The sequence below is a fragment of the Pseudomonas sp. PDNC002 genome (genome assembly GCF_016919445.1).
In the GTDB taxonomy this organism is placed as follows: domain Bacteria; phylum Pseudomonadota; class Gammaproteobacteria; order Pseudomonadales; family Pseudomonadaceae; genus Pseudomonas.
The window spans coordinates 1,830,001-1,941,359 of sequence record NZ_CP070356.1 but is presented as its reverse complement, the minus strand read 5'-3'; the positions used below and the strand labels follow the sequence as shown (position 1 = coordinate 1,941,359).

The 111,359-nt window shown below is 63.8% G+C and carries 117 protein-coding genes, 4 tRNA genes, 2 rRNA genes and 4 riboswitches (2 of these 127 only partly in view); of the genes, 29 read left to right on the top strand and 94 right to left on the bottom strand.

Annotation, left to right across the window (positions count from 1 at the left end):
- The 9 genes from JVX91_RS09060 to JVX91_RS09020 form a co-directional block, all read right to left on the bottom strand.
- Positions 1-1,079 carry the 5' portion of a D-alanyl-D-alanine carboxypeptidase family protein gene (locus JVX91_RS09060; RefSeq protein ID WP_205338926.1) on the bottom strand. It extends 79 nt beyond the left edge of the window, so the window shows 1,079 of its 1,158 coding nt (coding positions 1-1,079); the start codon lies at positions 1,077-1,079; its stop codon lies beyond the left edge, outside the window.
- 99 nt (positions 1,080-1,178) lie between these two features.
- Entirely contained in the window at positions 1,179-2,204 is a 1,026-nt protein-coding gene (locus JVX91_RS09055; RefSeq protein ID WP_205338925.1) for a septal ring lytic transglycosylase RlpA family protein, read from the bottom strand.
- Positions 2,201-3,223, bottom strand: a complete 1,023-nt coding sequence (gene mltB, locus JVX91_RS09050; RefSeq protein WP_205338924.1) for a lytic murein transglycosylase B — start codon at positions 3,221-3,223, stop codon at positions 2,201-2,203. The genes JVX91_RS09055 and mltB overlap by 4 nt, the downstream gene beginning before the upstream one ends.
- Before the next feature lie 8 nt (positions 3,224-3,231).
- Positions 3,232-4,335 carry a rod shape-determining protein RodA gene (rodA, locus tag JVX91_RS09045; RefSeq protein ID WP_205339965.1) on the bottom strand — a complete coding sequence of 368 codons (1,104 nt, stop codon included), beginning with the start codon at positions 4,333-4,335 and terminating at the stop codon, positions 3,232-3,234.
- A 44-nt stretch (positions 4,336-4,379) separates the two neighbouring features.
- Positions 4,380-6,269: a penicillin-binding protein 2 gene (mrdA, locus tag JVX91_RS09040; RefSeq protein ID WP_205338923.1), complete on the bottom strand. Its 1,890-nt coding sequence runs from the start codon at positions 6,267-6,269 to the stop codon at positions 4,380-4,382.
- A 15-nt stretch (positions 6,270-6,284) separates the two neighbouring features.
- Positions 6,285-6,752 carry a 23S rRNA (pseudouridine(1915)-N(3))-methyltransferase RlmH gene (gene rlmH / locus JVX91_RS09035; RefSeq protein ID WP_205338922.1) on the bottom strand — a complete coding sequence of 156 codons (468 nt, stop codon included), beginning with the start codon at positions 6,750-6,752 and terminating at the stop codon, positions 6,285-6,287.
- Positions 6,753-6,759: 7 nt separating this feature from the next.
- Positions 6,760-7,113 carry a ribosome silencing factor gene (gene rsfS / locus JVX91_RS09030; protein ID WP_024763994.1) on the bottom strand — a complete coding sequence of 118 codons (354 nt, stop codon included), beginning with the start codon at positions 7,111-7,113 and terminating at the stop codon, positions 6,760-6,762.
- Between the two features lie 20 nt (positions 7,114-7,133).
- Complete coding sequence (gene nadD / locus JVX91_RS09025) at positions 7,134-7,790, bottom strand: nicotinate-nucleotide adenylyltransferase (protein WP_205338921.1); 657 nt, start codon at positions 7,788-7,790, stop codon at positions 7,134-7,136.
- Positions 7,790-9,055, bottom strand: coding sequence for a glutamate-5-semialdehyde dehydrogenase (locus JVX91_RS09020; protein WP_169888479.1), 1,266 nt, complete (start codon positions 9,053-9,055; stop codon positions 7,790-7,792). The genes nadD and JVX91_RS09020 overlap by 1 nt, the downstream gene beginning before the upstream one ends.
- Before the next feature lie 308 nt (positions 9,056-9,363).
- Here JVX91_RS09020 and JVX91_RS09015 point away from each other — a divergent pair, with 308 nt between their 5' ends.
- Positions 9,364-10,590, top strand: a complete 1,227-nt coding sequence (locus JVX91_RS09015) for an alpha/beta hydrolase (protein ID WP_205338920.1) — start codon at positions 9,364-9,366, stop codon at positions 10,588-10,590.
- Positions 10,591-10,879: 289 nt separating this feature from the next.
- Here the strand turns inward: JVX91_RS09015 and JVX91_RS09010 are convergent, their stop codons facing one another.
- Entirely contained in the window at positions 10,880-11,734 is an 855-nt protein-coding gene (locus tag JVX91_RS09010) for a class I SAM-dependent methyltransferase (RefSeq protein WP_205338919.1), read from the bottom strand.
- A gap of 63 nt (positions 11,735-11,797) precedes the next feature.
- Between JVX91_RS09010 and JVX91_RS09005 the strand changes: the two genes are divergently transcribed.
- Entirely contained in the window at positions 11,798-12,517 is a 720-nt protein-coding gene (locus tag JVX91_RS09005; protein ID WP_205338918.1) for a DNA-3-methyladenine glycosylase, read from the top strand.
- Positions 12,514-13,830 (top strand): bifunctional DedA family/phosphatase PAP2 family protein, encoded by a 1,317-nt coding sequence (locus JVX91_RS09000; RefSeq protein ID WP_205338917.1) that lies wholly within the window; start codon positions 12,514-12,516, stop codon positions 13,828-13,830. Before JVX91_RS09005 ends, JVX91_RS09000 begins: the two co-directional genes overlap by 4 nt.
- 7 nt (positions 13,831-13,837) lie before the next feature.
- On the opposite strand, the gene JVX91_RS08995 is transcribed toward JVX91_RS09000, so the two are convergent.
- Entirely contained in the window at positions 13,838-14,752 is a 915-nt protein-coding gene (locus JVX91_RS08995; protein ID WP_205338916.1) for a LysR family transcriptional regulator, read from the bottom strand.
- A 102-nt stretch (positions 14,753-14,854) separates the two neighbouring features.
- Here JVX91_RS08995 and JVX91_RS08990 point away from each other — a divergent pair, with 102 nt between their 5' ends.
- A complete protein-coding gene (locus JVX91_RS08990) occupies positions 14,855-15,142 on the top strand; it encodes a putative quinol monooxygenase (protein ID WP_205338915.1) in 288 nt (95 codons plus the stop codon).
- A gap of 25 nt (positions 15,143-15,167) precedes the next feature.
- Complete coding sequence (locus JVX91_RS08985) at positions 15,168-16,181, top strand: zinc-binding alcohol dehydrogenase family protein (protein ID WP_205338914.1); 1,014 nt, start codon at positions 15,168-15,170, stop codon at positions 16,179-16,181.
- A 185-nt stretch (positions 16,182-16,366) separates the two neighbouring features.
- Here the strand turns inward: JVX91_RS08985 and JVX91_RS08980 are convergent, their stop codons facing one another.
- The 13 genes from JVX91_RS08980 to nrdR form a co-directional block, all read right to left on the bottom strand.
- Positions 16,367-17,170 (bottom strand): cobalamin-binding protein, encoded by an 804-nt coding sequence (locus JVX91_RS08980; RefSeq protein ID WP_205338913.1) that lies wholly within the window; start codon positions 17,168-17,170, stop codon positions 16,367-16,369.
- Positions 17,170-17,586 (bottom strand): MFS transporter, encoded by a 417-nt coding sequence (locus JVX91_RS08975; RefSeq protein WP_205338912.1) that lies wholly within the window; start codon positions 17,584-17,586, stop codon positions 17,170-17,172. The genes JVX91_RS08980 and JVX91_RS08975 overlap by 1 nt, the downstream gene beginning before the upstream one ends.
- The gene (ribA, locus tag JVX91_RS08970; protein ID WP_205338911.1) at positions 17,583-18,212 is read right to left on the bottom strand and encodes a GTP cyclohydrolase II; all 630 of its coding nucleotides are present in this window, start codon (positions 18,210-18,212) and stop codon (positions 17,583-17,585) included. Before ribA ends, JVX91_RS08975 begins: the two co-directional genes overlap by 4 nt.
- Positions 18,213-18,333: 121 nt before the next feature.
- The gene (locus JVX91_RS08965; RefSeq protein WP_205338910.1) at positions 18,334-18,981 is read right to left on the bottom strand and encodes a TIGR02281 family clan AA aspartic protease; all 648 of its coding nucleotides are present in this window, start codon (positions 18,979-18,981) and stop codon (positions 18,334-18,336) included.
- A 5-nt stretch (positions 18,982-18,986) separates the two neighbouring features.
- Positions 18,987-19,742: a transporter substrate-binding domain-containing protein gene (locus JVX91_RS08960; protein WP_205338909.1), complete on the bottom strand. Its 756-nt coding sequence runs from the start codon at positions 19,740-19,742 to the stop codon at positions 18,987-18,989.
- Between the two features lie 9 nt (positions 19,743-19,751).
- Positions 19,752-20,267 (bottom strand): phosphatidylglycerophosphatase A, encoded by a 516-nt coding sequence (locus tag JVX91_RS08955; RefSeq protein WP_045215177.1) that lies wholly within the window; start codon positions 20,265-20,267, stop codon positions 19,752-19,754.
- A 2-nt stretch (positions 20,268-20,269) separates the two neighbouring features.
- Positions 20,270-21,229 (bottom strand): thiamine-phosphate kinase, encoded by a 960-nt coding sequence (gene thiL / locus JVX91_RS08950; RefSeq protein WP_205338908.1) that lies wholly within the window; start codon positions 21,227-21,229, stop codon positions 20,270-20,272.
- A gap of 147 nt (positions 21,230-21,376) precedes the next feature.
- Positions 21,377-21,799 carry a transcription antitermination factor NusB gene (nusB, locus tag JVX91_RS08945; RefSeq protein WP_240201762.1) on the bottom strand — a complete coding sequence of 141 codons (423 nt, stop codon included), beginning with the start codon at positions 21,797-21,799 and terminating at the stop codon, positions 21,377-21,379.
- Positions 21,800-21,864: 65 nt separating this feature from the next.
- Positions 21,865-22,341, bottom strand: coding sequence for a 6,7-dimethyl-8-ribityllumazine synthase (gene ribE / locus JVX91_RS08940; protein WP_015475395.1), 477 nt, complete (start codon positions 22,339-22,341; stop codon positions 21,865-21,867).
- A gap of 230 nt (positions 22,342-22,571) precedes the next feature.
- The gene (gene ribBA / locus JVX91_RS08935) at positions 22,572-23,678 is read right to left on the bottom strand and encodes a bifunctional 3,4-dihydroxy-2-butanone-4-phosphate synthase/GTP cyclohydrolase II (protein ID WP_205338906.1); all 1,107 of its coding nucleotides are present in this window, start codon (positions 23,676-23,678) and stop codon (positions 22,572-22,574) included.
- Between the two features lie 16 nt (positions 23,679-23,694).
- Entirely contained in the window at positions 23,695-24,363 is a 669-nt protein-coding gene (locus JVX91_RS08930; protein ID WP_205338905.1) for a riboflavin synthase, read from the bottom strand.
- A gap of 155 nt (positions 24,364-24,518) precedes the next feature.
- Positions 24,519-24,681: riboswitch (FMN riboswitch) on the bottom strand.
- 122 nt (positions 24,682-24,803) lie between these two features.
- Entirely contained in the window at positions 24,804-25,922 is a 1,119-nt protein-coding gene (gene ribD, locus JVX91_RS08925) for a bifunctional diaminohydroxyphosphoribosylaminopyrimidine deaminase/5-amino-6-(5-phosphoribosylamino)uracil reductase RibD (protein WP_205338904.1), read from the bottom strand.
- Entirely contained in the window at positions 25,919-26,383 is a 465-nt protein-coding gene (gene nrdR / locus JVX91_RS08920) for a transcriptional regulator NrdR (protein ID WP_205338903.1), read from the bottom strand. The genes ribD and nrdR overlap by 4 nt, the downstream gene beginning before the upstream one ends.
- Before the next feature lie 137 nt (positions 26,384-26,520).
- Between nrdR and JVX91_RS08915 the strand changes: the two genes are divergently transcribed.
- From JVX91_RS08915 to trxA, 3 genes are all read left to right on the top strand, one after another.
- Complete coding sequence (locus JVX91_RS08915; RefSeq protein ID WP_205338902.1) at positions 26,521-26,988, top strand: YbaY family lipoprotein; 468 nt, start codon at positions 26,521-26,523, stop codon at positions 26,986-26,988.
- On the top strand, positions 26,985-27,641 hold the full coding sequence (locus JVX91_RS08910; RefSeq protein WP_205338901.1) for a 50S ribosomal protein L11 methyltransferase: 657 nt from the start codon (positions 26,985-26,987) through the stop codon (positions 27,639-27,641). Before JVX91_RS08915 ends, JVX91_RS08910 begins: the two co-directional genes overlap by 4 nt.
- A 208-nt stretch (positions 27,642-27,849) precedes the next feature.
- Complete coding sequence (gene trxA / locus JVX91_RS08905) at positions 27,850-28,719, top strand: thioredoxin (protein ID WP_205338900.1); 870 nt, start codon at positions 27,850-27,852, stop codon at positions 28,717-28,719.
- A 271-nt stretch (positions 28,720-28,990) separates the two neighbouring features.
- On the opposite strand, the gene JVX91_RS08900 is transcribed toward trxA, so the two are convergent.
- The gene (locus JVX91_RS08900; RefSeq protein ID WP_205338899.1) at positions 28,991-29,344 is read right to left on the bottom strand and encodes a hypothetical protein; all 354 of its coding nucleotides are present in this window, start codon (positions 29,342-29,344) and stop codon (positions 28,991-28,993) included.
- Positions 29,345-29,473: 129 nt separating this feature from the next.
- Between JVX91_RS08900 and JVX91_RS08895 the strand changes: the two genes are divergently transcribed.
- The 6 genes from JVX91_RS08895 to JVX91_RS08870 all read left to right on the top strand — a co-directional run bounded on the left by JVX91_RS08895 (position 29,474) and on the right by JVX91_RS08870 (position 33,833).
- Positions 29,474-30,043: a DUF2796 domain-containing protein gene (locus tag JVX91_RS08895; RefSeq protein WP_205338898.1), complete on the top strand. Its 570-nt coding sequence runs from the start codon at positions 29,474-29,476 to the stop codon at positions 30,041-30,043.
- Between the two features lie 15 nt (positions 30,044-30,058).
- Positions 30,059-30,766, top strand: coding sequence for an ABC transporter ATP-binding protein (locus JVX91_RS08890; protein WP_205338897.1), 708 nt, complete (start codon positions 30,059-30,061; stop codon positions 30,764-30,766).
- Positions 30,767-30,768: 2 nt separating this feature from the next.
- Entirely contained in the window at positions 30,769-32,034 is a 1,266-nt protein-coding gene (locus JVX91_RS08885; protein ID WP_205338896.1) for an ABC transporter permease, read from the top strand.
- 9 nt (positions 32,035-32,043) lie between these two features.
- Positions 32,044-32,562, top strand: coding sequence for a DUF3299 domain-containing protein (locus JVX91_RS08880; RefSeq protein ID WP_205338895.1), 519 nt, complete (start codon positions 32,044-32,046; stop codon positions 32,560-32,562).
- Positions 32,563-32,699: 137 nt separating this feature from the next.
- On the top strand, positions 32,700-33,419 hold the full coding sequence (locus JVX91_RS08875) for an OmpW family outer membrane protein (protein ID WP_205338894.1): 720 nt from the start codon (positions 32,700-32,702) through the stop codon (positions 33,417-33,419).
- A gap of 57 nt (positions 33,420-33,476) precedes the next feature.
- Entirely contained in the window at positions 33,477-33,833 is a 357-nt protein-coding gene (locus JVX91_RS08870) for a SirB2 family protein (protein ID WP_205338893.1), read from the top strand.
- Here JVX91_RS08870 and JVX91_RS08865 read toward each other — a convergent pair.
- From JVX91_RS08865 to JVX91_RS08850, 4 genes are all read right to left on the bottom strand, one after another.
- Positions 33,814-34,761, bottom strand: a complete 948-nt coding sequence (locus tag JVX91_RS08865; protein ID WP_205338892.1) for an NAD-dependent epimerase/dehydratase family protein — start codon at positions 34,759-34,761, stop codon at positions 33,814-33,816. The two genes, JVX91_RS08870 and JVX91_RS08865, sit on opposite strands and share 20 nt — an antisense overlap.
- Positions 34,754-35,638 (bottom strand): sugar nucleotide-binding protein, encoded by an 885-nt coding sequence (locus JVX91_RS08860; RefSeq protein ID WP_205338891.1) that lies wholly within the window; start codon positions 35,636-35,638, stop codon positions 34,754-34,756. Before JVX91_RS08860 ends, JVX91_RS08865 begins: the two co-directional genes overlap by 8 nt.
- A gap of 140 nt (positions 35,639-35,778) precedes the next feature.
- On the bottom strand, positions 35,779-36,342 hold the full coding sequence (locus JVX91_RS08855; protein WP_205338890.1) for a DUF934 domain-containing protein: 564 nt from the start codon (positions 36,340-36,342) through the stop codon (positions 35,779-35,781).
- A complete protein-coding gene (locus tag JVX91_RS08850; RefSeq protein WP_205338889.1) occupies positions 36,339-38,003 on the bottom strand; it encodes a nitrite/sulfite reductase in 1,665 nt (554 codons plus the stop codon). Before JVX91_RS08850 ends, JVX91_RS08855 begins: the two co-directional genes overlap by 4 nt.
- Before the next feature lie 345 nt (positions 38,004-38,348).
- Between JVX91_RS08850 and ccoG the strand changes: the two genes are divergently transcribed.
- From ccoG to JVX91_RS29105, 3 genes are all read left to right on the top strand, one after another.
- Positions 38,349-39,758 (top strand): cytochrome c oxidase accessory protein CcoG, encoded by a 1,410-nt coding sequence (gene ccoG, locus JVX91_RS08845; RefSeq protein ID WP_205338888.1) that lies wholly within the window; start codon positions 38,349-38,351, stop codon positions 39,756-39,758.
- Positions 39,759-39,844: 86 nt separating this feature from the next.
- Entirely contained in the window at positions 39,845-41,260 is a 1,416-nt protein-coding gene (mapR, locus tag JVX91_RS08840; RefSeq protein ID WP_054906761.1) for a GntR family transcriptional regulator MpaR, read from the top strand.
- 95 nt (positions 41,261-41,355) lie between these two features.
- Entirely contained in the window at positions 41,356-41,490 is a 135-nt protein-coding gene (locus tag JVX91_RS29105; RefSeq protein WP_275892382.1) for a hypothetical protein, read from the top strand.
- A 159-nt stretch (positions 41,491-41,649) separates the two neighbouring features.
- On the opposite strand, the gene cobM is transcribed toward JVX91_RS29105, so the two are convergent.
- The 4 genes from cobM to JVX91_RS08820 form a co-directional block, all read right to left on the bottom strand.
- Complete coding sequence (gene cobM / locus JVX91_RS08835; RefSeq protein ID WP_205338887.1) at positions 41,650-42,396, bottom strand: precorrin-4 C(11)-methyltransferase; 747 nt, start codon at positions 42,394-42,396, stop codon at positions 41,650-41,652.
- Positions 42,393-42,809 carry a cobalamin biosynthesis protein gene (locus JVX91_RS08830; RefSeq protein ID WP_205338886.1) on the bottom strand — a complete coding sequence of 139 codons (417 nt, stop codon included), beginning with the start codon at positions 42,807-42,809 and terminating at the stop codon, positions 42,393-42,395. Before JVX91_RS08830 ends, cobM begins: the two co-directional genes overlap by 4 nt.
- A gap of 83 nt (positions 42,810-42,892) precedes the next feature.
- Positions 42,893-43,612: a CbtA family protein gene (locus JVX91_RS08825; RefSeq protein WP_205338885.1), complete on the bottom strand. Its 720-nt coding sequence runs from the start codon at positions 43,610-43,612 to the stop codon at positions 42,893-42,895.
- 110 nt (positions 43,613-43,722) lie between these two features.
- Entirely contained in the window at positions 43,723-43,908 is a 186-nt protein-coding gene (locus tag JVX91_RS08820; protein WP_024764032.1) for a CbtB-domain containing protein, read from the bottom strand.
- A gap of 104 nt (positions 43,909-44,012) precedes the next feature.
- Positions 44,013-44,225, bottom strand: a riboswitch (cobalamin riboswitch).
- A gap of 60 nt (positions 44,226-44,285) precedes the next feature.
- Positions 44,286-44,481, top strand: a riboswitch (cobalamin riboswitch).
- A gap of 100 nt (positions 44,482-44,581) precedes the next feature.
- On the opposite strand from JVX91_RS08820, the gene cobW reads away from it, so the two are divergent.
- Positions 44,582-45,634, top strand: coding sequence for a cobalamin biosynthesis protein CobW (gene cobW, locus JVX91_RS08815; RefSeq protein WP_205338884.1), 1,053 nt, complete (start codon positions 44,582-44,584; stop codon positions 45,632-45,634).
- A 215-nt stretch (positions 45,635-45,849) separates the two neighbouring features.
- Entirely contained in the window at positions 45,850-49,581 is a 3,732-nt protein-coding gene (cobN, locus tag JVX91_RS08810) for a cobaltochelatase subunit CobN (RefSeq protein WP_205338883.1), read from the top strand.
- A gap of 317 nt (positions 49,582-49,898) precedes the next feature.
- Here cobN and JVX91_RS08805 read toward each other — a convergent pair whose 3' ends face one another.
- The gene (locus JVX91_RS08805) at positions 49,899-50,996 is read right to left on the bottom strand and encodes a 3-deoxy-7-phosphoheptulonate synthase (RefSeq protein ID WP_205338882.1); all 1,098 of its coding nucleotides are present in this window, start codon (positions 50,994-50,996) and stop codon (positions 49,899-49,901) included.
- A gap of 295 nt (positions 50,997-51,291) precedes the next feature.
- Entirely contained in the window at positions 51,292-51,426 is a 135-nt protein-coding gene (locus JVX91_RS29100; protein ID WP_275892381.1) for a hypothetical protein, read from the bottom strand.
- Positions 51,427-51,569: 143 nt separating this feature from the next.
- Here JVX91_RS29100 and JVX91_RS08800 point away from each other — a divergent pair, with 143 nt between their 5' ends.
- Both JVX91_RS08800 and JVX91_RS08795 read left to right on the top strand, forming a co-directional pair.
- Positions 51,570-52,577, top strand: a complete 1,008-nt coding sequence (locus tag JVX91_RS08800) for an ATP-binding protein (protein WP_205338881.1) — start codon at positions 51,570-51,572, stop codon at positions 52,575-52,577.
- 2 nt (positions 52,578-52,579) lie between these two features.
- Positions 52,580-53,248, top strand: a complete 669-nt coding sequence (locus tag JVX91_RS08795) for a VWA domain-containing protein (protein ID WP_240201761.1) — start codon at positions 52,580-52,582, stop codon at positions 53,246-53,248.
- Between the two features lie 172 nt (positions 53,249-53,420).
- Here the strand turns inward: JVX91_RS08795 and JVX91_RS08790 are convergent, their stop codons facing one another.
- The 4 genes from JVX91_RS08790 to cbiE form a co-directional block, all read right to left on the bottom strand.
- Positions 53,421-54,044, bottom strand: a complete 624-nt coding sequence (locus JVX91_RS08790; RefSeq protein ID WP_205338880.1) for a glutathione S-transferase — start codon at positions 54,042-54,044, stop codon at positions 53,421-53,423.
- 138 nt (positions 54,045-54,182) lie between these two features.
- Complete coding sequence (locus JVX91_RS08785) at positions 54,183-54,911, bottom strand: cobalt-precorrin-6A reductase (RefSeq protein WP_205338879.1); 729 nt, start codon at positions 54,909-54,911, stop codon at positions 54,183-54,185.
- Positions 54,908-56,005, bottom strand: coding sequence for a cobalt-precorrin-5B (C(1))-methyltransferase (locus JVX91_RS08780; protein ID WP_205338878.1), 1,098 nt, complete (start codon positions 56,003-56,005; stop codon positions 54,908-54,910). The genes JVX91_RS08785 and JVX91_RS08780 overlap by 4 nt, the downstream gene beginning before the upstream one ends.
- Before the next feature lie 2 nt (positions 56,006-56,007).
- Complete coding sequence (gene cbiE, locus JVX91_RS08775; RefSeq protein WP_205338877.1) at positions 56,008-57,219, bottom strand: precorrin-6y C5,15-methyltransferase (decarboxylating) subunit CbiE; 1,212 nt, start codon at positions 57,217-57,219, stop codon at positions 56,008-56,010.
- Between the two features lie 58 nt (positions 57,220-57,277).
- A riboswitch (cobalamin riboswitch) is annotated at positions 57,278-57,518 on the top strand.
- Positions 57,519-57,603: 85 nt separating this feature from the next.
- Between cbiE and cobG the strand changes: the two genes are divergently transcribed.
- From cobG to JVX91_RS08740, 7 genes are all read left to right on the top strand, one after another.
- Entirely contained in the window at positions 57,604-58,950 is a 1,347-nt protein-coding gene (cobG, locus tag JVX91_RS08770) for a precorrin-3B synthase (protein ID WP_205338876.1), read from the top strand.
- The gene (locus JVX91_RS08765; RefSeq protein WP_205338875.1) at positions 58,943-59,569 is read left to right on the top strand and encodes a precorrin-8X methylmutase; all 627 of its coding nucleotides are present in this window, start codon (positions 58,943-58,945) and stop codon (positions 59,567-59,569) included. Before cobG ends, JVX91_RS08765 begins: the two co-directional genes overlap by 8 nt.
- Entirely contained in the window at positions 59,569-60,309 is a 741-nt protein-coding gene (locus JVX91_RS08760) for a precorrin-2 C(20)-methyltransferase (RefSeq protein ID WP_205338874.1), read from the top strand. Before JVX91_RS08765 ends, JVX91_RS08760 begins: the two co-directional genes overlap by 1 nt.
- Positions 60,309-61,958, top strand: coding sequence for a precorrin-3B C(17)-methyltransferase (cobJ, locus tag JVX91_RS08755; protein WP_205338873.1), 1,650 nt, complete (start codon positions 60,309-60,311; stop codon positions 61,956-61,958). The genes JVX91_RS08760 and cobJ overlap by 1 nt, the downstream gene beginning before the upstream one ends.
- A gap of 187 nt (positions 61,959-62,145) precedes the next feature.
- Positions 62,146-62,643, top strand: a complete 498-nt coding sequence (locus JVX91_RS08750; protein WP_205338872.1) for a sigma-70 family RNA polymerase sigma factor — start codon at positions 62,146-62,148, stop codon at positions 62,641-62,643.
- A complete protein-coding gene (locus tag JVX91_RS08745; protein WP_205338871.1) occupies positions 62,640-63,614 on the top strand; it encodes a FecR family protein in 975 nt (324 codons plus the stop codon). The genes JVX91_RS08750 and JVX91_RS08745 overlap by 4 nt, the downstream gene beginning before the upstream one ends.
- Positions 63,615-63,979: 365 nt before the next feature.
- A complete protein-coding gene (locus JVX91_RS08740; protein ID WP_205338870.1) occupies positions 63,980-66,424 on the top strand; it encodes a TonB-dependent siderophore receptor in 2,445 nt (814 codons plus the stop codon).
- Positions 66,425-66,621: 197 nt separating this feature from the next.
- Here JVX91_RS08740 and JVX91_RS08735 read toward each other — a convergent pair whose 3' ends face one another.
- The 3 genes from JVX91_RS08735 to JVX91_RS08725 form a co-directional block, all read right to left on the bottom strand.
- Positions 66,622-66,810 (bottom strand): hypothetical protein, encoded by a 189-nt coding sequence (locus tag JVX91_RS08735; protein WP_205338869.1) that lies wholly within the window; start codon positions 66,808-66,810, stop codon positions 66,622-66,624.
- 176 nt (positions 66,811-66,986) lie between these two features.
- Entirely contained in the window at positions 66,987-67,487 is a 501-nt protein-coding gene (gene ssb, locus JVX91_RS08730) for a single-stranded DNA-binding protein (protein WP_081517086.1), read from the bottom strand.
- A gap of 18 nt (positions 67,488-67,505) precedes the next feature.
- Positions 67,506-68,894, bottom strand: coding sequence for an MFS transporter (locus JVX91_RS08725; RefSeq protein WP_169942317.1), 1,389 nt, complete (start codon positions 68,892-68,894; stop codon positions 67,506-67,508).
- Positions 68,895-69,108: 214 nt separating this feature from the next.
- On the opposite strand from JVX91_RS08725, the gene uvrA reads away from it, so the two are divergent.
- Complete coding sequence (gene uvrA, locus JVX91_RS08720; RefSeq protein WP_205338868.1) at positions 69,109-71,943, top strand: excinuclease ABC subunit UvrA; 2,835 nt, start codon at positions 69,109-69,111, stop codon at positions 71,941-71,943.
- 67 nt (positions 71,944-72,010) lie between these two features.
- Here uvrA and bfr read toward each other — a convergent pair whose 3' ends face one another.
- The 52 genes from bfr to JVX91_RS08460 all read right to left on the bottom strand — a co-directional run.
- Positions 72,011-72,475, bottom strand: coding sequence for a bacterioferritin (gene bfr / locus JVX91_RS08715; protein ID WP_138520039.1), 465 nt, complete (start codon positions 72,473-72,475; stop codon positions 72,011-72,013).
- A 134-nt stretch (positions 72,476-72,609) separates the two neighbouring features.
- Entirely contained in the window at positions 72,610-74,058 is a 1,449-nt protein-coding gene (gene katA, locus JVX91_RS08710) for a catalase KatA (RefSeq protein WP_205338867.1), read from the bottom strand.
- 272 nt (positions 74,059-74,330) lie between these two features.
- The gene (gene rplQ / locus JVX91_RS08705; protein ID WP_169942325.1) at positions 74,331-74,720 is read right to left on the bottom strand and encodes a 50S ribosomal protein L17; all 390 of its coding nucleotides are present in this window, start codon (positions 74,718-74,720) and stop codon (positions 74,331-74,333) included.
- 43 nt (positions 74,721-74,763) lie between these two features.
- The gene (gene rpoA, locus JVX91_RS08700; protein WP_009617182.1) at positions 74,764-75,765 is read right to left on the bottom strand and encodes a DNA-directed RNA polymerase subunit alpha; all 1,002 of its coding nucleotides are present in this window, start codon (positions 75,763-75,765) and stop codon (positions 74,764-74,766) included.
- Positions 75,766-75,787: 22 nt separating this feature from the next.
- Positions 75,788-76,408, bottom strand: coding sequence for a 30S ribosomal protein S4 (rpsD, locus tag JVX91_RS08695; RefSeq protein ID WP_205338866.1), 621 nt, complete (start codon positions 76,406-76,408; stop codon positions 75,788-75,790).
- A 16-nt stretch (positions 76,409-76,424) separates the two neighbouring features.
- Positions 76,425-76,814: a 30S ribosomal protein S11 gene (gene rpsK, locus JVX91_RS08690; protein WP_003093689.1), complete on the bottom strand. Its 390-nt coding sequence runs from the start codon at positions 76,812-76,814 to the stop codon at positions 76,425-76,427.
- An 18-nt stretch (positions 76,815-76,832) separates the two neighbouring features.
- On the bottom strand, positions 76,833-77,189 hold the full coding sequence (rpsM, locus tag JVX91_RS08685) for a 30S ribosomal protein S13 (RefSeq protein WP_024767079.1): 357 nt from the start codon (positions 77,187-77,189) through the stop codon (positions 76,833-76,835).
- Positions 77,190-77,319: 130 nt separating this feature from the next.
- Positions 77,320-77,436 (bottom strand): 50S ribosomal protein L36, encoded by a 117-nt coding sequence (gene rpmJ / locus JVX91_RS08680; RefSeq protein WP_045215308.1) that lies wholly within the window; start codon positions 77,434-77,436, stop codon positions 77,320-77,322.
- A gap of 24 nt (positions 77,437-77,460) precedes the next feature.
- The gene (secY, locus tag JVX91_RS08675) at positions 77,461-78,792 is read right to left on the bottom strand and encodes a preprotein translocase subunit SecY (protein WP_024767080.1); all 1,332 of its coding nucleotides are present in this window, start codon (positions 78,790-78,792) and stop codon (positions 77,461-77,463) included.
- Positions 78,793-79,227 carry a 50S ribosomal protein L15 gene (gene rplO, locus JVX91_RS08670; protein WP_152219918.1) on the bottom strand — a complete coding sequence of 145 codons (435 nt, stop codon included), beginning with the start codon at positions 79,225-79,227 and terminating at the stop codon, positions 78,793-78,795.
- A gap of 3 nt (positions 79,228-79,230) precedes the next feature.
- The gene (rpmD, locus tag JVX91_RS08665) at positions 79,231-79,407 is read right to left on the bottom strand and encodes a 50S ribosomal protein L30 (RefSeq protein ID WP_016490545.1); all 177 of its coding nucleotides are present in this window, start codon (positions 79,405-79,407) and stop codon (positions 79,231-79,233) included.
- Between the two features lie 2 nt (positions 79,408-79,409).
- Positions 79,410-79,910 carry a 30S ribosomal protein S5 gene (gene rpsE, locus JVX91_RS08660; RefSeq protein WP_009617173.1) on the bottom strand — a complete coding sequence of 167 codons (501 nt, stop codon included), beginning with the start codon at positions 79,908-79,910 and terminating at the stop codon, positions 79,410-79,412.
- Positions 79,911-79,913: 3 nt separating this feature from the next.
- Positions 79,914-80,264, bottom strand: a complete 351-nt coding sequence (gene rplR / locus JVX91_RS08655) for a 50S ribosomal protein L18 (RefSeq protein ID WP_017521897.1) — start codon at positions 80,262-80,264, stop codon at positions 79,914-79,916.
- A 10-nt stretch (positions 80,265-80,274) separates the two neighbouring features.
- Complete coding sequence (gene rplF / locus JVX91_RS08650) at positions 80,275-80,808, bottom strand: 50S ribosomal protein L6 (RefSeq protein WP_015475332.1); 534 nt, start codon at positions 80,806-80,808, stop codon at positions 80,275-80,277.
- An 11-nt stretch (positions 80,809-80,819) separates the two neighbouring features.
- The gene (rpsH, locus tag JVX91_RS08645; RefSeq protein WP_015475331.1) at positions 80,820-81,212 is read right to left on the bottom strand and encodes a 30S ribosomal protein S8; all 393 of its coding nucleotides are present in this window, start codon (positions 81,210-81,212) and stop codon (positions 80,820-80,822) included.
- A 188-nt stretch (positions 81,213-81,400) separates the two neighbouring features.
- Positions 81,401-81,706, bottom strand: coding sequence for a 30S ribosomal protein S14 (rpsN, locus tag JVX91_RS08640; protein WP_024767384.1), 306 nt, complete (start codon positions 81,704-81,706; stop codon positions 81,401-81,403).
- Between the two features lie 13 nt (positions 81,707-81,719).
- A complete protein-coding gene (gene rplE / locus JVX91_RS08635; protein ID WP_205338865.1) occupies positions 81,720-82,259 on the bottom strand; it encodes a 50S ribosomal protein L5 in 540 nt (179 codons plus the stop codon).
- A 19-nt stretch (positions 82,260-82,278) separates the two neighbouring features.
- Positions 82,279-82,593: a 50S ribosomal protein L24 gene (gene rplX / locus JVX91_RS08630; RefSeq protein WP_184593967.1), complete on the bottom strand. Its 315-nt coding sequence runs from the start codon at positions 82,591-82,593 to the stop codon at positions 82,279-82,281.
- 12 nt (positions 82,594-82,605) lie between these two features.
- The gene (gene rplN / locus JVX91_RS08625; protein WP_017521901.1) at positions 82,606-82,974 is read right to left on the bottom strand and encodes a 50S ribosomal protein L14; all 369 of its coding nucleotides are present in this window, start codon (positions 82,972-82,974) and stop codon (positions 82,606-82,608) included.
- A 16-nt stretch (positions 82,975-82,990) separates the two neighbouring features.
- Positions 82,991-83,257, bottom strand: a complete 267-nt coding sequence (gene rpsQ, locus JVX91_RS08620) for a 30S ribosomal protein S17 (RefSeq protein WP_009617165.1) — start codon at positions 83,255-83,257, stop codon at positions 82,991-82,993.
- Between the two features lie 2 nt (positions 83,258-83,259).
- Positions 83,260-83,451, bottom strand: a complete 192-nt coding sequence (gene rpmC / locus JVX91_RS08615) for a 50S ribosomal protein L29 (protein WP_003093720.1) — start codon at positions 83,449-83,451, stop codon at positions 83,260-83,262.
- Complete coding sequence (rplP, locus tag JVX91_RS08610; protein ID WP_009617163.1) at positions 83,451-83,864, bottom strand: 50S ribosomal protein L16; 414 nt, start codon at positions 83,862-83,864, stop codon at positions 83,451-83,453. The genes rpmC and rplP overlap by 1 nt, the downstream gene beginning before the upstream one ends.
- 11 nt (positions 83,865-83,875) lie before the next feature.
- On the bottom strand, positions 83,876-84,562 hold the full coding sequence (gene rpsC, locus JVX91_RS08605) for a 30S ribosomal protein S3 (protein WP_024767387.1): 687 nt from the start codon (positions 84,560-84,562) through the stop codon (positions 83,876-83,878).
- 13 nt (positions 84,563-84,575) lie between these two features.
- Complete coding sequence (rplV, locus tag JVX91_RS08600; RefSeq protein ID WP_015475325.1) at positions 84,576-84,908, bottom strand: 50S ribosomal protein L22; 333 nt, start codon at positions 84,906-84,908, stop codon at positions 84,576-84,578.
- 12 nt (positions 84,909-84,920) lie between these two features.
- Positions 84,921-85,196 (bottom strand): 30S ribosomal protein S19, encoded by a 276-nt coding sequence (gene rpsS / locus JVX91_RS08595; protein ID WP_017521902.1) that lies wholly within the window; start codon positions 85,194-85,196, stop codon positions 84,921-84,923.
- 16 nt (positions 85,197-85,212) lie between these two features.
- Entirely contained in the window at positions 85,213-86,034 is an 822-nt protein-coding gene (gene rplB / locus JVX91_RS08590) for a 50S ribosomal protein L2 (RefSeq protein ID WP_024767388.1), read from the bottom strand.
- Between the two features lie 11 nt (positions 86,035-86,045).
- Positions 86,046-86,345, bottom strand: a complete 300-nt coding sequence (gene rplW, locus JVX91_RS08585) for a 50S ribosomal protein L23 (RefSeq protein ID WP_015475322.1) — start codon at positions 86,343-86,345, stop codon at positions 86,046-86,048.
- Positions 86,342-86,944 (bottom strand): 50S ribosomal protein L4, encoded by a 603-nt coding sequence (rplD, locus tag JVX91_RS08580; protein ID WP_017521904.1) that lies wholly within the window; start codon positions 86,942-86,944, stop codon positions 86,342-86,344. The genes rplW and rplD overlap by 4 nt, the downstream gene beginning before the upstream one ends.
- A 14-nt stretch (positions 86,945-86,958) precedes the next feature.
- Complete coding sequence (gene rplC, locus JVX91_RS08575; RefSeq protein ID WP_024767389.1) at positions 86,959-87,594, bottom strand: 50S ribosomal protein L3; 636 nt, start codon at positions 87,592-87,594, stop codon at positions 86,959-86,961.
- 82 nt (positions 87,595-87,676) lie between these two features.
- Positions 87,677-87,988, bottom strand: coding sequence for a 30S ribosomal protein S10 (gene rpsJ / locus JVX91_RS08570; RefSeq protein ID WP_003243886.1), 312 nt, complete (start codon positions 87,986-87,988; stop codon positions 87,677-87,679).
- A gap of 155 nt (positions 87,989-88,143) precedes the next feature.
- Positions 88,144-89,337, bottom strand: coding sequence for an elongation factor Tu (gene tuf / locus JVX91_RS08565; RefSeq protein WP_054910987.1), 1,194 nt, complete (start codon positions 89,335-89,337; stop codon positions 88,144-88,146).
- A gap of 28 nt (positions 89,338-89,365) precedes the next feature.
- Positions 89,366-91,501 carry an elongation factor G gene (fusA, locus tag JVX91_RS08560; RefSeq protein WP_192435059.1) on the bottom strand — a complete coding sequence of 712 codons (2,136 nt, stop codon included), beginning with the start codon at positions 91,499-91,501 and terminating at the stop codon, positions 89,366-89,368.
- Positions 91,502-91,531: 30 nt separating this feature from the next.
- Positions 91,532-92,002 (bottom strand): 30S ribosomal protein S7, encoded by a 471-nt coding sequence (rpsG, locus tag JVX91_RS08555; protein ID WP_024767125.1) that lies wholly within the window; start codon positions 92,000-92,002, stop codon positions 91,532-91,534.
- Positions 92,003-92,087: 85 nt separating this feature from the next.
- Positions 92,088-92,459 (bottom strand): 30S ribosomal protein S12, encoded by a 372-nt coding sequence (gene rpsL, locus JVX91_RS08550; RefSeq protein WP_015475317.1) that lies wholly within the window; start codon positions 92,457-92,459, stop codon positions 92,088-92,090.
- Between the two features lie 154 nt (positions 92,460-92,613).
- Positions 92,614-96,813 carry a DNA-directed RNA polymerase subunit beta' gene (gene rpoC, locus JVX91_RS08545; protein ID WP_205338864.1) on the bottom strand — a complete coding sequence of 1,400 codons (4,200 nt, stop codon included), beginning with the start codon at positions 96,811-96,813 and terminating at the stop codon, positions 92,614-92,616.
- 65 nt (positions 96,814-96,878) lie between these two features.
- The gene (gene rpoB, locus JVX91_RS08540) at positions 96,879-100,952 is read right to left on the bottom strand and encodes a DNA-directed RNA polymerase subunit beta (protein ID WP_205338863.1); all 4,074 of its coding nucleotides are present in this window, start codon (positions 100,950-100,952) and stop codon (positions 96,879-96,881) included.
- Positions 100,953-101,174: 222 nt separating this feature from the next.
- Positions 101,175-101,543: a 50S ribosomal protein L7/L12 gene (gene rplL, locus JVX91_RS08535; RefSeq protein WP_017516430.1), complete on the bottom strand. Its 369-nt coding sequence runs from the start codon at positions 101,541-101,543 to the stop codon at positions 101,175-101,177.
- A 76-nt stretch (positions 101,544-101,619) separates the two neighbouring features.
- On the bottom strand, positions 101,620-102,120 hold the full coding sequence (rplJ, locus tag JVX91_RS08530; protein WP_205338862.1) for a 50S ribosomal protein L10: 501 nt from the start codon (positions 102,118-102,120) through the stop codon (positions 101,620-101,622).
- A gap of 202 nt (positions 102,121-102,322) precedes the next feature.
- Positions 102,323-103,018: a 50S ribosomal protein L1 gene (rplA, locus tag JVX91_RS08525; protein WP_015475312.1), complete on the bottom strand. Its 696-nt coding sequence runs from the start codon at positions 103,016-103,018 to the stop codon at positions 102,323-102,325.
- Positions 103,018-103,449, bottom strand: coding sequence for a 50S ribosomal protein L11 (gene rplK / locus JVX91_RS08520; protein ID WP_024767122.1), 432 nt, complete (start codon positions 103,447-103,449; stop codon positions 103,018-103,020). Before rplK ends, rplA begins: the two co-directional genes overlap by 1 nt.
- Positions 103,450-103,568: 119 nt before the next feature.
- Entirely contained in the window at positions 103,569-104,102 is a 534-nt protein-coding gene (gene nusG, locus JVX91_RS08515) for a transcription termination/antitermination protein NusG (RefSeq protein ID WP_015475310.1), read from the bottom strand.
- 9 nt (positions 104,103-104,111) lie between these two features.
- Positions 104,112-104,480, bottom strand: coding sequence for a preprotein translocase subunit SecE (gene secE, locus JVX91_RS08510; protein ID WP_088421640.1), 369 nt, complete (start codon positions 104,478-104,480; stop codon positions 104,112-104,114).
- Positions 104,481-104,523: 43 nt separating this feature from the next.
- Positions 104,524-104,599: transfer RNA gene (locus JVX91_RS08505), tRNA-Trp, on the bottom strand.
- 53 nt (positions 104,600-104,652) lie between these two features.
- Positions 104,653-105,846 carry an elongation factor Tu gene (tuf, locus tag JVX91_RS08500; RefSeq protein ID WP_054910987.1) on the bottom strand — a complete coding sequence of 398 codons (1,194 nt, stop codon included), beginning with the start codon at positions 105,844-105,846 and terminating at the stop codon, positions 104,653-104,655.
- Between the two features lie 83 nt (positions 105,847-105,929).
- A tRNA-Thr gene (locus tag JVX91_RS08495) sits at positions 105,930-106,005 on the bottom strand.
- A gap of 19 nt (positions 106,006-106,024) precedes the next feature.
- A tRNA-Gly gene (locus tag JVX91_RS08490) sits at positions 106,025-106,098 on the bottom strand.
- 25 nt (positions 106,099-106,123) lie between these two features.
- Positions 106,124-106,208, bottom strand: a tRNA-Tyr gene (locus JVX91_RS08485).
- Positions 106,209-106,348: 140 nt separating this feature from the next.
- Positions 106,349-107,026 carry an SPOR domain-containing protein gene (locus tag JVX91_RS08480; protein ID WP_205338861.1) on the bottom strand — a complete coding sequence of 226 codons (678 nt, stop codon included), beginning with the start codon at positions 107,024-107,026 and terminating at the stop codon, positions 106,349-106,351.
- A 9-nt stretch (positions 107,027-107,035) separates the two neighbouring features.
- Complete coding sequence (locus JVX91_RS08475) at positions 107,036-107,785, bottom strand: pantothenate kinase (RefSeq protein WP_205338860.1); 750 nt, start codon at positions 107,783-107,785, stop codon at positions 107,036-107,038.
- A complete protein-coding gene (gene birA / locus JVX91_RS08470) occupies positions 107,775-108,719 on the bottom strand; it encodes a bifunctional biotin--[acetyl-CoA-carboxylase] ligase/biotin operon repressor BirA (protein WP_205338859.1) in 945 nt (314 codons plus the stop codon). Before birA ends, JVX91_RS08475 begins: the two co-directional genes overlap by 11 nt.
- A 136-nt stretch (positions 108,720-108,855) precedes the next feature.
- Positions 108,856-108,971 (bottom strand): 5S ribosomal RNA (rrf, locus tag JVX91_RS08465).
- Between the two features lie 133 nt (positions 108,972-109,104).
- Positions 109,105-111,359, bottom strand: a 23S ribosomal RNA gene (locus tag JVX91_RS08460); it runs 637 nt beyond the window's last position.

The following is a 111,359-nucleotide window of genomic DNA, read 5'->3' as shown; positions in this document are numbered from 1 at the left end:
AGGGCGACCAGGTCGGAGGTGCGGACGACTTTGTCACCCAGCTTGACTTCGACTTTGCCGATAACCTGGCCCTGCTGGATCGGGGCGATCAGATTGGGCTCGACGACCATGTTGGCCTGCAGCTGCTTGAGCTGGCCGCGCGGCACGGTCATGGTCAGGTCTTCGGACAGGCCGGCTTTGACTTCGTGGTCGGAGCCTTTCCAGACCATGGCCTTGGTCAGCTCGGCGCCCTTCTTGTAGAAGGTCTGCGATTCGAAGAAGCGGAAGCCGTAGGTCAGCAGTTTCTGGGTCTCGGCGGCGCGGGCCTGTTCGCTGTTGGTGCCGAACACCACGGCGATCATGCGCTGGCCGTCGCGCACGGCGGAGGCCACCAGGCAGTAGCCGGCTTCGTCGGTGTGGCCGGTCTTCAGGCCGTCGACGGTCTTGTCGCGCCACAGCAGCAGGTTGCGGTTGGGCTGCTTGATGTTGTTCCAGAAGAACTCTTTCTGCGCGTAGATCGCGTAGTGGGTCGGCTCGCCGTAGATGATGGCGCGAGCCAGGACGGCCATGTCCTTGGCGGACGAGTAGTGGTCCGGGTTGGGCAGGCCGGTGGCGTCCATGAAGTGGGAGTTGGTCATGCCCAGCTTCTGCGCGGTGGTGTTCATCATGTCGGCGAAGGCGTCTTCGCTGCCGGCGATGTGCTCGGCCAGGGCGACGGAGGCGTCGTTGCCGGACTGGATGATGATGCCGTGCAGCAGGTCGCTGACCGATACCTGGGAACCGACCTTGATGAACATGCGCGAACCACCGGTGCGCCAGGCGTGCTCGCTGACGGTGACCTGGTCGGTCTCGGCGATGCGGCCGCCTTCGATTTCCTTGGTGGCGATGTAGGCAGTCATCAGTTTGGTCAGGCTGGCAGGCGGCAGGCGCTCGTCACCGGCGTTCTCGACCAGGATGTTGCCGCTGGCGCCGTCCATCAGCACCCAGGCCTTGGCCGCCAGTTGCGGCGCGGCGGGAACGACTTCAGCCGCCCAGCTGGCCCCGGGGGCGCTGAGCAGCACGAGCAATGACAGGCGTTTGGCGAAGTTGAAGATGTTCATCCGTCTCTCTGGGGTTTACTAATGGTCAAACAATCATCCCCCCGCGGGGGAATTCGTGAGGCGGCCTCTGCGTGCCGCTGCGGCGCGTGCGGTGGAATCTCAGTCCAGGCGCACGAGCTTGGGTTGGCCAAGATTGGCCACGCGGATGCTGTCCTGCATCCGGCTTGCTTCATCCTGCGTGTTGATCGGCCCCAGGCGTACCCGGTACAGGGTCTGCTGGTTGACGACGACCGAGCTGATAAAGGATTTCGCCCCCGTCAGGCCGCCAACCTTCTCCTTGAGCAGCTCCGCAGCGTCCGGGTTGGCGAAGGCACCCACCTGGAGATACAGGCCATCGGCTGGTAATGAAGCGTTTTTTTTTGAGTCGATCATGACTGGCGCGACAGGCGCAGCATGTTGTGCCGGCGGCGGCGTGTAGGTCTCGATGGGCTGGGCCATCGCCACCGCCTGCGGTTGCGCGGCGGCCGGCTGCGAGGCCATCTTCGGCAACGCCATGATCATCGGCGGTTGCTTGCCCTGGGCGGCCCACCAGCGATCAGGGTCGATACCCTCGACCTTGACGTGTGCGGTGCCGGTTTCGGCGTAGCCCAGCTTCTTGGCGGCGGCGAAGGACAGGTCGATCACCCGGTCTGAGTAGAACGGGCCGCGGTCGTTGACGCGGACGATGACGCTCTTGCCGTTATCCAGGTTGGTGACGCGCACATAGCTGGGCAGCGGCAGGGTCTTGTGCGCGGCGGTCATGCCGTACAGGTCGTACTGCTCGCCGTTGGCGGTGGCCTGGCCGTGGAACTTGGTGCCGTACCAGGAGGCGGTGCCGACCACGTTGTAGGCGCGCGCATCGTTGAGCGGGTAGTAGGTCTTGCCCAGCACGGTATAGGGGTTGTTCTTGAACGGCCCGTTATGCGGCATCGGCACCGCGTCCGGGATGCGCGAGACGTCCACGTCCCACCAGGGCGCGCCGTCGCGGTGCGGGCGGCTGTAGTCGTAGGGGCCGGAAATGCCGTTGTTCACCTGCGGCTGCGGTTGCGGCGCGCGGTTGCCGGTACAACTGGCGAGGAACACAGTGCTCAGGCCAACGCAGGCGGCCAGCGACCAGAGGCCGGGACTTGCGATTCGCTTGTTCAATGGACACCTCGTGCCTTGGCGATCTCGCCGGCCAGCTGATGGACCGCCATGGCATACATGGCGCTGCGGTTGTAACGGGTGATCACGTAGAAGTTCGGCAGGCCGACCCAGTATTCGGCGCCCTGCTCGCCCTCCAGGCGCATGGCGGAGACCATCAGGTCGTCGCGCAGCACGTCATGGGTGCGCCAGCCCTGAGAGCGTAGCTGGCCCAGGTTCATTTGCGGGTCCAGGCCCTGGGTGAGCGCGTCCTCGGCGGTCGAGGTGCCGATCTCGGCCTGCGACACCACCGGCTCGCCGGTGTGCCAGCCGTGCTGCTTGAAGTAGTTGGCGACGCTGCCGATGGCATCGGTGGGGTCGCTCCAGATATTGATGTGGCCGTCGCCGTCGAAATCCACGGCGTAGGCGCGGAAGCTGCTCGGCATGAACTGCGGCAGGCCCATGGCGCCGGCGTAGGAGCCGGTCAGGCTGAGCGGGTCGACCTGCTGTTCGCGGGCCAGCAGCAGGAACTGCTTGAGTTCCTTGCGGAAGAAGTCGGCGCGCGGCGGGTAGTCGAAGCCCAGGGTGGACAGTGCGTCCATCACCTTGAAGTTGCCGGTGTTGCGACCGAAGAAGGTTTCGACGCCAATGATCGAGACGATGTACTGAGCCGGCACGCCGTACTCCTTCTCGGCGCGGGCCAGTGCCTCGGCGTTCTGGTTCCAGAAGTCCACGCCGCGGTTGATACGCGCGTCGGTGACGAAGATCGGGCGGTATTCCTTCCAGGTCTTCACCCGCTCGGCGGGGCGGGAGATGGCATCGAGGATGGACTGCTTGCGCTCCACGTCGTGGAAGACGCCCATGAGCTGTTCGCCGGCGAAGCCGTAGTCACGGGTCATCTCGCTGACGAACTCGGCGACCTGGGGCGAACCATCGTAGTCGCCCGCGTGGGTTGCGCCGGACATGCCGATCGCCCCCGCGATTCCGACCCAATGCACCCCCCTGGCAGCCCAGGCGCGCAGTACTTGCATTCCTTTCTTCACTCTTGTCATCAAACCTGGGCGATCCACTTCCGGTGGGTGTGGATCGACATCAAAACGCCGAAACCTGACATCAGGGTCACCAGCGAAGTTCCGCCATAACTAATGAAGGGCAGCGGTACCCCCACCACTGGCAACAATCCGCTGACCATACCAATGTTGACGAACACATACACGAAGAAGGTCATGGTGATACTGCCGGCGAGCAACTTGCCGAACAGCGTCTGCGCCTGCGTCGTGATCACCAGCCCCCGGTAGATCACCAACAGGTACAGCACCAGCAGGAGGCACACCCCGACCAGGCCGAACTCTTCGCCGAGCACGGCAATGATAAAGTCCGTATGGCTTTCGGGCAAAAAATCCAGATGGGACTGCGTGCCGAGCAGCCAACCCTTGCCGAAGACGCCACCCGAGCCGATGGCCGCTTTCGACTGGATGATGTTCCAGCCGGTGCCGAGCGGATCGCTCTCCGGATCGAGGAAGGTCAGCACGCGCTGCTTCTGGTAGTCGTGCATCACGAAGTACCACATGCCCACCGCTACCGGCACCGCCGCCGACACGGCCATGACGATCCAGCGCCAACGCAGGCCGCCGACGAACAGCACGAAGGCACCGGAGGCCAGCACCAGCATGGCGGTACCCAGGTCCGGCTGCTTGAGGATCAGCACGAAGGGCACGACGATCAGCGCCAGGCCCACCAGGCTGTGCTTGAACCCGGGCGGCAGGGCGCGCTTGGAGAGGTACCAGGCGATGGTCATGGGCATCAGCAGCTTCATGAATTCCGCCGGCTGGAAGCGGATCACCCCGGGGATGTTGATCCAGCGGGTCGCACCCATGGCGTTGTGACCCATCACGTCCACCACCACCAGCAGCGCCACGCCGATCAGGTAGCCCAACGGCACCCAGCGGGCCAGGAAACGCGGCTCGATCTGCGCCAGCACGAACATCGCCCCCAGGCCCAGGCCGAAGGACGACGCCTGCTTGATCAGCAGGTCCCAGCTCTTGCCGCTGGCGGAGTACAGGACGAACAGGCCGACGGAGACCAGGGTCACCAGCAACAGAAGCAGCAGACCGTCGATATGCAGGCGCTGCAGCAGGCTGGAGCGCCGCTTCATCACGTCTTCGTTGGACAGTGTGCGGTCGAAATTACTGTTCATGGTCATGGTTTGGGCGCCTCCGCCGTGGCCTGCGGTGCGTATTCGGGCTTCAGCTTGCCGTTCTCGTCGAGCAGCCAGGCGTCGGTGACGGCCTTGAGCACGGGCGCGGCGACGCCGGAGCCGGACTCGCCGTTCTCCACCATCACCGCCACGGCGATCTGCGGGTTGTCAGCCGGGGCGAAGCCAACGAACAGGGCGTGGTCGCGATGGCGCTCGAGCAGCTTGGATCGGTTGTACTTCTCGCCCTGCTTGATCGCCACCACCTGCGCGGTACCGGACTTGCCGGCAAGGCGATAAACCGCGGTGGCACCGACCTTGTGCGCGGTGCCGCGGGCGCCGTGGACCACCTGCTGCATGCCGTAGTCCACCAGGTTCCAGTTGTTCGGGTCCTTGAGCACGATGTCCGGCATCGGGTCCTCGTCCACCGGCGGCTTGCCATCGATGGTCTTGGCCAGGTGCGGGCGAATCCACTTGCCCTTGTTGGCGAGCAGCGCGGTCATCTGCGCCAGTTGCAGCGGCGTGGCCTGCATGTAGCCCTGGCCGATACCCAGGATCAGGGTTTCCCCCGGGAACCAGGCCTGCCGGCGCAAAGCGCGCTTCCACTGGCGGGACGGCATCAGGCCGTCGGCTTCGCCGAACATGTCCAGGGCGACGCGCTGGCCGAAGCCGAACTTGCTCATGTAGTCGTGCAGGCGGTCGATGCCCAGCTTGTGGGCAAGGTCGTAGAAGTAGGTGTCGTTGGACCGCATGATCGCGGTTTCCAGATTCACCCAGCCGTCACCGGTGCGGTTCCAGTTGCGGTATTTGTGGTCGTAGTTCGGCAACTGGTAGAAGCCCGGGTCGAACACCCGGCTGGCGGGCGTCACCACGCCGGCGTCGAGACCGGCAATGGCCACCGCCGGCTTGACCGTCGAACCGGGCGGATAGAGGCCGCGCAGCACGCGGTTGTACAGCGGGCGGTCCTCGGAATCGCGCAGGGTCGCGTAGTCCTTGAAGCTGATGCCGGTGACGAACAGGTTGGGGTCGTAGGCGGGCTGGCTGACCATCGCCAGCACTTCGCCGGTGGACGGCTGGATCGCCACGATGGCGCCGCGTCGGCCGGCCAGGGCCGTTTCCGCGGCGGCTTGCAGCTTGCTGTCGATGCTCAGCACGATGTCGCGGCCGGATATCGGCTCGGTGCGCTTGAGCACGCGCAGTACGCGGCCACGGGCGTTGGTCTCGACTTCCTCGTAACCCACCGTGCCGTGCAGCTGGTCTTCGTAGAACTTCTCCACGCCGGTCTTGCCGATGTGGTGGGTGCCGGAATAGGCCACCGGGTCGAGTCGTTTCAGTTCCGGTTCGTTGATCCGCCCGACATAGCCGACCGAATGGGCGAAGTGCTCGCCCAGCGGATAATGCCGGACGAACTGCGCGGCGACGTCCACGCCGGGCAGGCGGTACTGGTTCACCGCGATGCGGGCGATCTGCTCCTCGGACAGCTCGAACATGATCGGTACCGGCTCGAACGGCCGGCGACCCTGCTTCATGCGCTTCTCGAAGATGGCCTTGTCTTCCTCGGTCAGCCCGAGGATGTCCACCAGGTTCTTCAGCGTTTCCTGCAGGTTCTCAGTGCGCTCGCGGGTGATGGTCAGGCTGAAGCTGGGGCGGTTGTCGGCGATGATCACGCCATTGCGGTCGAAGATCAGCCCGCGGTTGGGCGGAATCGGCTGCACATGGACGCGGTTGTTCTCCGACAGCGTCGAGTGGTAGTCGTACTGCGTCACCTGCAGGTGATACATGCGCGCCACCAGCACCAGCGCGAGCAGGAAGATCGCCACCCCGCCGACAATGACGCGGGCGCGGACCAGGCGGGCGTCCTTCTCGTGGTCCTTGAGCTGTATCGGCTGCGGCATCGAAAACGGCTACGACTACTTGTGGTAAGGGTGCCCGGACAGAACCGTCCAGGCGCGGTAGATCTGTTCGCCAACCAGGATACGCACCAGCGGGTGCGGCAGGGTCAGCGGCGACAGTGACCAGCGCTGCTCGCTGCGCGCGCAGACCTCCGGCGCCAGGCCTTCCGGCCCGCCGACCATGAGGTTGACGGTGCGCGCGTCCAGGCGCCAGCGGTCGAGCTCCTGCGCCAGCTGGGGGGTGCTCCAGGGCTTGCCTTCGACTTCGAGGGTGACGATGCGTTCCCCGGGCTGGACCTTGCTCAGCATGGCCTCGCCTTCCTGGCGGATCAGCCGCGCCACGTCGGCATTCTTGCCGCGCGTGTTCAACGGAATTTCCACCAGTTCCAGGGACAGCTCCGAGGGCAGGCGCTTGACGTACTCCTGCCAGCCCTCTTCCACCCAGCGCGGCATGCGCGAGCCGACCGCGATCAGACGCAGACGCACGACAGGCTTACTCGGCGCTGTGGGACGCGCGGCTCTGCTCGGCGCCCTGCCACAGGCGCTCCAGGTCGTAGAACTGGCGGGTAGCCGGCTGCATGACGTGGACCACGACGTTGGCGAGGTCGATCAGGACCCACTCGCCGCCTTCCTGGCCTTCGCTGCCGATCGGGCGCACGCCCTGTTCCTTGACCTTCTCCAGTACGTTGTCGGCCAGCGACTTGACCTGACGGCTGGAGGCGCCGGTGGCGATGACCATGACGTCGGTGATGCTGGTCTTCTCGCGCACGTCGATGACGGTGATGTCCTGCGCCTTGAGATCTTCCAGGGCGGCGATGGTCAGTTCGACCAGTTGTTCGGTTTGCATTGAATGACTCTCTGACTTGTTCAGTGGGGCGCCTGGTACAGGCCGTGCGCCTCGATATAGTTCAATACCGCATCCGGCACCAGGTAGCGCACCGAGCGCCCCTGCGACAGGAGTTGGCGGATCTGCGTGGCGGAAACTGCAAGCGGCGTCTGCCAGACGAAGGTGATCTGCCCGGCGGGGCCGGTCATCGCCTTCGGGTCGGCAACACTGCGCGCCGCCAGCAGGTCGCGCAGGTCTTGCGGCGGCTCGCTGTCGGCATCCGGGCGCTGCAGCACGACGATATGACTGTGCTCCAGCAACTCTTCCCAGCGATGCCAGGTCGGCAGGCCGCAGAAAGCGTCCCAGCCGACCAGCAGGAACAACTGGTCCTGCTCATCCAGTTCCCCACGCAGCGACTCCAGGGTGTCGATGGTGTAGGAGGGTTTGTCACGTTTCAGCTCGCGGTCGTCGACCACCAGCGGGGCCACACCGGCCACCGCCAGTTCGACCATTGCCAGCCGCTGCGCGGGCAGCACCTGGGGGGTGTCGCGATGAGGCGGGCGGAAGTTGGGCATCACGCGCAACTCGTCGAACTCGAACTGCTCGGCCATCTCCAGCGCGCTGCGCAGGTGGCCAATGTGCACCGGATCGAAGGTGCCGCCGAACAGACCGATCCGCCGGGGACGCGCTTTCTTCATCAGGTGCGCACGTGTCCGTCGCCGAAGACCACGTATTTCTCGCTGGTCAGGCCTTCCAGGCCGACCGGACCGCGGGCGTGCAGCTTGTCGGTGGAAATGCCGATCTCCGCGCCCAGGCCGTACTCGAAGCCATCGGCGAAGCGGGTGGAGGCGTTGACCATGACCGAGGCCGAGTCCACTTCGGTGAGGAAGCGGCGGGCATCGGTGAAGTTCTCGGTGATGATCGCGTCGGTGTGTTGCGAGCCGTAGGTGTTGATGTGCTCGATGGCCTGGTCCAGGCCGTCGACGATACGGATCGACAGGATCGGCGCATTGTATTCGGTGCGCCAGTCTTCCTCGGTGGCTTCCAGCACATCGGCGCCCAGCAGTGCGCGGGTGGCGGCGTCGCCGCGCAGCTCCACGCCCTTGTCGCGGTAGATGGCGGCCAGCGGCGGCAGCACGCGGTCGGCGATGCCGGCGTGCACCAGCAGCGTTTCCATGGTGTTGCACGGCGCGTAGCGCTGGGTCTTGGCGTTATCGGCGACGCGGATCGCCTTGTCGAGGTCGGCGGCGACGTCGATGTAGACGTGGCAGATGCCGTCCAGGTGCTTGATCACCGGGACCTTGGCGTCACGGCTGATGCGCTCGATCAGGCCCTTGCCACCGCGCGGAACGATGACGTCCACGTACTCGGGCATGGTGATCAGCGCGCCGACGGCGGCGCGGTCAGTGGTTTCCACCACCTGCACGACGCTGGCCGGCAGGCCGGCCTTGGCCAGGCCGGTCTGGATGCAGGCAGCAATGGCCTGGTTGGAATGGATCGCCTCGGAGCCGCCGCGCAGGATGGTGGCGTTGCCCGACTTCAGGCACAGGCTGGCGGCGTCGATGGTCACGTTCGGACGGGATTCGTAGATGATCCCCACCACGCCCAGCGGCACGCGCATCTTGCCCAGCTGGATACCGGACGGCACGTAGCGCATGTCGCGGATCTCGCCGATCGGGTCCGGCAGCGTGGCGACCTGGCGCAGGCCCTCGATCATGTCATCGATGCGCGCCGGAGTCAGGGCCAGGCGGTCCAGCATGGCTGGCTCCAGACCATTGGCACGGCCATTGGCCAGATCCTGCTCGTTGGCTTCGGTCAGCTGGGCGCGGGCGGCGTCCAGGGCATCGGCTGCGGCCAGCAGGGCTTGGTTCTTCTGCGCGGTCGTGGCGCGCGCGACAACGCGCGACGCTTCACGGGCGGCGCGGCCCAGGCGGCTCATATAGTCGAGAACGGACTCGGTCATGATCAAACGCGTCTGCGTGAGGGAAATGCGCAAGTATAGCGGGAGCGCCCCCTCAGCGGCCAGCCACAGCAGCCCGCCGGTCAGCGGCGCGCTTCGCGTAACGCCAATCCCCTTGCATGCCCCGCCGCATCGGCCAAACGGTTACACCTGCCGGTCCGTCGCCCGCTCCGCCGCCCGAAGGTTGGGTAACCAAATTCGTATCCGCTGTTTACCTTGCAAGCATGGCTAATTGCCCCCGCAGTGCTCGCATGCCAGGGACTCACGCCAGGGAAGAACAACAAGAGGCGACCCACCGCCGGAGAACTGCCATGCGCTATCGCACCGATTACAGCGCCCAGGCCCTGACCGCCGCCCCGGCGGTGCTCGACCTGGACGGTTGGCAACTGCATTACCAGGCGTTTTCCTCCCGGGAGGACGACCCGCGACCGCCGGTCTTGCTGCTGGGAGGCGCGTTCCAGAGCTTCCGCTCCTTCGCCAGCGAGGTTTCCGAGCTGCTTGCCGGGCACCCGGTGATCCTCCTCGACCTGCCCAGCCAGGGCGGCAACCTGCAACTCGCGCCACAGCTGAGCCTGGAAGATCTCGCCGACCTGATTGCCGCCTTCGCCGAACACCTGCAATTGCCGCCGCTGATGCCCATCGGGCTGTCCTACGGCTCGGCCCTCGCCGCGCTGTTCGCAGCGCGCCACCCGGCGCGCTGCGGCCGTCTGCTGCTGGCCGGCATCACCGCCTTCGGCCGCCCCGGCGCACGCGCCCTGCTGGTCGAAGCCCTGGCGCGCCTGGAGCTGGGCGAGCAGGAACCCTTCGCCCACGGCGTGCTGACTGGCCTGATCAACCCGTTGCGGCTTGGCGATACCGGCGTCTCTCCAGTGTTCCGCAAGGCCCTTCTGCGCCAGTTGCAGCGCCTGACACCCGGCGAGATCGAGCGCTACCGGCAGAACAGCCAGCGCCTGCTGGCCTTTGGCGGCTTCGACCGCCACCCGCAGTGCCCAACCCTGGTGCTGGCCGGCGAGTACGACCATTTCACCCAGCCGTGGGAACACGCCGAGTTCGCCCACGCCTGCACCGATGCGGAGTTCGCCCTGATCCACAACGCCGACCATCTCGCCCAGTTCGAACGCCGTGACGCCTGTGCGCGGCTTTACGGCCCCTTCCTGCGGGGCGAGCCACTACCGCGCAACGCTGCGGGTAGCACGCGTTTCCAACGCCAGCAGTTGCTGCACCTGGAACGCCGCTTCGAGCCGCGCCTGGCGCCGGCCGACACGCGCGCGGTGCTAAGGAACGGCGAGGGCGGCGAATGGCGCTGCGAGCTGGCGGAGCTGGGCTATTTCGGTGGACTGATTCGCGTCGAGCTGCCAATTGATCGCCCTTCGCGCGGCTGGAAGCTCGCCGCTGCCGGGTTGCCCGAACTGGATATCCTGCCACTGCGCTACACGGCGGACGGGCTGGCGTTCATCTTCGCCCACGGTAACCCGCAGGCCAGCGCAGCGCTGGCTGCGATGGTGGTGCCGATGCAGCAGGGGGCGTGTGCGGCTTGACTCTTTCGTGCTCGGGCCTCCCTCACCCCTGCCCTCTCCCTGAGGGAGAGGGGGCAGTTCGGAGCTGACCTGAAACGCCAATGCTCCGCTGGATGCCATGTCAGTCCCCTCTCCCCCAGGGAGAGGGTTAGGGTGAGGGGAAAGCTGCGGCACCGAATTGATGGACTGCGCGAAGATCGCTTGTTCGCGAGCATGCTCGCCCCTACCGGCTCCCGGATAAGTGGCAGCGGCGCTTTTGTAGGATCGCGGGGGACGCCTGGCCCTTGCTCGCGAACCGACACCTCGGAAACTACACCCGCGCCTCGATCACCCGCACCAGACTCGGCATCCGCCCCTTCGGCAACCCCAGCCCCATCCCATCCACCTGCGGATCAAGCACGCCCACCCGGCCAAACCCGAAACCAACGAACGCCTGCTCGATTTCCGCGGCGCTGCGGTAATGCAGCGGGTAGCCGCCCCGCGTCAGCTTGCCGATCAACCCGACGCCCCAGCGGATCTGCCGGTAGCGCGGGTGTTCGCGCAGGTCGGGATAGAGTTCGGTCAAGTAGGTCGCTTCCGGGAACACCCGCAGCGCTGCGGCCAGCCGGCGCCAGAAGCCCTCGATCACCGGACGCTGGAAGTAATTCACCAGTCCTTCGGTGATCACCACCACCGGCCGATCCGGATCGAGGCCAGAGAGCAGCGCGGCAAGGCTCTGCTCGCCGTCTTCGGCAAGGATATCCACAGGCCGCACGCGGTGCTTGCCGTCGAGCCAGCCCTGCTCCTGCAGCAGCGCGGACTTGCGCGCGGCCATGGGCGGCAGATCGGCCTCCAGGTAAGTCAACTGGGGATAGCGCTGACGGAAACGCCGGCCTCGGGGCGACAAGCCACAGGCGATCTCGACTACCTGGGTCACCCCGCGCAGCTCGATGGCCTGGGTCAGCCGGGCATCGATCAGCAGGTGACGTTGTAACAGGAAGTCTTCGATATTCAGCCCGAAGCCGACCCGCGCGCCCCAGTTGATCGGCGCCACGCAGCCGTGCACCCAGCGGCCGAACGCCGTGGCGAAGGCCGGATCGGCCAACTGGTGGCGATACCAGACGTAACCGGTGTAGTGCGCGCTGGGGGTAATGTGGGCGCTGTCGGCCCGGATCCGTTCAGCCATGCTTAAGAATCTTGTTGTTATGATTCCCCAGCCTAAGACCGGCCCGAGAACCGCGACAATCCGATGCCCGCCGAACCCAACCTAAGTTTGCCCTGGCCCGATGCGAACCCGCTGCCGGACGCCTTCTTCAACCGCGACGCCCTGACCGTCGCCCGCGAACTGCTGGGCAAGGTGATCCGCCACCGGGTCGGCGACCTGTGGCTCTCCGCGCGGATCATCGAAACCGAAGCCTATTACCTGGCCGAGAAAGGCAGCCACGCATCGCTCGGTTACACCGAGAAGCGCAAGGCGCTGTTCCTCGATGGCGGGCACATCTACATGTATTACGCGCGCGGCGGCGACTCGCTGAACTTCAGCGCCGGCGGCGCGGGCAATGCCGTACTGATCAAGTCCGGGCACCCCTGGATGGACCGCATCTCCAGTGACGAATCACTGGCCGCCATGCGCCGGCTCAACCCCGCCGCCGATGGCAGCGAGCGCCCGCTGGGCAAGCTGTGCAATGGCCAGACCCTGCTCTGCCGCGCGATGGGCCTGAAAGTGCCGGAGTGGGACGCCCAGCGCTTCGACCCGCAGCGCCTGTTCGTCGACGATATCGGCGAGACACCCTCGCAAGTTATCCAGGCCGCGCGCCTGGGCATTCCTCACGGCCGCGACGAGCACCTGCAATACCGCTTCGTCGATGCCACCTTCGCGCCCTTCTGCACGCGCAACCCACTGCGCCGTGGACAGGTCGAAGGCCATGACTACCACCTGCTCGGAACCCAGGACGCCACCTTCCGATGATCGATCTCGCCGCCTTCAACACCTGGATGGCCACCCATCCGCAATGGCTCGCCCTGGTCCTGTTCCTGGTCGCCTTCCTCGAGTGCGCCGCCATCATCGGCATCATCCTGCCCGGCGTGGTGATGCTCTTCGCCATCGCCGTGCTGGCCGGCAGCGGCGCCCTGGGGCTGGGGGAAACCCTGGCATTGGCGTTCTTCGGCGGCCTGCTGGGCGACCTGTCGTCCTACTGGATCGGTCGCCACTTCCACCAGGACATCCGCCGCTTGCCGGTGCTGCGCCACCATCCGGAATGGATGGCCAGCGCGGAAGGGTTCTTCCACCGCTATGGCGTGGCAAGCTTGCTGGTCGGCCGTTTCATCGGGGCGCTGCGGCCCTTCCTGCCGATGATTGCCGGCATGCTCGACATGCCCTTCGGGCGCTTCCTGGCAGTCTCGATCGTGGCTGCCGCCGGCTGGTCCATTGCCTACCTGGTGCCCGGCTGGGCCACCGGCGCGGCCATGCGCCTGCCGCTGCCGGAAGGCTTCTGGCCGGAGGCCGGCGTGGTCGCGGCGTGCCTGGCAGCCGTGCTCGCGCTGGTGATCCACGCTGAGTTGCGCAAGGAGCGCAATGCCCCGCTGATCGGCGCCATCGGCTGCTTCGCCCTGCTGCTGGGGATGCTGATCGGCTGGCCCTATCTGGATGCCCTGGACAAGGGCCTGATGGCGCTGGTGCAGGAACACCGCCACGCCTGGCTGGACCATGTGATGGTGGCGGTCACCCGCGTCGGCGACTTCCGCACCCAGTTCATCGCCGGCGCGCTGCTGGCAGTGCTGCTGGCCGCGCTGCGGCTGTGGCGCCACGCCTTCTTCGCCGCCGGCACCATGGTCGGCACGGCGCTGCTCAATACCACGCTCAAGCACTTCTTCGGTCGCGCCCGGCCGGAAGTGATCGCCGATCCGCTGTCCGCCTTCAGCATGCCCAGCGGGCACAGCTCGGCATCCTTCGCGTTCTTCCTGGTGCTCGGGGTGCTGGCCAGCCGGGAGAAGTCCCCGCGCGTACGCCTGACCTGGATGCTGCTGGCGGTGATTCCGGCGGCCAGCATCGCGATGTCCCGCGTCTACCTCGGCGCGCACTGGCCCAGCGACATCATCGCCGGCGCCCTGCTCGGCGCCTCGGTCTGCGCCGCCAGCCTGTGGATAAGCCAACGCCGCATCGAGTTGCCGGCCCTGGCGCCGCGCATCTGGTGGAGCCTGCTGCCGACCGCCTTGGTGCTGCTGGCGGTGGCCAGCGCCTGGGGCCTGTCGTCGGCCATCCACCGCTACACGCCGCTCTGACCCGACGTCAGACCCAGGGGCGCTCGCGCATCAGTTCGGCGCAGCGCAACTGGACGAACTCGCGCAGCTGGGTCACCGCCCGGCTCAGCTGTGCGCGGTGGGTGCAGAATAGGTTCATCGGGGTGGCTTCGCCCAGATAGTCTGCCAACGCCACTTCAAGCCGCCCGGCACGCACGTCCGCCGCCACGTCCAGCCAGGACTTGTACACCAGCCCCTGCCCCGCCACGGCCCAGCGCCGCACCACGTCGGCGTCGTCACAGAGGCGGTCGCCGCGCACGGTCACTTCGTGCTGCTTGCGGCTGTCGCTGAAGCGCCAGCGCTCGTGGGCGCGCCCGCCGAGCATGTACAGCAGGCAGTTGTGCTTTTGCAGCTCGTCCGGGTGTGTCGGCTTGCCGTGGCGGGCGAAGTACTCGGGCGCGGCGCAGAGCACGCGGCGGTTGTCCGGGGCCAGCGGCAGCGCCACCAGGTTCGAATCTCCCGGCAAACCGAGTCGGAACGCCACGTCCACCGGTTGCCGATAGAGATCGGCCTGGCGGTCGCTGATCAGTAGGCGCAGGTTCATCCGCGGATGCTGCGCCTGGAATTCGTCGAGCCAGGGCAACAGCACGTTGCGGCCAAAATCCGACGGCGCCGAGACCTGGAAATTGCCGGCAATCTCGCTCTTGCCGCCGGCCAGCAGCTGGCGCCCATCGTCCAGGCTCTGTATCGCGGCGCGGGCGTGGGCCAGGTACAGCTCGCCCTCGGCGGTCAGGCGCAGGCTGCGGGTGGAGCGGGCGAACAGGCGCACGTCCAGCTCGTTTTCCAGGCGTTTGAGCGCGGCGCTGGCCACGGCCGGTGACAGCTCCAGCTCACGGGCGGCGGCGGAGAGGCTGCCGCGCTCGGCGGTGCGGACGAAGATCTGCAGGTCGTCGAAACGCAGCATTTTCAAAAATCCTTTGAAAGAGACTCTCTACTTACGCGGTTTTTCTCGCTGACGAAAGAGAGCAGCATGCCTTCACCTTCAACGCACCTGGAGAGACTCCGGATGAGCCTGACCCTGATCGCCATCATTCGCGCCAAGCCCGGCCGCGCCGACAGCCTGCAGGATCGCCTGCACGGCATGCTCGCGCCGTCCCGCGCCGAGGCCGGCTGCCTGCAGTACGACCTGCACCGTGACATCAAGGACGCCGAGCTGATCTACATGATCGAGCAGTGGCGCGACGAGGAGGCCCTGGCCGAGCACGAGGCCAGCCCGCACTTCCAGGCCTTCGTGAAGGCCGCCGAACCTGACCTGGCGGAACTCGATATCCGCCTGATGAACCGCATCGACTGATCGTCCAAAGCGAATAGGAATCCCCATGAAAGCCATCGGCTACACCCAGAGCCTGCCCAGCAGCGACGCCAACTCCCTGCTCGACATCCAGTTGCCCGAGCCCACGCCCGGCCCCCGCGACCTGCTGGTGGAAGTGCGCGCCATCTCCGTCAACCCGGTGGACACCAAGGTGCGCCAGCGCGCCCAGCCCGCCGAAGGCCAGTACAAGGTGCTCGGCTGGGACGCCGCCGGCGTGGTCCGTGCGGTGGGCAGCGAAGTCAGCCTGTTCAAGCCGGGCGACAAGGTCTGGTACGCCGGCGACCTGACCCGCCCCGGCAGCAATGCCGAGCTGCAACTGGTGGACGAGCGCATCGTCGGCGCCATGCCCAAGAGCCTGGACTTTGCCCACGCCGCCGCCCTGCCGCTGACCACCATCACCGCCTGGGAACTGCTGTTCGACCGCCTGCAGGTGGCCGAGGGCAGCGCCAGCAAGGGCCAGAGCCTGCTGATCGTCGGCGCCGCTGGCGGTGTCGGCTCGATCCTCACCCAGCTGGCACGCCAACTCACCGGCCTGACCGTGATCGGCACCGCCTCGCGCCCGGAAACCCAGGAATGGGTCCGCAATCTCGGCGCGCATCATGTGATCGATCACCGCAAGCCGCTGAGCGAAGAACTCAAGCGCATCGGCATCGGCGAAGTCACCCACGTGGCCAGCCTGAACCAGACCGAGCAGCATCTGGCCGAAATCGTCGCCAGCCTGCGCCCGCAGGGCCGCCTCGCGCTGATCGACGACCCGGAGAACCTCGACGTGCGCCTGCTCAAGCAGAAGAGCCTGTCGCTGCACTGGGAGTTCATGTACACCCGCTCGATGTTCCAGACCGACGACATGATCGAGCAGCACAAGCTGCTGCAACGGGTGGCCGGGCTGATCGACAGTGGCGTGCTGAAGACCACGCTGGGCGAGCACTTCGGCAAGATCGACGCCGCCAACCTGCGCCGCGCCCACGCGCTGCTGGAGAGCAACACGGCCAAGGGCAAGATTGTGCTGGAGGGGTTCTGATCTCCTTGTTCCCGGCGAGGCTACGACGCTCGGGGTTGCCCTCACCCTAACCCTCTCCCAGAGGGAGAGGGGACCGTTCGGTACAGGGGGATATCACGGTGTCAGCCGGCACGAGCAGCTCCCTCTCCCCCTGGGAGAGGGTTGGGGTGAGGGGAAGCGCTGGCACGCGGTCCCAGAAAAACCCTCTACTGAGCTTTAGCTTCGGCCAGCAACCGGCAGAGCTTCTCGGTGGCATCGACCATCGCAAAGCTCGGCTTCTCCAGGTTGCGATCCGGCACCACCCAGAGCTGCTTGAGCCGCGTAGCGCTGAGTTGCTCCATGCCGCGCCAAGTGCGCAACTGCTCTTCACTGGCCGCCAGGATCACTTGCGGATCACGCGCCAGCACGGCCTCCTGCCCCACTTGAGGCGCCGGCAGATCGAGATCAGCGAACAGGTTGCGACCACCACAGACCTCCAGCGCCTCGCTGATGATCTGCCGACCACCCACGGTGTAGAGCGGGCGATCCCACACCTGGTAGAACACCTTGAGCGGCTGATCACGCCGGTACTGCGCACGTAGTTGCGCCATGCGCGTATCGAAGGCTTGCGCCAACTCACGGCCCTTCTCCGCCCGCCCGAGGCGCTCGCCCAGTTCGCGGAACTGCCGGGAGATATCCTCCAGACGGTGCGGGTCGGCCACGTAGACCGGAATACCCACGGACTTCAGGCGCTGCAACTGGGCGTCGGGCACGGCGCCGGGCCAGACCAACAGGAGGTCGGGGCGCAGGGCGAGAATCTGTTCGAGATTGACCTGGCCATAGCGGCCGACGGACGGCAGGCCTTTCAGAGACTCCGGACGCGGCCCGCCATCGAGCAGGCCGGCCAGCCGGTCGGCGGCGCCCAGTTCGAGGACCATGTCGGTAAGCGAGGGCGCCAGGCTGACCACCCGCTCCGCCGCCGCAACGGGGAAACCGGCGATCAGCAGGAGCAGGCAGAGGAAGCGACGCATCAGGACAGTTGGCGCGGCAGGCGGTACAGCCAGAGGATGACCAGGCTGGCGAAGCCCAGCAGCAGGACCGGCACGCCATGCAGGTCGACCAGCACCGCCAGGGCGCCGATCCAGGCCGGAATGCTGCCGACCAGCGAGCCGCGGCGCTGCGCGGCGCCCAGCGCCTGCCAGGCGGCGGGCTCCTCCGCGCTATCGCGGGCCTTGCCGGTGGCAATCAGCGCGTGCTTGTAGCGGCGGAACAAAGGCAGGGTGAGGAACATCGACAGCAGGCCGACGACGAAGACCGGTGTTGCCAGCGACTCAGGCCAGGGCGCATCGCCCACCAGCGCCAGCATCAGGTGCTGCGGTGCCAGCGCGAGCGCCAACAGCAGCCACCAGATCAGATTCAGCCGGCGCCGGGCAGCGGCGCGGTTCACGAAGCGGAAGCCTCGGCCTCGGCTTCACCCTGATGCATGTTGCCCAGCATGTGACCCAGCTTGCCTGCCTTGGTCTGCAGGTAACGCTTGTTATGCGGGTTCAGGCCCTTCTGCAACGGCACGCGCTCGGCGACGGTCAGGCCGTAGCCTTCCAGCGCCTTCACCTTACGCGGGTTGTTGGTCATCAGCTTCAGCGAGCAGACGCCCAGGTGCTTGAGCATCGGCTGGCACATGGCGTAATCACGCTGGTCGGCGCCGAAGCCCAGGGCCAGGTTGGCCTCCACGGTATCCGCACCTTCGTCCTGCAGGGCATAGGCACGGATCTTGTTGATCAGACCGATACCACGGCCTTCCTGGCGCAGGTACAGCAGAACGCCGCGGCCTTCCTTGGCGATGGCCGACAGCGCGCCCTCGAGCTGGAAACCGCAGTCGCAGCGCAGGCTGAACAGCGCATCGCCGGTGAGGCATTCGGAATGCAGACGCCCCAGCACCGGCTGGCCGTCGTCGAGCTTGCCCATGGTCAGGGCGACATGTTCCTTGCCGGTCTCCTCGTCGAGGAAGCCATGCATGGTGAATTCGCCGAAGGGGGTGGGCAGCTTGGAGGCGGCGACGAAAACGACAGACACCGGAAACTCCTGAAAGATTTATCTAAGGAAGGAGGACCGGCATTGTAGCAGCAGCGCCGGCCGCACCGTCATTGCGAATTCTGCAAGATAAGCATCGACGCTATCGATGGAAGGCCGGCGATCAGTGCTTGGACTGGATGTACATGATGCCCTGCTCCTCGCGCCAGCCGACACGGTTGAGGTAGCTCATGCCCAGCAGGATCTCGGTGGGGAAGTCGCCTTCGAGCACCGCCGCCTCCACGCCCAGCACCTCCACGCCCCCCAGCTTCACGCTGTTGAGCACGACTCGCCAACCCTTGGCGGTGCCGCTGGCGGTGGACGCCATCATCGGCGTACCGATGGCGCGGAAGTCGATGCCGAGGCGACGCGCCTCGCCTTCGTTCATCGCGATCGAGGTGGCGCCGGTGTCCACGAGGAACTGCGCATTCTGGTTGTTGATGGTTCCGGCAACCCAGTAATGCCCGCCCGTGCCGCGGGCGATGCTCATCTCGGTGCGAGCCGACGGTGCCGCGTAGCCGCCGCTGTTGTATTCGCGCGCCAGCTCGTAGGTCTGTTCCACGCCGTCGACACGCAGCACCGCCTTGTGGCTGTCGGCGCTGAGCAGTTGCACGCCTCCCGGGCCGGTCTGGCCGATCTTCAGCAGCTTGCGCTGGCCGTCGATGTTGAGTACCGCGGCACCGGGGAACAGCCCCACCACCCGCACCTGTGGGGCCGCCGTGGCGGCGAGGGCGCAGAGAGACAGGCAGAGCAGGGCGAACAGGCGCGGCATGACGATCACTCCTTGGGCGGCAGCAGCGGTTTCAATGGGGCGTAGGGCCAGTGCCAGCGGGCGAAGATACGCTCCAGCTCGCCACTGCGGTAGAGCGCCTGCATGCGCTGGTCGTACAGCTTCGCCAGCGCCTGGCCGCGGTCATTGTTGGCGAAGCCAAGATACAGGGGAATCGTGCCGACATCGGTGATGTGGTAGACGCTGGCATCGACGCCGTTGCCTTCGAGCATTTCCTCCAGCTCCGGGCGCGCGTCGATGAAGTAGTCGATGCGGTGGCTGTCGAGCATCGGCAGCGCCGAGCTGCGGCGCTGCAGCTCGTTGCGCTGGTGGAGATGGTCGAGGTAGCGATCGAAGGCATAGCCGCGCATCCAGGCCAGACGGTACTTGTCGAGCGCGGGCAGGGTCGGCGATGGCGAGGTCTTCAGGCCCAGCGCACCGATCGTATCGACGTCGTAAGGCCAGCGCGGGTAGATGATGTCCTCGATCTCATTACGGTACGCCCCGACCCAGGCGTCGGCCTCGCCGCGCTGCACCAGGCCGACCGAGCGCACGTAGGGTTCGCTGCGCGGAGTGACGCGAACGCCCTCGGGATCATAGAGGGCGCGCAGGATGTCCCACGCCAGACCACGGCCATCGGCCTGGGTGTAGTTGACCCAGACCTCGCTGGCGACGCGGATCTCCCTGGGCGTGCCGGCGGGTGGTTCAACGGCCTCGGCCGGCAGCCAGCACAGGCAAAGGAGCAGGCACAGCAGTCGGCGCATCGATCTTCCTCAGATCAGCCAGTGGGCCCAACCCCATGTCAGGCCTTGCATCACCAGCCAGGCGAAGACCCCGGCCAGCACGTCGTCCAGCATGATGCCAACGCCACCGTGGACGTTGCGGTCGATCCAGCTGATCGGCCAGGGCTTGGAAATATCGACAATGCGGAACACCACGAAACCGACCAGCAACCACCACCAACCTTCCGGCACCAGCCAGAGGGTGATCCACATGCCGACCATCTCGTCCCAGACGATGCCCTCGTGATCGTGCACACGCAGATCGTCGGCGACCTTGCCGCACAGCCAGAAGCCGAACAGCATGGTGACGCCCAGCATCAGCCAGTAACCCCAGTCCGGCAGCATCTGCCAGAGTGGTATGAAGGGTAGCGCAACCAGCGAACCCCAGGTGCCGGGCGCCTTGGGCAGCGTGCCGGAGCCGAAGCCGAAGGCCAGGAAATGCCACGGATTGCGCCATACCGAATGGGGTACGGGCTGGGCGGGGGCCTGATTGGGGTGTTCTGTCACGGTCACTCCATGAAATGCAGGTAGCCGCCCTGACGCGGCGTGATATCGGTGCCGTTGCCGTCGAGCACGCGGACGCCGGAACCGGCCTCCACCCTACCGACCACGCACAGCTGCGGCCAGTTCGCGGAAAGAGACGGCAGGTGCTGCGGCGGCAGTGTGAACGCCAGGACATAGTCGTCGCCGGCGCCCAGTTTCAGCTGGAGCGCGCGCTCGGCGCCCAGCAGGGCTTCCAGCGCCGGACTCGGCGGCAGCTTTTCAGACTCGACGACGAGCGCAACGGCGGAAGCGCGAGCGATGTGCCCGCAATCGGCCAGGAGTCCATCGGAGATATCCAGCGCAGCCGATGCCTTGCCGCGCAACGCCTGGCCGAACGCCAGTTGCGGTTGCGGCGACCAGTAGCGCGCCAGCAGCGGCTCGGCGATTGACGGCTCGGCGCTCAGCTCACCCAGTACCAGCGGCAACGCCCCGCCCGCCTCACCCAGCGGGCCGCCGACACAGAGCAGGTCGCCCGGCCGCGCACCAGCGCGGGTCAGCGCCTTCCCGGCGGGCACACCGCCGAACACGGTGACGGTCATTGCCAGCGGGCCGCGGGTGGTGTCGCCGCCAATCAACGCCAGGCCACATTCCTGCGCCTTCTGGTTCAACCCACGGGCGAAGCCTTCCAGCCAGGCCGGGTCGGCCTCGGGCAGGGTCAGGGCAAGGGTGAAGCCGATGGGCGAGGCGCCCATGGCCGCCAGGTCGCTGGCAGAAACCGCCAGGGCGCGCTGGCCGAGCAGGAAGGGATCGCAGACGGTGGGAAAATGCACACCGACGACGAGCGTGTCGGTGGAAATCGCCAGCTGTTCGCCGGCGCGGGGCGCGAGGAGCGCGCAGTCGTCGCCGATTCCCAGGGCCACTGCCTCGCCGCCGGCCGCACAGGCGGCCGAGGCGAAGTAGCGACGGATCAGCTCGAACTCACCCATGCTCAGAACCTGTTCAGGATCTGTAGCGAGAGGCCGTCAGCGGAGCGAAGAGCAGCACAGGAACCGGAGTTTATGAGCCATAAATGAGGCTTCCGAGCAGCGCATGAGCTCCGATCACGGTCTCGCAGTAGGATCATGGGCAGGTTCTCAGCGCTTGGCGCCCCGAAGTTCGGCGGCGCGCAGGCGCGGAGCGAGCTTGTCCAGCACACCGTTGACGAATTTGTGTCCGTCAGTGGCGCCGAAGGTCTTGGCCAGCTCGATGCCTTCGTTGATGACGACCTTGTACGGCACGTCCAGGCGATTGCGCAGCTCGTAGGTGGCCAGGCGCAGGATGGCCAGTTCCACCGGGTCGATCTCATCCAGGGCGCGGTCCAGGCAAGGCGTGAATTCCTTGTCCAGATCGGTCTTCAGGCGCGGTACGCCGTGCAGGATCTCGTGGAAGTAGGCACCGTCGACATCGCTGAAATCGTTGTCGGTACGGAAGGTCGCCTCGATCTCGTTGAGCGGCTGGCCAGCCATCTGCCAGGAATACAGGGCCTGCACCGCGAGGCTACGGGCCTTGCGACGCATGGCGATCTTGTTCGGCTTGGCGGGTTTCGCGGGCTTGTTGTCCGGAGTGTTGCCGTCCTGGGTGCTCACTTGGCCTCCAGCTGCGACAGCAGGCTCACCATTTCCAGGGCGGACAGGGCAGCCTCGGCGCCTTTGTTGCCGGCCTTGGTGCCGGAGCGCTCGATGGCTTGTTCGATGGAGTCGACGGTCAGCACGCCGAAGGCGACCGGCACGCCGAACTGCAGGGAAACCTGCGCCAGGCCCTTGGTGCACTCGCCAGCTACGTATTCGAAGTGCGGGGTGCCGCCGCGGATCACCGCGCCGAGGGCGATGATGGCGTCGAACTCACCACGCTGGGCGACTTTCTGCGCGACCAGCGGGATTTCGAAGGCGCCCGGAGCACGGATCACGGTGATGTCGCTCTGGGCGACGCCGTGGCGTACCAGCGCGTCGATGGCGCCTTCCACCAGGCTTTCCACCACGAAGCTGTTGAAGCGGCCAACCACCAGGGCGAAGCGGCCTTTGGGGGCGATGAAGGTACCTTCGATGGTCTTCAGGGTCATGGGCAAGTCTCACTGTTAAAGAGCCGGAGCGTCAGCGTGACGCTCCGCAAATAGGGTAGAAGAACGGCACCGCCGTGCCAGGGCACGGCGGCGAGGTTCATTCGGGTAGTCCTGAGCGCGTCGCGAGCGCAGGTCGGGCAAGGCGGAAGTCGCCGAAAAAGCGCAGTTTACTGAAGTAAATGAGCATTTTGAGGCGGCTTCCAACGCGGCCTGACCAAGCGCAGCAGCGATCAGGGCTGCCCGCCAGCGGGCAGATATTCTACTACTTCCAGGTCGAAACCGGATATCGCGTTGAAGCGCATCGGTGCCGACATCAGGCGCATCTTGCGCACGCCCAGGTCGCGCAGGATCTGCGAACCGGCACCCACGGTGCTGTAGGTGGTGGTCGGTTTCTGCGCCGGCGCCGGGGTGTTGGTGATCTCACGGACGTGCGCCAGCAGGTCGTCGCCGCCGACCTGGTGGCCCAGCAACAGGACCACGCCGGCACCAGCCTCGGCCACCTTGGCCATGGCTGCGCGCAGGCTCCAGCGGCCCGCCTGGTTGACCATCAGCAGGTCGCGCAGCGGGTCGGGGTTGTGCACGCGCACCAGGGTCGGCTCTTCCGGGCAGATCTTGCCCAGGGTCAGCGCCAGGTGCACGTCGCCTTCCACGGAGTCGCGGTAGGTGATCAGGTTGAACTGGCCCAGTTCGGTGTCCAGCGGCTGCTCGGCAAGACGCTCGACGGTGCGCTCGTGGATCAGGCGGTAGTGGATCAGGTCGGCGATGGTGCCGATCTTGATGTTGTGCTGCTGGGCGAACTCTTCCAGCTCTGGGCGACGGGCCATGGTGCCGTCGTCGTTCATGATCTCGCAGATCACCCCGGAAGGCTCGAAGCCGGCCATGCGCGCCAGGTCGCAGGCGGCTTCGGTGTGGCCGGCGCGGGCCAGCACGCCACCAGGCTGGGACATCAGCGGGAAGATGTGGCCGGGGCTGACGATGTCGGCAGCGACGGCATTCTTCGCGGCAGCAGCCTGCACGGTGCGGGCGCGGTCAGCGGCGGAGATGCCGGTGGTGACGCCTTCGGCGGCCTCGATGGAGACGGTGAACTTGGTGCCGAAGCCGGAACCGTTGCGCTGCACCATCAGCGGGAGCCCTAAGCGCTCGCAGCGCTCGCGGGTCATCGGCATGCAGATCAGGCCACGGGCGAAACGGGCCATGAAGTTGATGTCTTCGGTGCGGACACACTCCGAGGCGATGATCAGGTCGCCTTCGTTCTCGCGGTCCTCGTCATCCATGAGGATGACCATCTTGCCCTGACGCATGTCGTCGAGCAGTTCTTCAATGCTGTTGAGTGCCATACGGGGACGAGCCTTTTCAGTGTTTCAGGAAGCCGTTGTCGGCCAGGAATGCTTCGGTAATGCCGCCGGCGCCGGCGCTGGGTTCAGCCGCCTTGTCGCCGAGCAGCAGACGCTCCAGGTAGCGCGCCAGCAGGTCCACTTCGAGGTTGACCAGGCGACCACCGCGGTAGTCGGCCATGATCGTCTCCTGCACGGTGTGCGGGACGATGGTCAGCTCGAACTCGGCGCCGTTGACCGCGTTCACCGTCAGGCTGGTGCCGTCGACGGTGATCGAGCCCTTGAGCGCGATGTACTTGGCCAGCTCGCGCGGCGCGCGCACGGTGAACTGGATGGCGCGGGCGTTTTCCTCGCGCTTGACGATCTCGCCGACGCCGTCGACGTGGCCGCTGACCAGGTGGCCGCCCAGGCGGGTGGTCGGGGTCAGGGCTTTTTCCAGGTTCACCCGGCTGCCGATCTTGAGCTGCGCAAAGGCGGTGCGCGCCAGGGTCTCGCGGCTGACGTCGGCCCAGAAGCCGTCGCCGGGCAGCTCGACCGCGGTCAGGCAGATGCCGTTGACCGCGATGCTGTCGCCCAGCTTGACGTCGGCGAGGTCGAGCTTGCCGGTCTTCACGTACAGGCGCACGTCACCGCCTTTCGGGGTGATGGCAGCGATGGTGCCGATGGATTCGATTATGCCGGTGAACATGTTGCCTCCCACACGGCAAAGGCCGCTGGCCGGAAGGCCCGCGAAACCAACAGGGAAAGGTATTGCATGAGGCGAACTCCTGTTTTTCGTTAAAAAACAGGGCGTATCGGATCGAAGGGACTTCTCGGACGCGCACAGGCACGCCCCGATGGCTATCCCGTTCTCTCTTCATCCGGACTATGACCGTCGGCCCCGGAATCACACCGGGTCTGCTGACCTTGTCCGTCCGGCGAACCGGTCTGGACAAGCGCTCGCGGGCTAGACGCATTGCGCGCCATTACCGCCGGTGGGGACTTGCACCCCGCCCTGAGAACGTCAATCGCGGTCGTTACAGCGTCGACCGCGTGTGGCGTTTTACCACAGGTGAGCCAGAGTCGGAAGTTTCCGCTTGCCGCCGTCCCGTCCTCGCGGGCACAGCGGCAGGCCGGTGAAGGGCGGAATCAGACGGGTCTGGCAGTGACCAGCCAGTCGTCCCCCACCGCGCGGATATCGACGATCTTCAGTTCGCGCGACTCGCTCATGCGCTCCAGCGGCAGCTCCAGCAGCGGCCGCGCGGAGGAGCCGAGCAGCTTGGGCGCCATGAAGATGCTGTATTCGTCCACCAACCCGAGGCGAGCGAAGGCGCCGGCCAAGCGCGGGCCGGCCTCCACCAGCACCTCGTTGACGCCACGGCGGCCAAGCTCGGCGAGCAACGCCATCAGGTCGACCTGGCCGTCGAGGCCGGCGAGGTTCAGCAGTTCGTGGCCGACCACGCCGTAGTTCGGGTCGTCCAGGGTACTGACCACCAGGGCCGGTCCGGCCTGGAAGAAGGTGGCGGTCAGGGGCACGCGCAGGCGCCCGTCGATCAGCACGCGCAGCGGCTGGCGCTGCGAGGCCAGCTCGGTCTGCTCAGCGTCCAGGCCCAACTCGTCCGGTCGCACGGTCAGGCGCGCGTCGTCGGTCAGCACGGTATCGGCGCCGGAGAGCACCACGCTGGACTGCGCCCTGAGACGTTGCACAGCACGACGCGCGGCCGGGCCGGTGATCCACTGGCTCTCGCCGCTGGCCATGGCGGTGCGGCCGTCCAGGCTCATCGCCAGCTTCACGCGGACGAACGGCAAGCCGGTTTCCATGCGTTTGAGGAAGCCCTGGTTCAGCGCACGGGCTTCGTTCTCCAGCACGCCGGAGCGCACCTCGATGCCCGCCTCGGCGATGCGCTTCATGCCGCTGCCGGCGACCTGGGGGTTGGGGTCCTGCATGGCCGCCACCACACGGGCGAGGCCGGCGCCGATCAAGGCGTCGGCGCAAGGCGGCGTGCGGCCGAAATGGCTGCAGGGTTCCAGGGTGACGTAGGCGGTGGCGCCACGGGCCTTGTCACCGGCCTGGCGCAGGGCGTGGACCTCGGCGTGAGGCTCGCCGGCGCGCACGTGCCAGCCTTCGCCGACCACTTCGCCGTCGCGAACGATGACGCAGCCGACGCGGGGATTGGGATGAGTCGAGTACCAGCCCTTGCGCGCCAGCTCGATAGCGCGGGCCATCCAGGCCTCATCCAGGGTGCTCACGGAATCGGCGCCGCTCATTCTTTCGATGGCTCGCGGGCCAGGCGCTCGATTTCCTCGCGGAATTCGTTGAGGTCCTGGAAGCGGCGGTAGACGGAGGCGAAGCGGATGTAGGCAACTTCATCGAGCTTCTGCAGCTCGGCCATCACCAGCTCGCCCAGTACCCGCGACTTCACCTCGCGCTCGCCAGTGGCGCGCAGCTTGTGCTTGATGTGGGCCATCGCCTCTTCCAGCCGCTCGATGCTCACCGGGCGCTTCTCCAGCGCGCGCTGCATGCCGGCGCGCAGCTTGTCCTCGTCGAAGGGCTGACGGCTGCCGTCCTGCTTGATCAGGCGCGGCATGACCAGCTCGGCGGTCTCGAAGGTGGTGAAGCGTTCGCCGCAGGCCAGGCACTCGCGGCGCCGGCGGACCTGGTCGCCCTCGGCGACCAGGCGCGAATCGATGACTTTGGTGTCGTGGGCGCCGCAGAAAGGACAGTGCATGGCGAGTCTTGGGCAGTCTTGTCGGAGGAAGAGGTAAGAGGCTCATGGTAGCGCATCGACTGGCCGAATAAACCCCGCTCCCCGGAGACAAGCGGCAGGCATTAGGCTATATAGGCGCCCGCCTGGAATCTGCCGCGATGGAGCCCGCCATGTACACCCGCCTGCTCTGCTTGTCCCTCACCGTTCTGCTGGCCGCCTGCGCCAGCGAGAAGCCCGCGCCCGCTGCCCTGCCGGCGTCCACACCGACGAAATCGGCGACTGCCGCACTCGAACCGGTGCCGGCGCACATGCGTGCCCTGTCCGGCCAACTGAGCAGTTCGCAAGGCTACCTGCCGGCGGGCAGCGAAGTGGAAGTGGCGCTGCTGGTGATCGACGAGCGTGACCGCCCGCAGCAATTGCTCTCCAGCGAAAAGCTGGTTGCCACCGGTCAGGCCCTGCCCTTCCGGCTGATCTTCAATCCGGAGTCCTTCCCCGCGAATGCACGCGTGGAACTGCACGGCCGCGTCTCCCAGTCAGGCCAACTGGCCTGGCGCCTGCCGCCGGTCCGCATCACCCAGCCGGAAACCCGCGTCCTGGGCGAGCTGCGCCTGGAGCGCGCGCCGTGACGCCACCGACTTCCCTGCAACAAGCCCTGGGCGAACTGCTGGGTGACGCACGCCTCTCCGCCGAGCGCCTGCCCGGTACCGACATCGACCTGTGGCTGATCGATGCGAACAACATGGACCGCGAGTTCAGCCCCGACGAGACCCGGCGCATCCTCGAAGACCCGCCCTACTGGTGCTTCTGCTGGGCGAGCGGCCTGGTGCTGGCGCACTGGCTGGCGGAAAAGCCCGAATGGGTGCGCGGCAAGCGCGTGCTGGACTTCGGCGCAGGCTCGGGGATCGCCGCCATTGCGGCGGCCAAGGCCGGCGCCGCCGAAGTGGTGGCCTGCGACCTCGATCCACTGGCACTGGACGCCTGCCGTGCCAACGCCGAGCTGAACGGCGTGGCGCTGAGCTACTCGGCGGACTTCTTCCAGGAAGAGGACCGCTACGACCTGATCATCGTCGCCGACGTGCTCTACGACCGCGCCAACCTGCCGCTGCTGGACGCCTTTCTCAGCCGTGGCCGCGAGGCCCTGGTGGCCGATTCGCGGGTGCGCGACTTCAGCCATCCGCTGTACCAGCGCCTGGGGGTTCTCGACGGCTGCACCTGGCCGGACCTGGCCGAGCCGGCCGAATTCCGCCACGTCAGCCTGTATCACGCGCGACGCAGCTGATGTCGGCGCATTGGGTGGGGCGATCGCGGACGGAGTCCGCTCCTACGCTCGATTCGTAATCCGTGCGCCTTTGCAGGAGCGGAGCTTCTCCGCGACAGGCGGGCAAAGCCCGTCCATGCAACCACCAACCCTGTGCTTGTTTCCGTTAGCAGGCGCCCCCACTTATAGTGGCAACCACCTTCATCGCCCCACTCGCCCGAGATTTCCCATGAGCGATACGCCCTACATCTTCGACGCCAGCATCGCCAACTTCGATCAGGTCGTCATCGAGAACTCCTTCCACAAGCCGGTGCTGGTCGACTTCTGGGCCGACTGGTGCGCCCCGTGCAAGGCTCTGATGCCGTTGCTCGCGCAGATCACCGAGTCCTACCAGGGCGAGCTGCTGCTGGCCAAGGTCAACTGCGACATCGAGCAGGACATCGTGATGCGCTTCGGCATCCGCAGCCTGCCCACCGTGGTGCTGTTCAAGGACGGCCAGCCGGTGGACGGTTTCGCCGGTGCGCAGCCGGAATCGGCGATCCGCCAGATGCTCGAACAGCACGTCCAGCCGCCCGCCCCGGCCGCCGGCAACCCGCTGGAGCTGGCGCAGGCCGCCTTCAACGAAGGCCGTTTCGCCGAGGCCGAAGCGCAACTGAAAGTCCTGCTGAGCGAAGACAACACCAACGCCGCCGCGCTGATCCTCTACGCCCGCTGCCTCGCCGAGCGCGGCGAGCTGGGTGAGGCCGAGACCGTGCTCGACGCGGTGAAGAGCGACGAGCACAAGCAGGCGCTGGCCGCCGCCAAGGCCCAGCTGACCTTCCTGCGCCAGGCTGCCGATCTCCCCGACGCCGCCGCGCTGAAGACCCGCCTGGCCGCCGACGCCAACGACGACGAAGCCACCTACCAGTTGGCCATCCAGCAACTGGCCCGCCAGCAGTACGAGGCGGCGCTGGACGCGCTGCTCAAGCTGTTCGTGCGCAACCGCAGCTACGGTGAGGACCTGCCGCGCCAGACGCTGGTCCAGGTATTCGACCTGCTGGGCAACGATCACCCGCTGGTCATCACCTACCGCCGCAAGCTGGCGAACCTGCTGTATTGATGACAAGGGCGCCGCGAGGCGCCCTTTTTCATAGCGGCACGGGTTAAATCCGTGCCGGCGCCTTCCCCTCTCCCAAGGGGAGAGGGAGCGGATTGTTCCGGCTGACGCCACGGCATCACCCTGTGCCGAACAGTCCCCTCTCCCCCTGGGAGAGGGCTAGGGTGAGGGCCAATCCCAGCGCAGAAACCTCCCGAGCCGTAGGGCGACCAAGCCTTTGCGGCAGATAACGCCGGCGCGCTATTCGCCCTGCCAAATCGAGCCGCGAAGGCTTCTACTCCTCAACCCAGTTGAACACCTGCACGCCATCGCGCACCTCGATCTTCACCTTCGGGCTGTGCCGCAGGCGCACCAGCAATCCCTTCGCCGCTCCCGTGCTGCCCGCCAGCGCTTCCAGCTCATCCATCAGTTCCGGCCCTTCCACGCTGCCGCTGCGGCGCAGCAAGTCCTGCGCGGCCAGCCACAGCTTGTCCGCCGGACCGGCAGCCGCTGGCTGAGCGGCAACCTGCGCGGACGGCGCCACGGCAACCGTCGGCAGATTCTGCGCCAGGCGCGCCCAGTCGGCGTCATCCATCTCCACGCTCAGGTCCACCGGCCAGTCGCCGATGGTGCCCTTGATTCTCAGCATCGCCCTTCTCCTCGCGGCCTTTCGCGCATGCTCCCACGGCGCGGCCGTCACGCCAAACGAACGCTAAGCTAGCCTTAATTTTTCATCTGTTATAACGTAACAAAATCATTCATCAGACCGGAGTCCACCATGCGCCCCCTGCTCCTCGCTGTCGCCCTGCTGCCTCTCGCCGCCCAAGCCCACGACGAACATGAACACGGCAGCCTCGGCAAGCACGAGCATGGCGTCGCCCAGCTCAACGTCGCCCTCGATGGCAAGACCCTGGAACTGGAGATGGACAGCCCGGCGATGAACTTCGTCGGCTTCGAACATGCCGCCACCAGCGCCGCCGACAAGGCCACGGTCGCCACCGTGCAGGCCCAGCTCAAACAGCCACTGCAACTGCTCAGCCTGCCCGCGTCGGCCCAGTGCAGCGTGCAGTCGGTGGAGCTCTCCAGCCCGCTGTTCGGCGACGCGCCCAAGGCAGAAGAGCACGACCATGACGACGGCGACCATGACGAACACGAAGGCCACCACCACGCCGACATCGACGCCCACTACCAGCTGACCTGCGCACAACCGCAGGATCTGGCCACCCTCGATTTCGCGCCGCTGTTCAAGCGCTTCCCGGCGACCCAGAAGATTCAGGTACAACTGATCGGCCCGAGCGGCCAGCAAGGTGCAGAATTGACCGCCGCCAACCCGACCCTGAACTTCTGATCACGACGCGCTGAAATGACCGCATTGCTCGAACTCGACAACCTCGGCTTCGCCTGGCCCGGCCAGGCGGAGCTGCTGGACATCCCTGCCTTCACCCTGGCCCGTGGCGAAACCCTGTCCCTCAAGGGGCCGTCCGGCAGCGGCAAGACCACCCTGCTCGGCCTGCTTGGCGGCGTACAGCGCCCGCAACGTGGCAGCGTAAAGCTGCTGGGCGAGGACATTGCGCAGATGAAGTCAGCGCGCCGCGATCATTTCCGCGTCGACCACACCGGCTACATCTTCCAGCAGTTCAACCTGCTGCCGTTCCTCTCGGTGCGGGAGAACGTCGAGCTGCCCTGCCACTTCTCCCACAGCCGCGCCGAGCGTGCCACGCTTCGTCATGGCAGCGTGGCCAAGGCTGCCGAAGCGCTGCTGGGGCACCTGGGGCTGGGCGACACAGCGCTGATCGAACGCCGCGCCGACAGCCTGTCCATCGGCCAGCAGCAACGCGTTGCCGCCGCTCGCGCACTGATCGGCCAGCCGGAGCTGGTGATCGCCGACGAGCCGACCTCGGCGCTGGATGCCGACGCCCGCGAGGCCTTCCTCCAGCTGCTGTTCGCCGAATGCCGCGAGGCCGGCGCCAGCCTGCTGTTCGTCAGCCACGACCAGAGCCTGGCGCCGCTGTTCGACCGCAGCCTGTCCCTCGCCGACCTCAACCGCGCCGCCCGCGCCCCGGGAATCTGAGCATGTACCTGTTGCGCCTGGCGCTCGCCAGCCTCTCCAACCGCCGCTTCACCGCCCTGCTGACCATCTTCGCCATCGCCCTCTCCGCCTGCCTGCTGCTGGCCGTCGAACGTGTGCGTACTGAGGCCAAGGCCAGCTTCGCCAGCACCATCTCCGGCACCGACCTGATCGTCGGCGCTCGCTCGGGCTCGGTGAACCTGCTGCTCTACTCGGTGTTCCGCATCGGCAACGCCACCAACAACATCCGCTGGGAAAGCTACGAGACCGTCACCCACAGCCCGCTGGTGAAATGGGCGATCCCGATTTCCCTGGGCGACTCGCACCGCGGCTACCGCGTCATGGGTACCGACACCGGCTATTTCGAGTACTACCGCTTCGGCCGCGGGCAGACGCTGGAACTGGCCGAGGGCCGGCCGTTCGGCCAGGACCTGTTCGACGTGGTGCTGGGCGCAGAAGTGGCCCAAGCGCTGCACTACAAGCTGGGCGACAAGATCGTCCTGGCCCACGGCGTCAGCACCATCAGCCTGGTGCAGCACGACGACAAGCCCTTCACCGTGGTCGGCATCCTCAAGCGTACCGGCACGCCGGTGGACCGCACCCTGCACATCTCGCTGCAGGGCATGGAGGCGCTGCACGTCGACTGGAAGAACGGCGTGCCGGCCCGTGGCGCCGGGCGCATCAGCGAGGATCAAGCGCGGACGATGGACCTGCAGCCCAAGGCCATCACCGCCTTCCTGCTGGGCCTCAAGAGCAAGGTAGCGACCTTCACCCTGCAGCGGCAGATCAACGAATACGACGGCGAGCCGCTGATGGCGATCCTCCCGGGCGTTGCATTGCAGGAACTCTGGGGTCTGATGGGCACGGCGGAGAAGGCACTGTTCGTGGTCTCGCTGTTCGTCGTGCTGACGGGCCTGATCGGCATGCTCACGGCCATCCTCACCAGCCTCAACGAACGCCGTCGCGAAATGGCCATCCTGCGCTCGGTAGGCGCGCGGCCCTGGCACATCTTCAGCCTGCTGGTGGCCGAGGCCTTCGCCCTGGCGTTGGCAGGTGTGGCGCTGGGCGTCGGGCTGCTCTATGCGGGCATCGCCGGCAGCCAGGGGTATGTACAGGCGAACTACGGCATCTTCCTGCCGTTGGCGCTGCCCAGCGCCTATGAATGGTCACTGCTGGGCGGCATACTCCTGGCCGCGCTGCTGATCGGCTGTGTGCCGGCGTGGCGTGCCTATCGGCAATCGCTGGCCGATGGCCTGTCGATCCGCCTCTGAGGAAGCCCAATGCGCCGCCTGTTGTTCTTGCTGCTGATGCTGACCAGCGCCGCCGTCTGGGCGGCGCCGCGCGAGCTGACCTGGCCCGAGCTGATCCCCGAGGGCGCGCCGCCGCCCCCGCCGCCGGTGCCGCTGCACGATATGTCCAAGCTCTCCGATGTACTCAATTCGGAGAGCGGCCCGGCCGTGAAGCAGCAGACGCCCAACGCCCCGGTGGTGCAGACGCTGGACGGTCAGGAAGTAAAAATGCCGGGCTATATCGTGCCGCTGGAAGTCGAGGAAGACGGCCAGACCGTCCGCGATTTCCTCCTCGTGCCTTACTACGGCGCGTGCATCCACGTGCCGCCACCGCCGTCCAACCAAATCGTCTATGTTCGAGGCGGCAAGGGCGTAAAGGTCGATGAGCTGTACCAGCCGTTCTGGATCATCGGCAAGCTCAGCGTCAAGGCGGTGGAAAGCGACCTCGCCGAGGCTGGCTACCAGATGCAGGCCAGCAGCATCGAACCCTACGAATACACCGGCCAGTAACTGGGCGCGGCACTTTGCCGCACCCCTGATTCCTACACAGCTTGTGGGCTTTATTGAGCCAAGTCAAAAGTGCGCTTTTAGCGCTGTCTACTATTCTGGGCACCAACACTTATACCAAAGAGATATTGGAGCTCATCATGCGTAAGTCCTGGCTCACCACCTCGCTTCTCTCACTTGCCGTCGCAGCGCCGATCGCAGCCCAGGCCGCCGACATTCGCGGCCACCAGGCTGGCGACTTCCTCGTCCGTGGCGGTATCGCCACCGTGGCGCCGGATGACAGCAGCTCCGACATCAAGCTCGACGGCGCCAAAGTCAGCGGCACCAAGGCCACTGTAAACAGCGACACCCAGCTGGGCCTGACCTTCGCCTACCTGCTCACCGACAAGATCGGTATCGAGCTGGTCGCCGCCACTCCGTTCAAGCACCAGGTCGACGTCAAGGGCCTGAACAAGGCCACCGGCCTCAGCGGCCTGGACGGCAAGCTGGCCGATATCAAACAACTGCCGCCGACCGTGCTGCTGCAGTACTACCCCATGGGTGGCACCAGCTCCGCCTTCCAGCCTTACGGCGGCCTGGGCGTCAACTACACCACCTTCTTCGACGAAGACCTCACCAGCTCCCGCAAGGACCAGGGCTTCAGCAACCTGAAGCTGCAGGACTCCTGGGGCCTGGCCGCCGAACTGGGCATGGACTACATGCTCAACGAGCACGCCTTCGTCAACGCCGCGGTCTGGTACATGGACATCGACACCAAGGCCAGCGTCGACGGTCCGTCTGCCCTCGGCGTGAAGAAAACCAAGGTCAATGTCGACGTCGACCCGTGGGTTTACATGGTTGGTTTCGGCTACCGTTTCTAACGGAGCAAACATGAAAAAGGCGCCCAAGGGCGCCTTTTTCACTTTCAGGGAACCGGTATGTACCTCGAACTCAAAGCACTGCACGTCAGCCTGGCGATCATCAGCACCGCGCTCTTCCTGCTGCGACTGGGCCTGAGCTGGTGGGGCAGGCGCCCCTCGGGCTGGCAGCGCGGCCTTCCGCATCTGATCGACACGCTGCTGCTGCTCAGTGCCCTGGGCCTGGTGCACCTGGCGATGCCCTGGCCGCTGCCGGTGTGGCTGCAAGCCAAGATCGGCCTGCTGGTGCTCTATATCGTGCTGGCGGCGTTCGCCCTGCGTGCCGTATCGACGCCACGCAAGGCTGTGCTCAGTGTACTCGCGCTGTCTTCGCTGGCCGGCATCTTCCTGCTGGCGATCAACAAACCCTGGTGGTGATCAGCTGGGCCAGGCCTTCGGCCAGCGGCGTCGGCTCTTCCAGGCGATAGCGTGACAGCAGGCGGCGGTTGTCGGCGCGGGAGTGGCGGATATCGCCGTGGCGCGCCGGCTGGTAGGTGATGTCCGGCAGACCACCGGTGAGCTTGCCGATCTCGGCCAGCAACTGGTTGAGGCTGGTGGACTGGTCCAGGCCGACGTTGATCGCCGACTCGGCCACTTCATCCGCCAGCAAGGCCGTCACCAGCAGCTTCACCAGGTCACCGACGTAGATGAAATCGCGGGTCTGCTCGCCGTCGCCGAACACGGTGATCGGCAGGCCTTCCTCGGCGCGGCGGGCGAAAATGCTGATCACCCCGGAATACGGCGAGGACGGGTCCTGGCGCGGACCGTAGACGTTGAAGAAGCGAAATATCGCCGGCTCCAGCGCGTGCTCGCGGCGATAGAAGTCCAGGTAGTACTCGCTGGCCAGCTTGTCCGAGGCGTAGGGCGTCAACGGCGCCTTGACCACGTCTTCGTCGATCGCGGTGCCTTCGCCGTTCTGCCCGTAGACCGCTGCGCTGGAGGCGAACAGTACCCGGTGGATGCCCTCCTGGCGCATGGCCTCGCAGAGGTTCAGGGTGCCGATGAAATTGGCGCGATGGGTACCCACCGGGTCTTCCACCGAGGCCTGCACCGAGGCGATCGCCGCCAGGTGCACGACGCCCTGGCAACCGCTCACCGCCCCCCGCAGCGCCGCTTCATCGGCGACATCGCCGACGATCAGCTCGACGCGCGGATCGAGGTTCTCGCGCTTGCCGGTGGACAGATCGTCCAGCACGCGCACGGCAAAGCCCTGTGCCAGCAGCGCATCCGCCAGATGGGAACCGATGAACCCCGCTCCGCCGGTGATGAGGATGGGCTGCGCGGAAGGAATAAGACGATCAGACATGGCGGTAGTAACGGTCCAGCAGGGCGGGCAGGCCGGCGCGCCAGGCGCGCGGCTTGATACCGAAGGTATGGAGGATCTTCTTGCAGGCAAGCACCGCGTGCTGCGGTTCGTCGCCGGCATCGGGGCGCGCGGCGTGGGCCTGCGGGCTCGGCTCCTGAACGGCCAGGGCGCGGAAGGCGCGGGCCTCGCCGAGCACCACCTGGCCCAGGGACAGGGTGGTGGTCGCTTCCAGGCCGCCATAGTGGTAGGTGCCCCACAGCGGTGACTGGCAATCGAGTTGCTTGAGGACCGAGAGGATTACCCGCGCGGCGTCATCCACCGGAGTCGGGTTGCCACGGCGGTCGTCGGCGAGGAACAGCACCTGTTCCTTCTCGGCCCGCGCGAGGAAGCGGCCAAGCACGCCGTCGGCGCTATCGTCGAGCAGCCAGCCGAAGCGCAGCAGGACATGACGCGGGCACGTCGCGCGGACCCACTGTTCCATGCGCCACAGCGCCTGGCCACGCGGGCCCAGCGGCAGCGGCTCGTCTTTCTCGCTGTAGGCAGTGGCGCGGGCGCCGTCGAATACGCGGTAGCTGGACGGCTGGATCAGCAGGATCTCGTGGTGCTGGCAGAGTTCGGCCAGCCGCTCCACGGCGCGCTCCTGGCTGGCCAGGCGGGCGTCGTCGATGGCCTCGGCCTGGAACCAGTCGAAGTAGTAGGCGAGGTTGATCACCGCGTCGGGACGGGTCTCGTCCAGCAGGACGGTGAGACTGGCGGCGTCCCAGCCCTGGTCGGGTGGTCGGGGGGCGAGGAAGCCGATGTCCTCCTCGGCGCCCAGGCGGATCAGCGCCTGTCCAAGGGCATTACCGCCACCCAACAGCATCAGGCGCATGCGCATATTATGGGGGTCACTCGAATACGTGGGTTACCAGCGGCGCGCGGGACGCCGTGGATGATGCCCGCATTTTTCCTGCCCCCCGGCACAGCGTCAAGCTTGGCCGACCCGCTGCAGCCTTGGCCGTGCGCGATTGTCGCGCCTCAGGAGCGCCGCCGGAACAGCGGGCGCGGCTCGATGACCGAGCGCCCATAGAGCACGCTGAGCCCCGCCAGCCCCTTCAGCGCGTCTTCCACGGACTTGTCCTCGCGCACGGCGAAGGCGTCAAAACCGCACTGGCGCAGGTGCGCCAGCTGGTCGCGCAGCACGTCGCCCACCGCGCGCAACTCGCCGCGCCAGCCCAGGCGGCTGCGCAGCAGGTAGGCCAGGCTATAGCCGCGGCCGTCGCGGAAGCTGGGGAAATCGATGGCGATCAGCGGGATCTCGTCCAGCCATTGGCCAAGCCGTTGCGGATCGTCGTCCGGCCCGAGCAGCACGCCATGGCCTTGTAGGTGCGAGCTTGCTCGCGAACCGCTCAACGCTGTTGCGTCCTGGGATATCTGTTCGCGAGCAAGCTCGCTCCTACAGGGAGTGATGCTCAGCCACGTCTCGAGCGGCAGGATCAGGTTGCCCTCGGGCAACTCCTCCGGCACTTCGCGCAGCAAGGTCCAGGGATCATCCGGCGCCAGCTCGGCCACACCATCCCGCAAACGGATCAGATTCTTCATGCCGGCACCTCCGCCTGGCGGTATACCCGCGCCTTGAACGGCTCCAGGCCGATGCGCTCGACCGTTTCGACGAAGCGCTCACCGACACCGCGCTGCTCCACATAGGTCTGCACCAGCGCCTCGATCACGTCCGGCACTTCAGCCGCACTGAACGATGGGCCGATCACCTTGCCCAGCGCACTCTTCACGCCCTGCGCGCCACCCAGGGTGATCTGGTACCACTCGCTGCCGTTCTTATCGACGCCGAGGATGCCGATGTTGCCGATATGGTGGTGGCCGCAGGCGTTCATGCAGCCGGAGATATTCAGGCTCAGGTCGCCCAGGTCGTGTAGGTAGTCGAGGTCCTCGAAGCGCTGCTGGATGCCCTGGGCGATGGGAATCGACTTGGCGTTGGCCAGCGCGCAGAAGTCACCGCCGGGGCAGGCGATGATGTCGGTCAGCAGGCCCTGGTTGGGCGTGCCCAGGCCCGTGGCGCAGGCTTCCAGCCAGAGCGCGTGGAGATCGGCCTTGCGTACGTCCGGCAGCACCAGGTTCTGTTCGTGGGCGACGCGGATCTCGCCGAAGCCGAAGCGCTCGGCCCAGTCGCCCACCCGCTCCATCTGTTCCGCAGTGGCATCGCCCGGCGGCGCCTCGGCGCCCGGCTTGGTGGAGAGCACCACGCTGGCATAGCCAGGCACGCGGTGCGGGCGCACATTGCGCGAAACCCAGCGGGCAAACGCAGCGTCAGCAGCCAGCGCCGTGCCGTAGGCAAGTTCGTCTGCGGGGGCGTAGACCGGCGGCTCGAAGGCGGCTGCCACGCGCTGGTATTCATCGAGGGTCAGTTGCGCCTCGCCATCGCGCAGGTGCTGCCACTCTTCTTCCACTTCGCGGGAGAAGGCCTCGATGCCCAACGCCTTCACCAGGATCTTGATCCGCGCCTTGTACTTGTTGTCGCGCCGGCCATGGCGGTTATACACGCGCAGGATGGCCTCGACGTAGGACAGCAAATGCTGCCAGGGCAGGTCGTCGCGGATCACCTGGCCGAGCATCGGCGTGCGCCCCAGCCCGCCGCCCACCAGCACCTTCAGGCGCAGCTCGCCGTCCTCGGCGCGGCGCAGGTAGAGGCCGATGTCGTGCATCATCACCGCCGCGCGGTCTTCCTCGGCGGCGCAGAGGGCGATCTTGAACTTGCGCGGCAGGAACAGGAACTCGGGGTTCACCGTGGACCACTGGCGAAGGATTTCCGCCAGCGGGCGCGGGTCGAGGAACTCGTCGGCGGCAACCCCGGCGAAGGCTTCGGTGGTGATATTGCGCACGCAGTTGCCGGATGTCTGGATGGCGTGCATCTCGACGTCGGCGAGGCGTTCGAGGATGTCCGGCACGCGCTCCAGCTCCACCCAGTTGAACTGGATGTTCTGCCGCGTGGTGAAGTGGCCGTAGCCGCGATCGTGCTCGCGGGCGATCCACGCCAGGGTGCGCATCTGCTCGCTGGACAGGGTGCCGTAGGGAATCGCCACGCGCAGCATGTAGGCATGCTTCTGCAGGTACAGGCCGTTCTGCAGGCGCAGCGGCAGGAATTCCTCTTCGCTCAGTTCATCGCTCAGGCGCCGTTGCACCTGGTCGCGGAACTGCGCCACCCGTTCGCGCACCAGGGCGCGGTCGTAATCATCGTATCGGTACATCGCCAGGCCACCTTCGGATCGTTGCGTGGCGTCCTGCTTCTGTCGTCGGGCTCGCCACGTTGCGGTTGACCGAACTATGGCCGGCGGCTGTTGTGCAAAACAGCGGCAGATCACGCGGGAAAAACCGGATCAGATCCGCTTCACCCCTGCCCCGGTGGGCCTGCGACCGGTTGCCGCAACGGGCCCGATCAGCCGCTTCATCGCGCATGGCACCAGCCCTGTAGCAACGCGGCGCGGAGCGATTTTCGCCATCTGATATGGTTTTTTCCGGCGGACCTGAATCTGTTTCGGGTGCAGACCGATTCGTACAGTCGCGGCGCCTCTTCTGCCTGATGGGCCACGATAATGAGCGAAAGAATCCCCGCGAAGGTCATCGAGATCGACGCACCGCAACGTTTCACCCCGCCGCCGAAACCGCTGTCCGCAGTCACCCCGACGGTCTACACCAAGCGCTTCGCCGGACGTTTCCGCGACCTGCGGCGCCTGGGCGGCGGCCTGTTGTTCCTGCTGTTCTTCGGCACCCTGTGGCTGCAGTGGAACGGCCGCCAGGCGGTGCTCTGGGACCTGCCCGAGCGCAAGTTCTACATCTTCGGCGCGACCTTCTGGCCGCAGGATTTCATCCTGCTCTCGGCGATCCTGATCATTGCCGCCTTCGGCCTGTTCTTCATCACGGTGTTCGCCGGCCGCGTGTGGTGCGGCTACACCTGCCCGCAGAGCGTCTGGACGTGGATCTTCATGTGGGCCGAGCAGGTCACCGAGGGCGATCGCAACCAGCGTATGAAGATGGACAAGGGCCCGGCCAGTGCCGAGAAAGTCCTGCGCAAAAGTGCCAAGCACGGCCTGTGGTTGCTGATCAGCCTGGTCACGGCGATCACCTTCATCGGCTACTTCACGCCGGTGCGCCCGCTGGTGATGGACCTGCTCACCTTCAAACTCGACCTGGAAAGCACCTTCTGGGTCGCCTTCTTCGCCGCAGCCACCTACGCCAACGCCGGCTGGCTGCGCGAGCAGGTGTGCATCCACATGTGCCCGTACTCGCGCTTCCAGAGCGTGATGTTCGACAAGGACACCCTGATCATTTCCTACGACGCGGCGCGCGGCGAGTCCCGTGGCGCGCGCAAGAAGGACGCCGATCCCAAGGCCCTCGGCCTGGGTGACTGCATCGACTGCCACCAGTGCGTGCAGGTCTGCCCCACCGGCATCGACATCCGCGACGGCCTGCAGATCGCCTGCATCGGCTGCGCGGCCTGCATCGACGCCTGCGACTCGGTGATGGACAAGATGGGCTACGACCGTGGCCTGGTGCGCTACACCTCCGAAAGCGCGCTGGAAGGCGGCAAGACCCACCTGCTGCGCCCGCGCCTGATCGGCTATGCGGCCGTGCTGCTGGTGATGATCGGCGCCTTCGTCTGGGCGCTGGAAGCGCGCCCGCTGATCAACCTCGATGTGGCCCGCGACCGTGGCCTGTTCCGCGAGAACGCCGCTGGCGAAATCGAGAACATCTACAACCTCAAGCTGATCAACAAGACCCAGCAACCGCAGCACTATCAGCTGAGCCTCGCCGATGGCGCCGGTTACCGCCTGCAGGGCGTGCCGGAGCTGATGCTGCAACCGGGCGAGATCCGCGACTTCGCCGTCTCGGTCGCCAGCGAAGCGCAGAGCAGTGCCGGTGGTTCGCTGCCGCTGCACTTCCGGGTCAGCGACGGCAACGAGTCCATCGACGCCGCCAGCACCTTCGTCTCGCCGAGGCGTTGAGCATGGCACGGGAGCTTGGCGTGACCTCGGCGCAGCGCCTAGAGTGGGCGGATTCCACCACCGCCCAGGGCGCCCCGCAGGACAAGATGAAGCGCTACGAGAAATTCGCCGACGAGATCGCCGGCCTGATCCGCAGCGGCGTACTCGCCCCAGGCCAGAAAGTCCCCTCGGTGCGGCACGCCAGCCGCACCTATGGGGTCAGTGCTTCGACAGTCTTCCAGGCTTATTACCTGCTGGAAGACCGCGGCCTGATCGTCGCCCGCGCGCGCTCGGGCTACTTCGTCCGCGAGCACGTGCAGCGCGCGCTGGCCGAGCCGGAAATCGCCCGTCACGATGCGCAGACCACCGAGGTGGACGTCAGCGAACTGGTGTTCTCGGTGCTCAGTTCCATCAAGGACCCGGACACCGTGCCCTTCGGTTCTGCCTTCCCGGCGCCGGAGCTCTTCCCCCTGCCGCGCCTGGCGCGCTCCATGGCCCACGCCGTGCGTGACATGGACCCGCGCTCGGTGGTCGCCGACCTCGCGCCCGGCAGCCACGCGCTGCGCCGGCAGATCGCCCTGCGCTACATGGTCGGCGGCATGCCGTTGCCGGTGGAGGAGCTGGTGGTCACCAACGGCGCGCTGGAAGCGCTGAACCTGTGCCTGCAAGTCGTCACCCAGCCGGGCGATCTGGTCGCCATCGAAGCCCCGGCGTTCTACGCCAGCCTGCAGGTGCTGGAACGGCTGAAACTGAAGGCGGTGGAAATCCCCGTGCACCCGCGCGAAGGGATCGACCTCGACGTACTTGCCGACAGCCTGGCGCGCCTGCCGATCAAAGCCTGCTGGTTCATGAGCAACTTCCAGAACCCGCTGGGCGCCAGCATGAGCGAGGAGAAGAAGCGCGCCCTCGCCGCCCTGCTGACCCAGCACCAGGTGCCGCTGATCGAGGACGACGTCTACGCCGAGCTGTACTTCGCCGCCCAGGCGCCCAAGCCGGTAAAGGCCTTCGACACCGAGGGCTTGTTCATGCATTGCAGCTCCTTCTCCAAGAGCCTGGCGCCGGGTTACCGGGTCGGTTGGGTGGCGGGCGGGCGCTACGCCGAGCAGATCGAGCGGCTCAAGCTGATGACCAGCCTGTCAGCCTCCGTGCCGGCCCAGGCGGCCATCGCCGACTACCTGCAACACGGCGGCTACGACCGCCATCTGCGCAAGCTCCGCCACGCGCTGGAAAGCCAGCAGCACGCGATGCTCGCCGCCGTGGCCCGGCACTTCCCTGCCGCCACCCGCGTCACCCGCCCCAGCGGCGGCTACTTCCTGTGGCTGGAACTGCCCGAGCAGATCGACGCGCTCAAGCTATTCCAGCTCGCCCACGCCCAGGGCATCAGCCTCGCACCCGGACCGATCTTCTCGGCGACGCGGCGCTTCGGCCACTGCCTGCGCCTGAACTACGGTCATCCGTGGACGGCTACCAGCGAACAGGCGATGGAAACCCTCGGCCGGATCATTCATTCGCTGCAGGGCTGAAGGCTTCTGCCCTCAGACTGATCCGTACATTCCGAAACGATCTGTATCTGTGCGGCGCTTTGTCGCAGGCCTACCCTGTCAGGCAGGAAACCCGGATGAGGGGTACTGCCATGGACACGGAAAACCTGACGATCTTGCTGACGGTATGCGCCGCACTCGGCGTGCACCTGTGGGTGCGCTGGTACCTGCGGCGCGGGATGGTGCCGCGCGGTGAAACTTGGCTGGCCTGAGCCAGGAGCCTGGGCCTCCGTGTAGGAGCGGACCCTGTCCGCGATGGGTTGGCCCGACTCCCCGGTTCGCCGGAGCGGCGTTGAGTTGATCGCGGACAGAGTCCGCTCCCACGAAAGGGCTCGCCTCGCAGTAGCCTCAGGAAACGCCCAAGCCACCCATCACGGCCGATACAGGTGCGCATGTTCCGCGCTGTACAGCGACGAGTCGGCGAAGCCTTCCGCCCCCAGCACCTTGCCCACCAGGATCAGCGCCGTGCGCTTGAAGCCCTTGGCCTCCGCCTTGGGCAGAATGTCGCCAAGGGTGCCGGTGACCTGGTCCTGATCCGGCCAGCTCGCCCGGTGGAGAACGGCGATAGGGCAATCCGCGCCGTAGTGCGGCAGCAGTTCGGCGACGATGTTCGCCAGTTGGCCGACGCCCAGATGGATCGCCAGGGTCGCGCGGTGCTGCGCCAGCTCAGCGAGGGATTCGCCTTCAGGCATGCGCGTCTTGCTTGCGTAACGGGTGAGGATCAGCGTCTGCGAGATGTCCGGCAAGGTCAGCTCGCAGCCGAGAATCGCCGCGCAGGCGGACGTGGCCGTGACGCCGGGAACGATCTCGTAGGGAATACCCAGCTCACGCAGGTGGCGAATCTGCTCGCCGATGGCGCCGTACAGCGAGGGGTCGCCGGAGTGCACGCGGGCAACGTCCTTGCCTTCGCCGTGGGCCTGCGCCAGCAGTGCAACGATCTCGTCCAGGTTCAGCTCGGCGGTGTTCACCACCCGCTCGGCGCTATGACCCTCCAGCACCGCCGGCGGTACCAGCGAACCGGCATAGAGGATCACCGGGCAAGAACGGATCAGCCGCTGGCCCTTGACCGTGATGAGTTCGGGATCGCCGGGGCCGGCGCCAATGAAGTAGACCGTCATGGCTGCTCCTGTTCGGATTCGACGGGGATGAAGGCCAGCGCGCAGGTAGCCTGGTCGCTGCGGCGCTTGCCGACCAGCAGGCGGGCGGGTTCGCCGCCCTGGGCTTCGGCCTGCAGCAATGCCGCCGCCTCGGCCACGCTGGCGCTTCCGGTGGCTGCACGCACGGACTCGGAAGGGGCGCTCAGACGCTTATCGCAGGCCGCCAATTGCTGCGGCGTAAACAGCGCCAGCGGCAGATCGAGGGCGGCGGCCAGCCCGTTCAGCCCCTCTTCGTCGACTTTCAGCGTGGCGCTGGCCAGCGCGGTGAGGTTCGACTCGTCCAGCCCCGCTTCGGCCAGCGTGGCCCGCAGCAGTATGCGTAGCTCATCGAGCGTGCAGCCTCGGCGGCAACCGAGACCGGCAACCAGCGTCATGTCCGCCTCCTGCCATTGACTCATGAAAATAAAAACCCCGCAGGCGGACCGAGCCGACTGCGGGGTTGAGCATAACGCCGTGATCAGGCCGTCGGTGCGAACCGGCGGAACAGCCACGCGGCAACAAGGCCCAGGGCCGCCCAGAACACCGCGTTGGTGATCAGCGAGGCGACGATGAACTCGTGGGCGACGCTTTCCGGCGCGAGGCTGGAATGCACTTCCGGCTGCGGCGCGCCGATCACATGCGGCACCACCAGCAGGGCGATACCGATGCCACGTAGCGCCCAGTTGCGGCCGAACACCAGCAGCGCGAGCCCGCCGGCGGTGGCGGCAGCGGTGCCGATCCACCAGGTCTGGCGCAGGGTCAGGTCGGCGGCGGCGGTGCCGGGCACCTCTGGCGGCAGACCGAGGGACGGCGCCAGGGTGAACACGGCGAAACCGGCCAGGCCCCAGAGCAGGCCTTCGGAGGTCTTACCCGGCTCGCGCAGGGTGAACAGGCCAGCCAGCATCAGGGCGAAGCCCACCGCGACCACCAGGTTGCCGCCGGTGGTGGAGAGGATGCGCTGCCAGCCGTCTTCCGGCTCCCAGGCTTCCGCGTCGTGCTCATGGGCGGCCACTGCGCCAGCGGCGTGGTCATGGGCGTGCTCGTGGTTTTCTTCGACCAGCGCGGCGGCCGGCTCGGCTTTCTCGTAGGTTTCCGCCTTGAGGATCAGCGGGGACACCCACAGCAGCTGGACAACAGTCAGCACCAGCGCCGCGATCAGACCGGCGAAACCGGCGGTCTGGGCGATACGTTTGATCATTTTTCCTTTCCTTTCCTTTCCGAACTCTCGAATCGAGCGAGCTGGAGCCAGGCACGGCGATACGCCAACGCAGCCTGGCCGACGCGCAGCCGATTGGGCTCAGAACAGCATCAGTGGCAGGGAAAACCGGCGCTATGGCGGGTATCGTGGGCGGCGTTGTGCACCGCATCGATGTGCGAGAAGCCGGCGAAATACACCAGCAACGCACCGAGCAGGCTGGCGCCAACGGCCAGGCTGATGCGTTTGGAAAGGGGGATGGAAGTGCTCGACGCGTGCGTCAGGGTGCTGCTGGACATGGACGTTCCCTCTGAAAATCAAAGTAGAGAACGCAGAGGTTGAACGCATTCGAACGCGCCGGAACGGCCGCGCCACGGCCTGCGCCCGCCCACCGCGGGTTTGCCAAAAACGAAGAATTCCAGGCCGGTCTCCGGGCTTGCGATGTCGGCCAGTGGCCAAGCGGGTCAACCTTCCCATGCCGGAGCACAGTGGCTACTGATGACCCTACGATCGCTTACCGTTGCGGGGGCAGCGCCGGACTGGTCCTTGCGGACGCACCGGCTTCCCGTTTCACCTCGCGCGCGTGGCGCGAGACACCTGAAACCGCGCTAGCTGACCACGAAGGCCTGCAAGCGTCAACCGATCCCCGGCGATTGACCGCCCCGCCGTCGCTGCGTAGCCTTCCTCCCTTCGAGGTTCTCCGGCGCTGGCCGGAGCTAAGAGGGAACGTGGAAATCTTCGGATGCGCCACGGCTGCCCCCGCAACTGTGAACAGCCTGTTCTTTCACGAGCCACTGCCGGCCACGGCGGGAAGGCGAGAGAACTCAAGAGGGCTGTGAGCCAGGAGACCTGCCTCGACCAGCATCACGACAACCGGGCGGGGTGATCCGGTGGCGACCTTCGTTGCGCGGCGAACCCGCGCGCGCGCCCTTCATCCGCCCTCTCGCACCGCATCCTGCTCACGAGGCGCGCATGAAGACCCTGGCCAAACTCCCCGTCACCATCGTCACCGGCTTCCTTGGCGCCGGGAAGACCACCCTGCTCCGCCACATGCTCGACAATGCCGAAGGCCGCCGCATCGCGGTGATCGTCAACGAGTTCGGCGAGCTGGGCATCGACGGTGAAATCCTCAAGCAGTGCTCCATCGGTTGCAGCGAAGAAGAAGCGGTCGGCCGCGTCTTCGAACTGGCCAACGGCTGCCTGTGCTGCACCGTGCAGGAAGAATTCTTCCCGGTGATGCGCGAGCTGGTGGCACGCCGTGGCGACCTCGACCAGATCCTCATCGAGACCTCCGGCCTGGCCCTGCCCAAGCCGCTGGTGCAGGCCTTCCAGTGGCCGGAAATCCGCAACGCCTGCACGGTGGATGCGGTGATCACCGTGGTCGACAGCCCGGCCGTGGCCGCCGGCACCTTCGCCGCCCATCCCGAACAGGTGGACGAGCAGCGCAAGCAGGACCCGAACCTGGACCACGAATCGCCGCTGCACGAACTCTTCGAAGACCAGCTCGCCAGCGCCGACCTGGTTGTGCTGAACAAGGCCGACCTGCTCGACGCCGATGCGCTCGCCCGTGTGCGCGCCGAAGTCGCCGAGGAACTGCCGCCCGCGGTGAAGATCGTCGAAGCCAACTCCGGCCAACTGCCGCTCTCGGTATTGTTGGGCCTGAACGCCGAGGCCGAGCTGCACATCGACAGCCGCCCCACCCATCACGACCACGAAGGCCATGAAGATCACGACCATGACGAGTTCGACTCCTTCCACCTCGACCTGCCGGAAGTGGAAGAACGCGCCCTGCTCGACGCGCTGAACGCGCTGGTCGAGCGCCACGCCGTGCTGCGCATCAAGGGCTTCGTCGCCATCCCCGGCAAGCCCATGCGCCTGCTGGTGCAGGGCGTCGGCAAGCGCTTCGACAAGCACTTCGACCGCGCCTGGCGCAGCGATGAATCCCGTAGCACCCGCCTGGTGGTGATCGGCCAGGAACTGGACCAGGCCGCCATCGCCAACGAGCTGCGAACTGCCCTGGCGTGAAGCCGACCGCCCTCTCCCCCAGCCCCTCTCCCGCAAGCGGGAGAGGGGAGCCACATCGGCGCTTCGCCGGTAGAACGGCGTATGGGCAGACGCCATGCCCGCCTGTGAGCACAAATTTCACGCGCACGCCGAACCGGCTCCCTCTCCCTTCGGAGCGGGGCGCGCAGCCAGGGCTTGGAAGAGAGCCCTCCTGACCGAGCGAAAGAGGCTCCCCCATGCACCTGCTGCGCACCCAACCCGGCGGCTTCGTCCCCGACGACGGCATCGCCGACCTGGCCCAGACGCCTGCCGACCTGGTGATCCTCTGCAGCGGCGACTCGCACCTGGCGCTGCTCGCCGAGGCCGCCCGCGAGCTGCCGGAGGACTACCCGAGCCTGCGTCTGGCCAACCCCATGCAGCTGCAGAACCACGCCTCGGTGGACCTCTACGTCGACGAGGTGCTGCAACACGCAAAAGTCATCCTGATCTCCGTGCACGGCGGCGTCGGCTATTGGCGCTACGGCATGGAGCAACTGGCGGCGCTGGCCGAGCGTGGCATCACGCTGATCGCCGTACCCGGCGACGACAAGCCCGACCCCGAACTGACCGCGCTGTGCAGCGTGCCCGCGCAGGACGCCGAACGCCTCTGGCAGTACCTGCGCCAGGGCGGCATGGACAACGCCCGGCAGTTCTTCGCCTGCCTCGCCACGCGCCATCTGCAACGCGACTACCCGTGGAGCGAGCCGCAGACGCTGCCGCGCGTCGCGCTGTATCACCCGCAGACCGGCAGCTGCGACCTCGCCCGCTGGCAGACCGACTGGCACCCCGAGTGCCCGGTGGCCGCCTTGCTGTTCTATCGCACGCACCTGCAGGCGGCGAACACCGGCTTCATCGACACCTTCTGCGAGCGCCTCCAGGCCCAGGGCATCAACCCGCTGCCCATTGCCGTGGCCAGCCTCAAGGAAGCCGCTTGCCTGGAGACGGTGGAAAACCTGCTCGATAGCGCCGACGCCGAGCTGATCATCAACACCACCGGCTTCGCCCAGTCGAACCCGGAAGCGCCGCAGGACCGGCCGTTCCGCCGCGACGTGCCGGTGCTGCAAGCCATCTGCTCGCTGGACAACCACGACCTCTGGCGCGCCAACCCGCAGGGCCTCGGCCCGCGCGACCTGGCTATGCACATCGCGCTGCCGGAGCTGGATGGTCGCCTCATCACCCGGCCGATCAGCTTCAAGGGCCTGGCCTGGCGCAGCGAGCGCAGCCAGAGCGACGTGGTCTGCTACCTGCCGCACCGGCCGGGCATGGACTTCGTCGCCGAACTGGCGCGGCGCTGGATGCTGCTGGCGCGCAAGGCCAACGCCGACAAGCGCGTGGCGCTGATCCTGGCGAACTACCCGACCCGTGACGGGCGCATCGGCAATGGCGTGGGCCTCGACACGCCGGCCGCCGCGCTGAATATTCTCCGGGCGCTGGAGGCCCAGGGCTATCCCGTCGCCGGCCTGCCCGAGTCCGGCACCGCGCTGATCCACAGCCTGCTCGGCGGCGTCAGCAACGATCTCGACAGCCTCGACCTGCGGCCCTGCGCGCAGAGCCTGGCGCTGGACGATTACCTCGCCTGCTTCGCCCGCCTGCCCGAGGCCAACCAGCAAGCCGTGCGCGAACGCTGGGGCGAGCCGCAGCAGGACCCGATGTTCCGCAGCGGCCGGATGATGGTCGCCGGCCTGCGCTTCGGCCTCGGCTTCGTCGGCATCCAGCCGGCGCGCGGCTACCAGCTGGACGCCGCGGCGATCTACCACGATCCGTCGCTGGTGCCGCCCCACGGCTACCTTGCTTTCTACTTCTGGCTGCGCGAGGTGTTCGGCGCCGACGCTCTGGTCCATGTCGGCAAGCACGGCAATCTGGAATGGCTGCCAGGCAAGGGCGTCGGGCTCTCGGAAGAATGCTGGCCGGACGCGATCCTCGGCCCGCTGCCGAACCTCTACCCGTTCATCGTCAACGACCCCGGCGAAGGTGCCCAGGCCAAGCGCCGCGCCCAGGCGGTGATCATCGACCACCTGATGCCGCCGCTGACCCGCGCGGAAAACTACGGCCCACTGCGCGACCTCGAACGCCTGGCCGACGAGTACTACGACGCCTCCCTGCTCGACCCGCGCCGCGCCACTGAACTGCGCGGCGACATCCTCACGCTGGTGCGCGACACCTCGCTGGACCGCGAACTGGGCTTGCAGTTGAGCGACGACCCGGAAAGCTGGTTGCCGCAGCTGGACGCCTACCTCTGCGACCTCAAGGAATCACAGATTCGCGATGGCCTGCATGTGTTCGGCGAATCACCGGTGGGCGAACTGCGCCGTGACACGCTGCTGTCGCTGGTGCGCATTCCACGCGGCGACGGACGCGGCGGCAACGCCAGTCTGCTGCGGGCGCTGAGCGAGGACTTGAAGCTCGGCAGCGACCCGCTGGACGAAGCCTTCGCCGAGCCATGGCAAGGCCCGCGCCCCGATGCACTGCTGGTCATGAGCGACGAACCCTGGCGCAGCAACGGCGACACCCGCGAGCGCCTGGAGCTGTTCGCCCTGCGCCTGATCGAAGGCTCGGCCAGCGCTCCCGGAGACGCCAGCGCAGCGGTCCTCGCACAACTGCACCAACAGATCGCGCCAACCCTCGACGCCTGCGGCGCCAGCGAGATCGGCCACCTGCTCGCCGGTCTCGCCGGCCGCTTCGTCCCGCCCGGCCCCAGCGGCGCGCCCAGTCGCGGGCGGGTCGATGTGCTGCCTACCGGGCGCAACTTCTTCACCGTGGACGTGCGCAACCTGCCCACGCCCACCGCCTTCCGTCTTGGCTTCCAGTCCGCCAGCCGCCTGCTCGAACGCCATCTTCAGGACCATGGCGACCACCTGCGCCAGCTCGGTCTGTCGGTGTGGGGCACGGCAACCATGCGCACCGGCGGCGACGATATCGCCCAGGCGCTCGCGCTACTCGGCGTGCGCCCGGTGTGGCAGGCCGGCAGCCAGCGCGTGGAGGATTTCGAGATCCTGCCGATCAGCCTGCTCGACCGCCCACGGGTGGACGTGACGCTGCGGGTGTCCGGCTTCTTCCGCGATGCCTTCGCCAACCTGATCCGCCTGTTCGATGCCGCCGTGCAGGCGGTCGCCGCGCTGGACGAGCCGGACGATCTGAACCCGCTGGCCGCCCGTGTGCGTGCCGATCAGGCACGCCTGCTGAGCGAGGGTCTGGAAAGCGACGAGGCCCGCCGCCAGGCCGGCTGGCGCATCTTCGGTGCGCAACCGGGCGCGTACGGTGCCGGTGTGCAGGGCGTGATCGAGTCGCGCCAGTGGGACAGCCGCGCCGACCTCGCCGAGGCCTACCTGAACTGGGGCGGCTACGCCTACGGCGCCGGCGACGATGGCACCCCGGCGCGCGAGCGCTTCGCCCAGCGCCTGTCCGGCCTGCAGGCGGTGCTGCACAACCAGGACAACCGCGAGCACGACATCCTCGATTCCAACGACTACTACCAGTTCCAGGGCGGCATGCTCGCCGCCGCCGAGGTCATCCAGGGGCAACCGCTTTCCAGCTACCACGGCGATCACAGCCAGCCGGACAACCCGCGCATCCGTACCCTCAAGGAAGAACTCGGCCGCGTGGTGCGCTCCCGCGCGGTGAACCCGAAGTGGATCGCCGGCATGAAGCGCCACGGCTACAAAGGCGCCTTCGAACTGGCCGCGACGGTGGACTACCTGTTCGCCTTCGACGCCACCAGTGAACTGGTCGACGACCACCAGTACCGCCTGCTGGCGGACGCCTACCTGCTGGACGACGACACCCGCGAGTTCATCCGCCAACACAACCCCGAAGCCCTGCGCGACATCGCCGAGCGCCTGGTGGAAGCACAGCGGCGCGGGTTGTGGGAGGAGCCGGGGGAATACCGGGAGACGCTGGAGAATCTGTTGGTGGATAGCGAAGAGCGGTGAGGTATGTCGAGGCTTCTTTGTACCGCGGAATCTCGCGCCATTGCATTCCCTCACCCCAGCCCTCTCCCGGAGGGAGAGGGAGCAGATCGTGCGGGCTGACGCCATAGTTTCATCCTGCACCAATCAGTCCCCTCTCCCTCCGGGAGAGGGTTAGGGTGAGGGGGCTTTTGATTTTGTAGGACCGAGGGGGACACCTAGTCCTTGCTCGCGAACCCACCTCCGCTGCGAGGCCATGTTCGCGAGCACACTCACTCCTACGAAAAGCCTTCGAGCGTAGGGCGTACAACCGTTCGCGGTTGTACGCCGCCCCAACGAAATCAGCCGCGGCGCAAGCGCTCGGCCGCATTCAGCAACAACGCCTCGGTACCACTCCAGCCCAAGCAACCATCGGTAATCGAGACACCGTAACGCAGCTCGCCGGACAGCGACTGGCAGCCGTCGAACAGGTGACTCTCCAGCATCACACCGCGCAGCGAGCCGTCGCCGGCCAGGCGCTGGTCGAGCACGCTGTCCAACACCGCCGGCTGGCGCAGCGGGTCCTTGCCGCTGTTGGCGTGGCTGCAATCCACCATGATGCTCGGATCGAGGCCAAGCTTCTCCAGGCCCTGGCGAATCTGCTGCACGCTGGCCGCGTCGAAGTTCGGACCGGCGTGGCCGCCGCGCAGGACCAGATGGGTATCCGGGTTGCCCTGAGTCTGCACCAGCGAAGGCCGGCCCTGCGCGTCGATGCCGAAGTGCTGGTGTGGGTGCGCGGCCGAGCGCATGGCATCGGTGGCGATGCCGATGCTGCCGTCGGTGCCGTTCTTGAAGCCCACCGGCAGATCGAGGCCGCTGACCATCTCGCGATGCACCTGCGATTCGCTGGTGCGCGCACCAATGGCGGCCCAGCCGAGCAGGTCGTCGAAGTAGCCGGCCACCAGCGGTTGCAGCAGTTCGGTGGCGATTGGCAGGCCGCGCTCGAGCATGCCCAGCATCAGCCGGCGCGACAGTTCCAGACCGCCGGCCATGTCGCCGCTGCCGTCCAACTGCGGGTCGTAGACCAGGCCTTTCCAGCCGATGGTGGTGCGCGGTTTCTCGACGTAGGCGCGCATGACCAGCAACAACTGGTCGCTCACCTGCGGGGCGAGTTCGGCGAGGCGGTCGGCGTATTCGAGGGCGGAGACAGGGTCGTGCAGCGAGCAGGGGCCGATCACTACCAGCAGGCGCGGATCGCGGCCATCGAGTACGGCGCGGATCGCGTCGCGGCCTTCGCGCACGCGGTGGGCCATGGCGGCGGACAGCGGCAGGCGCTGGCGTAGTTCGGCGGGGCTCGGCAGCGGTTGTTCGCGGCGGCGAGCGGAGGGCAGCGGCAGGTCGAGGACTTCGGCGGTGGCTGCGTGTGCTTGGCGGATCAAGGTGGAGGTGGAAGCGTTCATCTGACTGGCATCCTTGGCCGGCGCGGTGGTCGTTCCGCGCTCGGCGCTCTATCTAAGTGTTCGTGGCAAGGCTCGTTGGGGGGCACGCAGCGCGCTGCTAAATCGCCAGTCGGAGTTGCGGTAATAGCGGTAGTTGGTGGTGTTCATGTGTCGATCCTCTGTCTGAGCGTTTTCGCTCGTTTCAATGCGTTGGGCCTTGTGGGCCGGAAAAACAAAAACCCCGGTCGGGTTGCCGACCGGGGTTTTGGAAAACTGTCTGGTTGGCGACCCTGCTTGCTAGGGCGCCTGTGGGGTATCAGGCGCGCCTTTGGCTAAACCAATACCCATAGAAGAAATAACCGGCAGCAGCGGCCAGGACCTGCGCGCGAACGACCACGGAGCCAATGGCACCGAGGCGGGCGAGGGACTGGATGGACAGGCTGGACGGCATGATGTTCTCCGTGGAAGTAGGGCCAAGTTACTGCATCGCGGCGTGCCGATCAATGACTTGGCTCTATCGTTCTGATGGACATTGGTCGCACCTCCTGCGCCCGGTTCGCTACCATGCACGGACGAAATCCGCAGGAATCCTCCATGAGCGCCCTTCCCCACTTCCCCCTGGCCGCCGTCGTCGGCGCCGATGAGCTGAAGCTGGCCCTGTGCCTGGCGGCCATCGATCCAGCCATCGGTGGCGTGCTGATCGAAGGGCCGCGCGGGATGGCCAAGTCCACCCTGGCGCGCGGCGTCGCCGACCTGCTCGACGGCGGGCGCTTCGTCACCCTGCCGCTGGGCGCCAGCGAGGAACGTATCGTCGGCACCCTCGACCTTGACGCCGCACTAGGGGAAGGTCGCGCGCAGTTCTCCCCCGGCGTGCTGGCCCACGCCCACGGTGGTGTGCTCTATGTGGATGAAGTGAACCTGCTGCCCGACCACCTCGTCGACCTGCTGCTCGACGTGGCCGCCAGCGGCGTCAACCTGATCGAGCGCGACGGCCTGTCCCACAGCCATCCGGCGCGCTTCGTGCTGATCGGCACCATGAACCCGGAAGAAGGCGAACTGCGCCCGCAACTGCTGGACCGCTTCGGCCTCAAGGTGCAACTGCAAGGCACCCCGGCGCCGAGCGAGCGCGCCGAAATCGTTCGCCGCCGGCTGGCCTTCGATGCCGATCCGCAGGCCTTCCTCATTCAGTGGCAAGGCGCACAGCAAGCGCTGCAACAGCGCTGTGTCGATGCCCGGCAAGGCCTTGCCGCGATTGCGCTGGATGATGCTGCGTTGAACGAGATCGCCGAGCGCTGCCACGCCGCTGGCGTCGATGGCCTGCGCGCCGACCTGGTCTGGTTGCGCGCGGCCCGCGCCCACGCCGCCTGGCGCGGCGCCAACGCCATCGAGGCGCAGGACATCGAGGCGGTGGAGCACTTCGCGCTCGCCCACCGCCGTCGTCACGCACCACCGCAATCGATGACGCCTCCGCAGTCTTCTTCCAGCCAATCCCAGGCAGCCTCCAACGCCTCCAACGGCGAAGGCCAATGGGGTGAACTGCCCGCGCAGAGCGTCGCCATGGGCGAACGCCGACAGTTGACGGGCTGGCCAAAAAAGCCCTGAGCATCCGCCCGCGCCCGGCCCCAGGCGCGGATGCCAACTCTCGACCCGGCCAGCTCGCCGGCGGCCGCCACGGCGCCCGCCAACAGGGTACGCACGGCCGCATCGACTGGCCCGAGACCCTGCGCAATGGCCGCCCCCAACGCCGCGCCGACCTGGTGCTGCGCGCCCGCAGCCACAAGCCCGCCGAACTCTGGCTGGTGATCGTCGACGCCTCGGCCAGCACCCGCCGCCATGGCGCGCTCGCCCAGGCCAAGGGGCTGCTCGCCGACACTTTCGAACAGGCTTACCGGCAACGCGCGCGCCTCGCTGTACTGCATGCCACTGGTGCGCAGCCGCGCTGGTTGTGGCAAGGCCAGAAGGCATCGAATCAGTTGCAGGAGTGGCTGGAACAACTCGGCGCCGGCGGCGGTACCCCGCTGATCGAGGCGCTTGAGCAAGCCCGCGCATGGCTGGACAAGCGCCAGCGACAGAAGCCTGCGGAACATCAGCGACTGCTGGTGCTCACCGATGGCCGCCTGCGCGACTGGCCGGCGTTGCAGCCGATGGGCTGCCCGACTGTGCTGGTGGATATCGAGGGTGGGGCCGTGCGGCTTGGCCGCGCACAAAAACTGGCAGACGAGCTGGGGGCGGAGTATCGGCGGATCGCTGAAATTTCGGGCTCCTATCGCTAAGAGCCCCTCACCCTAGCCCTCTCCCAGAGGGAGAGGGAACAGTCCTGCGCGCTCTGTTCGACCAACATTCGCCGGCTGACACAGATACATTGCCCCACTCCGAACGGCCCCCTCTCCCCTTGGGAGAGGGCTGGGGTGAGGGTCGTCTCCTGGCGCCGAATTTCCGCCCCTCTCAAGGCTCCCCATTGCGCCCATGCAACAGGAACCCCGGCCGCTCGCTCAGCCGTTCGTAGTAGGCCGCCACAGCCGGCAACTCCGGGCGCTGCATGGGCGTCAGGTACCAGCGGTTCACCGACAGGCGAAGGACGACGTCGGCAAGGCTGAAGCAGGCGCCGGTGACGAAGGCACCGGTGCGTTCCAGCTGCCGGTCCAGCAGGGACATGCAATGGTTCCACTGCGCCTCGCTCAGGGCGATGGCGGATTCGTCGGTATGGCTGGGGCTGTTGCGCACGCGGGCCATGAACACATAGCGCCAGGCATTGTTCAGTTCGGTGGCCTGCCAACCCATCCATTGCTCCACCAGCGCGCGCTCGCGGGGCGAGTCGGGCAGCAGTTCATCGAGCGGATACTGGCTGGCGAGATAGCTGCAGATGGCGTTGGACTCCCAGAGCACGAAGTCGCCGTCGACAAGCACCGGCACCATGGCATTGGGATTGAGTGCGATGAACTCCGCCGAAGCCGTGGAGCGAAAGCCCGAGCCCCAGTCCTCCCGTTCGTACGGCAGGTTCAGTTCGGCGCAGGTCCAGAGCACCTTGCGCACGTTGATCGATGAAGCGCGGCCGAGGATTCGCAGCATGGTGTCACTCCCTGTGAAAGCCGGGGCCCAGCATAGAGGCGCGCCGGCCACCGGAGAAGCTTCATGACGGTTCTGCAGGAGCGAGCCTGCTCGCGAACCATTACGACGCTGTGAACGCTCCTCGAGCGATGCGTTCCCTCATTCCGCCAGCAGGCGTTCCAGAGCCGCCCACAGCGACTCAACGCCGTCGAACTCCCGCTCCACGAGCGGCAACGCCGGCCGCGCCAGGATCAGCACCGGCACGCCACGCTCGCGGGCGACCTGCAGCTTCGGCTCGGTGGCCTGGCTGCCGCTGTTCTTGCTGATCAGCACGTCGGTACCCAACCGCGCGAACAGCTCGCGCTCCCCCTCCAGGGTGAACGGTCCACGCGCGCCGAGCACTTCAGCGCGCTCGTTGCCGGGCAGGCTTTGCAGGCAACGAACGGTCCAGTGCTGGTGCGCGGGAATCTCGCCCAGGTGCTCCAGCGGCTCACGCCCCAGGGTGAACAGCGGACGGCGAAAATCCTTCAGTGCCCTGATCAACCCAGGCCAATCGGCGACCTCGCGCCAATCATCGCCAGCACCCGCCTGCCAGCCGGGCCGCCGCAGCGCCCAGCACGGCACACCGGCCAGCTCCGCAGCATGGGCGGCGTTGGCGCTGATCTGCGCAGCATAGGGATGAGTCGCATCGAGCAGGAGGTCGAAGCCCTGTTCGCGGATGAATCCGGCCAGGCCTTCGGCGCCACCGTAACCACCCACGCGCACTTCGCAGGCTAAGTCGTCCGGCACCTTGCCGAGGCCGGCAAGACTGTAGAGATGCTGCGGTCCCAGCCTTCGCGCGATAGCCAGCGCCTCACCGATTCCGCCCAGCAGCAGGACCCGTTTCATCTCACCTCCAGCGCCTCGCCCACCAGGTTGCCCTGGCGGTCGATGGCGAAGACTTCCAGCGTTACTTCAAGGGGCACGATACGCCGGGCGAAGGCCAGCGCGCGGGCGCACACCGCATCGCCCAGTGCGATGCCCTCCGCGCGGCACAGCGCCAGCGCCTGCTGGCTGGTGTTGGCCTCGCACATGCGCTGCTGCAGGTCTGCCGAGGCGCCAATGTTCGCAGCCCACTCCGCCAGCTGTGGCAGATCGATGCTGGAGTGGCGGCTGTGCAGGTCCATGTGCCCCGCAGCGAGCTTGCTGATCTTGCCGAAGCCGCCGCAGACGCTGAAGCGCTCCACCGGCACCTTGCGCAGGTGCTTGAGCGCGGCGCCGGCGAAGTCGCCCATCTCGATCAGCGCGGTGTCGTCGAAACCGTAGCGCCGGCGCATGGCGTCCTCGCTGGCGTTGCCGGTGCAGGCGGCCAGGTGGCGGAATCCATTGGCGCGGGCGACGTCGATGCCCTGCTGGATCGAGGCGATGTAGGCCGAGCAGGAGAATGGCCGGACGATGCCGGTGGTGCCGAGGATCGACAGCCCGCCGAGGATGCCCAGGCGCGGGTTCATAGTCTTGAGCGCCAGCTCGGCGCCACCCTCGATATTGATCGTGACGTCGAAGCCTCCGACGTAGCCGCACTCGGCGGCCAGCGCGGCGAGATTGTCGCGCATCATCTGCCGCGGTACCGGGTTGATCGCCGGCTCGCCCACCGGCAGCACCAGGCCGGGTTTGGTCACCATGCCGACACCTTCGCCGGCATGGAAACGCACGCCCGGTTCGACACTCAGCGCCACGCGGGCGAAAACCAGCGCACCGTGGGTCACGTCCGGGTCGTCGCCGGCATCCTTCAGCGTGCCGGCTTCGGCGCCGTCAGCGGTAAGCCGGCAGAACTCCAGGCGCAGGGTCGCGCTGCGCTCTTTCGGCAGGGCGATCTGCGCGGCGTCCAGCACTTCACCGGTGAGCAACAGGCGCGCCGCCGCCAGGCTGGTGGCAGTGGCGCAACTGCCGGTGGTGTAGCCGCTGCGCAGCGGGCGCGGCTGCTCCGGGGTTTCTTCGCGCATGCTCACTCGACCAGCGGCTTCCAGGCTTCCAGCAACGTGATCGGCAGCGCCGCTCGCCAGGTGTCGAAGCCACCCAGCGGCTGGGCCTGGGACACGGACAGGCGGATCAGTTCGCCGCCCACGCGCTCGCGCCAGCTCACCAGCGCCGCCTCGCTCTGCAAGGTGACGGCATTGGCTACCAGCCGACCGCCGGGCTTGAGCTGTTCCCAGCAGTGTTCGAATACTCCGGGCACGGTGACGCCACCACCGATGAAGATGGCATCGGGTTGCTCCAGTCCCTGCAACGCTTCCGGCGCGGCCCCGCAGACCAGTTGCAGCGCTGGCACGCCGAGGGCGTCGCTGTTGAAACGGATGTGCTCCTGGCGGCCTTCGTTGGCCTCGATGGCCAGCGTGCGGCAGCTCGGATGCGCGCGCATCCATTCGATGCCGATGGAGCCGCAGCCAGCGCCAACGTCCCAGAGCAGCTCGCCCGGCTTCGGCGCCAGCCGCGCCAGGGTCACGGCGCGCACGTCGCGCTTGGTCAGTTGACCGTCGTGGCGGTAGTCGTCATCACGCAGGCCAATCGTAAGAGGCAGGCGCTGCGCGTCTTCACCGGCGATGCACTGCACCGCCACCAGATTCAGCGCCGCCGCCTGCGCCAAGGCCCAATCGCCAGCCACGCCATCGATGCGCCGTTCGCTATCGCCGCCCAGGTGCTCCAGCACGCTCAGCCGGCTTGTGGCGAAGCCCCGCTCGCACAGCAATGCGGCAATAGCGGCCGGGCTGTCGCCATCATTACTGAGGATCAGCAGCCTGGCGTCCTCGTGGATCTGCGCGTTGAGTGCGGCCAATGGACGCGCCACCAGCGAGATCAGCGTGCAATCCTGCAGTGCCCAGCCCATGCGCGCTGCCGCGAGGGAGGCAGAGGACGGCGCGCTGAGCACAAGCATTTCCTCGGCCGGGATCTGGCGGGCCAGGCTCGCGCCGACGCCAAACCACATCGGATCACCACTGGCCAGCACGCAGGTCGGTTCGCCGCGCCGGCGCAGCACCGGCTCCAGGCTGAACGGGCTCGGCCAGGCCTGCCGGTTGGCGCGCAGGCAATGGGGCAGCAGCTCCAGCTGGCGCGGCGCGCCGATCACTTCGCTGGCAGCGAGCAGGGCTCGGCGCGCGGCCTTGCCGAGGCCGGCATAGCCGTCCTCGCCGATGCCGACGATGGTCAGCCAGGGCGTCATGAAAATTCCTCGGGTTGATCCGACGGGCAGGCTTTTCCTGCCTTCGGGCAAAGCAGGCATAATACCCGCTTCGTCGGTGCTCGTAGGACGCTTCGCCTTTATCGGTGAGGTTTCCAGGAGCCGAAGAGGGAACACGGTTAAGCCGTGGCTGCCCCCGCAACTGTAAGCAGCGAGTCCGCGCAATGCGGCGGTACGGGAACAACATTCCGTGCCGCCGGCCAGGCCACTGGGCAACCGGGAAGGCCGCGCTGGATGAGGACCTGCCAGCCAGGAGACCTGCCGACGAAACCAGTCGCGTGTGCAGACATCGAGCGGGGTGTATCGGTGTCGTGAAGTCCCCTATGGGGATTCGCAGGTCACCGCGACCCAGCCCTGGTGACCTCAGTGCAAGACTCTTCAGCTCTGCCCGTCCGTCCGCATGCCTGCCCCGGCCTGCTGCGCATCGTGGCCTCCCGCGATGGCGGCATCTGCCGCATCAAGCTGCCCTGTGGACAACTCGACGCCCACGCCGCGCGCGCCATTGCCCGGGCCGCCGAGCGCCATGCCGACGGCGTGCTGGAAGCGACCAACCGCGCCAACCTGCAGATCCGCGGCGTCCATGCCGGCGCCGAGAACGCGCTGAGCCGCGAGTTGCTCACTGCCGGCCTCGGCCCGCGTGAATTGGCGTCGGATGATGTGCGCAATCTGCTGGTCAGTCCGGCACTCGGCCTTGATGGCGGGACGACTTTCAATGCCGCTCCGCTGGCCCGCCAACTACTCGACCTGTTGGAAGGCACGACGCGCTTCCACGGCCTGTCGCCCAAGTTCGGCATTCAGTTGGACGCCGGCGAAAACCTGGCGATGCTGGAGCACCCCAACGATCTCTGGCTGTCGGCGATGTCCGATAACGCTGAGCCGCTATTTGCCTTCGGCCTGGCCGGCTGTCCACCACAGAACGAAACGGATCGCCCCGCCCTCGCCGCCGTCACTGCCGAGCAAGTTCCGCTGCTGGTGGAAACCCTGCTGCACCTGTTCCTCGATCTCGTCGGCGATGGCCAGACACGCATGCGCCAGCTCCGCGAGATGCTCGGCGATGAGGCACTCCTGGCGCGCTTGCAGCAACGCCTACCCTTCGCGCTGCAACTCGGCCCGGCTGTGGATAACTGGCGGCGTCCTGCGCCGCAGCCTTTCGGCCATCTTGGCATTCGTCCCCAGCACCAGGCGGAACGCGCCATGGTCGGCGCAGGATTCATCCTCGGACGACTCGATAGCTCCACCCTGTTCGCCCTCGCCGATCTGTCGGAACGCCATAGCGGCGGTCAGCTACGTCTGACGCCCTGGCAAAGTCTGGTCCTTCCCGATGTGGCGTCGATCGACGCCGCCATCGTCCTCGGTGCGCTAGGCAGCCTCGGTCTGGTGATCGACGCTGCGCAGCCGCTGTCGCGCATCGTTGCCTGCAGTGGCTCCAGCGGCTGCGCACGCGGGCTGGCCGACACCAAGGCCGACGCCCTGCGCCTCGCCGAACGCCTGCGTCACGCGCCGCCGGCCGGCGTTCACCTGTGCGGCTGCCCGCGCTCCTGTGCCGCCGCCCACGTCGCCCCCTACACCCTGCTGGCCGTCGCCGACGGCCGCTATGACCTGTTCCGTCGCGCCGATGGCGTGGCCGGCTTCGGCCAGCCGCTGGCGCGCAACCTTTCCCTCGATGCCGCGGGCGACCTGCTCGCCGCACCCGGAGTCCCCACCGATGCTTGATTACATCCGCGACGGCCAGGCGATCTATCGCCAATCCTTCGCCATCATCCGTGCCGAAGCCGACCTCACCGGTATCCCGGCCGACCTGGAGAAACTCGCCGTACGGGTGATCCACGCCTGCGGCATGGTCGACGTAGTGCAGGACCTGCGCTTCTCCGCAGGCGCCGGTGCCATTGGCCGCGCGGCATTGGCCAGCGGTGCGCCGATCCTCTGCGATGCGCGAATGGTCGCCGAGGGCATCACCCGCGCGCGCCTGCCGGCAGACAACAAGGTGATCTGCACGCTCAACGATCCGAACGTCCCGGCGCTCGCCAGAGAGCTGGGCAACACCCGCTCGGCGGTGGCTCTGGAGCACTGGCGCGAGCACCTCGAAGGCGCCGTGGTGGTGATCGGCAACGCGCCGACCGCCCTCTTCTACCTGCTGGAAATGCTCGACGCCGGCGCGCCGAAACCGGCGCTGATCCTCGGCTTCCCGGTGGGCTTCGTCGGCGCGATGGAGTCCAAGGACGCCCTCGCCGCGGACAGCCGTGGCGTGCCCTACGTCATCGTTCGTGGCCGCCGTGGCGGCAGCGCAATGGCAGCGGCGGCGGTGAACGCACTCGCCACGGAGGTGGAGTGATGGCCGGCCGCCTGATCGGCCTGGGCGTCGGCCCGGGCGACCCGGAACTGCTGACCCTCAAGGCGTTGCGCCTGCTGCGCGCGTCCCCGGTGATCGGCTACTTCGTGGCCAAGGCCAAGCACCACGCAGGCCAGGGCGGCAACGCCTTCGCCATCATCGAGGAGCACCTGCTCGATGAGCAGCAACGCCTGCCACTGGTGTACCCGGTGACCACCGAGAAACTGGAGCCGCCGCTGACCTACGAAGGCGTGATCAGCGACTTCTACGACACCGCCGCCGCTCAGGTGGCCGAGCATCTGGACGCCGGCCGTGACGTCGCGGTGATCTGTGAGGGCGACCCGTTCTTCTACGGCTCGTACATGTACCTGCACGACCGCCTTTCAGACCGCTATGACACCGAAGTCGTACCCGGCGTCTGTTCCATGCTCGGCAGCGCAGCGGTGCTCGGCGTGCCGCTGGTGTATCGCAACCAGAGCCTGTCGGTGCTCTCCGGCGTGCTGCCCGAAGAAGAACTCAAGCGCCGCCTGGCCGACGCCGATGCGGCGGTGGTGATGAAGCTGGGGCGCAATTTCGACAAGGTCCGCCGCGTGCTGCGCGAGCTGGATCGCGACAGCGGCGCTCACTACGTCGAGCGTGCGACCATGCGCGAGCAGCGCATCGTTGCGCTGGACGACGTCGACCCGATGGCGTCGCCCTACTTCTCGATGATCGTCATCCCCGGCCAACGGTGGAACGGCTGATGCGCGCCGCGATCGTCATTCTCGGCCAGGGTGCGCTGGCCACTGCTCGGCGCCTGCAGAACGTTTATCCACAGGCGCGCGTGATGGGCCTGAAGGACCGTGTTGAAGGCGCCGACGAGTCTTACACGAACTTCGGCGATACCCTGCGCCAGCTGTATCGCGACGACACGGCGATCATCGCCCTGTGCGCCGCCGGTATCGTCATCCGCACCCTGGCCCCGCTGCTCGCCGAGAAAGGTGCGGAGCCGCCGGTGCTGGCAATCGCCGAAGATGGCAGCGCCGTGGTGCCGCTGCTCGGCGGGCTGGGCGGGGTGAACCGCATGGCCCGTGAGATCGCCACTTCGCTGGACGTGGCGCCAGCCATCACCACCAGCGGCGAGCTGCGTTTTGGCGCCTGCCTGCTGGACCCGCCGGAAGGTTATGCGCTGGCCGATATCGAGCAGGGCAAACGCTTCGTCTCAGACCTGCTGGGCGGCGACACACTGCGCATCGAAGGCGACGCGCCCTGGCTGGAGGCACTGGACCTGCCACTGGCCGACGACGCCGCGCACACCTTGCGCATCGATGCGCGCGCCAATGGCATCGCGCCGAACGAACTGCGCATCCATCCGCGCGTCGTGCTCGCCCATGTCACGCTGGTGGACTCCCAACTGCCTGAGCGCATTCGCCAGGGCCTTGCCCAGGCGGGCCTGGCGGAAGGTGCGCTGGCAGCGGTGATCGCGCCGCGCTGCCGCATGGCCGACCCGGCGCTGGCCACCGTCGCCGCCGAGATGGGTTTACCGTTGCGCTTCATCGACCCGGATGAAACGCTGCCGCCGGAAGTGCTGCATGGCGACTCCTTCCACCTGCACCGCGCCGCCACACCGGCCGAAGCCGAGAGCATCGGCCAGCCGCGCGGACGCCTCAGCGTGATCGGCCTCGGTCCCGGCGCCAGCGACTTCATGATCCCCGCCGTACGCCGCGCGCTGGACGAAGCCCAGGACCTGCTGGGTTATGAGACCTACGTGAAGATGGCCGAGCCGCTGCGCGACGATCAGGTACGCCACCGCACCGACAACCGCGAGGAAATGCAGCGCGCCCGCCACGCCTTCGAACTGGCGGCCAGCGGGCGCCGGGTCGTCGTCATTTCTTCCGGCGACCCCGGCGTATTCGCCATGGCCGCCGCCGTGATGGAAGCACTGCACGAGAGTGAAGACCCGCACTGGCACGGCGTGGAGCTGGAGGTGCTGCCGGGCGTGTCCGCCGCGCTGGCCGCCGCAGCCAAGGCCGGGGCGCCCCTGGGGCACGATTTCTGTCTGATTTCCCTGTCGGACAATCTCAAGCCCTGGGAAACCATCGAGAGACGTCTGGATCATGCCGGCGCCGCCGACCTGGCCATGGCCTTCTACAACCCGATTTCCAAGGCGCGACCGTGGCAACTGGGGCGCGCACTGGAAATCGTCCGCCGCCATCGCGCGCCGGAAACCCTGGTGGTGCTTGGCCGCGATATCGGTCGCCCGGCCGAGGCGCTGCGCGTGGTGACACTCGGCGAGCTGGAGCCGGAGATGGTGGACATGCGCACCCTGGTGATCATCGGCTCGTCGCTGACCCGGCGCTTCCCGCGCGCCGGCGGTGGTGACTGGGTGTACACACCGCGCTGGTATCGCTGAGGAAAGGCACGAGGCCTGTTTGTAGGAGCGAGCTTGCTCGCGGACGGATTTCCCGGCAGCTCCGGTGCTGAGCAGTTCGCGAGCAAGCTCGCTCCTACAGGAAACACCGGAGCCTTAGACATATCTTGCAAATGGCCAGCGCCTTGTTGAAAATGCGATAAATTATCATTTGCAGCTTTGCGCGCCCATGTCCTCCACCTACGACGTCCAGTCGCTCTACAGTGACCACCACGGCTGGCTGCACAACTGGCTACGCAGCCGCCTGGGCAATGCCGCCGATGCGGCCGACCTGGCACAGGACACCTTCGTGCGCGTGCTGCTCAAGCCCGAGCGCGCCGAACTGCGCACCCCGCGTGCCTTCCTGCGCACCGTCGCCCGCGGCCTGGTGATCGACCACTGGCGTCGCGAGGAACTGGAGCGCGCCTACCTCGATTCCATCGCTCACCTGCCGGAAGCCCAGGTGCCGTCCGCCGAGGCGCGACACAACATCCTGCAACTGCTGGAAAACATCGCTCGCCTGCTGGACGGCCTCCAGCCCAAGGTGCGCAGCGCTTTCCTGATGGCACAGTGCGAGGGCATTCCCCACGAGCAGATCGCCGAGGAACTGGGTGTATCGGTGCGTTCGGTCGGACGCTATGTCGCCGAGGCGCTGTTCCATTGCTACCAACTGCGGTACGCCGAGTGACCGGCGCCAGCGCCACGCCCGATCCGCGGGTGGTGAAGCAGGCGATCCAGTGGACCCTGCGCCTGAACGGCAACGCCGGTCCGGAAGTGCTCAGCGCCTGTGAGCACTGGCGCCAGTCGAATCCCGAACATGAAACCGCCTGGCTGCGGGTGCAGGCACTGAACAGCGAGCTCGCCGCCGGCTACCAGGCGGTGCCCGGCGCGCGCGTGGCGCTGGAGACCCTGGAGAATACGAACCAGCGCCTGCAGCGACGTCAGGCGCTCAAGCTGCTGTCCACCTTCGCTGTCGGAGCCTCCGCGCTGTGGCTGACCCGCGACGTCACGCCCTGGCAGCGCTGGATGGCGGACTTCAGTACCGCCATCGGCGAGCGCAAGCGTTTCACCCTGGCCGATGGCAGCGTCCTGCAACTCAACACCGACAGCGCGGTTAACGTGCGCTTCGATGGGAGCCAGCGGCTGCTCCTGCTGGAGCGCGGCGAAATCCTGCTGAGTACAGCGAAAGATGCGGCGCGTCCGCTGCGGGTGAGCAACCGCGACGGTCTGTTCGAGGCGCTGGGTACACGCTTCGTGCTACGTCAGGACCCGCGCTCCACACGATTGAGCGTCGAGGAAGGCTCGGTAGCCATCGCCCCGCGCGTGCGCGGCCAGACCACTGCCATCGCCGAAGCCGGGCAGACCTACGAGATCAACGGCGACAGCGCGCTGCTCGCCGAGCGCAGCAATATGGACAGTGGCGCCTGGGCCGATGGCCTGATCGTCACCCGCGACATGCGCCTGGCCGACTTCCTCGCCGAGATCGGCCGCTACCGCCACGGCCATCTGCACTGCGATGCCAGCGTGGCCGACCTGCGCCTCTCCGGCGTATTCCGTCTGGATGACACCAACCAGTTGCTGGCCCTGCTGCCGCAGACGCTGCCGGTGCGGGTGGAGAAGCGGACGGACTGGTGGGTGACGGTGAGTGCGCGGGGCTGACGGCTGGTCCATCGGCGGAAAGGCTCCATGGGCCCGCTCCTACCCGGTGGTTCCGTGCTCGGGTCGGCCCTCACCCTAACCCTCTCCCAAAGGGAGAGGGGACCGTTCGATGCAGTTTGAAACCTTGGCGCCAGCCCGCACGCCTGCTCCCTCTCCCTCTCCCTCTCCCTCTCCCTCTCCCTCCGGGAGAGGGCTGGGGTGAGGGGAGTTCAGTGACGAGGACTCCCCGCAGAAGGCAGTCGCTCCTACAAATCAGCGCAAAATAATTTTATTTCTCAAACGAGAATTATTTTTGTCGTGTTTCGCCGCCTCGACCGGCAAGGAGGAATAACTCGATCATTTCCCTTGTCCACGGAAGCCCCTACATGCGAGTCGTCCACGTCCCAACGTCCTCCTCCGCCCTGCCCCGCGCCAGCCGCCTGGCCCATGCCGTGCGCGGCGCGCTGCTGTGCGTCAGCCTCGGTGCCAGCCTGCCGCTGACCGCCTTCGCCGCGGACACCGCCGCCATCACCAGCAGCCGCGCCTACGCCATTTCGGCCGGCCCACTGGGTGACGTGCTGAACGCCTTCGCCCGCGAAGCAGGCATCACCCTGTCGGCGACCCCGGAGCAGACTCGCGGGCTGAATTCGGCGGGGCTGAACGGCACCTACTCGGTGGACCAGGGCCTTGGGCGCCTGCTGGTGGACACACCGCTGGAGGCCGTGGACCAAGGCAATGGCAACTACGTGCTGCGCCCGGCCGCGCCGACCGACGTGCTGGCCATGCCCTCCAGCGATGTGTTCGCCCTGGGCAACGCGCTGGGCGAGGAAGACGGCTACCTGGCGACCCACAGCCAGATCGCCACCAAGACCTCCAAGTCCCTGCTGGAAACCAGCCAGAGCGTCTCGGTGATCACCCGCGAGCAGATCGACGACACCGCGTCGAAGACCGTGCAACAGGCGATCCGCTACACCCCTGGCATCTTCACCGGCCAGGTCGGCGCCTCGAACCGCTACGACTACATCGTCATGCGCGGCTTCGCCGACAACAGCGTCGACAACATCTACCTCGACGGCCTGAAGGCCATGGGCGACAGCGGCACCTTCAGCTCGATGCAGATCGACCCGTACTTCCTCGAGCGCATCGACGTGCTCAAGGGCCCGTCCTCGGTGCTCTACGGCCGCAGCCTGCCTGGCGGCCTGGTGGCACTGACCAGCAAGAAACCGCTGTACGAGGATTACCACCAGATCACCGGCACCGTCGGCAACATGGGCCAGAAGGAAATGGGCTTCGACTTCAGCGGCCCGCTGGATGAGGAAAAGCGTATCGCCTACCGCCTGGTCGGCCTGGGCAAGGGCTCGGACACCCAGTTCGACCACGTCAAGGAAGAGCGCTACGCCATCGCCCCGACCCTGGCCATCGACTTCACCGACGACACCACCCTGACCCTGCAGGGCTACCTGCAGCACGACCCGAACGGCGGCTACCACGGCGGCGTGCCGGCGGACGGTACGCTGTTCCACCACAACGGCCAGAAGATCTCCCGCGAGTTCTTCGATGGCGAGCCAAGCAAGGACGACTTCGACCGCACGCAGCGCATGTTCGGCTACCAGCTGGAGCACCGCTTCGACGACGTGTGGACCGCGCGGCAGAACTTCCGCTACCTGGACTCCGACGTCGACCTCTCGCAGGTCTACGCCTACGGCTGGACCGCGCCTGACGAGAACACCCTGAACCGCTACTTCTCCGGCGCCAGCGAGCACCTGCAGGCGTACATCATCGACAACATGGCCCAGGCCGAATTCAACACCGGCGCCGCCAAGCACACCCTGCTGATGGGCCTGGACTACCAGAAGCGTCGCACCACCGTGGACTGGCGCTCGGGCTCCGCCGCGCCGCTGGACGCCTTCGACCCGCACTACGGCAACGACGCCATCAGCTACTACCCCGACGACAACCACACCCGCCGCCTGGACCAGACCGGCGTCTATCTGCAAGACCTGATCGACATCGACAACTGGCGCTTCTCGCTGGGCATCCGCGAGGACTGGGTGACCGTTGAGGACAAGAACCGCAGCACCGGCAGCAAGGCCGACGACGACTGGAAGAAGTTCACCGGCCGCATCGGCGCGCTGTACCTGTTCGACAACGGCATTGCGCCGTACATCAGCTACTCCGAGTCGTTCAACCCCAACGCCTACTCGGACCAATCCGGCACGCCGCTGGAGCCGACCGAGGGCAAGCAGTGGGAAGCCGGCCTTAAGTTCCAGCCCGAGGGCAGCCGCAGCCTGTACACCGCGTCGATCTTCCACATCACCCAGGAGAACGTCGCGTCGAAGGAGCCGCAGGACAACTTCTACACCTCCGTGGGTGAAGTGCGCTCCCAGGGCTTCGAGCTGGAAGCCCACACCCAGGTCACCGACAATCTCAAGGTGCTCGGCAGCTACACCTACACCGACATCACCTACACCAAGTCGCTGGACGGCAACCAGGGCCACACCCCGAACCAGGCGCCCAAGCACATGGCCTCGCTGTGGGCCGACTATGGCTTCAACGCCGGCCCGCTGGATGGCCTGACCCTCGGTGGCGGCGCTCGCTACGTCGGCGAGACCTGGGCGGACAAGGAAAATACCCTGCGCGTACCGGACTACACCCTGGTGGATGCGCGCATCGGCTACGACCTGTCCCGCGTCGGCCTGAAGGGCCTGGATGTCAGCCTCAACGCCAACAACCTGCTGGACAAGGACTACGTGGCGTCCTGCTACAGCCTGGACTTCTGCTACTTCGGCGAGAAGCGCAACGTCACTGCGACGGTGAACTACCAGTTCTGATCGCCTGCCACCCGGTTCGCCGGGCGGATTCCCCATAACCTCCGCGTTGCCTGCGCACTCGGATGGTTATTTGTAGGAGCGAGCTTGCTCGCGAACAGGCTCCGCAGCGAGACGGGTTCGTGAGCAAGCTCGCTCCTACAGGGAGTTCGGACTCACAAGCCCCGTGGCGCGGCCGTCGCCACGGGGCTTTTTACTCTTTAGAACTCTGCCGCGTGGCGGTAGCGCGCTTCCAGCTCCAGGGAAACCCGGTAGGCCTGCGCCTCGCCTTCGGTATGGAAGATGCCGACCAATTGCCCCTCCTGGTACACATCCCAGCAACGCCCTCCGTGGGCGCGGAACTCGCGGGATTTATGGTCGTCGTCACGCTCGGTCACTGTAATGCTCATGTCTTTTCTTCTCCGGTTTTGCCGTACATCAAGGCAGCTCCAGAATCATTCAGTTAGCTAGCTAATTAAATAGCTGCCCCCGAGAAAGACTTTTACGAACATTCGCCAAAACGAGCGTCCCAGAAACGCAAAAGCGCAGCTCGAAGGCTGCGCTCTTGAGAGACGAATCGTTCGGGTTAGAACGGAATATCGTCGTCGAAGCTGTCGTAGTCCGGAGCCGGTTGCGGCGCGGGCTGGGACTGCTGCTGCGGCGCAGGGCGCTGGGCCTGCTGCGGACGCTGCTGTTGCGGCTCGCGGGGAGCGCGCGGAGCGTCGTCACCACCGGCGCCCGGACGGCCGCCGAGCAGCTGCATGTTGCCGTTGATGTCGACCACGATTTCGGTGGTGTACTTGTCCTGACCGTCCTGGCCCTGCCACTTGCGAGTGCGCAGGCTGCCTTCGACGTAGATCTGCGAACCCTTGCGCACGTACTCGGCGACGATCTCCGCCAGGCGACCGAAGAACACCACGCGGTGCCACTCGGTACGCTCCTGCTGCTGGCCGGTCTGCTTGTCCTTCCAGCTCTCGCTGGTGGCCAGGGTGACGTTGGTCACCGCGTTGCCGTTGGGCATGTAACGGGTTTCCGGATCGCCACCGACGTTACCCACCAGAATGACTTTGTTAACCCCACGGGCCATGACGCTCTCCTAAAGGCTTCAGCACGTCGCCTGCTCGGCACCGGCGAGGCGCTCGAGGGACGTGCGATCAACTTGTTGGGAATCCACTTTGACATAAGCGGCCGCTTCTTCAACGACCACCATCACATCGCTCACACCGGGCAATGCCTTGAAACGCTCAGCCAACGAAGCATCGCGCAGGGCCTCATCGGAAAGAGGCAGGCGAATACTCGTTACATAAGGCGGTTCGCGCATGGTAACAGCAATCGCCAGCCAGATGGCAGCCAGCACCGCGCAGCCGATGAACACCCCGTCGAGCCCGCCGTGCTGGTACATCCAGCCACCGAGGATGCCACCTACCGCGGCGCCGAGGAACTGGCTGGTGGAGTACACGCCCATCGCCGTGCCCTTGCCGCCGGCCGGCGACACCTTGCTCACCAGCGAAGGCAGCGAAGCCTCCAGAAGATTGAATGCGGTGAAGTAGACGACGATGCCGAACACCAGTTCCTTGAGGCTGTTGCCGAACTCCCAGAAGAACAGTTCACAGAGCATCAGGGTCGCCACCGCGCCGGCCAGCACGCGTTTCATCTGGCGTTTCTTCTCGGCATAGATGATGAACGGGACCATGGCGAAGAAGCCGATCAGCAGCGCCGTCAGGTAGACCCACCAGTGCTGCTCCTTGGGCAGCCCGGCGCGCTCCACCAGTGCCAGCGGCAGCGCGACGAAGCTCGCCATGAGAATCGCGTGCAGGACCAGGATGCCGACATCCAGGCGCAGCAGGTCGCCGTTCTTCAGGGTCGGGATCAGCGACTGCTTGGCAACGCTGGACTCACGGTGCTGCATGCGGTGATCGGGCACCGGCACCATGAAGAGAATGATCAGGATGCCCACCAGGGCCATGCCGGAGGTGAACCAGAACAGCCCGTGCAGGCCGAACCAGTGGGTCAACACGGGGCCGGCGACCATCGAGGCGGCGAAGGAAACACCGATGCTCATGCCGATGATGGCCATGGCCTTGGTCCGGTGCTGTTCGCGGGTCAGGTCGGAGAGCAGTGCCATGACCACGGCGGAAATCGCCCCGGCGCCCTGGATCACCCGGCCGGCGATGACGCCCCAGATGGTGTCGGAGCTGGCCGCAACGGCAGCGCCAACGGCGAACACCAGCAGGCCGACAACGATGATCGCGCGGCGGCCGATGCGGTCGGACAGCGTGCCCAGCGGAATCTGCAGCACCGCCTGGGTCAGGCCATAGGCGCCCATGGCGAAGCCGATCAGCGCCGGCGTCGCGTCCGCCAGTTCCATACCGTAGGTCATCATGACCGGCAGCAGCATGAACATGCCAAGCATACGGAAGGCATAGAGCAGGGCCAGGCCGGAGGTCGCCCGGAGTTCTGTGCCACTCATGCGCTCAGTGTGGGAATCGTGCATAAGCCCCTCGTGGGAAGACGGATGTCGGGAATGCGCTGAATGGCTCCCGTGACGGCGCGGCCTTCCAAGCCGCAAAGGGCCGGCTGTCGCCAACGCCGAAAAATAGCCGCGCATTCTACCAGCCCAAAGGTCCAAGGGCACACACGCGCTACTTTGCCGCGTACCTGTCACGCCCCGTATAATCGATAGTTTTCGCCCGCCATGCGAGGCCGCTGTGGACAAGATCCTCATCCGTGGGGCACGTACCCACAACCTGAAGAACATCGACCTGACCCTCCCGCGCGACAAGCTGATCGTGATCACCGGCCTGTCCGGTTCCGGCAAGTCTTCCCTGGCCTTCGACACGCTCTACGCCGAGGGCCAACGCCGCTACGTGGAATCCCTGTCGGCCTACGCCCGGCAGTTCCTCTCGATGATGGAAAAGCCCGACGTCGACACCATCGAAGGCCTGTCGCCGGCGATCTCCATCGAGCAGAAATCCACCTCCCACAACCCGCGTTCCACCGTGGGCACCATCACCGAGATCTACGACTACCTGCGCCTGCTCTATGCCCGCGTGGGTATTCCGCGCTGCCCGGACCACGACATCCCGCTGGAGGCGCAGACCGTCAGCCAGATGGTCGACCAGGTGCTGGCCCTGCCCGAGGGCCGCCGCTTGATGCTGCTCGCCCCGGTGATCCGTGAGCGTAAGGGCGAGCACCTGGCAGTGTTCGACGAGATGCGCGCCCAGGGCTTCGTCCGTGCCCGCGTCAACGGCAAGCTCTACGAGCTGGACGAAGTGCCGAAGCTGGACAAGAAGCTCAAGCACTCCATCGACGTGGTGGTGGACCGCTTCAAGGTGCGCGGCGACCTGCAGCAGCGCCTGGCGGAATCCTTCGAGACCGCGATCAACCTGGCGGACGGCATCGCTCTCGTCGCCCCCATGGATGACGAAGAAGGAGAGGAAATCATCTTCTCTGCGCGCTTCGCCTGCCCGATCTGCGGTCATTCGATCAGCGAGCTGGAACCCAAGCTGTTCTCCTTCAACAACCCGGCCGGCGCCTGTCCGACCTGCGACGGCCTGGGCGTGAAGCAATTCTTCGACGCGCGCCGGGTGGTCAACGGCGAGTTGACCCTGGCCGAAGGCGCGATCCGCGGCTGGGACAGGCGCAACGTCTACTACTTCCAGATGCTCGGCTCGCTGGCCGGGCACTTCGGCTTCAGCCTGGAAGAGCCCTTCCAGGAGCTCGACCCGGAGCACCAGAAGTTCATCCTCAACGGCTCGGGCCGCGAGAACGTTGAGTTCCGCTACCTCAATGACCGTGGCGACATCGTCAAGCGCGCGCACCCGTTCGAGGGCATCCTGCCGAACCTGGAGCGCCGTTACCGCGAAACCGAATCGGCCACCGTGCGCGAGGAACTGGCCAAGTTCCTCAGCACCCAGCCCTGCCCGGACTGCCACGGCACTCGTCTGCGCCGCGAAGCGCGCCATGTATGGGTCGGCGACAAGACCCTGCCGGCGATCACCTCGATGCCGGTAGGCACCGCCTGCGAGTACGCCGAGAGCCTGACCCTCACCGGTCGCCGCGGCGAGATCGCCTCGAAGATCCTCAAGGAAATCCGCGAGCGCCTGCAGTTCCTGGTCAACGTCGGTCTCGATTACCTGACCCTCGACCGCAGCGCCGACACGCTGTCCGGCGGCGAGGCCCAGCGCATCCGCCTCGCCAGCCAGATCGGCGCGGGTCTGGTGGGCGTCATGTACATCCTCGACGAACCCTCCATCGGCCTGCACCAACGCGACAACGAGCGCCTGCTGGGTACCCTCACCCACCTGCGCAACCTGGGCAACACGGTGATCGTGGTCGAGCACGACGAGGACGCCATCCGCCTCGCCGACTACGTCGTGGACATCGGTCCAGGCGCCGGCGTACACGGCGGGCAGATCGTCGCCGAGGGCACCCCGCAACAGGTCATGGACCACCCCGATTCGGTTACTGGTGCCTACCTCTCCGGCCGCACCAAGATCGTCGTGCCCGCCGAACGCACCCCGCGCAACAAGAAGCAATTGCTCAAGCTCAAGGGCGCGCGCGGCAACAACCTGCAGAACGTCAACCTGGAAATCCCAGTTGGCCTGTTCACCTGCATCACCGGCGTTTCGGGTTCGGGCAAGTCGACGCTGATCAACAACACCCTGTTCCCGATCACCGCTACCGCACTCAATGGCGCCACCACGCTGGAAGTCGCGCCCTACGACTCGTTCGATGGCCTGCAGCACCTGGACAAGGTGGTGGACATCGACCAAAGCCCGATCGGCCGCACCCCGCGCTCCAACCCGGCGACCTACACCGGGCTGTTCACGCCGATCCGCGAGCTGTTCGCCGGCGTGCCGGAAGCCCGTTCGCGCGGCTACGGTCCGGGGCGCTTCTCGTTCAACGTTAAGGGTGGCCGCTGCGAGGCCTGCCAGGGCGATGGCGTGATCAAGGTGGAGATGCACTTCCTGCCGGACATCTACGTCCCCTGCGACGTCTGCAAGGGCAAGCGCTACAACCGCGAAACCCTGGAAGTCCGCTACAAGGGCAAGAGCATCACCGAGGTGCTGGACATGACCATCGAGGACGCCCGCGCGTTCTTCGACGCCGTGCCGGCCATCGCCCGCAAGCTGCAGACGCTGATGGACGTCGGCCTGTCGTACATCAAGCTCGGCCAGAGCGCGACCACGCTGTCCGGCGGCGAGGCGCAACGGGTGAAGCTGTCCCGCGAGCTGTCCAAGCGCGATACCGGCAAGACGCTGTACATCCTCGACGAGCCGACCACCGGCCTGCACTTCGCGGATATCCAGCAACTGCTGGACGTGCTGCACCGCCTGCGCGACCACGGCAACACCGTGGTGGTGATCGAACACAACCTGGACGTGATCAAGACCGCCGACTGGCTGGTCGACCTTGGCCCCGAGGGCGGCTCCAAGGGCGGCCAGATCATCGCCACCGGCACGCCGGAGCAGGTCGCGGAACTGGCGGTGTCGCACACCGGGCACTTCCTCAAGCCGCTGCTGGAGCGTGATCGGGCCTGATCTGTGCTGGCATGAAAAAGCCCCTGTCGCCAATCGGCGCAGGGGCTTTTTCTTTACGGCTGGCGAATCAGAGCTGCGACTGCAGGTAATTCTCCAGGCCCATCTTGGCGATCAGGCCGAGTTGCTGCTCCAGCCAGTAGGCGTGGTCTTCCTCGGTATCGGTCAGTTGCACGCGCAGGATATCGCGGGTGACGAAGTCCTTGTGTTTCTCGCACAGGGCGATGCCCTTCGCCAGTGCGGCGCGCACATGGCGCTCGAGCTTGAGGTCGGCTTCGAGCATCTCCGGCACCGTCTTGCCCGGGTGGATGTCGTCCGGGCGCATGCGCGGGGTCCCTTCGAGCAACAGGATGCGGCGCAGCAGGGCATCGGCGTGCTGGGTTTCCTCTTCCATCTCGTGGTTGAGACGCTCGTAGAGCTTGGTGAAGCCCCAGTCCTCGTACATGCGCGAATGGATGAAGTACTGGTCGCGAGCGGCCAACTCACCGGTCAGCAGCGTATTGAGATAATCGATAACCTCGGCGTGGCCTTGCATCAGCCTTCTCCCTGGGACGTGACAGCGAATTAAACGGCGCTATGGTCGCGAGTGGCCATGACCGGGGTCAAGTCCACAATGCTCCCCAAACGCAACCGCCCTCCGAAGAGGGCGGCTGGTGGAACAGTTTGAGCTTAGTCGAGCTTCAGTCCCAGGGCCTTGGCGACGCCTTCGCCGTAGGCCGGGTCGATCTTGAAGAACAGTGCGAGCTGGCGACGCTGGATGGCTTCCGGCACGCCTGCCATGTCACCGGCAATGTTCGCGTACAGACGCTGCCGCTGCGCCTCATCGAACAGACGGAACAGCGCGGCCGGCTGGCTGTAGTAGTCATCGTCGACACGGTGGTTCCAGTGATCCGCGCTGCCTTCCAGAGTCAGCGGCGGCTCGGAGTAATCCGGCTGCTCCTGCCACTGGTTGAAGCTGTTCGGCTCGTAGGTGACCGTCATGTCGCCGTTGTTGCCGTCCACCCGCATGGCGCCATCGCGGTGGTAGATGCGCGGATTGTTGCGCGCGGCGTTCACCGGGATCTGGTGATGGTTCACGCCCAGGCGGTAGCGGTGCGCATCGCCGTAGGAGAATAGGCGGCCCTGGAGCATCTTGTCGGGCGAGAATCCAATGCCGGGGACGATGTTTGCCGGGCTGAACGCGGACTGCTCGACCTCGGCGAAGTAATTCGCCGGGTTGCGGTTCAGCTCGAAGTAACCCACCTCGATGAGCGGGTAGTCGCCGTGCGGCCAGACCTTGGTCAGATCGAACGGGTTGTAACGGTAAGTGGCGGCTTCCTTCTCCGGCATAATCTGCACGTACATCGTCCAACGCGGGAAATCACCGCGTTCGATGGCGTCGTACAGGTCGCGCTGGGAGCTCTCCCGGTCGGCGCCAACCAGCTTCGCGGCTTCATCGTTGCTCAGGTTCTCAATGCCTTGCTGGGTCTTGAAGTGGAACTTGACCCAGAACCGCTCGTTGCTGGCATTGATAAAGCTGAAGGTGTGGCTGCCGAAACCGTGGACGTGGCGGTAGCTGCGCGGCAGGCCACGGTCGCTGAAGTCGATGGTCAGTTGGTGCAGAGCTTCAGGCAGGTGCGAGAAGAAGTCCCACTTCAGCGTGGCGTTGCGCAGGTTGGTGCGCGGGTCACGCTTCACCACGTGGTTCAGGTCGGGGAATTTCAGCGGGTCGCGGAAATAGAAGACCGGGGTATTGTTGCCGACCAGGTCCCAGTTGCCTTCATCGGTGTAGAACTTCAGGGCGAAGCCGCGGATATCACGCTCGGCATCCGCCGCACCGCGCTCGCCAGCGACGGTGGAAAAGCGCAGGAACAGCGGGGTCTGCTTGCCGACCTGAGAGAACAGCTTGGCGCGCGTGTAGCGAGTGATGTCGTGGGTGACAGTGAAAGTGCCGTAGGCTGCAGAGCCCTTGGCATGCATACGGCGCTCAGGAATGACTTCGCGATCGAAGTGCGCCAGCTTCTCCAGGAACCAGACGTCCTGCAGCAGCATCGGGCCCCGCGGGCCGGCGGTCTGGACGTTCTGGTTATCGGCGACCGGCGCTCCGGCAGCGGTCGTCAGGCGGGTGTTGTCACTCATCGTTACTCTCCTCAACGGCGGGGTGTTCATTGGCCGGCGAATCACGAAGGCTGTGAGCGCGGCCCGACATCCCAATCGGACAATTAAGCGCCTCCACCGGCGTTGCGGCTGTTGACCCAGCTCAGCAAGCAGTAGAAGTCGGCGTCGTTAAGGATCGGTGACAAGGGTATGGATCAGCCAATTTATTGATTCGAGCCGATCGATAGAGAAAACTTTTCAATAGGCGATAAAAAACCGGGCACAAGGCCCGGTTTTTTATTAAGGCGTAAGCCTTACTCTGCAGCTTCTACTGCTTGGCCGCCAACAGCGCGGTCAATCAGTTCGACGTATGCCATGGGGGCATTGTCGCCGGCGCGGAAGCCGCACTTCAGGATGCGCAGGTAGCCGCCCGGACGGTTGGCGTAGCGCTTGCCCAGTTCGTTGAACAGCTTGCCTACGGCTTCTTTCGAACGGGTACGGTCGAAAGCGAGACGACGGTTGGCAACGCTATCCACTTTAGCCAGGGTGATCAGCGGCTCGGCAACGCGACGCAGTTCTTTGGCTTTGGGCAGGGTGGTTTTGATCAGCTCGTGCTCGAACAGCGACACAGCCATGTTTTGGAACATGGCCTTGCGGTGCGAGCTGGTACGGCTCAGGTGACGACCACTTTTACGATGGCGCATGGTTCAATTCCTTTCCAAACTTTACGTTCGGTAGCTACGACGATCAGGCAGTAGCCTTGTCGTCTTTCTTAAGACTTGCCGGCGGCCAGTTATCGAGGCGCATACCGAGGGACAGACCGCGAGAGGCCAGAACGTCCTTGATTTCGGTCAGGGACTTCTTGCCCAGGTTCGGAGTTTTCAACAGCTCTACTTCGGTGCGCTGAATCAAGTCACCGATGTAGTAGATGTTCTCCGCCTTCAGGCAGTTGGCCGAACGAACGGTCAGCTCCAGGTCATCGACCGGACGCAGCAGGATCGGATCGATCTCGTCTTCCTGCTCTTCAACGACGGGCTCGCTGTCGCCTTTGAGGTCCACGAACGCTGCCAGCTGCTGTTGCAGGATGGTAGCGGCGCGACGGATAGCCTCTTCAGGGTCCAGGGTGCCGTTGGTTTCCAGATCGAGGACCAGCTTGTCCAGGTTGGTACGCTGTTCGACACGGGCGTTCTCGACCACGTAGGCAACACGACGTACGGGGCTGAACGAGGCATCGAGCTGAAGACGGCCAATGCTGCGGCTTTCGTCTTCATCGCTCGAGCGGGCATCAGCCGGCTCGTAGCCACGGCCACGAGCGACTTTCAGCTTCATGTTCAGCGCGCCGTTATCGGCCAGGTGGGCGATAACATGGTCACCGTTGACGATCTCGACATCATGATCCAGCTGAATATCGGCAGCGGTCACCACACCCGAGCCCTTTTTCGCCAGGGTCAGCGTCACTTCGTCACGGCCGTGCAGCTTGATGGCCAGGCCTTTCAGGTTGAGCAGGATCTCGATGACATCTTCCTGCACACCTTCGATGGCGGAGTACTCGTGGAGTACGCCGTCGATCTCGGCCTCGACTACTGCACAGCCGGGCATGGAGGACAACAGGATGCGACGCAGCGCGTTGCCCAAAGTATGGCCGAAACCACGCTCGAGAGGCTCGAGAGTGATCTTGGCGCGGGTTTGGCTGACCACCTGCACATCGATGTGGCGGGGGGTCAGGAACTCATTTACCGAACTCTGCATGGATGCACCTATTTTCTAGCCCTTACTTGGAGTAGAGCTCGACAATCAGGTTTTCGTTGATGTCGGCGGACAGATCGGCACGAGCCGGGACACTTTTGAAGGTGCCAGCTTTCTTGTCGGTGTCCACGTCGACCCACTCAACGCGACCGCGCTGGGCGCACAGGTCCAGAGCTTGAGCGATACGCAGCTGGTTCTTCGATTTCTCGCGAACAGCAACGACGTCGCCAACTTTGACCTGGTAGGACGGTACGTTTACGGTCTGGCCGTTGACGCTGATGGTCTTGTGGGACACCAGCTGACGGGATTCGGAACGAGTGGAACCGAAGCCCATACGGTAGACGACGTTGTCCAGACGGCACTCAAGCAGCTGCAGCAGGTTTTCACCCGTGGAGCCCTTGCGGCGGGACGCTTCCTGATAGTAGCCACGGAATTGACGCTCGAGGACGCCGTAGATGCGGCGAACTTTTTGCTTCTCGCGCAGCTGCAGACCGTAGTCGGAAAGACGACCACGACGCTGACCATGCTGACCGGGAACTTGTTCTGCCTTGCATTTCGAGTCGAGGGCACGAACGCCGCTCTTCAGGAAAAGATCAGTGCCTTCGCGGCGGGACAGTTTGCACTTGGGACCAATGTAACGAGCCATTTCTCACTGTCTCCTATTACACGCGACGCTTTTTCGGCGGACGGCAGCCGTTGTGCGGGATCGGGGTTACGTCGGTGATGCTGGCGATCTTGTAACCGCAGGCATTCAGCGCACGAACAGCCGATTCGCGACCCGGGCCCGGGCCTTTGACGTTGACGTCAAGGTTCTTCAGACCGTATTCCAGAGCAGCCTGGCCGGCACGCTCGGCCGCTACCTGGGCAGCGAACGGGGTGCTCTTACGCGAGCCGCGGAAGCCCGAACCACCGGAAGTGGCCCAGGACAGAGCGTTGCCCTGACGATCAGTAATGGTAACGATGGTGTTGTTGAAGGACGCGTGGATATGCGCGATCCCGTCAACCACCGTCTTTTTGACTTTCTTACGAGGACGAGCAGCAGGTTTTGCCATGACTAGATTCCTAAGCGATTACTTGCGGATCGGCTTACGCGGGCCCTTACGGGTGCGCGCGTTGGTCTTGGTACGCTGACCGCGAACCGGCAGACCACGACGATGACGCAGACCGCGGTAGCAACCGAGGTCCATCAGACGCTTGATGTTCATGTTGATTTCGCGACGCAGGTCACCTTCGGTGGTCAGCTTGGCCACCTCGGTACGCAGCGAATCAATCTGCTCTTCGCTCAGTTCTTTGATCTTTACAGCCGGGCTGATGCCGGTGGCTGCACAGATGCTCTGTGCGGTAGTGCGACCAACACCATAGATGTAGGTCAGCGAGATAACAGTGTGCTTGTTATCCGGAATGTTTACGCCTGCAATACGGGCCATTCAGAAAAACTCCAATTGACAGCTACCCTGCGCCCGGGAAGCCAAGAAAGGGCGCGGATATTAGCGCTGTAAAAACAAATAATCAACCCGGCAGCACACTAGCTGCCGGGCTATCACGCGTGAATCACACTCAGCCTTGGCGCTGCTTGTGACGCGGCTCCGAGCTGCAGATCACACGAACGACGCCTTCGCGACGGACGATCTTGCAGTTACGGCACAGCTTCTTAACCGATGCACGAACTTTCATCAGTGACTCCTCGAACCTTACGGGTCAGCGCAGCAGGCCGCTGCCATAGCCCTTCAGGTTGGCTTTCTTCATGAGGGATTCGTACTGGTGAGAAACGAGGTGCGATTGTACTTGGGCCATAAAGTCCATCACAACCACGACCACGATCAGCAACGAGGTCCCGCCAAGGTAGAACGGTACGTGGGCAGCTACGACCAGGAACTGGGGCAGCAGGCACACAGCCGTCATGTACAGGGCACCGAACATGGTCAAACGGGTCAGTACGCCATCAATGTAGCGAGCCGACTGTTCGCCCGGACGAATACCCGGAATAAATGCACCGGACTTCTTGAGGTTTTCCGCCACGTCTTTCGGGTTGAACATCAGCGCTGTGTAGAAGAAGCAGAAGAAAACGATCCCTGCACTAAACAGCAGAATGTTCAGCGGCTGACCAGGAGCAATCGCTTGCGCGACGTCCTGCAGCCAACCCAGGCCTTCCGACTGACCGAACCAGGCACCCAGGGATGCCGGGAACAGCAGGATGCTGCTGGCGAAGATCGCGGGAATCACACCCGCCATATTCACTTTCAGCGGCAGATGGCTCGTTTGGGCGGCAAACACCTTGCGACCTTGCTGGCGCTTGGCGTAATGCACGGCGATACGGCGCTGACCACGCTCGATGAACACAACGAACGCGATGATGGCCACGGCCAGCAGGCCGATGGCGATCAGGGCGAAGATATTGATATCACCTTGACGCGCGGACTCGAAGGACTGACCGATTGCTCGGGGCAGACCTGCGACGATACCGGAGAAGATCAACATGGAGATGCCGTTGCCGACACCCCGCTCGGTGATCTGCTCACCCAGCCACATCATGAACAGTGCACCCGCCACGAAGGTGGTGACCGACACGAAGTAGAAGCCGAAGTCGTTGGAGAAGGCCACGCCCTGGCTACCCAGACCAATGGACATGCCAATGGCCTGGACAAGTGCCAGGACGAGAGTTGCGTAGCGGGTGTACTGGCTGATCTTGCGACGCCCAGACTCACCCTCTTTCTTCAACTGCTCCAGCTGCGGGCTGATAGCGGTCATGAGCTGCATGATGATCGATGCCGAGATGTACGGCATGATCCCCAGTGCAAAAATACTCATGCGCTCCAGCGCGCCGCCGGAAAACATGTTGAAGAGGCTAAGAATGGTCCCCTCGTTCTGCCGGAACAGTGCCGCCAAGCGATCAGGGTTGATGCCCGGAACTGGGATGTGCGCGCCGATCCGATAGACGATGATCGCCAGGAACAGGAAACGCAGACGTGCCCAGAGCTCGGACAAACCACCACCGTTGCTCAGCGCAGAGAGAGCACCTTGCTTAGCCATTTAGTCCTCGATTTTGCCGCCAGCTGCTTCGATAGCCGCACGAGCGCCTTTGGTGGCGCCGATGCCTTTCAGGGTTACCGCGCGAGTAACTTCGCCCGACAGCATGACTTTTACACGCTGTACGTTCTGGTTAATCACGTTGGCATCCTTCAGGGCCTGCACGGTTACGACATCACCCTCGACCTTGGCCAGCTCGGAGGTACGCACTTCTGCGCGATCCAGGGCCTTCAGCGAGTTGAAGCCGAACTTCGGCAGACGACGGTGCAGCGGTTGCTGACCACCCTCGAAGCCCGGAGCGATGGAGCCACCGGAGCGGGAGGTTTGACCTTTGTGACCACGGCCACCGGTCTTGCCCAGACCGCTACCGATGCCACGGCCCGGACGGTGCTTTTCGCGACGGGCACCCGGCGCGGAACGCAGATCGTTCAGTTGCATGGATTAACCCTCCACACGCAGCAGGTAGTAGGCCTTGTTGATCATGCCGCGATTTTCAGGAGTGTCCTGAACTTCTACGGTGTGACCAATGCGACGCAGGCCCAGGCCTTTGACGCAAGCCTTGTGATTGGCCAGACGGCCGTTCACGCTCTTGATCAAGGTAACTTTGACGGTTGCCATGGTTAGAGAATCTCCTCGACGCTCTTGCCACGCTTGGCCGCTACCGACTCAGGGGACTGCATGTTCTTCAGGCCCTTGAAGGTTGCGTAGACCACGTTCACCGGATTGGTGGAGCCGTAGCACTTAGCCAGAACGTTCTGCACACCGGCCACTTCCAGGACAGCGCGCATGGCGCCGCCGGCGATGATGCCGGTACCTTCCGAAGCCGGCTGCATGTACACCTTGGAGGCGCCATGGGCGGACTTGGTCGGGTACTGCAGGGTGGTGCCGTTCAGATCAACCTGGATCATGTTGCGGCGAGCAGCTTCCATTGCCTTCTGGATGGCGGCTGGCACTTCACGCGCCTTGCCACGACCGAAGCCAACACGGCCCTTGCCATCGCCAACCACGGTCAGCGCGGTGAAGGCGAAGATACGGCCACCCTTTACGGTTTTGGCGACGCGGTTCACTTGAACCAGCTTCTCGATGTAGCCTTCGTCGCGCTTTTGATCGTTGTTTGCCATAACTTAGAACTCCAGACCGCCTTCACGAGCGGCATCAGCCAGGGCCTTGATACGACCGTGGTACTTGAAGCCAGAACGGTCGAACGCCACCTGAGTGACGCCGGCAGCCTTGGCGCGTTCCGCGACCAGTTGACCAACTTTCTTGGCTGCGTCGACGTTGCCGGTGGCAGCTTCGCGCAGTTCTTTGTCCAGGGTCGAGGCGCTGGCCAGGACCTTGCCGCCGTCGGCTGCAATAACCTGGGCGTAGATGTGCTGGGAGGAGCGGTAAACGCAGAGGCGTACAGCTTCCAGTTCGCGCATCTTCAGGCGAGCCTTGCGAGCGCGGCGCAGACGGGTTTCTTTCTTGACGCTCATTTGCTATGCCCTACTTCTTCTTGGCTTCTTTACGAAGGACGACTTCGTCGGCGTAACGCACGCCCTTGCCTTTGTACGGCTCCGGCGGACGGAAGTCGCGGATTTCCGCGGCAACCTGGCCAACCAGCTGCTTGTCGATACCCTTGATCAGGATGTCGGTCTGGCTGGGGGTTTCCGCGACGATGCCGGCAGGCAGTTCGTAATCAACCGGGTGGGAGAAGCCGAGAGCCAGGGACAGCACTTGGCCTTTGGCCTGCGCTTTGTAACCAACACCAACCAGCTGGAGCTTGCGCTCGAAGCCTTGGCTGACGCCGATCACCATGTTGTTGACCAGAGCGCGGGTGGTACCGGCCATGGCACGGGTCTGCTGGTCGCCGTTACGCGCAGCGAAACGCAGCTCACCGTTGTCCTGAATGACTTCTACGGACGGATGTACTTTCAGCTCCAGAGCGCCTTTGGCACCCTTGATCGAAAGTTCCTGACCAGCCAGCTTGATTTCAACGCCGGCGGGCAGAATGACGGGGTTCTTAGCAACGCGAGACATGCTGATTCCCCTTAGAACACAGTGCAGAGCACTTCGCCACCGACGCCAGCGGCACGGGCAGCACGGTCAGTCATCACACCTTTGTTGGTGGAGACGATCGATACGCCCAGGCCGCCGCGAACTTTCGGCAGCTGGTCTACGGATTTGTACTGGCGCAGGCCAGGACGGCTGATTCGCTTCACTTCTTCGATGACAGGCTTGCCTTCGAAGTACTTCAGCTCGATCGACAGCAGAGGCTTGGCCTCGGCGGTGACTTGGAAATCCGCAATGTAACCTTCGTCCTTGAGGACTTTGGCGACTGCCGCTTTCAGCTTGGAAGACGGCATGCTCACGACGGTCTTCTCAGCCATCTGGGCATTACGGATGCGAGTTAGCATGTCTGCTAACGGGTCCTGCATACTCATGGGCTTAATGCTCCTGATACAAAAGATAAGCCTTCAACTTCACAACTCGCCCTCATAACGCCAGGCGAACTAAACCCGGGCTCGGGGGAGCCGGGTATTCTAGAGATCGCTCAAAAACGAATCAAGCCCCACAAGGGGGCTTGCTTCGCAAAGCGATCAACGGAGCTGTTTCCAGCTCCGTCTAGTACTTACCAGCTGGCTTTCACCAGGCCCGGTACGTCACCGCGCATTGCCGCTTCACGCAGTTTGTTACGGCTCAGGCCGAACTTGCGGTAGTAGCCGTGCGGACGACCGGTCAGACGGCAACGGTTACGCAGGCGGCTGGCGCTCGCGTCACGCGGTTGCTTCTGCAGGGCGACCTGGGCATTCCAGCGATCTTCCGCAGTGGTGCTCGGATTAACGATGATCGCTTTCAGCTCGGCACGCTTTTTGGCGTACTTAGCTACCGTGCGCTGACGCTTCAGCTCACGGTTCTTCATGCTCTCTTTAGCCATGGTCCTACTCCAATCAGTTGCGGAACGGGAATTTGAAGGCGCGCAGCAGAGCACGACCCTCATCATCCGAACGCGCGGTAGTGGTCAGAGTGATATCCATACCGCGGAGGGCATCGATCTTGTCGTAATCGATTTCCGGGAAGATGATCTGCTCTTTGACGCCCATGCTGTAGTTGCCACGGCCGTCGAAGGACTTGGCATTCAGACCGCGGAAGTCACGTACGCGCGGCAGGGAGATCGAAAGCAGACGGTCCAGGAACTCGTACATGCGATCGCCACGCAGGGTGACTTTCACGCCGATCGGCCAGCCTTCACGAATCTTGAAGCCGGCGATGGACTTACGAGCGTAAGTCACGATCGGCTTCTGACCCGCGATCTTTTCCAGATCAGCTACGGCGCTCTCGATGACTTTTTTGTCGCCGACAGCTTCGCCAAGACCCATGTTCAGGGTGATTTTGGTAACGCGCGGAACTTCCATCACGTTCGCCAGCTGAAGCTCTTGCTTCAGCTTGGGAGCGATTTCCTTCCGATAAATTTCTTTCAATCGTGCCATGGTGATCTACCTAGCTCCCTCAAGCCTGAACCGGTTTCTGGGTCGACTTGAAGACACGAATCTTCTTACCGTCTTCGACCTTGAAGCCAACGCGGTCAGCCTTGTTGGTTTCAGCGTTGAAGATGGCGACGTTGGAGACGTGCAGAGGCGCCTCCTTCTCGACGATCCCGCCTTGCTGATTGAGCATGGGGTTGGGCTTGGTGTGGCGCTTGACGAGGTTCACGCCACCAACGACCAGACGGTCATCGGCGAGAACTTTCAGCACCTTGCCACGCTTGCCCTTGTCCTTGCCGGCAATGACGATGATTTCGTCGTCACGACGAATTTTTTGCATGACGGCTACTCCTTACAGCACTTCTGGGGCAAGGGAGACGATCTTCATGAACTTCTCGGTACGAAGTTCACGAGTCACGGGCCCAAAGATACGGGTGCCGATCGGCTCCTGCTTGTTGTTCAGCAGGACGGCGGCGTTGCCGTCGAAGCGAATGATGGAACCGTCGGTACGACGTACGCCGTGCTTGGTGCGAACGACCACGGCAGTCATTACCTGGCCCTTCTTCACCTTGCCACGAGGAATTGCTTCCTTGACGGTGACCTTGATGATGTCGCCAATGCCGGCGTAGCGGCGGTGGGAACCGCCGAGCACCTTGATGCACATTACGCGACGCGCGCCGCTGTTATCAGCGACTTCGAGCATGGATTGAGTCTGAATCATCTTCTATCTCCGACCCTTAGACTTCAACCGCGCGCTCGACGATATCAACCAGAGTCCAGGCCTTGGTTTTGGCCAGGGGACGAGTCTCGCGAATGGTGACCAGGTCACCAATGCGGCACTGGTTGGTTTCGTCGTGGGCGTGCAGTTTGGTCGAACGCTTCACGTATTTGCCGTAGATCGGGTGCTTAACACGGCGCTCGATCAGAACGGTGACGGTCTTGTCCATTTTGTCGCTGACGACACGGCCAGTCAGCGTACGGACGGTTTTCTGGGCTTCAGCCATGATTACTTACCTGCTTGCTGGTTGAGCACAGTTTTCACGCGAGCGATGTCGCGCTTAACCTGCGAGAGCAGGTGAGACTGCCCCAACTGGCCAGTTGCTTTCTGCATACGCAGATTGAACTGGTCGCGCAGCAGGCCGAGCAGTTGCTCGTTCAGCTGCTCAACGGATTTTTCACGAAGTTCATTCGCTTTCATCACATCACCGTCCGCTTAACAAAGGAGGTGGCGAGCGGCAGCTTTGCAGCAGCCAGGGCGAATGCCTCACGCGCCAGCTCTTCGGATACACCCTCGATCTCGTACAGGACCTTGCCCGGTTGAATCTGAGCTACCCAGTACTCGACGCCGCCTTTACCTTTACCCATACGTACTTCCAGGGGCTTTTTGGTAACAGGCTTGTCGGGGAATACACGGATCCAGATCTTGCCACCACGTTTTACGTGACGGGTCAGCGCACGACGCGCGGACTCGATCTGACGTGCGGTGAGACGGCCGCGGCTGGTTGCCTTGAGGGCGAACTCGCCGAAGCTGACTTTAGAACCGCGATGTGCCAGGCCACGGTTGTGACCGGTCATTTGCTTGCGGAACTTCGTACGCTTAGGTTGCAGCATTTGCGTACTCCTTACTTAGCAGCTTTTTTACGAGGAGCGGGCGCTTGGGGCTTCAGCTCTTCCTGGCGGCCACCAATGACCTCGCCTTTGAAGATCCAAACCTTCACACCAATCACACCGTAGGTGGTGTGCGCTTCGTAGGTTGCATAGTCGATGTCGGCGCGCAGGGTATGCAGGGGCACACGACCTTCGCGATACCACTCGGTACGAGCGATTTCAGCGCCGCCCAGACGACCGCTTACCTGGATCTTGATGCCTTTGGCACCAATGCGCATGGCGTTCTGTACAGCGCGCTTCATGGCGCGACGGAACATAACGCGACGCTCCAGCTGCTGAGCTACGCTTTGCGCAACCAGCATACCGTCGAGCTCCGGCTTGCGGATCTCTTCGATGTTGATGTGCACCGGCACACCCATTTGCTTGGTCAGGTCCTGACGCAGCTTCTCAACATCTTCACCTTTCTTGCCGATCACGATGCCGGGACGAGCGGTGTGGATGGTGATGCGTGCGGTTTGAGCCGGACGATGGATATCGATACGGCTTACGGACGCGCTTTTTAGTTTGTCTTGGAGATACTCACGTACCTTCAGGTCGGCGAACAGATAATCGGCGTAAGTGCGTTTATCTGCGTACCAAACGGAGGTGTGCTCCTTGACGATACCCAGGCGGATGCCATTGGGATGTACTTTCTGACCCATCTGATCGACTCCGTTACTTGTCCGCAACCTTGACAGTGATATGGCAAGACCGCTTGACGATGCGATCAGCACGGCCTTTGGCACGCGGCATGATGCGCTTGAGCGAACGACCTTCGTTGACGAAGACGGTGGAGACTTTGAGATCGTCTACATCGGCGCCTTCGTTGTGCTCGGCGTTGGCAACGGCCGACTCCAGCACTTTCTTCATGATCTCGGCGGCTTTCTTGTTGCTGAAAGCCAGGAGGTTGAGCGCGTCGCCCACCTTCTTCCCGCGGATCTGGTCGGCGACCAAGCGGGCTTTCTGGGCGGAGATACGAGCGCCCGAGAGCTTAGCGGCTACTTCCATCTTCCTTACCCCTTAACGCTTGGCTTTCTTGTCCGCAGCGTGCCCACGATAAGTGCGGGTAGCAGCGAACTCGCCGAGTTTGTGACCGACCATGTCTTCGTTAACCAGAACCGGCACGTGTTGACGGCCGTTGTGGACAGCGATGGTCAGACCAACCATGTGCGGCATGATCATAGAACGGCGCGACCAGGTCTTGATCGGCTTGCGGTCGTTCTTTTCTACCGCCACTTCGATCTTCTTCAGCAGGTGAAGATCGATAAAAGGACCTTTTTTCAGAGAACGTGGCACTGTCGTATCCCTCTATTTACTTGCGGCGACGGACGATCATGTTGTCGGTACGCTTGTTCGCGCGAGTCTTCTTACCCTTGGTCTGAAGACCCCACGGCGATACCGGATGACGACCAGCAGAGGTACGACCTTCACCACCACCATGCGGGTGGTCGACCGGGTTCATGGCAACACCACGAACGGTCGGGCGAACGCCACGCCAGCGTTTGGCACCGGCTTTACCCAGCGAACGCAGGCTGTGCTCGGAGTTCGAGACTTCGCCCAGGGTCGCACGGCAGTCAGCCAGGACTTTGCGCATTTCGCCGGAACGCAGACGCACGGTAACGTAGGCACCTTCACGGGCAACCAGCTGAGCCGAAGCGCCAGCGGAGCGAGCGATCTGAGCGCCTTTGCCAGGCTTCAGTTCGATACCGTGGATGGTGCTACCCACCGGGATGTTGCGCAGCGGCATGTTGTTGCCGGCCTTGATCGGAGCGCCGATACCGGAGATCAGTTGATCGCCAGCCACCACGCCTTTGGGGGCGATGATGTAACGACGCTCGCCGTCCGCGTATTTCAGCAGAGCGATGTGAGCAGTACGGTTCGGATCGTATTCGACGCGCTCAACGATGGCAGGAATGCCATCCTTGTTGCGGCGGAAGTCGACCAGACGATAGTGTTGCTTGTGGCCACCACCGATATGACGGGTGGTGATGCGACCGTTGTTGTTACGGCCGCCCGACTTGGACTTCTTCTCGAGCAGGGGGGCGAACGGAGCACCTTTGTGCAGGTCCTGGTTCACTACCTTGACGACGAAACGACGACCAGCGGAAGTCGGTTTGCATTTAACGATTGCCATGATGCACCCCTTTACTCAGCGCCAGCTGCGAAATCGAGATCCTGGCCCGGCTGGAGAGCGATGTACGCTTTTTTCCAGTCGTTACGCTTGCCCAGGCCGCGAACGGTACGTTTGGTCTTGCCCTGAACGTTCAGGGTGGTGACGCGACGTACTTTCACGCCGAACAGGCTTTCTACGGCCTTCTTGATTTCCAGCTTGGTTGCATCAGTGGCAACCTTGAAAACGAATTGGCTGTTGCCGTCCGCCAGGCCAGTGGCCTTCTCGGAGATATGCGGGCCCAGCAGCACTTTGAATACGCGTTCCTGGTTCATGCCAGCAGCTCCTCGAACTTCTTCACGGCAGACACGGTGACCAGCACCTTGTCGTAGGCGATGAGGCTGACCGGATCGGAAGCCTGGACGTCACGCACATCGACGTGGGCCAGGTTGCGAGCTGCCAGGTACAGGTTCTCATCGACGCCTTCGGTGACGATCAGTACATCTTTCAGGCCCAGGCCTTCCAGCTTGCTGACCAGACCCTTGGTCTTCGGTGCGTCGACAGCGAAGTCGGCAACGACAACCAGACGATCCAGACGAACCAGCTCAGAGAGGATGGAGCGCAGAGCAGCGCGGTACATCTTCTTGTTGAGCTTCTGGGAGTGATCCTGGGGCTTGGCCGCGAAGGTCGCGCCGCCGCCACGCCAGATGGGGCTACGAATGGTGCCAGCACGAGCACGACCAGTGCCCTTCTGACGCCACGGCTTCTTGCCACCACCGGAGACTTCGGAACGAGTTTTCTGAGCCTTGGTGCCCTGACGACCGCCAGCCATGTAGGCGACGACTGCCTGGTGAACCAGGGTCTCGTTGAATTCGCTACCAAAGGTACGCTCGGAAACCTCGATCGCCTGAGCGCCATTTACATTCAGTTGCATCTCAGCTTCCTCTCTTAACCGCGAGCCTTGGCTGCCGGACGCACCAGCACATCACCACCGGTAGCGCCGGGAACGGCACCTTTGACCAGCAGCAGATTGCGCTCTGCATCGACACGCACGACCTCAAGGGATTGAACGGTTACGCGCTCAGCACCCATGTGGCCCGACATTTTTTTGCCCTTGAACACTCGACCAGGAGTCTGGCACTGGCCGATGGAACCCGGGACGCGGTGGGAAACGGAGTTACCGTGGGTGTTATCTTGACCACGGAAGTTCCAGCGCTTGATGGTACCGGCGAAGCCTTTACCTTTGGACTCACCGGTAACGTCTACCAGCTGGCCCGCCTGGAACAGATCGACAGAAATGGAATCGCCTGCCTTGAACTCCTCTTCGCCCAGACGGAATTCCCACACGCCGCGACCGGCGGCGACATTCGCCTTGGCAAAGTGACCGGCTTGAGCCTTGGTCACGCGAGAAGCACGACGCTCGCCAGCAGTTACCTGCACAGCGCGATAGCCATCGCTTTCTTCGTTTTTGAACTGGGTGACGCGATTCGGCTCGACCTCAATGACCGTGACCGGAATGGAGACACCATCTTCGGTGAAGATGCGGGTCATGCCGCACTTACGACCGACAACACCAATTGTCATCTTTAGAACCTCTTTAGTGTACGGGGCTTTCACCCGCTATGGCCGCCCATTTCAGAGCGTTACACGACCAATGCCGAAGGCATTAGCCGAGGCTGATCTGTACTTCGACGCCAGCAGCAAGGTCGAGCTTCATCAGCGCGTCGACGGTTTTGTCGGTCGGCTGAACGATGTCGAGAACACGCTTGTGGGTACGAATTTCGTACTGGTCACGAGCGTCCTTGTTGACGTGCGGGGAAATCAGCACGGTGTAACGTTCCTTGCGGGTCGGCAGAGGAATCGGACCACGCACCTGAGCGCCAGTACGTTTCGCGGTTTCCACGATTTCCTGGGTAGATTGGTCGATCAGGCGGTGATCAAAAGCCTTCAACCGAATACGGATTTGTTGATTTTGCATTTGACCTCAGACTCCAAGTTGCCATTCCCAACGGACGGACTCCGCCCGTTAAAAGGAGGCGCAATTGTACGGATGCGCCTAGGGGGTGTCAATATTTAACCAACTCAACGAAAAAGGGACCCCGAAGGGTCCCTTTTTCTGGAGCAGATCAGCGATTACTCGATGATCTTGGCAACCACGCCGGCACCAACGGTACGGCCGCCTTCGCGAATCGCGAAGCGCAGGCCATCTTCCATGGCGATCGGAGCGATCAGGGTGACAACCATTTTCACGTTGTCGCCCGGCATTACCATTTCAACGCCTTCCGGCAGCTCGCAGTTGCCGGTTACGTCGGTGGTACGGAAGTAGAACTGCGGACGGTAGCCTTTGAAGAACGGAGTGTGACGACCACCTTCTTCTTTGGACAGCACGTACACTTCGCACTCGAACTTGGTGTGCGGCTTGATGGTGCCCGGCTTGGCCAGAACCTGGCCACGCTCTACGTCTTCACGCTTGGTACCACGCAGCAGAACGCCAACGTTCTCACCAGCACGACCTTCGTCGAGCAGCTTGCGGAACATTTCAACGCCGGTGCAGGTAGTTTTGGTGGTCGCCTTGATACCGACGATTTCCACTTCTTCCTGGATCTTGACGATGCCACGCTCAACACGGCCAGTTACCACGGTGCCGCGGCCGGAGATCGAGAACACGTCTTCGATCGGCATCAGGAACGGCTTGTCGATGGCGCGCTCGGGCTCAGGAATGTACGAGTCCAGGGTTTCTACCAGCTTGCGCACGGCGGAAACGCCCATCTCGTTATCGTCCTGGCCGTTCAGGGCCATCAGAGCGGAACCGATCACGATCGGAGTGTCGTCGCCCGGGAAGTCGTAGGTGTTCAGCAGATCGCGAACTTCCATTTCGACCAGTTCCAGCAGCTCGGCGTCGTCAACCATGTCGGCCTTGTTCAGGAACACGACAATGTAGGGAACGCCTACCTGACGGGACAGCAGGATGTGCTCGCGAGTCTGCGGCATGGGGCCGTCAGCAGCCGAGCAAACCAGGATCGCGCCGTCCATCTGGGCAGCACCGGTGATCATGTTCTTCACGTAGTCGGCGTGACCCGGGCAGTCTACGTGAGCGTAGTGGCGTACCGGCGAGTCGTATTCAACGTGAGAGGTGTTGATGGTGATACCACGAGCCTTCTCTTCCGGCGCGTTGTCGATCTGGTCGAAAGCGCGAGCGGAACCGCCCCAGGTCTCGGAGCAGACCTTGGTCAGAGCAGCGGTCAGAGTGGTTTTGCCGTGGTCAACGTGACCGATGGTGCCGACGTTGACGTGCGGTTTGTTACGTTCAAATTTTTCTTTAGCCACGAGAGTAACCTCTACTAAAAGAGCTGAATCAAGCTTGTTTTTTAGCCAGAGCTTCGACGACGTTCGCCGGAGCTTCAGCGTACTTGGAGAATTCCATGGAGTAGCTAGCGCGACCCTGGGACATGGAACGCACGTCGGTTGCGTAACCGAACATCTCGCCCAGCGGAACCTCGGCACGGATAACCTTACCGGAAACCGAGTCTTCCATCCCCTGAATCAGACCACGACGACGGTTCAGGTCACCCATCACGTCACCCATGTAGTCCTCAGGAGTCACCACTTCCACCTTCATGATCGGCTCAAGCACCTTGCCGCCGCCCTTCTGGGCCAGCTGCTTGGTCGCCATGGAAGCAGCGATCTTGAACGCCATCTCGTTGGAGTCGACGTCGTGGTAGGAACCATCGAAGACGGTAGCCTTCAGGCCGATCAGCGGATAGCCGGCAACAACGCCGTTCTTCATCTGCTCTTCGATGCCCTTCTGGATGGCCGGGATGTATTCCTTCGGAACCACACCGCCCACGACTTCGTTGGTGAAGACCAGGCCTTCAGTGATGTTGCCCTTGTCGTCCACGTCCGGAGTCGAGAAGCGAATCCAGCAGTGACCGAACTGACCACGACCACCAGACTGACGAACGAACTTGCCTTCGATCTCGATGTTGTCCTTCGAGATGGTTTCGCGGTACGAAACCTGCGGCTTGCCGATGTTCGCCTCAACGCCGAATTCACGCTTCATGCGGTCGACGAGGATGTCCAGGTGCAGCTCACCCATACCGGAGATGATGGTCTGGCCGGTTTCTTCGTCGGTCTTGACGCGGAACGACGGGTCTTCCTGAGCCAGCTTGCCGAGGGCAATGCCCATCTTCTCCTGGTCAGCCTTGGTCTTCGGCTCAACAGCTACCGAGATCACAGGCTCCGGGAAGTCCATACGCTCGAGGATGATCGGCTTCTCGATGTCGCACAGGGTGTCACCGGTGGTGACGTCCTTCATGCCGATCAGAGCAGCGATGTCGCCAGCGCGTACTTCTTTGATCTCGTCACGCTGGTTGGCGTGCATCTGCACCATACGACCAACGCGCTCTTTCTTGCCTTTCACGGAGTTGATAACCGAGTTACCGGACTCCAGAACGCCCGAGTAGACGCGAACGAAGGTCAGAGTACCTACGAACGGGTCAGTGGCGATCTTGAATGCCAGAGCCGAGAACGGTGCATTGTCGTCAGCCGGACGCTCGTCTTTCGGAGCGTCGTCGCCGTCGTCAATGTGATCCGGGTGGATACCCTGGATCGCAGGGATCTCGGTCGGAGCAGGCAGGAAGTCGATGACGGCATCGAGAACCAGGGGCACGCCCTTGTTCTTGAACGAGGAGCCACAGACAGCCGGTACGATTTCGCAAGCGATGGTACGCAGACGCAGGCCAGCCTTGATCTCTTCGATCGACAGCTCGCCCTCTTCCAGGTACTTGTTCATCAGCTCTTCGTTGGCTTCGGCAGCAGCCTCGACCATGTTGTTGCGCCACTCGGTGGCCAGCTCAACCATATCGGCAGGAATTTCTTCCTCGCGATAGGAGGTGCCTTTGTCGTCTTCGTTCCAGTAGATGGCCTTCATTTTCAGCAGGTCAACCTGACCCTGGAAGTCATCTTCTGCACCGATGGCCAGCTGAACCGGAACCGGGGTGTGACCCAGGCGGTTCTTGATCTGACCGACGACGCGCAGGAAGTTGGCGCCGGCGCGGTCCATCTTGTTCACGTAAACGATACGCGGAACGCCGTACTTGTTGGCTTGACGCCATACGGTCTCGGACTGCGGCTCAACGCCGGAGGTGCCGCAGAACACAACGACGGCGCCGTCCAGTACGCGCAGGGAGCGCTCAACTTCAATGGTGAAGTCTACGTGGCCGGGGGTGTCGATGACGTTTACGCGGTACTTGTCGTACTGGCCGCGCGAACCTTCCCAGAAGGTCGTGATCGCAGCGGAGGTGATGGTGATACCACGCTCCTGCTCCTGCACCATCCAGTCGGTGGTAGCAGCGCCGTCGTGCACCTCACCCATCTTGTGGCTGAGACCTGTGTAGAACAGGATCCGCTCGGTAGTGGTGGTCTTGCCCGCGTCAACGTGGGCACAGATACCAATGTTCCGGTAGCGGTTGATTGCTGTGTTACGAGCCATAAAGCCCTCGCAGAAGTGTTGATGCCGTAATTAGAAGCGGTAGTGCGAGAACGCTTTGTTGGCCTCGGCCATACGGTGCACGTCTTCACGCTTCTTGACGGCAGCGCCTTTGCCTTCAGCGGCATCCAGCAGCTCGCCAGCCAGGCGCAGAGCCATGGACTTCTCGCCACGCTTGCGGGCGAAGTCCACCAGCCAACGCATGGCCAGAGCATTACGACGGGACGGACGTACTTCGACCGGAACCTGGTAGGTAGCACCGCCGACACGGCGGGACTTCACTTCGACCAGCGGAGCGATGGCGTCGAGTGCTTTTTCGAAGATTTCCAGGGGGTCGCCTTTACCGCGCTCTTTGACCTTGTCCAGAGCACCGTAAACGATACGCTCGGCAACGGCTTTTTTGCCGCTTTCCATCACGTGGTTCATGAACTTGGCCAGAATCTGGCTTCCGTATTTCGGATCGGCCAGGATCTCACGTTTGGCCGCTACACGACGTCTTGGCATTGATAAGCCCTCAAACGGTCTTCAGGTAGCCCGGGACTCGATGCCCGACCTTACTCTTATCGACTCAGCAAATAGGAAAACAAAATTACTTCGGACGCTTCGCGCCGTACTTCGAACGACCCTGCTTACGGTCTTTGACACCGGAGGTGTCCAGCGAACCGCGCACGGTGTGGTAGCGAACACCCGGAAGGTCTTTTACACGACCGCCGCGGATCAGCACTACGCTGTGCTCTTGCAGGTTGTGGCCTTCACCGCCGATGTACGAGGAAACCTCGAAACCGTTGGTCAGACGAACACGGCACACTTTACGCAGTGCGGAGTTCGGCTTCTTCGGGGTGGTGGTGTATACGCGGGTGCATACGCCGCGACGCTGAGGGCAGTTCTGCAGGGCAGGAACGCCGCTCTTGTCGACCAGGCGCTTGCGCGGTTTGCGCACCAGCTGGTTGATAGTTGCCATCTATAGCTCCACTGATTGTCTTACGACACTTAAAAACGAAAATGGGCAGAGCATGCGCCCTGCCAATTTTCGGGGTACAAGATACTAAAGAGCTTCCGGAATCCAGTCAAGACGAAGCCCCGGTTGTCAAGACAACCGGGGCTTCGTTTGAGGCTTAGTTACCGCTCAGGTTGAGCGCTTCGGCCAGTGCTGCTTCGGCCTCGCTCGCGCTCACGCGCTGCGGTTTGCCGAGTTCGCGCTGACGCTTGCGCTCGCTGTGGTAAGCCAGGCCGGTACCCGCCGGGATCAGACGACCCACGACCACGTTCTCCTTCAGGCCGCGCAGGAAGTCGCGCTTGCCGGTAACCGCCGCCTCGGTGAGGACGCGGGTGGTCTCCTGGAAGGATGCCGCCGAGATGAACGACTCGGTGGACAGCGAGGCCTTGGTGATACCAAGCAGCACGCGCTCGTACTTGGCCGGGAACTTGTCCTGGGTACCCAGTACTTCGTTCTCTTCCAGCACGTGGACCAGTTCGACCTGGTCGCCCTTGATGAAGGACGAATCGCCCGACTCGGCCACTTCGACCTTGCGCAGCATCTGACGCAGGATGGTCTCGATGTGCTTGTCGTTGATCTTCACGCCCTGCAGACGGTAAACGTCCTGGATCTCGTTGACGATGTACTTGGCCAGCGAGCTAACACCCAGCAGACGCAGAATGTCGTGCGGGTTGCTCGGGCCGTCGGAGATCACTTCACCACGGCTTACCTGTTCACCTTCGAACACGTTCAGGTGACGCCACTTCGGAATCAGCTCCTCGTACGGATCGCTACCGTCGGTGGGAGTGATGACCAGGCGGCGCTTGCCCTTGGTTTCCTTGCCGAAGGAGATGGTGCCGCTGATTTCCGCCAGGATCGAAGGCTCTTTCGGACGACGAGCTTCGAACAGGTCGGCAACGCGCGGCAGACCACCGGTGATGTCACGGGTCTTCGAGGTTTCCTGCGGGATACGCGCGATAACGTCACCGATACGCACTTTCGCGCCATCGCTGAGGTTCACCAGGGCGTTCGCCGGCAGGAAGTACTGAGCCGGTACGTCGGTACCCGGCAGCAGCAGATCCTTGCCTGCGGCGTCGATCAGCTTCACAGCCGGACGGATGTCCTTGCCGGCAGCCGGACGATCCTTCGGATCCATCACTTCGATGTTGGTCAGACCGGTCAGTTCGTCGGTCTGGCGCTTGATGGTGATGCCCTCTTCCATGCCCACGAAGGCCACGGTGCCGTCCATCTCGGTGACGATCGGGTGGGTGTGCGGGTCCCACTTGGCGACGATTGCGCCCGGGTCGACCTTGTCACCTTCCTTCACGGAAATCACCGCACCGTACGGCAGCTTGTAGCGCTCGCGCTCACGACCGAAGTCGTCGGCCACCGCCAGCTCACCGGAGCGGGAAACCGCTACCAGGGCGCCGTCGGCACGCTCTACGTGCTTCAGGTTGTGCAGGCGGATGGTGCCGCCGTTCTTGACCTGTACGTTGTCCACGGCGGAAGTACGGCTGGCCGCACCACCGATGTGGAAGGTACGCATGGTCAGCTGGGTACCCGGCTCACCGATCGACTGGGCAGCGATAACGCCCACAGCTTCACCGATGTTCACGCGGTGACCACGGGCCAGATCGCGGCCGTAGCACATGGCGCAGATACCATGACGGGTTTCGCAGGTGATCGGCGAACGAACGACAACTTCGTCGACGCTCATTTGCTCGAGGAAATCGACCCATTTCTCGTCGATCAGGGTGCCGGCCGGCACGATGACGTCATCGCCACCCGGCTTGAACACGTCGCGAGCGATCACGCGGCCGAGCACGCGCTCGCCCAGCGGTTCGACCACGTCGCCGCCTTCGATGTGCGGAGACATCACCAGGCCATGCTCGGTGCCGCAATCGATCTCGGTCACTACCAGATCCTGGGCCACATCGACGAGACGACGGGTCAGGTAACCGGAGTTCGCTGTCTTCAGTGCGGTATCCGCCAGACCTTTACGAGCACCGTGAGTGGAGATGAAGTACTGGAGTACGTTCAGGCCTTCACGGAAGTTCGCGGTGATCGGAGTTTCGATGATGGAGCCGTCCGGCTTGGCCATCAGGCCACGCATACCGGCCAGCTGACGGATCTGGGCCGCGGAGCCCCGCGCACCGGAGTCCGCCATCATGTACATGGAGTTGAAGGACTCCTGATCGACTTGCTTGCCTTCGCGATCGGTCACCTTCTCTTTCGAGAGGTTGGCCATCATCGCCTTGGACACTTCGTCGTTCGCCTTCGACCAGAGGTCGATCACCTTGTTGTACTTCTCGCCCTGGGTTACCAGGCCGGAGGCGTACTGGCTCTCGATCTCCTTCACTTCCTCGGTGGCGGCATCGATGATGCGAGCCTTCTCGTCCGGGATGACGAAGTCGTTCACGCCGATCGACACACCGGAGATGGTCGAGTAGGCGAAGCCGGTGTACATCAGCTGGTCAGCGAAGATGACGGTGTCCTTCAGACCTACCACGCGGTAGCAGTGGTTGATCAGCTTGGAGATCGCCTTCTTCTTCATCGACTGGTTGACCACGTCGAAAGGCAGGCCGGCCGGGACAACCTGGAACAGCAGCGCACGGCCGACAGTGGAGTCGACAATACGGGTGTTCGCGGTCAGGGTGCCGTCTTCGTTCTTGACCTTCTCGTTGATACGCACTTTCACGCGGGCGTGCAGGGACACCTGGCCGCTACGGTAGGCACGGTCAACTTCCTGCAGGTCAGCGAAAGCCATGCCCTCGCCCTTCGCGTTGATCGCTTCACGGGTCATGTAGTACAGACCCATTACCACGTCCTGCGACGGAACGATGATCGGCTCGCCGTTGGCAGGCGACAGAATGTTGTTGGTCGACATCATCAGCGCGCGCGCTTCCAGCTGAGCCTCGAGGGTCAGCGGGACGTGTACGGCCATCTGGTCACCGTCGAAGTCGGCGTTGTACGCGGCGCAGACCAGCGGGTGCAGCTGGATGGCTTTACCTTCGATCAGTACCGGTTCGAACGCCTGGATGCCCAGACGGTGCAGGGTTGGCGCACGGTTCAGCAGTACGGGGTGTTCGCGGATGACTTCAGCGAGAACGTCCCACACTTCCGGCAGCTCGCGCTCGACCATCTTCTTGGCGGCCTTGATGGTGGTGGCCATGCCACGACCTTCCAGCTTGCCGAAGATGAACGGCTTGAACAGCTCCAGGGCCATTTTCTTCGGCAGACCGCACTGGTGCAGACGCAGGGTCGGACCTACGGTAATTACCGAACGGCCCGAGTAGTCCACGCGCTTGCCGAGCAGGTTCTGACGGAAGCGACCTTGCTTGCCCTTGATCATGTCGGCCAGGGACTTCAGCGGGCGCTTGTTCGAGCCGGTGATGGCACGACCGCGACGGCCGTTGTCCAGCAGGGCGTCGACGGCTTCCTGCAGCATGCGCTTTTCGTTGCGCACGATGATGTCCGGAGCAGCCAGGTCGAGAAGGCGCTTCAGACGGTTGTTACGGTTGATCACGCGGCGATACAGATCGTTCAGATCCGAAGTCGCGAAGCGGCCGCCATCCAGCGGAACCAGCGGACGCAGGTCCGGCGGCAGCACCGGCAGGACGGTCAGCACCATCCACTCGGGATGGTTGCCGGAGCCCTGGAAGGCTTCCATCAGCTTCAGGCGCTTGGACAGCTTCTTGATCTTGGTTTCCGAGTTGGTCTGCGGAATCTCTTCACGCAGGCGGCCAATCTCGTGCTCCAGGTCGATAGCATTGAGCAGCTCGCGAACGGCTTCCGCACCCATGCGGGCGTCGAAGTCATCGCCGAACTCTTCGAGGGCTTCGAAGTACTGCTCGTCATTCAACAGCTGACCCTTCTCGAGGGTGGTCATGCCCGGATCGATCACTACGTAGCTCTCGAAATAGAGCACGCGCTCGATGTCACGCAGGGTCATGTCCAGCAGCAGGCCGATACGGGACGGCAGGGACTTCAGGAACCAGATGTGGGCGACCGGCGAGGCCAGTTCGATGTGGCCCATGCGCTCACGGCGCACCTTGGCCAGCGCGACTTCCACGCCGCACTTCTCGCAGATCACACCACGGTGTTTCAGGCGCTTGTACTTACCGCACAGGCACTCGTAGTCCTTCACCGGGCCGAAGATCTTGGCGCAGAACAGGCCATCGCGCTCCGGCTTGAAGGTACGGTAGTTGATGGTCTCCGGCTTCTTGACTTCACCGAAGGACCAGGAACGGATCATCTCGGGCGAGGCCAGACCAATACGGATGGCATCGAACTCTTCGATCTGACCCTGGTTTTTCAACAGATTAAGCAAGTCTTTCAAGGCCTTTCCTCCTCACGGACTCGGTGCGACCGGCCTTGACCAGCCGCACCGTTTGACGTCACGTGTTATTCGGTTTCCAGTTCGATATCGATGCCGAGCGAGCGGATCTCTTTGATCAACACGTTGAAGGACTCGGGCATGCCGGCCTCCATGCGGTGATCCCCGTCCACGATGTTTTTGTACATCTTGGTACGGCCGTTCACGTCGTCCGACTTCACGGTCAGCATTTCCTGCAGGGTGTAGGCGGCACCGTAGGCTTCCAGCGCCCAGACCTCCATCTCCCCGAAACGCTGGCCACCGAACTGCGCCTTACCACCCAGCGGCTGCTGGGTAACCAGGCTGTAGGAGCCGGTGGAACGTGCGTGCATCTTGTCATCGACCAGGTGGTTCAGCTTGAGCATGTACATGTAACCAACAGTGGTCGTACGCTCGAACTGGTTACCGGTGCGGCCGTCATACAGACGCATCTGACCGCTCTCAGGCAGATCGGCCAGCTTCAGCATGGCCTTGATCTCGCGCTCCTTGGCACCGTCGAACACCGGGGTCGCCATGGGCACGCCGCCCTTGAGGTTGTTGGCCAGAGCGATGATCTCGTTATCGTTCAGCTCGTCCAGGCTCTCCTGGCGACCACCGATCTCGTTGTAGATCTCGTTCAGGAAGCCACGCAGCTCGGCGATCTTGCGCTGCTCTTCGAGCATGCGGTTGATCTTCTCGCCCAAGCCCTTGGCCGCGAGGCCCAGGTGGGTTTCGAGGATCTGACCGACGTTCATGCGCGACGGTACGCCCAGCGGGTTCAGGACGATGTCAACCGGAGTACCGTTGGCATCGTGCGGCATGTCTTCGACCGGCATGATCACGGAGACCACACCCTTGTTACCGTGGCGGCCGGCCATCTTGTCGCCCGGCTGGATGCGACGCTTGATGGCCAGGTAGACCTTGACGATCTTCAGCACGCCCGGAGCCAGGTCGTCGCCCTGCTGCAGCTTGCGCTTCTTGTCTTCGAACTTGTCGTCCAGCATCTGACGACGGTCGCTGATGTAGGCCTGGGCCTTCTCCAGCTGCTCGTTCAGAGCATCTTCCGCCATGCGCAGCTTGAACCACTGGCCGCGCTCGAGGCCGTCCAGGTACTCGTCGGTAATCTCTGCGCCTTTCTTCAGGGCAGGACCGCCGTCGGCCTTGGAGCCAACCAGAGCGGAACGCAGACGCTCGAAGGTGGCGCCTTCGACGATGCGGAACTCTTCGTTCAGGTCCTTGCGGATCTCGTCCAGCTGCATCTTCTCGATGGACAGGGCGCGGCTGTCGCGCTCCACGCCGTCGCGGGTGAAGACCTGTACGTCGATGACGGTGCCCTTGGTACCGGTCGGCACACGCAGGGAGGTGTCCTTCACGTCGGACGCCTTCTCACCGAAGATCGCGCGCAGCAGCTTCTCTTCCGGAGTCAGCTGGGTCTCGCCTTTCGGGGTGACCTTGCCGACCAGGATGTCGCCGGCCTGTACTTCGGCGCCGACGTAGACGATGCCTGCTTCGTCCAGCTTGTTCAGCGCAGCCTCACCCACGTTCGGGATGTCCGCGGTGATTTCTTCTGGGCCGAGCTTGGTGTCACGAGCAACGCAGGTCAGTTCCTGGATGTGGATCGTGGTGAAACGATCTTCCTGGACCACGCGCTCGGACAGGCAGATGGAGTCTTCGAAGTTGAAGCCGTTCCAGGGCATGAACGCTACGCGCATGTTCTGACCCAGAGCCAGCTCACCCATGTCGGTGGACGGACCGTCGGCCAGGATGTCGCTGCGCGAGACCTTGTCACCCTTCTGCACCAGCGGACGCTGGTTGATGCAGGTGTTCTGGTTGGAACGGGTGTACTTGGTCAGGTTGTAGATGTCGACGCCGGCTTCGCCAGTCTCGACTTCGTCGTCATTCACACGCACCACGATACGGCTGGCGTCGACGGAGTCGATCACACCGCCACGGCGAGCAACCACGCAGACACCGGAGTCACGGGCGACGTTGCGCTCCATGCCGGTACCTACCAGCGGCTTGTCGGCGCGCAGGGTCGGTACAGCCTGACGCTGCATGTTCGAACCCATGAGTGCACGGTTGGCGTCGTCGTGCTCGAGGAACGGAATCAGCGAGGCAGCGACGGAAACGACCTGCTTCGGCGAAACGTCCATGAGGGTGACGTCTTCCGGCGCCTTCACGGTGAATTCGTTCAGGTGACGGACGGCTACCAGTTCGTCGATCAGCTGGCCCTTTTCGTTCAGGGTCGCGGACGCCTGAGCGATGACATGGTCAGCTTCTTCGATCGCGGACAGGAAGACGATATCGTCGCTAACCAGACCTTCCTTCACCACGCGGTACGGGCTTTCCAGGAAGCCGTACTTGTTGGTGCGGGCGTAGGTGGCCAGGGAGTTGATCAGACCGATGTTCGGACCTTCAGGCGTTTCGATCGGGCACACGCGGCCGTAGTGGGTCGGGTGTACGTCACGAACCTCGAAGCCCGCGCGCTCACGGGTCAGACCACCTGGGCCGAGTGCGGAGACACGGCGCTTGTGGGTGATCTCGGAGAGCGGGTTGTTCTGGTCCATGAACTGCGACAGCTGGCTGGAACCGAAGAACTCCTTGATCGCGGCAGCCACCGGCTTGGCGTTGATCAGGTCCTGCGGCATCAGGCCTTCGCTTTCAGCCATCGACAGGCGTTCCTTGACCGCGCGCTCTACACGCACAAGGCCAACACGGAACTGGTTCTCAGCCATCTCGCCGACACAACGGACGCGACGGTTACCCAGGTGGTCGATGTCGTCGACGATGCCTTTACCGTTACGGATGGCAACCAGGGTCTTGAGGACCTCGACGATGTCTTCCTTGCTCAGTACGCCCGGACCTTCGATCTCGCTGCGACCGATACGGCGGTTGAACTTCATGCGACCAACGGCCGACAGGTCGTAACGCTCGGCGCTGAAGAACAGGTTACCGAACAGTGTCTCGGCGGCTTCCTTGGTCGGCGGCTCGCCGGGACGCATCATGCGGTAGATCTCGACCAGCGCTTCCAGTTGGTTGCTGGTGGAGTCAATCTTCAGCGTGTCGGAGATGAACGGACCGCAGTCGATGTCGTTGGTGTACAGAGTCTCCAGGCGAACTACCTGGGCCTTGGCGATCTTCGCCAGGGCGTCAACGGTCAGCTCGGTGTTGCACTCGGCGATGATCTCGCCAGTAGCCGGATGCACGACGGCCTTGGCCACGGTACGGCCAATCAGGTAGTCGAACGGCACTTCCAGCTGGCTGATGCCGGCTTTCTCGAGCTGATTGATGTGGCGAGCAGTGATACGACGGCCCGCTTCGACGATGACCTTGCCGCTGGCATCCTTGATGTCGAAGCTGGCGATCTCGCCACGCAGACGCGACGGCACCAGCTCCAGGTTCAGGTTCTCGCCCTTGATCTGGTAAACGTTGGTGTCATAGAACGCGTTGAGGATTTCCTCGGTGCTGTAGTTCAGCGCGCGCAGCAGAACGGACGCCGGCAGTTTGCGGCGACGGTCGATACGGACGAATACGCAGTCCTTCGGATCGAACTCGAAGTCGAGCCAGGAACCGCGGTAAGGAATGATACGAGCGGAGTACAGCAGCTTGCCGGAGCTGTGGGTCTTGCCACGGTCGTGGTCGAAGAACACGCCCGGGGAACGGTGCAGCTGGGAAACGATGACGCGCTCGGTACCGTTGATGATGAAGGTACCGTTCTCGGTCATCAGGGGGATTTCCCCCATGTAGACTTCCTGTTCCTTGATGTCCTTGATCGCTTTGTTCGACGATTCTTTGTCGAAAATGATCAGGCGCACTTTCACACGCAGCGGGACCGCGAAGGTCACACCGCGCAGCACGCATTCCTTGACGTCAAATGCCGGCTCACCCAGACGGTAGCCGACGTATTCCAGGGCAGCATTGCCGGAATAGCTGATAATCGGGAAAACGGACTTGAAGGCCGCATGCAGGCCGATGTCTCGAACCTGGTCCTTGCTCGCGCCGGCCTGCAGGAATTCGCGATAGGAATCCAGCTGGATGGCCAGCAAATACGGCACATCCATGACGTCCGGCAACTTGCTAAAGTCCTTGCGGATACGTTTTTTCTCAGTGTATGAGTAAGCCATCAGCGTTCCCCAGCTTGGTCACCTGCTTGATTGGCCTCTCCCGCGCGGGAGCAGCCCAAAAATCGTGCAAACCCTAGGTTTGCGCCGCCAGTCTTGGCGGGATTTTCACGTCATGGAGGGGCACCTACGGCACCCCACCCATAACGGAAAAAGGCCGGTGGCAATTGCCACCAGCCATCAGCCTGTCGCTTAACGCTCGGGCTGTAGACGCAAGGTCCGAACTTACTTGAGCTCGACCTTGGCGCCTGCTTCTTCCAGGGCTTTCTTGGCAGCTTCGGCTTCTTCTTTCGAAGCGCCTTCCTTGACCACGCCCGGGGCGCCGTCAACGACAGCCTTGGCTTCTTTCAGGCCCAGACCGGTCAGTTCACGAACGACCTTGATCACGTTCACTTTCTTGTCGCCAGCTTCGGCCAGGACGATGGTGAACTCGGTTTGCTCTTCAGCAGCGGCAGCAGCCGGGCCGGCAGCAGCAACGGTAGCGGCAGCAGCGGTAACGCCGAACTTCTCTTCCATCGCCTTGATCAGTTCAACGATCTGCATGACGGACATTTCGGATACGGCGGAGATGATGTCTTCGTTGGTCAGAGCCATGACTCTAATTCCTGTATTGGGTGACGGCCTAGGGCCATCGAATTAAACAAAAAAGGTTGAAAGGAGTTGCCGAGCCTTAGGCTGCAGCTGCTTCTTTCTGATCGCGAATTGCCGCCAGAGTACGAGCCAGCTTGCTGGTAGCGCCTTGGATCACGCTCATCAGCTGTGCAACAGCTTCGTTGTAGGTCGGCAGGGTCGCCAGCACGTCGATCTGATTGGCTGCGAGGAACTGACCCTCGAACGCGGCCGCCTTGATCTCGAACTTGTCCTGACCCTTGGCAAACTCCTTGAAGATACGAGCGGCAGCGCCCGGATGTTCGTTGGAGAAAGCAATCAGGGTCGGGCCCTTGAACGTGTCGTTGAGCACTTCAAACTGAGTGCCTTCAACGGCGCGCTTGAGCAGGGTGTTACGTACGACTTTCACGTACACACCAGCTGCGCGGGCCTCTTTACGGAGTCCGGTCATTGCGCCGACAGTCACGCCGCGTGCATCAACCACGACAGCGGACAGACCGGCTTTGGCAGCCTCGTTGACTTCAGCGACGATGGCCTTCTTGTCTTCGAGTTTAATTGCCACGGGTTTACTCCTGGATGTTACCGATTCGTCCAGCCGGGGCCGGACGGCGTTTTGGTGTCTGATTCGGTAAACGAATCGGGAGCACCATCTGCGTAGGCTTGGGGTTTAAGGCTTGCGCCGCCTACGGTCTTGGATAGCCCCCGCCAGGCAGGGACCCCAATACCTGCGAACAGTGGGCGAACCCACTGTTCGACTTAGTTCATCAGCCTTCCAGCGAAGCCTGATCGATCTGCAGACCCGGACCCATGGTGGTGCTCAGGGTAACGCGCTGAACGTACACGCCCTTCGAGGAGGACGGTTTCAGACGCTTCAGATCGCTCAGCAGCGCTTCCACGTTCTGCTTCAGCTTGACCGGCTCGAAGTCGATCTTGCCAACGGAAGCGTGGATGATGCCGTTCTTGTCGGTACGGAAACGTACCTGACCGGCTTTGGCGTTCTTGACAGCGGTGGCGACGTCCGGGGTCACGGTGCCGACTTTCGGGTTCGGCATCAGACCGCGCGGGCCGAGAACCTGGCCCAGCTGGCCAACAACACGCATCGCGTCCGGGGAGGCGATGACGACGTCGTAGTTCAGGTCGCCAGCTTTCATTTCGGCAGCCAGTTCGTCCATGCCAACCTTGTCTGCACCAGCAGCCAGGGCAGCTTCAACACCAGGACCCTGGGTGAAGACGGCAACGCGCACGGATTTGCCGGTGCCGTTCGGCAGAACGGTGGCGCCACGTACGACCTGGTCGGATTTACGCGGATCAACGCCCAGATTGATGGCGATGTCCACGGACTCCTTGAACTTGATGGTCGACAGCTCGGCGAGCAGCTTGGCCGCGTCTTCAAAGCCGTATTGCTTGCCAGCTTCGATCTTCTCGGCGATCGCCTTTTGACGTTTGGTCAGCTTAGCCATTACACACCCTCCACGTTCAGGCCCATGCTGCGCGCGGAGCCAGCAATGGTGCGTACGGCAGCGTCCAGGTCAGCAGCGGTCAGGTCAGCCTGCTTGGCCTTGGCGATCTCTTCCAGCTGGGCACGGGTAACGGTGCCGACTTTCTGAGAGTTCGGACGAGCGGAACCGCTGGTGATGCCAGCTGCTTTTTTCAGCAGGACGGCAGCCGGGGTGCTCTTGGTTTCGAAGGTGAAGCTACGGTCGCTGTAAACGGTGATGATCACGGGAGTCGGCAGACCCGGCTCTTGGCCTTGGGTCTTGGCGTTGAACGCCTTGCAGAATTCCATGATGTTCACGCCGTGCTGACCCAGAGCGGGGCCTACCGGCGGCGACGGGTTGGCCTGGCCGGCCTTAACTTGCAGCTTGATGTAAGCCGTGATTTTCTTAGCCATTTGCTACTCCAAATGCGGGTCAAGCGCCCTGACGGGCTCCCCGGTTGCTATCGCGTTTATCCCAATGACGACAAAACCCCGCAGCCTAGGGCTGCGGGGTGTGGGATTCATTGTGCCAGTTAGACTTTCTCTACCTGGCTGAACTCCAGCTCTACCGGAGTAGAGCGACCGAAAATGAGCACGGCGACCTGGATGCGGCTCTTTTCGTAGTTAACTTCTTCGACGACACCATTGAAGTCGGCGAACGGACCATCGATGACGCGGACAGTCTCGCCCGGCTCGAACAGAGTCTTCGGCTTGGGCTTGTCGCCGCTATCGGCAACGCGACGCAGGATGGCATCAGCTTCCTTGTCAGTGATCGGTGCCGGCTTGTCGGCAGTGCCACCAATGAAGCCCATGACACGAGGAGTATCCTTGACCAGGTGCCAAGTACCCTCGTTCATTTCCATCTGCACCAGGACATAGCCCGGGAAGAATTTGCGCTCACTCTTGCGCTTCTGGCCGTTCCGCATCTCCACCACTTCTTCAGTGGGGACCAGAATCTCACCAAACCCGTCTTCCATGCCGGCCAGTTTGACCCGCTCGATCAGCGAGCGCATGACATGCTTCTCGTAACCCGAGTAGGCATGCACAACGTACCAACGCTTAGCCACGGAACACCCTTAACCTACGATCATGGAAACCAGCCAACCCAGCAGGGAGTCGAGCCCCCAAAGCACCAGCGCCATTACCAGCACTACTGCCACTACGATCAGCGTGGTCTGAGTTGTCTCTTGACGAGACGGCCATACAACCTTGCGAATCTCGGCGCGAGCTTCTTTAGCCAAAGTAAAGAATGCACGACCCTTGACGGTTTGCAGCGCAATGAAACCTGCAACAGCCGCCATCACGAGAATACCGAGAACGCGATAGAAGATCGGTTGCGCGGAGTAATACTGGTTGGCAACCACAGCCACCACCACCAGCACTGCAACCACAAGCCACTTCAAGAGATCAAGACGCGACTCTTTGGCTTCTACCTTCGCATTCATCTGCTAGGAATCCCGTTTAAAGAAGTGCCAGATCTAGAAAATCTGGCAGGCCAGGAGGGAATCGAACCCCCAACCTGCGGTTTTGGAGACCGCCGCTCTGCCAATTGAGCTACTGGCCTAGAACAAAGTCAGGCCGACCATTATGCCGGCCTGATAGGGAAAGATCAATCGATTATTCGATGATCTTGGCAACCACGCCGGCGCCAACGGTACGGCCGCCTTCGCGAATCGCGAAGCGCAGGCCATCTTCCATGGCGATCGGAGCGATCAGGGTGACAACCATTTTCACGTTGTCGCCCGGCATTACCATTTCAACGCCTTCCGGCAGCTCGCAGTTGCCGGTTACGTCGGTGGTACGGAAGTAGAACTGCGGACGGTAGCCTTTGAAGAACGGGGTGTGACGACCACCTTCTTCTTTGGACAGCACGTACACTTCGCACTCGAACTTGGTGTGCGGCTTGATGGTGCCCGGCTTGGCCAGAACCTGGCCACGCTCTACGTCTTCACGCTTGGTACCACGCAGCAGGACGCCAACGTTCTCACCAGCACGACCTTCGTCGAGCAGCTTGCGGAACATTTCAACGCCGGTGCAGGTAGTTTTGGTGGTCGCCTTGATACCGACGATTTCCACTTCTTCCTGGATCTTGACGATGCCACGCTCAACACGACCAGTTACAACGGTGCCGCGGCCGGAGATCGAGAACACGTCTTCGATCGGCATCAGGAACGGCTTGTCGATGGCGCGCTCGGGCTCAGGAATGTACGAGTCCAGGGTTTCTACCAGCTTGCGCACGGCGGAAACGCCCATCTCGTTGTCGTCCTGGCCGTTCAGGGCCATCAGAGCGGAACCGATCACGATCGGAGTATCGTCGCCCGGGAAGTCGTAGGTGTTCAGCAGATCGCGAACTTCCATTTCGACCAGTTCCAGCAGCTCGGCGTCGTCAACCATGTCGGCCTTGTTCAGGAACACGACAATGTAAGGAACGCCTACCTGACGGGACAGCAGGATGTGCTCGCGGGTCTGCGGCATGGGGCCGTCAGCAGCCGAGCAAACCAGGATCGCGCCGTCCATCTGGGCAGCACCGGTGATCATGTTCTTCACGTAGTCGGCGTGGCCCGGGCAGTCTACGTGAGCGTAGTGGCGCACCGGCGAGTCGTATTCAACGTGAGAGGTGTTGATGGTGATACCACGAGCCTTCTCTTCCGGCGCGTTGTCGATCTGGTCGAAAGCGCGAGCGGAGCCGCCCCAGGTCTCGGAGCAGACCTTGGTCAGAGCAGCGGTCAGAGTGGTTTTGCCGTGGTCAACGTGACCGATGGTGCCGACGTTTACGTGCGGCTTGTTACGCTCAAACTTTTCTTTAGCCATCTTGACCGCCTCCCGTAAGGAATTGAGAAAGTCACGTCACCATTAAAACAAAGGCAGATATTTTCATATCTGCCTTTGCGAGATGGAGCTCATGAGCGGATTTGAACCGCTGACCTCACCCTTACCAAGGGTGTGCTCTACCAGCTGAGCTACATGAGCAAGACATAAGCAACAAACTTGGAGCGGGTAGCGGGAATCGAACCCGCATCATCAGCTTGGAAGGCTGAGGTTCTACCACTGAACTATACCCGCGGAGCTTGCAGCTCACGCTTGAAACTGGTGGAGGGGGAAGGATTCGAACCTTCGAAGTCTGAGACGTCAGATTTACAGTCTGATCCCTTTGGCCGCTCGGGAACCCCTCCGAGTGAGGCGGCATTCTACAGCTTGCCACCACGCTGTCAACAGTTTTTTCTTTAAAAACTTGAGCTTAGCTCTTCGACAGCGACTTCTTGCAGCAACCCGTTCAGGTCACCCCTTCGAAGCGGGCGCCATTCTATTCAAACTATTGAGGGCTTGCAACGTTTTTACACGGCATTATTTGTTTTTGCAGCTCCGCGAAGTCTGGGGCCAGCTGGCGCACGAGAGAGTCGTCCACGAGACGACCAGCCTCCGGGGTTATCTGCGCCCAATAGTCGTGCTGCGAGCGAGCGAGTTCACGCACCAGAGCATCGTATCCTGCCGCTTTCAGGCGCTCGACGACGCTGTCAGCGGAGTCTTTGCGCTGAAAAATCCCCAAGGAAATACCATCCGCAAGATCGCCCTCAGTAATGATGTAACTATCGATCTTCCGCGCCTGTAGCTCGCGCAACTGCCAGAGGGAGGCCTGTCGTGAGGCCAGCGGCGGTAGATACACCCAATAATCGACCCCTGCCGAAGCATCCATAGTCTGCACCGAGGCCTGAACATCCAGGCTCAGGAGACGCTGAACCAACTGCCGCGCACGCTCCTCCTGGGAGAAACTACCCAGGAAAACACAGGCAGAAGTCGAAGCCACAGGCTTCTCCTCCTGCTGGCGGCGCTGTGGCGCTTCCGCGGACTCGCTCAGCAGACGAATATTCTTCTGTTCGCTATGGAATAGGGCGAGCGGGGCAATCTCCTTCGGCCGAAGAGGCGCCTGCTGCTGATGCCAGACGTAGTAGAAGACGTTCAGTGCGAGCAGGAATAGGAAGAACCAACGCATTGATCAGACTCACTCAATCGGGCAGGCGAGCGCCAAGCCGAGAAACACCAGATCCGGAAGCACCACGGCACGAGGCAGCTCGTCTTTGACCAGCTCAGCATCACCACCAGTCAGATAGACCGCACAATCCTCTCCGAGCAACCCGACGGCCAACTTATATTGCTCGTGCACGAAACCGCGCAGCATCAATACGCAACCACGCTCCACTGCTTCAGAGGTTTCCCGGCCTGGAAGGAGGTTCTGCAGCGCCTCATGGGCCGCCTCGTCGCCGTATCGAATTCGCCGCGTATGGGTGCGCAGCTGACTGCGCATCAGAGGCATCCCCGGAGCAATGTACCCCCCCAGGTGCTTGCCCGCTGCATCGACGAGATCAGAAGTGACCGCCGTACCCAGGTCGATGACCAGGCAACCGCGCCCCGACAGGCAGTGGCCAGCGACCAAGGCAAGCCAGCGATCCATACCGAGGCGCTGGTACTCCCGATATCCATTGGCGACTCCGCCAAGATCCTGTGCCGGCGAAGCGATCTGCACTACCAAGCGATATGCGTTCTCCAGGCTCGCGCGCAGTGCATCGGTCTCTTGCTCACTACGCACACTGACCATGCGGCAATAGCGAACATCGAGCGCTTTGTTAGCTTGGAGCTGCGCACGCAAGGCGTGATCGGAGTCCGCCACGCCACCAGCAACGGTAACCAGGTCATGCTTCCTGACTACGCGCCATTTGATCAGGCTATTTCCGCAATCCAACTCAAGAATCATCAGACAACCTCAGGCTCAGCTCGCCTCCGCTGTAGCTTTGCTCCTTTCCATCCACCAGGAGACGCAACGCACCTCGCTCATCGATGCCGAGCGCACGCCCAACGATATTATTGGAGGCGGTGGACAGTGCCACCTGCCGCCCCTGCCATAAATGAAGGGACTCCCACTCGGCGCGACTCGCGGCGAAGCCGTGTTCGCGATGACGAGACAACACAAATGCAAGCTCGAACTCCAGCGCATCCAGCAGCTTGTTCCTGCTGACCAGGGCCCCTAGAGCCTCGCGCAGCGATGTCCAGGGCTGATCAATGGAGTCTGCCTTGCGCATATTCACATTGATGCCGACCCCAATCGCGACACTGCAGATATCCGCCGGATCACCCGTGAGTTCCAGCAAAATGCCAGCGATCTTCTTGCCATCGACGAGAATGTCGTTCGGCCACTTGAGCCCAACGCCATTCACGCCAAGGGAGCGAATGGCGCGAGCCACTGCCAGGCCGACCACCAGACTCAAACCCTCGAGCTCCTGCGCACCACCCCGCACGGTAATACCCAGCGTGTAATACAGATTCGCGCCGAATGGGCTCTCCCACTGACGACCACGCCGTCCCCGGCCAGCGGTTTGCCGCTCACCCAGCACGGCGAAGGGTGCTACAGCCCCAGAAGAGAATCGTCGCAATACCTCGGCATTGGTGGAGTCGATAGAGAACAGGACATCCAGCGGCCACGGGCCGGAATCCACCCTGGGCGCGATAATGCTCAGCGGCTCCTCAAGGCGATAACCACGGCCACGCACTCGCTGCACGGCGATACCGTATTCGCGCTCGAAGCCTTCAAGGCGCTTCCACACAGCACTGCGGCTTACTCCGAGTAAAGCACCAAGCTCTTCTCCGGAATGAAAGCGGCCATCGCTCAACAAATTCAGCAAGGTCTGCATATCACCCCCGCATTAGTCAGGCACGCATCATATAGAGGCATGCTGGAATTGCCTATGCAGCAGTTCGTCCGCTTTTCCCGCGCGCAAAAGCAAAGCCCCCGGCCAGCTTTCGCTAACCAGGGGCTTTGGGATAGGAGCTTGACGATGACCTACTCTCACATGGGGAGACCCCACACTACCATCGGCGATGCGTCGTTTCACTACTGAGTTCGGGATGGGATCAGGTGGTTCCAACGCTCTATGGTCGTCAAGCAATTCTTTCGGACGCTCGTGGCTTGCGCACACGCTCATCCAGATTCGGGTATGTGACAGGTATTTGCGGTTCACACGAACTTTCGGTTCGTTACGTCTTCACCGTCTAACACACAAATTGTTTGGGTGTTATATGGTCAAGCCTCACGGGCAATTAGTATCGGTTAGCTCAACGCCTCACAGCGCTTACACACCCGACCTATCAACGTCGTAGTCTTCGACGGCCCTTTAGGGGAATCAAGTTCCCAGTGAGATCTCATCTTGAGGCTAGTTTCCCGCTTAGATGCTTTCAGCGGTTATCTATTCCGAACATAGCTACCCGGCAATGCCACTGGCGTGACAACCGGAACACCAGAGGTTCGTCCACTCCGGTCCTCTCGTACTAGGAGCAGCCCCTCTCAAATCTCAAACGTCCACGGCAGATAGGGACCGAACTGTCTCACGACGTTCTAAACCCAGCTCGCGTACCACTTTAAATGGCGAACAGCCATACCCTTGGGACCGGCTTCAGCCCCAGGATGTGATGAGCCGACATCGAGGTGCCAAACACCGCCGTCGATATGAACTCTTGGGCGGTATCAGCCTGTTATCCCCGGAGTACCTTTTATCCGTTGAGCGATGGCCCTTCCATACAGAACCACCGGATCACTAAGACCTACTTTCGTACCTGCTCGACGTGTCTGTCTCGCAGTCAAGCGCGCTTTTGCCTTTATACTCTACGACCGATTTCCGACCGGTCTGAGCGCACCTTCGTACTCCTCCGTTACTCTTTAGGAGGAGACCGCCCCAGTCAAACTGCCCACCATACACTGTCCTCGATCCGGATAACGGACCAGAGTTAGAACCTCAAGCATGCCAGGGTGGTATTTCAAGGATGGCTCCACGCAGACTGGCGTCCACGCTTCAAAGCCTCCCACCTATCCTACACAAGCAGGCTCAAAGTCCAGTGCAAAGCTACAGTAAAGGTTCACGGGGTCTTTCCGTCTAGCCGCGGATACACTGCATCTTCACAGCGATTTCAATTTCACTGAGTCTCGGGTGGAGACAGCGCCGCCATCGTTACGCCATTCGTGCAGGTCGGAACTTACCCGACAAGGAATTTCGCTACCTTAGGACCGTTATAGTTACGGCCGCCGTTTACCGGGGCTTCGATCAAGAGCTTCGCTTTCGCTAACCCCATCAATTAACCTTCCGGCACCGGGCAGGCGTCACACCCTATACGTCCACTTTCGTGTTTGCAGAGTGCTGTGTTTTTAATAAACAGTCGCAGCGGCCTGGTATCTTCGACCGGCATGGGCTTACGGAGTAAATCCTTAACCCTCGCCGGCGCACCTTCTCCCGAAGTTACGGTGCCATTTTGCCTAGTTCCTTCACCCGAGTTCTCTCAAGCGCCTTGGTATTCTCTACCCAACCACCTGTGTCGGTTTGGGGTACGGTTCCTAGTTACCTGAAGCTTAGAAGCTTTTCCTGGAAGCATGGCATCAACCACTTCATCATCTAAAAGATGACTCGTCATCAGCTCTCGGCATTAAGACCCCGGATTTACCTAAGATCTCTGCCTACCACCTTAAACTTGGACAACCAACGCCAAGCTGGCCTAGCCTTCTCCGTCCCTCCATCGCAGTAACTAGAAGTACAGGAATATTAACCTGTTTCCCATCGACTACGCTCTTCAGCCTCGCCTTAGGGACCGACTAACCCTGCGTCGATTAACGTTGCGCAGGAACCCTTGGTCTTTCGGCGTGGGAGTTTTTCACTCCCATTGTCGTTACTCATGTCAGCATTCGCACTTCTGATACCTCCAGCAAGCTTCTCAACTCACCTTCACAGGCTTACAGAACGCTCCTCTACCGCGCATCTTGCGATGCACCCGTAGCTTCGGTGTATGGTTTGAGCCCCGTTACATCTTCCGCGCAGGCCGACTCGACTAGTGAGCTATTACGCTTTCTTTAAAGGGTGGCTGCTTCTAAGCCAACCTCCTAGCTGTCTAAGCCTTCCCACATCGTTTACCACTTAACCATAACTTTGGGACCTTAGCTGACGGTCTGGGTTGTTTCCCTTTTCACGACGGACGTTAGCACCCGCCGTGTGTCTCCCACGCTGACACTTCCAGGTATTCGGAGTTTGCATCGGTTTGGTAAGTCGGGATGACCCCCTAGCCGAAACAGTGCTCTACCCCCTGGAGTGATACGTGAGGCGCTACCTAAATAGCTTTCGAGGAGAACCAGCTATCTCCGAGCTTGATTAGCCTTTCACTCCGATCCACAAGTCATCCCCTACCTTTTCAACGGGAGTGGGTTCGGTCCTCCAGTCAGTGTTACCTAACCTTCAACCTGCTCATGGATAGATCGCCCGGTTTCGGGTCTATACCCAGCGACTAAAACGCCC

Bases quoted from the DNA above. Each gene is read 5' to 3' on its own strand.
- rodA (WP_205339965.1), bottom strand. From the start codon at position 4,335: ATGAAGCGGCGCTCCAGCCTGCTGCAGCGCCTGCATATCGACGGTCTG.
- mrdA (WP_205338923.1), bottom strand. From the start codon at position 6,269: ATGCCGCAGCCGATACAGCTCAAGGACCACGAGAAGGACGCCCGCCTG.
- rsfS (WP_024763994.1), bottom strand. From the start codon at position 7,113: ATGCAAACCGAACAACTGGTCGAACTGACCATCGCCGCCCTGGAAGAT.
- nadD (WP_205338921.1), bottom strand. From the start codon at position 7,790: ATGAAGAAAGCGCGTCCCCGGCGGATCGGTCTGTTCGGCGGCACCTTC.
- JVX91_RS09020 (WP_169888479.1), bottom strand. From the start codon at position 9,055: ATGACCGAGTCCGTTCTCGACTATATGAGCCGCCTGGGCCGCGCCGCC.
- JVX91_RS09015 (WP_205338920.1), top strand. From the start codon at position 9,364: ATGCGCTATCGCACCGATTACAGCGCCCAGGCCCTGACCGCCGCCCCG.
- JVX91_RS09010 (WP_205338919.1), bottom strand. From the start codon at position 11,734: ATGGCTGAACGGATCCGGGCCGACAGCGCCCACATTACCCCCAGCGCG.
- JVX91_RS09005 (WP_205338918.1), top strand. From the start codon at position 11,798: ATGCCCGCCGAACCCAACCTAAGTTTGCCCTGGCCCGATGCGAACCCG.
- JVX91_RS09000 (WP_205338917.1), top strand. From the start codon at position 12,514: ATGATCGATCTCGCCGCCTTCAACACCTGGATGGCCACCCATCCGCAA.
- JVX91_RS08995 (WP_205338916.1), bottom strand. From the start codon at position 14,752: ATGCTGCGTTTCGACGACCTGCAGATCTTCGTCCGCACCGCCGAGCGC.
- JVX91_RS08990 (WP_205338915.1), top strand. From the start codon at position 14,855: ATGAGCCTGACCCTGATCGCCATCATTCGCGCCAAGCCCGGCCGCGCC.
- JVX91_RS08985 (WP_205338914.1), top strand. From the start codon at position 15,168: ATGAAAGCCATCGGCTACACCCAGAGCCTGCCCAGCAGCGACGCCAAC.
- JVX91_RS08980 (WP_205338913.1), bottom strand. From the start codon at position 17,170: ATGCGTCGCTTCCTCTGCCTGCTCCTGCTGATCGCCGGTTTCCCCGTT.
- JVX91_RS08965 (WP_205338910.1), bottom strand. From the start codon at position 18,981: ATGCCGCGCCTGTTCGCCCTGCTCTGCCTGTCTCTCTGCGCCCTCGCC.
- JVX91_RS08960 (WP_205338909.1), bottom strand. From the start codon at position 19,742: ATGCGCCGACTGCTGTGCCTGCTCCTTTGCCTGTGCTGGCTGCCGGCC.
- thiL (WP_205338908.1), bottom strand. From the start codon at position 21,229: ATGGGTGAGTTCGAGCTGATCCGTCGCTACTTCGCCTCGGCCGCCTGT.
- nusB (WP_240201762.1), bottom strand. From the start codon at position 21,799: ATGCGTCGCAAGGCCCGTAGCCTCGCGGTGCAGGCCCTGTATTCCTGG.
- ribE (WP_015475395.1), bottom strand. From the start codon at position 22,341: ATGACCCTGAAGACCATCGAAGGTACCTTCATCGCCCCCAAAGGCCGC.
- ribBA (WP_205338906.1), bottom strand. From the start codon at position 23,678: ATGGCACTCAACAGCATTGAAGAACTGCTCGACGACATGCGTCAGGGC.
- JVX91_RS08930 (WP_205338905.1), bottom strand. From the start codon at position 24,363: ATGTTCACCGGCATAATCGAATCCATCGGCACCATCGCTGCCATCACC.
- ribD (WP_205338904.1), bottom strand. From the start codon at position 25,922: ATGAGCGGCGCCGATTCCGTGAGCACCCTGGATGAGGCCTGGATGGCC.
- nrdR (WP_205338903.1), bottom strand. From the start codon at position 26,383: ATGCACTGTCCTTTCTGCGGCGCCCACGACACCAAAGTCATCGATTCG.
- JVX91_RS08915 (WP_205338902.1), top strand. From the start codon at position 26,521: ATGGAGCCCGCCATGTACACCCGCCTGCTCTGCTTGTCCCTCACCGTT.
- trxA (WP_205338900.1), top strand. From the start codon at position 27,850: ATGAGCGATACGCCCTACATCTTCGACGCCAGCATCGCCAACTTCGAT.
- JVX91_RS08900 (WP_205338899.1), bottom strand. From the start codon at position 29,344: ATGCTGAGAATCAAGGGCACCATCGGCGACTGGCCGGTGGACCTGAGC.
- JVX91_RS08895 (WP_205338898.1), top strand. From the start codon at position 29,474: ATGCGCCCCCTGCTCCTCGCTGTCGCCCTGCTGCCTCTCGCCGCCCAA.
- JVX91_RS08890 (WP_205338897.1), top strand. From the start codon at position 30,059: ATGACCGCATTGCTCGAACTCGACAACCTCGGCTTCGCCTGGCCCGGC.
- JVX91_RS08885 (WP_205338896.1), top strand. From the start codon at position 30,769: ATGTACCTGTTGCGCCTGGCGCTCGCCAGCCTCTCCAACCGCCGCTTC.
- JVX91_RS08880 (WP_205338895.1), top strand. From the start codon at position 32,044: ATGCGCCGCCTGTTGTTCTTGCTGCTGATGCTGACCAGCGCCGCCGTC.
- JVX91_RS08875 (WP_205338894.1), top strand. From the start codon at position 32,700: ATGCGTAAGTCCTGGCTCACCACCTCGCTTCTCTCACTTGCCGTCGCA.
- JVX91_RS08870 (WP_205338893.1), top strand. From the start codon at position 33,477: ATGTACCTCGAACTCAAAGCACTGCACGTCAGCCTGGCGATCATCAGC.
- JVX91_RS08865 (WP_205338892.1), bottom strand. From the start codon at position 34,761: ATGTCTGATCGTCTTATTCCTTCCGCGCAGCCCATCCTCATCACCGGC.
- JVX91_RS08860 (WP_205338891.1), bottom strand. From the start codon at position 35,638: ATGCGCATGCGCCTGATGCTGTTGGGTGGCGGTAATGCCCTTGGACAG.
- JVX91_RS08855 (WP_205338890.1), bottom strand. From the start codon at position 36,342: ATGAAGAATCTGATCCGTTTGCGGGATGGTGTGGCCGAGCTGGCGCCG.
- JVX91_RS08850 (WP_205338889.1), bottom strand. From the start codon at position 38,003: ATGTACCGATACGATGATTACGACCGCGCCCTGGTGCGCGAACGGGTG.
- ccoG (WP_205338888.1), top strand. From the start codon at position 38,349: ATGAGCGAAAGAATCCCCGCGAAGGTCATCGAGATCGACGCACCGCAA.
- mapR (WP_054906761.1), top strand. From the start codon at position 39,845: ATGAAGCGCTACGAGAAATTCGCCGACGAGATCGCCGGCCTGATCCGC.
- JVX91_RS29105 (WP_275892382.1), top strand. From the start codon at position 41,356: ATGAGGGGTACTGCCATGGACACGGAAAACCTGACGATCTTGCTGACG.
- cobM (WP_205338887.1), bottom strand. From the start codon at position 42,396: ATGACGGTCTACTTCATTGGCGCCGGCCCCGGCGATCCCGAACTCATC.
- JVX91_RS08830 (WP_205338886.1), bottom strand. From the start codon at position 42,809: ATGACGCTGGTTGCCGGTCTCGGTTGCCGCCGAGGCTGCACGCTCGAT.
- JVX91_RS08825 (WP_205338885.1), bottom strand. From the start codon at position 43,612: ATGATCAAACGTATCGCCCAGACCGCCGGTTTCGCCGGTCTGATCGCG.
- JVX91_RS08820 (WP_024764032.1), bottom strand. From the start codon at position 43,908: ATGTCCAGCAGCACCCTGACGCACGCGTCGAGCACTTCCATCCCCCTT.
- cobW (WP_205338884.1), top strand. From the start codon at position 44,582: ATGAAGACCCTGGCCAAACTCCCCGTCACCATCGTCACCGGCTTCCTT.
- cobN (WP_205338883.1), top strand. From the start codon at position 45,850: ATGCACCTGCTGCGCACCCAACCCGGCGGCTTCGTCCCCGACGACGGC.
- JVX91_RS08805 (WP_205338882.1), bottom strand. From the start codon at position 50,996: ATGAACGCTTCCACCTCCACCTTGATCCGCCAAGCACACGCAGCCACC.
- JVX91_RS29100 (WP_275892381.1), bottom strand. From the start codon at position 51,426: ATGCCGTCCAGCCTGTCCATCCAGTCCCTCGCCCGCCTCGGTGCCATT.
- JVX91_RS08800 (WP_205338881.1), top strand. From the start codon at position 51,570: ATGAGCGCCCTTCCCCACTTCCCCCTGGCCGCCGTCGTCGGCGCCGAT.
- JVX91_RS08790 (WP_205338880.1), bottom strand. From the start codon at position 54,044: ATGCTGCGAATCCTCGGCCGCGCTTCATCGATCAACGTGCGCAAGGTG.
- JVX91_RS08785 (WP_205338879.1), bottom strand. From the start codon at position 54,911: ATGAAACGGGTCCTGCTGCTGGGCGGAATCGGTGAGGCGCTGGCTATC.
- JVX91_RS08780 (WP_205338878.1), bottom strand. From the start codon at position 56,005: ATGCGCGAAGAAACCCCGGAGCAGCCGCGCCCGCTGCGCAGCGGCTAC.
- cbiE (WP_205338877.1), bottom strand. From the start codon at position 57,219: ATGACGCCCTGGCTGACCATCGTCGGCATCGGCGAGGACGGCTATGCC.
- JVX91_RS08765 (WP_205338875.1), top strand. From the start codon at position 58,943: ATGCTTGATTACATCCGCGACGGCCAGGCGATCTATCGCCAATCCTTC.
- JVX91_RS08760 (WP_205338874.1), top strand. From the start codon at position 59,569: ATGGCCGGCCGCCTGATCGGCCTGGGCGTCGGCCCGGGCGACCCGGAA.
- cobJ (WP_205338873.1), top strand. From the start codon at position 60,309: ATGCGCGCCGCGATCGTCATTCTCGGCCAGGGTGCGCTGGCCACTGCT.
- JVX91_RS08750 (WP_205338872.1), top strand. From the start codon at position 62,146: ATGTCCTCCACCTACGACGTCCAGTCGCTCTACAGTGACCACCACGGC.
- JVX91_RS08740 (WP_205338870.1), top strand. From the start codon at position 63,980: ATGCGAGTCGTCCACGTCCCAACGTCCTCCTCCGCCCTGCCCCGCGCC.
- JVX91_RS08735 (WP_205338869.1), bottom strand. From the start codon at position 66,810: ATGAGCATTACAGTGACCGAGCGTGACGACGACCATAAATCCCGCGAG.
- ssb (WP_081517086.1), bottom strand. From the start codon at position 67,487: ATGGCCCGTGGGGTTAACAAAGTCATTCTGGTGGGTAACGTCGGTGGC.
- JVX91_RS08725 (WP_169942317.1), bottom strand. From the start codon at position 68,894: ATGCACGATTCCCACACTGAGCGCATGAGTGGCACAGAACTCCGGGCG.
- bfr (WP_138520039.1), bottom strand. From the start codon at position 72,475: ATGCAAGGCCACGCCGAGGTTATCGATTATCTCAATACGCTGCTGACC.
- katA (WP_205338867.1), bottom strand. From the start codon at position 74,058: ATGAGTGACAACACCCGCCTGACGACCGCTGCCGGAGCGCCGGTCGCC.
- rplQ (WP_169942325.1), bottom strand. From the start codon at position 74,720: ATGCGCCATCGTAAAAGTGGTCGTCACCTGAGCCGTACCAGCTCGCAC.
- rpoA (WP_009617182.1), bottom strand. From the start codon at position 75,765: ATGCAGAGTTCGGTAAATGAGTTCCTGACCCCCCGCCACATCGATGTG.
- rpsD (WP_205338866.1), bottom strand. From the start codon at position 76,408: ATGGCTCGTTACATTGGTCCCAAGTGCAAACTGTCCCGCCGCGAAGGC.
- rpsK (WP_003093689.1), bottom strand. From the start codon at position 76,814: ATGGCAAAACCTGCTGCTCGTCCTCGTAAGAAAGTCAAAAAGACGGTG.
- rpsM (WP_024767079.1), bottom strand. From the start codon at position 77,189: ATGGCCCGTATTGCAGGCGTAAACATTCCGGATAACAAGCACACTGTT.
- rpmJ (WP_045215308.1), bottom strand. From the start codon at position 77,436: ATGAAAGTTCGTGCATCGGTTAAGAAGCTGTGCCGTAACTGCAAGATC.
- secY (WP_024767080.1), bottom strand. From the start codon at position 78,792: ATGGCTAAGCAAGGTGCTCTCTCTGCGCTGAGCAACGGTGGTGGTTTG.
- rplO (WP_152219918.1), bottom strand. From the start codon at position 79,227: ATGCAACTGAACGATCTGCGTTCCGCGCCGGGTGCCCGTCGCGAAAAG.
- rpmD (WP_016490545.1), bottom strand. From the start codon at position 79,407: ATGGCAACCGTCAAAGTTACCTTGATCAAGAGCGTGAACGGCCGTCTG.
- rpsE (WP_009617173.1), bottom strand. From the start codon at position 79,910: ATGGCAAACAACGATCAAAAGCGCGACGAAGGCTACATCGAGAAGCTG.
- rplR (WP_017521897.1), bottom strand. From the start codon at position 80,264: ATGAGCGTCAAGAAAGAAACCCGTCTGCGCCGCGCTCGCAAGGCTCGC.
- rplF (WP_015475332.1), bottom strand. From the start codon at position 80,808: ATGTCTCGCGTTGCTAAGAACCCCGTCATTCTGCCCGCCGGCGTTGAA.
- rpsH (WP_015475331.1), bottom strand. From the start codon at position 81,212: ATGAGTATGCAGGACCCGTTAGCAGACATGCTAACTCGCATCCGTAAT.
- rpsN (WP_024767384.1), bottom strand. From the start codon at position 81,706: ATGGCTAAAGAGAGCATGAAGAACCGTGAGCTGAAGCGTCAGCGCACG.
- rplE (WP_205338865.1), bottom strand. From the start codon at position 82,259: ATGGCACGATTGAAAGAAATTTATCGGAAGGAAATCGCTCCCAAGCTG.
- rplX (WP_184593967.1), bottom strand. From the start codon at position 82,593: ATGCAAAAAATTCGTCGTGACGACGAAATCATCGTCATTGCCGGCAAG.
- rplN (WP_017521901.1), bottom strand. From the start codon at position 82,974: ATGATTCAGACTCAATCCATGCTCGAAGTCGCTGATAACAGCGGCGCG.
- rpsQ (WP_009617165.1), bottom strand. From the start codon at position 83,257: ATGGCTGAAGCCCAGAAAACCGTCCGTACGCTGACTGGCCGTGTCGTC.
- rpmC (WP_003093720.1), bottom strand. From the start codon at position 83,451: ATGAAAGCGAATGAACTTCGTGAAAAATCCGTTGAGCAGCTGAACGAG.
- rplP (WP_009617163.1), bottom strand. From the start codon at position 83,864: ATGCTGCAACCTAAGCGTACGAAGTTCCGCAAGCAAATGACCGGTCAC.
- rpsC (WP_024767387.1), bottom strand. From the start codon at position 84,562: ATGGGTCAGAAAGTACATCCCAATGGCATCCGCCTGGGTATCGTCAAG.
- rplV (WP_015475325.1), bottom strand. From the start codon at position 84,908: ATGGAAGTAGCCGCTAAGCTCTCGGGCGCTCGTATCTCCGCCCAGAAA.
- rplB (WP_024767388.1), bottom strand. From the start codon at position 86,034: ATGGCAATCGTTAAATGCAAACCGACTTCCGCTGGTCGTCGTTTCGTC.
- rplW (WP_015475322.1), bottom strand. From the start codon at position 86,345: ATGAACCAGGAACGCGTATTCAAAGTGCTGCTGGGCCCGCATATCTCC.
- rplD (WP_017521904.1), bottom strand. From the start codon at position 86,944: ATGCAACTGAATGTAAATGGCGCTCAGGCGATCGAGGTTTCCGAGCGT.
- rplC (WP_024767389.1), bottom strand. From the start codon at position 87,594: ATGACAATTGGTGTTGTCGGTCGTAAGTGCGGCATGACCCGCATCTTC.
- rpsJ (WP_003243886.1), bottom strand. From the start codon at position 87,988: ATGCAAAATCAACAAATCCGTATTCGGTTGAAGGCTTTTGATCACCGC.
- fusA (WP_192435059.1), bottom strand. From the start codon at position 91,501: ATGGCTCGTAACACAGCAATCAACCGCTACCGGAACATTGGTATCTGT.
- rpsG (WP_024767125.1), bottom strand. From the start codon at position 92,002: ATGCCAAGACGTCGTGTAGCGGCCAAACGTGAGATCCTGGCCGATCCG.
- rpsL (WP_015475317.1), bottom strand. From the start codon at position 92,459: ATGGCAACTATCAACCAGCTGGTGCGCAAACCGCGCAAGCGCCTGGTC.
- rpoB (WP_205338863.1), bottom strand. From the start codon at position 100,952: ATGGCTTACTCATACACTGAGAAAAAACGTATCCGCAAGGACTTTAGC.
- rplL (WP_017516430.1), bottom strand. From the start codon at position 101,543: ATGGCTCTGACCAACGAAGACATCATCTCCGCCGTATCCGAAATGTCC.
- rplA (WP_015475312.1), bottom strand. From the start codon at position 103,018: ATGGCTAAGCTGACCAAACGTCAAAAGGCGATCGCCGAGAAGATCGAA.
- rplK (WP_024767122.1), bottom strand. From the start codon at position 103,449: ATGGCTAAGAAAATCACGGCTTACATCAAGCTGCAAGTTAAGGCCGGC.
- secE (WP_088421640.1), bottom strand. From the start codon at position 104,480: ATGAATGCGAAGGTAGAAGCCAAAGAGTCGCGTCTTGATCTCTTGAAG.
- tuf (WP_054910987.1), bottom strand. From the start codon at position 105,846: ATGGCTAAAGAAAAGTTTGAGCGTAACAAGCCGCACGTAAACGTCGGC.
- JVX91_RS08480 (WP_205338861.1), bottom strand. From the start codon at position 107,026: ATGCGTTGGTTCTTCCTATTCCTGCTCGCACTGAACGTCTTCTACTAC.
- JVX91_RS08475 (WP_205338860.1), bottom strand. From the start codon at position 107,785: ATGATTCTTGAGTTGGATTGCGGAAATAGCCTGATCAAATGGCGCGTA.
- birA (WP_205338859.1), bottom strand. From the start codon at position 108,719: ATGCAGACCTTGCTGAATTTGTTGAGCGATGGCCGCTTTCATTCCGGA.